Source organism: Pseudomonas sp. NPDC090208, assembly GCF_044746785.1.
In the GTDB taxonomy this organism is placed as follows: Bacteria; Pseudomonadota; Gammaproteobacteria; order Pseudomonadales; family Pseudomonadaceae; genus Aquipseudomonas.
Window position 1 is genome coordinate 173015 of the sequence record NZ_JBIVCU010000007.1, and the last position, 115343, is coordinate 288357.

Genomic DNA, 115343 nt, shown 5'->3' on the forward strand with positions numbered 1-115343 from the left:
GCGTGCACGGGCCGTAGCAGCCCTGCTGACCACCGTTTTTTCAGGGTGTCTGGCAGATTTCAGTACACCGCCAAAACCCGTAGCAGTCCGGCTCGCCGGCGGTGGCGATCTTGAGGACGCCTTCGCGGGCAAGCCCGCTCCCACGGGAAGTGTGTGTTTCGCTGGCTTTTGATCTGGCTTTTGATCTTGGGGCCCCGTTCCAGAAGGCCGAACGCAGGCGATGTGGAGTGGCGCCGAGCGGCATGGATGCCGCGAGAGCCGCGTGGGCCATGGATGGCCCATTCGCGGCGGGCCCACGGAGCATTGCCGGAGTGCGGGTATGCCGAGCATTAGCGAGGCACCGTATGGCGGGGTAAGAAGCCCTTGGTTACTTGGGGCTTTTCCAAGTAACTCGCCGCCAGGCGAAACAAGGCTGCGTTAGCAGACTCGGCGGAGTGTCAGATACGCCAAGGACACAGGTTTTACGACGACTTCGTCGCCGGTCGCAGGGCAAGCCAGCTCCTACAAGAGGCCGTGTAACGTGCCGGAGACAAAACAGAGCTGCGTTAGCAGATCATGCGGTGTATCAGACACACCGCATGCACAGGTTTTACGACGACTGCGTCGCCGGTCACAGGGCAAGCCAGCGCCTACAGGTTTAGCGTCATACCCAAATTCAACAGACACCAAAACCTGTGGGAGGGAGCCCTGCTCGCGAAGGCGTCAGGTCAGACACTGCGATGTTGTCTGACCCACCGCCATCGCGGGCAAGCGCGCTCCTACAACGACAGCATTACTGCCGCATCCCCCGCCCGCTCACCAGCAGACGTGCGCAGCCCAGATACAACAGGACGGTCGCCACCACCATGAACGCCAGGGCGATGCTGATCTTGATATCCGACACACCCAGAATGCCGAAGCGGAACGCGTTGACCATATGCAACACCGGGTTGGCCAGCGACACCGTCTGCCAGAACGGCGGCAGCAGGTTGATCGAGTAGAACACCCCGCCCAGATAGGTCAACGGCGTCAGCACGAAGGTCGGGATAATCGAGATATCGTCGAAGTTGCGCGCAAACACCGCGTTGATGAAGCCCAGCAGCGAAAAGATCGTCGCCGTCAGCAACACCACGATGATGGTCACACCCAGGTGATGCACCTGCAGATGAGTAAAGAACATCGACAGAATGGTCACGATGATGCCCACCGCCAGACCACGCAGCACACCGCCGATGACATAGCCGATCAGAATGGTGTGCGGCGACACCGGCGACACCATCAGTTCTTCCACCGAACGCTGGAACTTGGCACCGAAGAAACTCGATACCACGTTGCCGTACGAGTTGGTGATCACCGACATCATGATCAACCCCGGCACGATGTACTGCATGTAGGTGAAGCCACCCATGTCGCCGATCTGCCGACCGATGAGGTTACCGAAGATGACGAAGTACAAGACCATGGTGATCGCCGGCGGCAGCAGCGTCTGCGGCCAGATCCGCATGAAGCGCCGCACTTCGCGGTAGACGATGGTGTTCATGGCGATCAGGTTGGGGCGCAGCTCCGAACTCATACCGCCACCTTCGACAGGTTCTTTTCGACCAGGGACACGAACAACTCCTCGAGGCGATTGGTCTTGTTACGCAGGCTAAGCACCTGAATGTTCTGCAACGCCAGTTGACCGAACAGCGCGGTGATGCCGATGGTCTTGTCGACCTGCACTTCCAGCGTGTGGTTATCCACCAGACGCGTCGGATAACCCGCCAGTTGCGGCACGGTCTGCAGCGGATCCTTGAGATCGAGCAGGAAGGTTTCGACGTGCAGTGTGTTGAGCAACTGCTTCATGCCGGTGTTTTCGACGATGGTGCCCTTGTCGATGATGCCGATGTTGCGGCACAGCTGCTCAGCCTCTTCCAGATAGTGCGTGGTGAGGATGATGGTGATGCCTTTCTGGTTCAGCTCGGTCAGAAAGGTCCACATCGAGCGACGCAGCTCGATATCCACGCCCGCGGTCGGTTCGTCGAGGATCAGCAGGCGCGGCTCGTGGATCAGCGCACGGGCGATCATCAGACGACGCTTCATGCCGCCGGACAGCGAACGTGACGGTACGCTGCGCTTGTCCCACAGGCCGAGCTGGGTCAGGTACTGCTCGGCGCGTTCCTTGGCGACTTTCGGCGGGATGCCGTAATAGCCGGCCTGGGTCACGACGATGTCGAAGGTCTTTTCGAACTGGTTGAAGTTGAATTCCTGCGGCACCACACCGATCGAGCGCTTGAGCTGGGCCGGGTTGCGGTCCAGGTCGTGGCCGAAGATGTTCACCGTGCCGGTGGTCTTGTTCACCAGGGTCGAGATGATGCCGATAGTGGTGGATTTGCCGGCGCCGTTAGGCCCGAGCAAGGCAAAGAAATCGCCTTCGGCGACGTCCAGGTCGATGCCCTTGAGGGCCTGGAAACCGTTGCCGTAGGTCTTGGTTAGCTGCCGGATGGACAGAGCTGAACTCATGACTGAAAACACACCGATAAAAGGAAAAAGAAAGGACAGACCAATACAAAAATGCAGCACAACGTCATGCAGCCCAAGGCCTTGAGCCCGCGACCCACATGACGCTGACGGTCATGTTGCTTGCCGATGTCGCTCAAGTACAGCGACATCTATTGATAGTAGGTATTAATTCAACATTGACCTGCCATCAGGTCAACGCGGTCATCACCGCCGTGCGATACGCCGGGCGCTGCTGCAAACGTGCATACCAGGCCTGGAGATTTGGCAGCTCGATGCGTTCGATCGGCATTTCAAACCAGGCGTAAATAAAGCTGCCCAGTGGGATGTCGCCCATGCCGAACGTTTCACCCGACAGATACGGCTGGCTCGCCAGGGTCTTGTCGACGATCCGCAACATGCCTTCGATCGTGACTTTCGCCACGTTGATCTGATGCCAGTCCTGCTGCTCGGCCGGAGTGCGCAGCACGCCCCAGAACACGGTACGGAAAGGGCCAGCGAAGGTCGAGGTGGTCCAGTCCATCCACTTGTCGGCCTGGGCGCGAACCTTGGCATCGACCGGGTACAAACCGGCATCGGTGCCGTACTGCGCGGCGAGGTAACGCACGATGGCGTTGGACTCCCAGAGCACGAAGTCGCCGTCTTCGATCATCGGCACCACGCCGTTGGGGTTCTTCGCCAGATATTCCGGCTGGTCGTTGATGCCGAAGGCACCGCCAGCGTTGATCGACTCGTAATTCAGCCCCAGTTCCTCGGCGATCCACAGCGCCTTGCGCACGTTGGAGGAATTCTTGCGGCCCCAGATCTTCAGCATGTCTTCTACGCTCCCACAGGCGGATTGAATTAGAGGTATATGCCAGTCGCGCCACAGTCTACTCCGACGAGGGGGGCGTTCAAGCCACAACTTGGCCCGCATCGGACAACGCTCGAACTCCCATGACCGGGCGGGGTCACTATCGATGCGCGGGCCAGAGCGGCTGACTGTGCTTCACTGGGGCGAGAGTCGCCGTCGAGGAGGGTTTCCCATGCTGTTGTTGTGGATCGTGGTTCTGGTGATCGGCGTGGCCTGGCTGGCCCATCGGCGCATTGCGCCCTTCCCTGCCCTGGGCATCGTGGCGCTGTATCTGTTGGCGATGAGTGCGTTCAGCCATGCCCATGGCTGGATGGTCATCCCGTGGCTGCTGTGGCTGACGGTGGCCCTGCCACTGGCGCTGCCGGACCTGCGTCGGCGCCTGTTCAGCGCGCCGATGTTCGCCTGGTTTCGCAAGGTGCTGCCGCCGATGTCCGAGACCGAACGCGACGCCATCGACGCCGGCACGGTGTGGTGGGACGGCGAGCTGTTCAGCGGCCGGCCGGACTGGAACACCCTGCTGAGCTACCCGAAAAACCGTCTGAGCGAAGAAGAGCAGGCATTCCTCGACGGCCCGACCGACGAGCTCTGCGCCATGGTCAGCGACTGGCAAATCGGCCAGGACATGGACCTGCCGCCCGAGGCCTGGGCGCACATCAAGCAGCACGGCTTCTTTGCCCTGATCATCCCCAAGGAATACGGCGGCAAGGGTTTTTCTGCCTACGCCCATTCGCAGGTGGCGATGAAACTGGCGACCCGCAGCGGCGACCTGGCGTCCACGGTCATGGTGCCCAACTCGCTGGGCCCGGCGGAATTGCTGCTGCATTACGGCACTGACGAACAACGCAATCATTACCTGCCGCGTCTGGCCCGTGGCGACGACATTCCGTGTTTTGCCCTGACCGGCCCGCTGGCCGGATCCGATGCCGGCGCGATGCCCGACACCGGGATCATCTGCAAGGGCCAGTGGCAAGGTGAAGACGTCATCGGCCTGCGCCTGAACTGGGAAAAGCGCTACATCACCCTCGGCCCGGTCGCCACCCTGCTCGGCCTGGCGTTCAAGGCGTTCGACCCGGACCATTTGCTGGGCGAGGAAGAAGACCTCGGCATCAGCCTGGCGCTGATTCCCACCGATACGCCGGGTGTCGAGATCGGCCGCCGACACCATCCGCTGGGCGCGGCGTTCATGAACGGCCCGAACGCCGGCAAAGACGTGTTTATCCCGCTGGATTATTTGATCGGCGGCCGTGAACGGCTCGGCCAGGGCTGGATGATGTTGATGAATTGCCTGTCGGTGGGCCGCTCGATTTCCCTTCCGGCGGTCGGCACCGGCGCGGCCAAGTACACCAGTCTGGTGACCGGCCAGTACGCGCAGATTCGCGAACAATTCAATGTGCCGCTGGCGGCGTTCGAAGGCATTCAGGAATCTCTGGCGCGCATCGGCGGCAACGCCTGGCTAATGGACAGCGCGCGCATGCTGACGGCCAACGCAGTGGATCTTGGGGAGAAACCGTCGGTATTGTCGGCGATCCTCAAATACCACCTGACCGAGCGCGGCCGCGAGTGCATCACCCACGCCATGGACGTGCATGGCGGCAAGGCCATCATCATGGGCCCGAACAATTATCTGGGCCGCAACTGGCAAGGCGCGCCGATCTTCATCACGGTAGAAGGCGCGAACATTCTGTCACGCAACTTGATGATCTTCGGCCAGGGGGCGATCCGCTGCCATCCGTTCGTGCTCAAGGAAATGGCACTGGCCCACCGCGAGGACCGCGATCAGGCCCTGCGCGAGTTCGACGAACTGCTGCTGCAACACATCGGCTTCGCCTTCCGCAACGCCGCCAGCACCCTGGTGCTGAATCTGGGCTTCGGCTGCTTCGAGAGCCCGCCCGGCGACCGTTTGAGCCAAGGTTATTTCCGCGCGCTGAACCGGCAGGCCGCTGCGTTCGCCATGCTCGCCGACCTGAGCATGATGCTGCTGGGCGGCGAACTGAAACGCCGCGAACGTCTGTCAGCCCGGCTGGGCGATGTGTTGAGTCATATGTACCTGGCGTCGGCGGCGATCAAGCGTCACCACGATCTGGATTACCCCGAAGCGCTGATTCCGCTGTTCCGCTGGGCCATGGAGGAAGCGCTGGGCGAGTCGGAACGGGCGCTGGATGAACTGTTGAGCAACTTCCCCAACCGCGTTCTCGGCTGCCTGTTGCGAGCGGTGGTGTTTCCGTTCGGACGCCGCCACAAAGGCCCTTCCGACGCGCTGGATGCCGAAGTCGCCGCGATCATCGGGCGGCACAAGGGTAATCCGGCACTGGAGTCGGTACTCGCCGGCTGCTTCCGCCCTTCGGCCGAAGGCGATCCGGTTGCCGCCCTGCAACGGGCCAGCGACCGCCTGAGCGCAGCGAAACCGGCCTTCGACAAACTGCATCGCGGCCTCAAAAGTGGTCAGCTCAAGCATTCGGGTGGCGATTCAATGATCGAAGCCGCTTTGCAGGCCGGCGTGTTGCAGGCGGCAGAGGCGGAGAAATTGCGCGCGGCAGAGGCCGCCAGACGAGAAGTCATCGACGTCGATGACTTCTCCAAGGAAGAACTGACCGCCAGCGCAGGCAAGGTGCGCTGACGGTCACGGCGCCGCTTCAGTGCGCTGGCCCAGTTCGTTGGATCAGTGCGCTGGATCAGTGGCCTGCGCCCGGCCCGGCTTTCGCTGCGAACGGTGGCTTGGCCAGCCAGATGATCAGGATCAGCGCGAGGAACATCCAGCCCATCATGTAGAAGTAGTCCACCGTGGACATCATGTAGGCCTGGCTGGTGACCACACTGTCGAGACGGGCATAGGCCTGGGTGCTGGCGCCGCCGAGGGTGTCCAGCGCCTGGCGGGTCGCCGACTCGTAGTTGTTCACACTCTCGCTCAAATAGGCGTGATGCTGGTTGGCCCGGCGAATCCAGATCCAGGTGGTCAACGACGCGGCGAAACTGCCCCCCAGGTTACGCAGGAAGGTCGCCAGCCCCGAGCCGTCGGCGATCTGCGACGGAGGCAGGTCCGACAACAGAATGCTCAGGGTCGGCATGAAGAACAGCGCCACCCCCGCGCCCATGAACAACTGCACCATGGCGATGTGCTGGAAATCCACCTGACTGGTGAAGTCCGAGCGCATGAAGCAGCTCAGGCCGATGGCGAGAAACGCCAGCCCGGCCAGCAGGCGCAGGTCGGTCTTGTTGGCGTAACGCCCCACGAACGGCGACATCAGCACCGGCAGAATGCCGATCGGCGCCACCGCCAGTCCGGCATAGGTCGGCGTATAGCCCATCTGCGTCTGTAGCCACTGCGGCAGGATCAGGTTGATGCCGAAGAAACCGGCGTACCCCAACACCAGGCAGATGGTGCCGACGCGGAAGTTGCGGAAGGAAAACAGCCGCAGGTTGACCACCGGGTGAGCATCAGTCATTTCCCAGATGATGAACGCGGCCAGGCCGATCACCGAAATCACCGTGCCGATGATGATGAAATTCGACGAGAACCAGTCCAGGTCGTTGCCCTTGTCGAGCACGATCTGCAAGGCGCCGACGCCGATGATCAGGGTAATCAGCCCGACATAGTCCATCGGCTGGCGCTGGGTATGCACCGGCCGCGCGGCCATCTGCGTGCGCACCACGGCGGCGGCGAACAGACCGATCGGCACGTTGATGAAGAAAATCCACGGCCAGGTGTAACTGTCGGTGATCCAGCCGCCGAGAATCGGGCCCGCAATCGGCGCGACCACCGTCACCATCGCCAGCAATGCCAGTGCCATCCCCCTTTTCGCTGGGGGGTAGACCGCGATCAGCAGGGTTTGGGTCATCGGGTACAACGGGCCGGCGACCACGCCCTGCAACACGCGAAAACCCACCAGTTCCGGCATCGACGTGGAAATGCCGCAGAGGAACGAAGCCATCACGAACAGCAGTGTGGCCCAGATGAACAGCTTCACCTCACCGAAGCGCCGGCTCAGCCAGCCGGTCAGCGGCAGCGCGATGGCGTTGCTCACGGCGAACGAGGTGATGACCCAGGTGCCCTGCTCGGAACTCACCCCCAGGTTGCCGGAAATCGTCGGCAGGGCGACGTTGGCAATGGTGGTGTCGAGCACCTGCATGAACGTCGCCAGCGACAAGCCGATGGTGGTCAACAGCAGGCTGGGCGGCGTGAAAGAAGCGGGAGCGTTGTTACTCATCGCGAATCCTTTGACACTCGAAAGATGCGCCGGCCCGCAGGCCGGAGCAGAGGGATCGGCGAATCAGCGCTGGGCGGTCTTGCCCGAACCCGAAGCGCTGTTTTCGTGAATCAGGCGAGCGATCAGGGTGTCGGCATCGGCCAGTTGCTTGACGTAGACATCAGTGGTGAACGACGCCTGCTTGGGCGGCTGCTGCGCCAGCACCGGGCCACTCTGGTCATGCAGGTTGACGTCGACCACGGTGGACAGGCCGATGCGCAGCGGATTCTTCGCCAGCTCCTCGGGGTTCAGGTGAATCCGCACCGGCACCCGCTGCACGATCTTGATCCAGTTACCGGTGGCGTTCTGCGCTGGCAGCAGGGCAAACGCACTGCCGGTACCGGCGCCGACGCTGTCGACGGTGCCGCTGTATTTAACGTTGCCGCCGTACAGGTCGGCCTCGATGTCCACCGGCTGACCGATGCGCATCTTGCCCAGTTGGGTTTCCTTGAAGTTGGCGTCGATCCACACCTGATCCAGCGGAATCACCGCCATCAGCGCGGTGCCCGGCTGGACCCGCTGGCCCAGTTGCACGGTGCGTTTGGCGACATAGCCGGTGACCGGTGCGATCAGCGTGCTGCGCGCGCTGTTCAGGTAAGCCTGACGCAGTTGCGCGGCGGCGGCCTTGACCTCGGGGTGCGACGCCACTTCGGTGTCGTCGATCAGCGCGGTGCTGGTCACCAGTTGCTGCTGGATGTTGTTCAGCGCGTTCTGGGCGCTGGTCAGGTCATCCTTGGCGTGGGACAGCTCCTCCTGGGAGATCGCCCCGCCCGCCGCCAGATTGCGTCGGCGATTGTAGTTGTCCTGAGCCTTTTGCACTTCGGCGCGCTGGGCAGCCAGCTGCGCCTTGATGCCGTCGACGCTGCTGTACAGGCCGCGCACCTGGCGCACGACCTTGCCCAGATTGGCCTCGGCACTTTGCAGGGCGACTTCGGCGTCGTTGGGGTCGAACTGCACCAGCACCTGACCTTCCTTGACCAGATCGCCATCATCGGCGCCGATACTGACCACGGTGCCGGTGACTTGCGGGGTGATCTCCACCACGTTGCCGTTGACGTAGGCGTCGTCGGTGCTTTCGCTCCAGCGCCCGTAGACCTCGTACCAGGCCCAGACGCCGACGCCGCCGAGGACCACGATCAGCAGCAGGCCCAACAGCATGACCTTGCGTTTGCGCGGATTGCTTTGTGGCTGACCCGGTGCGGCGTTCTGGGCGCTGGCGCCCTTCTGTTCGTTTGCAGTGTTTTCAGTGGCAGTGGCCATGACGATTACCTTATTGAGTCAGCGAAGCCGTTGATGGAACCGGGGCGGCGCGGTCGCCGGGCGTACCCGGTTCGAAACCGCCCCCCAGGGCCTGCATCAACTGGATCGACAGATCGATTCGTTCCGCGTTGAGGTCAGCGAGTTGACGCTGCGATTGCAGCAATTGCTGTTCGATGGTCAGTACGTCCAGGTAATTGCCGATACCCGACGAATAGCGCTGCAACACGGTGTCGTAGGATTTCTGAATGACATCGGTGGCCTGCTGGCGCGCCTGAATCTGATCGCCGATGGCGTGCAACTGGCCGATGTTGTCGCTGACATCACCCAGCGCCCGCACCAGGCTCTTGTTGTACTGCGCCACCGCGAGGTCGTAATCGGCGTCACGGGCATCGAGGTCGGCGCGACGACGGCCGCCATCGAAGATCGGCAGCGAGACGGTCGGCGCGACATTGAAGAAGCGGCTGGCCGAACCAAACATTGCGTCACCCAGCAACGATTCGACACCGGTTGAAGCGCCGAGGTTGAGGTTCGGGTAGAAGGTGGTCTTGCTCGCGGCAATGTTCTTGCTCGCCGCTTCGACCCGCCAGCGCGCCGCCACCAGATCGGGACGACGGCCCAGCAGTTCCGCCGGCAGCACCGAAGGCAGTGCGACGACAGCCGGTTTCAGCACGTTGGGCCGGGCCAGTTGCTCGCCACGGTCCGGCCCTTTGCCCACCAGCACAGCCAGGGCGATCTCGGCCGTACGCAGGCGTTTTTCTGCATCGACCAGAGATTCCCGCGAGCCGGCTTCCAGGCTCTGGGTCTGCTGGAACTGGTACTCGCTGTCGATACCGGAGCGCAGGCGACGGGCGCCCAGTTCCAGCATCTGCCGCGTACGCTTCAGGTCTTCTGCGGCCAGATCGCGTACCACGTAGGCCTGACCCAGATCGCTGTAGGCACGGGCGACATCGGCAGCCAGGGTCAGTTGAGCGGCACGCTGATCGACTTCGCTGGCGCGGGCCTGACCGACGGCGGCTTCCCAGGCAGCGCGCTGGCCGCCCCACAGGTCGAAGGTGTAATTGAAGCTGGCACCCAGGTTGCGCACGGTGCTGTAGCGCCCGCCCTGCCCTGTCGGGTCCTGGTCACGGGCCAGTCGCGAACGGCTGATACCGGCACTGGCATCCACCGTCGGCATGCGCTCGGCATCGGCGGCATAGGCCGCAGCCGAGGCCTGATGGGTACGCGCGGCGGCGATCTGCATGTCCGGGCTGTCGCGCAGGGCTTCGCTGATCAGGCCGTTGAGTTGTGGATCGCCGAGGCTGGTCCACCAATCGGCTTTGGGCCACGCGGCGGTCGACAGATTGACGCCGGTCAGGCTCTGTCCGGCTTGCAAATGGTTGGCGTCCAGGCTGACGCCTTCGGTGTTCAGGCCCTTGGAGTTGGCGCAACCGGCCATGACCAGTGCGACAAACACCAGGCTCAGCGACGTACGCAACGCCGCGCCGTGTTTGATGGGAGTGTTCATCGTGCAGCCATCCGGGAAAGAGTGATCGGGTCAGCGGCGGCCACCAGTACTTTGGTCAACAGCTTCTCCAGCATCGCCAGTTCACCGTCTTCCAGAACCCCGACCATCTCGTTCATGGCCTTGGCACCGATCTGCGGTAACAGGTCCGACAGCGCCTGGCCCGACTCGGTCAGGACCAGTTTCACCTGACGACGATCCGACTCGGAACGGGTGCGCATCAGCAGGTCTTTCTGTTCCAGACGGTCGAGCATGCGGGTCATCGAGCCGCTGTCCAGGCACAGCGAACGGCACAGGTCGGCCGGGGTTTCAGCGCCATACAGCGCGACGATGACCAGCACCTTGAATTGCTGGGCGGTCAGGTCGTAGGGCTCCAGGTGCTTGTCGAGGATGCGGTTCTTCAGCAGTTCGGTACGACCCAACAGCATGCCGAGCATGCTGCTGTGAAAATTCTCGGGAGTGAAATGCGCCATTGATAGCCACCAATTATCTGCCTAAGCAGTGAATGGATGAGATATTACTGCCTAGGCAGCAAACACACAATGAAACAATTTTCAGGATGCAGAGTTCCGGACAAGCGTGCGTGTCGGATGGGAGGCATTCAGAGACAGGAGATCAGCCGATGACACGCGCGAACTGTAGGAGCCGGCTTGCTGGCCAATGCTTTTGAGTGATCGCTGCCCACTGCAGGAGCTGGCTTGTCCTGCGAGCGCGCCGGGGTCGCGTCCGACCGAAGTCGTCGTAAATCCGGCAAATACGGTGTGACAGACGGACCGAGTGCTTAGGTTTTACGACTGCTTCGCAGCCGCTCGCAGGACAAGCCAGCTCCTACAGGCAAGCCAGCTACAAGGGGAGAACGTGCCTGATCAGGCAGGCACGCCGCTATGAAAGCGAAAATCTTCATCCGGACTTTCGATCAGCTCGCGCTCGGCCAGGCGGATTTCTTCGATCTTGGCATCGACATCCGCCTCGTCGCCGTACAGATAGGCCAGCTTCAGGTAATCCTGGAAATGCCGGGCTTCGGACTTGAGCAGACTGGCGTAGAACTTGGCCAGATCGTCGTCCAGATGCGGCACCAGCGCGGCGAAACGCTCGCACGAACGGGCTTCGACAATGGCGCCGACAATCAGCGCATCGGTCAACCGGTAGGGATTGTGATTGCGCACCAACTTGCGCAGCGCGCCGGCATAGCGGGCCGAACTGATGTTGGCCATGGGAATGCCGCGTTTCTTGATGATGCTGATCACCTGCTCGAAGTGACGCAATTCCTCGCGGGCCAGACGCGACATCTTGGCCTGCAGGTCGAACTTGTCGTTGTACTGGAACATGAACTGAAAGGCCGCACCGGCGGCTTTCTTTTCATTGTTGGCGTGATCGATCAGCAGGATGTCCAGATTCTGCAACGCCGCCCGCACCCAACTGTCGGGGGTACGGCACAGCAGGAAGGCGTCGATTTCCGGGAAGATCTGCATAAATTCACACGCGGCTGATTGAGCAAGGCGCAGCATTATACGGAGCCTGCGGCACAGAACCAGCCTTCCCGATAAAAGCCCTGACCGGGATCAATACGCCGTTTGGCGGCGGGCAACTATAGTTATTCAGCGAACAGTCAGTGGACACGGGATGTCGAACGCTTCATGCAGTCCTTCGGGAGATCAGCTCATGCAATCGATTCGCAGGATTCTGGTAGTCATCGAACCCAGCGCGGAAACCGACACGGTCGAAAGTCTGGCCATGCGCCGCGCCTGCCTCATTGCCCATGCCACCGGTGCCAGCCTGCACCTGTTGATCTGCGATAAAAAAGCCGATCACGGGGAGCTGCTGACCACCCTCAAGCACGATCTGCTGGCGGAGGATTTCACCGTCACCGCGCAACAGGAGTGGCATGAAAGCGTGCACCAGACCATCGTCAGGGTGCAGCAGGCCGAAGGCTCGGATCTGGTGATCAAGCAGCATTTCCCCGACAGCACGCTGAAAAAGGCGCTGCTTACCCCGGCTGACTGGAAACTGCTGCGTTACTGCCCCTGCCCGGTGCTGATGGTGAAAACCGACCGGCCCTGGAAAGGCGGCGCGATTCTGGCGGCAGTGGACGTCGGCAACCCGGACGGCGAACACACCGCGCTGCATTACAGCATCGTCCAGCACGGCTACAACATCGCCGAAGTGGCCAAAGGCGAATTGCACGTGATCACCGCCCATCCGTCGCCGATGCTGTCGGCGGCCGACCCGGTCTACCAGTTGTCGTCGACCATCGAAGGCAGATACCGCGAGCAGTGCAAGGCGTTTCAGACTGAATTCAGCATCGACGATGCCCATTTGCACATCGCCGAAGGCCCGGCGGACGTGCTGATCCCCTACACCGCCCACCATTTGCAGGCTGCCGTGACGGTGATCGGTACTGTGGGCCGCACGGGAATATCCGGCGCACTGATCGGCAACACCGCCGAAGTGGTGCTCGATTCGCTGGAGAGTGACGTGCTGGTGCTGAAAAGCGAGGAAGCGCTGGCGCATCTGGAGGAGCATTTGGCCAAGGCATAAAACCTTGTAGGAGTGAGCTTGCTCGCGATTGCGATTATTCGGTCACATCTATTGCGATTGACACGACGCTATCGCGAGCAAGCTCACTCCTACAGGACAGGGTGACTTTCGACATTAGCCCCCGCCCATCGCATCCTTCAGAAACCCCGGCGCGATATAGCGTTCGTAATGCGCCTCGGACAGCAGGAAGAACTCCCGATCAATGGCATCGCGCAGGTCCGGCAGCGACCAGTCGCGGAATTCCGGCAGCAGGACCATGCCGTAGGCTTCCAGATCGTTGATCATCCGTGCGCCCCGGGCGATCAGCTGGTAAGCCCAGCAATATTCCGACTGCTGCGGCACGAAGCGAATCTTGCGCTGCTCCAGTTGCTGACGCAGTTTCGCCGGGTCGAACACCTCGACCTTGGCCGTCATCACCTGCACCAGCAATTGCTCGAGACGCAGCCAGACGGCGCGCTTCTCAGCCTCGTTGTAGCCGTTCCAGTGGATCACTTCATGGTGGAAACGCTTGCAGCCGCGACACACCAGATCGCCGTAGACGGTGGAACACAGGCCCACGCAGGGCGTCTTGATGATGTGGTTGGGCATGGCGGAAAAACACGGCGGCGGACGAAACAGGCCAACATGTTAGCCCTTTGTCTAACGGGGTACACCCCTGAAGATGTAGGGGCTAACTTACCTTTCGGTTTTTTTTGCCGTAGAATCACCGGGCCTTTTAAGGCGCCAATGTCCGTTGGAAGCTGTTTTCAAAGCGTCACGAGCACAGTCCAGGATCTGTACGGAAAGTCGGCGAGCCGCCACTTTCCCTATGGAACCTTACCCCGCAGTACGGTTTGGCGCAGGAGCAATCCTGCGTCCCCTCCCTCCAGAGCCGTTCATGCAGGCGTAAAACTTTGAAAACAGCTTCTGTTGGAGATCGTCAGCTTCCTGCCGGAAAACTCAAAAAGTTTTAAAGCGCACGGCTGCGGACTTTCTCTGGATGAGCGTCCCGGACACCCATTTGGGACCACTGATGAGGGTAATACTGTGCTTGAAGCCTACCGTAAACACATCGAAGAGCGTGCCGCCCAGGGTATCGTGCCCCAGCCGCTTAACGCCGAACAAACCGCAGGCCTGGTCGAGCTGCTGAAAAACCCACCGGCTGGCGAAGAAGCTGTCCTGCTCGACCTGATCACCAATCGCGTTCCACCGGGAGTTGACGAAGCTGCTTACGTCAAGGCCGGTTTCCTCTCCGCTCTGGCCAAGGGCGAAGTCACTTCCCCGCTGCTGGACAAGAAACGCGCTGTAGAACTGCTCGGCACCATGCAGGGCGGCTACAACATCGTGACCATGGTTGACCTGCTGGACGACGCCGAGCTGGCCGCCGTTGCCGCAGAGCAACTGAAGCACACCCTGCTGATGTTCGACGCGTTCCACGACGTCGCTGAAAAAGCCAAGAACGGCAACGCACACGCCAAGGCCGTGCTGCAGTCCTGGGCTGACGGCGAATGGTTCCAGAAGCGTCCGACCCTGGCCGAGAAAATCAGCCTGCGCGTCTTCAAGGTCACCGGCGAAACCAACACCGACGACCTGTCGCCGGCGCCGGACGCCTGGTCCCGCCCCGACATCCCGCTGCACGCCCTGGCCATGCTGAAAATGGCCCGTGACGGCATCGTGCCTGACGTACAAGGCGCCATCGGCCCGATGAAGCAGATCGAAGAAATGCGCGGTCAAGGCTTCCCTATCGCCTACGTCGGTGACGTGGTCGGTACCGGTTCTTCGCGTAAATCGGCGACCAACTCGGTGCTGTGGTTCTTCGGCGACGACATCCCGTACGTGCCGAACAAGCGTGGCGGCGGCTTCTGCTTCGGCAGCAAGATCGCTCCGATCTTCTACAACACCATGGAAGACGCCGGCGCTCTGCCAATCGAATTCGATGTCTCGAACATCAACATGGGCGACGTCATCGACGTTTACCCATACGCTGGCAAAGTGTGCAAACACGACAGCGACGAAGTGATCACCACTTTCGAACTGAAAACCCCGGTCCTGCTGGACGAAGTCCGCGCCGGCGGCCGTATCCCGCTGATCGTTGGCCGTGGCCTGACCAGCAAGGCTCGCGCCGAACTGGGTCTGCCGCCTTCGACCCTGTTCAAGCTGCCTGAAGTTCCTGCTGCCAGCACCAAGGGTTTCACCCTGGCGCAAAAAATGGTCGGCAAGGCGTGCGGCACCGAAGGTATCCGTCCGGGCACCTACTGCGAACCGAAGATGACCACCGTCGGTTCCCAGGACACCACCGGTCCAATGACCCGTGACGAACTGAAAGACCTGGCGTGCCTGGGTTTCTCCGCCGATCTGGTAATGCAGTCGTTCTGCCACACCGCCGCTTATCCAAAGCCGATCGACGTCAAGACCCACCACACCCTGCCTGACTTCATCATGACCCGTGGCGGCGTTTCCCTGCGTCCGGGCGACGGCATCATCCACAGCTGGCTGAACCGCATGCTGCTGCCGGACACCGTCGGTACCGGTGGTGACTCGCACACCCGTTTCCCGATCGGCATCTCGTTCCCGGCCGGTTCCGGTCTGGTTGCGTTCGCCGCAGCCACCGGCGTCATGCCGCTGGACATGCCGGAGTCGATCCTGGTTCGCTTCAAGGGCAAGCTGCAGCCTGGCGTCACCCTGCGTGACCTGGTTCATGCCATCCCTTACTACGCGATCCAGAAAGGCCTGCTGACCGTCGAGAAGAAAGGCAAGAAAAACGCCTTCTCCGGCCGCATCCTGGAGATCGAAGGTCTGGAATCCCTGACCGTCGAGCAAGCCTTCGAACTGTCCGACGCTTCGGCCGAGCGCTCTGCCGCCGGTTGCACCATCAAGCTGTCGAAAGAGTCGATCAGCGAGTACCTGAACTCCAACATCACCCTGCTGCGCTGGATGATCGCGGAAGGTTACGGCGATCCACGTACCCTGGAGCGTCGTGCTCAGGCGATGGAAGCCTGGGTGGCCAACCCTGAGCTGCTGGAAGCCGACAAGGACGCCGAGTACGCCGAAGTCATCGAAATCGACCTGGCCGACGTCAAGGAGCCTGTGCTCTGCGCGCCGAACGACCCGGACGATGCCCGTCTGCTGTCGAGCGTGGCTGGCGAGAAGATCGACGAAGTGTTCATCGGCTCGTGCATGACCAACATCGGTCACTTCCGCGCTGCGGGCAAGCTGCTGGATCAGGTCAAGGGCCAGCTGCCAACCCGTCTGTGGCTGTCGCCGCCGACCAAGATGGACGCTCACCAGCTGACCGAGGAAGGCTACTACGGTATTTACGGCAAGGCCGGCGCGCGCATGGAAATGCCGGGCTGCTCGCTGTGCATGGGTAACCAGGCACGTGTGAACGCCAACGCCACCGTGGTTTCGACCTCGACCCGTAACTTCCCGAACCGTCTGGGTGACGGCGCGAACGTCTACCTGGCTTCGGCCGAGCTGGCGTCCGTGGCTTCCATCCTGGGTCGCCTGCCGACCGTCGAGGAGTACATGGAATACGCGGGCAAGATCGACAGCATGTCTGCCGATGTCTACCGCTACCTGAGCTTCGACCAGATCGCCGAGTTCCGTGAATCCGCTGCGAACGCCAAGATCCCGGTCGTTCAAGCGTAAGACCGAAACACAGCGTTGAAAGAACCCCGCCTCGGCGGGGTTTTTTTATGCCTATGGGTTTGGCGGGATGGCGGGATGGCGGGATGGCGCAACATTGATGCCCTTCGGGCGCATCGCGGGCAAGCCCGCTCCCACACTTTTTGCAACGTGCCATGGCCTGATGGACCGAGTGGGTAGCCCTTGGTGTCCGGCTGCGGATTTGAGGTGGGGCAGAAAAGGCGAACAACGGGGTCTTTCAGACTGCGGTACGTTGCAACAAATGTAGGAGCCGGCTTGCTGGCGAACAGCGGTGTGTCATTCAAATCCAGACCGCCTGACCCGACCCTTTCGCGGGCAAGCCACGCTCCTACGGCCTTTGGCCAGAAACCAAAGCGGCGCTATTCACCAGAATCGCGCTCAACACCAATCCTGTGGGAGCGGGCTTGCCCGCGAAGGCGGTGGATCAGTCGATATCGTGCTGACTAGAGTGACACCATCGCGGGCAAGCGCGCTCCTCCAGGATCAACACGCCGCTTGCCGATGGTCACTTGGACGAGAGCGCCTTTAAACTGTCAGACCACTCGCTTTCAAAGGATGAAACACAGTGAATGTCGCTTCCCCGCAGATCGTAATCCAACGCTTCTCCGAAACTCATATCGAGGGCGTCACGGCTTTATACAACGCCCCTGAGGTGTGTCGTCAGGTGCTGCAGATGCCCTATCAGTCAAATGAAGTCTGGCGTAAACGGCTGGCCGCAGGTGAGGACCGTGCAGTCCAACTGGTCGCCCTGCACGATGGCGACGTGATCGGCAACATCGGGTTGCATCAATACGCGCGAATTCGCCAAAGCCACATAGGCGCCATCGGGATGGCCGTCACCACACCATGGCAAGGAAAGGGTGTCGGATCAAAACTGATGGCAGCCGTACTGGATGTCGCCGACAACTGGATGAACCTGCACAGGGTTGAATTGACGGTGTACTTCGACAACGAAGCGGCGCTGGGCCTGTATCGCAAGTTCGGCTTCGAGGCAGAAGGACGTCTGCGCGACTACGCCGTTCGGGATGGCGCCTTCGTCGATGCGATCACCATGGCCAGAGTACGGCGAAGGTAAGTGTTGGTTTGGGATTTTTACTCTGATGCCCTGCGGGCCTTATCGCGAGCAAGCTCACTCCTACATTTTTTGCAACGTGCCGCAGCCTGACAGACCCCGTTGCCTGCCTTTTTCTTCAGCTTTAGATCCGGAGCCATGCGCCAAGGCTGACAACTCGGTCCAACAGCCCATGGCACGTTGCAAAAAATGTAGGAGTGAGCTTGCTCGCGATGCGCCCGAAGGGCATCAAAGTAAAAATTCCAAGCCAAAAAAAGCCCCGTATCTCTCGACACGGGGCTTCTTCTTGTCGCTTATAGCTTACCGCTTAAAGCTCAAATCACAGCTGTCTGCCCACTCATGGCCAGGTCCAGCAGCTCGCGGTTGGCCACTGCATACATCGCGTAGTCGTTACCGCTCGCGGCACGCAATTCAACCAGCATGGCGCGCCAGCGTTCGACCATGGACATGTGCTGATCCAGCCACAGGTTCAGGCGCTCTTCGACATCCGCCGGGCCGTTGGCCATTTGCAGGACGGATACGGTGATCGCCCGTTGCTGCCAGTCGACGTCGTCGCGGAATGCCTCGCGGGCCAGGGCCTGCCAGTTGTTCTCCACCGGCAAGGCACTGATCTGCTGCAAGTACCAGGTGATGTCCAGCGAGCTGCCCACGGCGAAGTACACCTTGGCCACGTCCGCAGCGTTCTGCCCGGTGACGTCGGAGGCTTCGATGATTGGCAGCAGCGTGTACAGGTGCGTGGTGCCGGCGACCATGCGCGCCAGCAACTCCGGCACACCGGCCTCGACGTACTCCTGATACCGCGCCTGCCAGTGCTCGCGGGTCGCGCCTTCCAGCAGTTCGTCCAGTTTCAGACCCAGCGCCGCCAGATGCGGACCGAAGTGCGCCACGTCGCGTGCCGCGTCCAGTTCGTTGCGACGGCTGCGCAGGAACCAGCGGGTGGCACGACGGCCAAGACGCATCAACTCGTCCATCAGCGCCAGCTGGATTTCAGCCGGCACCTTGTAGTCCAGCGCCTCGATCTGACGGAACCAGTGCGGCAGGTGGAAGATGTCACGCACGATCACGTAGGCACCGGCCACGTTGGCCGCGCTCATGCCGGTCGACTCTTTCAGCCGCTGCACGAAGGTGATGCCCATGTGGTTGACCAGATCGTTGGCGATCTGGGTGCTGACGATCTCGCGTTTCAGGCGGTGACGACGCATGGAATCGGAGAACTTCGACGCCAGCGACGGCGGGAACGCGGTTTCCATGTCACGGGCCAGATAGTCATCGTCCGGCACGCGGGATTCCAGCAGCGCTTCCTTCAAGTCGATCTTGCTGTAGGAGATCAGCACCGACAGTTCGGCCCGGGTCAGGCCTTTCTGTTCGGCGACGCGCTCGGCCAGTTGGTCCTCAGCCGGCAGGAACTCGATGGCGCGATCCAGCTTGCCGCGCGACTCCAGGTCGTTCATCAGACGCTTGTATTCGGCGATCCGCTCGTAGGCACGACGGGCCGCCAGGGACAGCGCCTGGGTCTGCTTGTAGTTGTTGCCCAGCACCAGATTGCCAACATCGTCGGTCATGCTTTCGAGCAGTTGGTTGCGCTGCTTCTCGGTCATGTCACCGGCCTGCACCACTTCGTTGAGCAGGATCTTGATGTTCACTTCGTGGTCGGAGCAGTCCACACCACCGGCGTTGTCGATGAAGTCGGTGTTGGTCGCACCACCGAGCAGGCCGAACTCGACGCGGCCCAGTTGGGTCATGCCCAGGTTGCCGCCCTCGCCCACCACTTTGCAGCGCAGCTGGTTGCCGTTGACGCGCAGGGCGTCGTTGGCCTTGTCGCCGACGTCGGCATGGCTTTCGGAGCTGGCCTTGACGTAGGTGCCGATGCCGCCGTTCCACAGCAGATCCACCGGCGCCTTGAGCAGCGCGTGCATCAGTTCGGTCGGGGTCAGCTTGTCGGCGCTGATGTCGAAGCGCTCTTTCATCTGCGGGGTGATGGTGATGCTCTTCGCGCTGCGCGGGAAGATACCGCCACCCTCGGACATGATGCTGGTGTCGTAGTCGGTCCAGGCCGAGCGCGGCAGGTCGAACAGACGCTGACGTTCGGCGAAGCTGCTGGCCGGATCCGGATTCGGGTCGATGAAGATGTGCAGGTGGTTGAATGCCGCCACCAGTTGCAGCTTGTCGGACATCAGCAGGCCGTTGCCGAACACGTCGCCGGCCATGTCGCCGACGCCGATCACGCTGATGCTGTCTTGCTGCACGTTGATGCCGCGTTCGCGGAAGTGACGCTGTACGCCGACCCACGCGCCCTTGGCGGTGATGCCCATCTTTTTGTGGTCGTAACCGGCCGAACCGCCGGAAGCGAACGCATCGCCCAGCCAGAAGCCGTAGTCGATGGCGATGCCGTTGGCGATGTCGGAGAAGGTTGCAGTACCTTTGTCCGCCGCCACCACCAGGTACGGGTCATCGTCGTCATGACGCACGACGTTGGCCGGCGGCACCAAGGCTCCTTCTTTCAGGTTGTCGGTGATGTCCAGCAGACCGGAAATGAAGATGCGGTAGCAGGCGATGGCTTCGGCCTGGATCTCGTCGCGGCTGCCGGTGGTCGGCAGACGACGTGGCAGGAAGCCACCTTTGGCGCCGACCGGCACGATGACCGAGTTCTTCACCTGTTGAGCCTTGACCAGACCCAGCACCTCGGTGCGGAAGTCTTCCTCGCGGTCCGACCAGCGCAGGCCGCCACGGGCGACGTTGCCGAAACGCAGATGCACGCCTTCGACGCGCGGCGAATAGACGAAGATTTCGAACTTCGGTACCGGCTTGGGCAGCTCTGGAATCAGACGCGGGTTGAACTTGAAGCTGAAGTAGCTCTTGTTCTGGCCGTTGGCGTCGGTCTGGTAGAAGTTGGTGCGCATGGTCGCCTTGATCAGGTCAAGGTAGCGACGCAGGATGCGGTCTTCGTTGAGCACCTGAACGTTGTCCAGCGCGGCAAGAATCGCCTGCTCCAGACGCTGTTGCATGTCGTCCAGATCGCCACCGGACAGCTTGCGCGCGAGGTAGAAGCGGGTCTTGAACAGACGGGTCAGTTCGCGGGCGATGTCGGCGTGGTTGTTCAGCGTGCTGGCGATATAACCCAGGTCGAAGCCCAGACGGATCTGCTTCAGGTAACGGGCATAAGCGCGCAGCAGCGCCACGTCGCGCCATGGCAGACCGGCGGTCAGCACCAGACGGTTGAACGCATCGTTCTCGGCTTCACCACGGACGATGTGGACAAAGGCGTCCTGCAGGGTGTCGTTGAGCTGTTGCAGGTCCAGGTTCAGACCTTCGCCATAGGTGAAGGCGAAGTCATGAATCCAGAACTCGCGACCGTTGGTGTGACGCAGGCGATACGGGAACTCGCCCAGCACGCGCAGGCCGAGGTTTTCCAGAATCGGCAGCACGTCGGACAGCGCCAGCGGGGTGTCGGCGTGGTACAGCTTGCAGTGCAGCTGCGCCTTGTCGCCGGACAGCGGCTGATAGAAGCTCATCACCAGCGGCTTGGCTTCGGACAGGTTCAGCACGTGCTGCATGTCGACTACGGCCGAATGCGCGGCGAAACGCTCGCGATAACCGGCCGGGAAGCCTTTCGGGAAGTCGGCCAGCACGTTGGTGCCCTGGGCTTCGCCGAAGCTTTCGATGACCAGGCTTTCGTAGTCGTCCTTCCACGAACGGCAGGCCTGGATGACTTCGTTTTCCAGTTGCTGCGGGTCGATGTCGAGGGTGACTTTCGGGTCGACGCGCAGAATCAGTTGCACGCGGGCCAGCACCGACTCGGAGAAGAAGGTCCAGAACTCGCAATCGCTGGCCTTCAGGCGCTCCATCAGCACCTGCTGGATCTTCTGCCGGGTTTCGGTGGAGTAGACGTCACGCGGCACGTAGGCCAGGCAGTAGCAGAAGCGGCCGTACGGATCCTTGCGCAGGAACACGCGGATCTTGTTGCGCTCCTGGATCTGCACGATCGACATGACGGTGCTGAACAGCTCGTCCACCGGGGTCTGGAACAGGTCGTCGCGCGGCAGCACTTCGACCACTTGCGCCAGCTCCTTGCCCAGGTGCGCCTTGGCGTCAAAACCGGAGCGGCGCTCGACTTCGGCGACCTTGCGGCGAATGTACGGAATGTTGCGCACGCTCTCGCCATACACCGACGAGGTGTACAGGCCCATGAAGCGGCATTCCTTGAGGACCTTGCCGCTGGCATCGATCTGGCGAATCGACACGTAGTCCGGGTAGGCCGGACGGTGTACGCGGCTTGGCGCCGCGGCCTTGGCGAAGGACAGCAGGGTCGGCTCATGCAGGTAGTTCACCGCATAGCCTTCGATGTGCAGGTCTTCCGGGGTCAGGCCGGCGCGCAGCAGCTTGGTCAGGCCGAGGAACGACGCCGGGTCGTAGGTCAGCTGGCCGCCTTCGCCGTCACCGCTGACGGTGAATTCTTCATAGCCGAGGAAGGTGAAGTGGTTGTTCACCAGCCATTCGAGGAAGACTTTGACCTCGGCCTTCTCCTCGGCGTCGACGTGGTATTCGATGGCGTCGATACCGGCCAGCAGCTCATGCAGCTTGGCCTTCATCGGCTCGAAATCCTCGACCGCTACCCGCACTTCGCTCAGCACCTGCTCCAGCTCGCGGGCCAGCACGTTCAGCTCGCTGGCGTTGGCGGTGCGGTCGATCTCCAGATACATCAGCGACTCTTGCAGCACGCCCTCGCCCGTGGTGCCCTTGGGCAGCAGTTCGAGCAGCTGACCTTTCTCGTCGCGGCGTACGCTGAGGACGGTGGTCTGCAGGGTGTGGATGCTGTAGCCGCGGCGGTTCAGCTCGGTGCGGACCGAGTCGACCAGGAACGGCAGGTCGTGGTGCAGCACCTCGACCGCGGTGTGCGTGGATTGCCAGCCATGGCGCTCGTAATCGGGGTTGTAGACCCGCACCTGCGGCGTGCCGTGCTCGAAACGCTCCAGCAGGCGCCAGGCGGAAAGGGTGCAACCGGCGAGGTCGGACAGCCGACGCTGGGTCAGCTCGTCGAGGGAAATGATGCCGAAGAATTGATCGGCGAACAGCGCCACTTGTGGCAGTGCCTGTTCACTGATGTGCTGGGCCAGTGCCGCTCGCAGTTGATGCTGGAAGTCGGACTTGCTGGCTGCGGTGAAAAACGCCATCTGTGGTACTCCGCTTGGGCTCTTATATAGGAGTGATGCGTGTGTGTCGGGGTCGTGCGTCACGATTGCGTCTGATCGATGATAGTCAGCAATTCGTGACAGCGAGCAGTGCGTGGGCATCTGCGCCATGACTCGCGCGCGTCGTGTGTGCAGCGTCACAGTTGTTCGACCCCGATGAAGATCGGCGAGGCGTCTGCCCAGGCAGGCTCGACCCCGCGTCCGTTCACCTGCCACGCAGCTTAACGACAGCGGCCATATGCCCGCTTGCAGGGCTGCGACATATTCGGACATCGACTTGCGAATCGGCATGGGCCATGCCGAACAGGAATAGCGGCAATGGCGCGGACGTGGGCGCAAGGCACGCCTTTTGTAGGAGCTGGCTTGTCCTGCGAGCGGCTGCGAAGCAGTCGTAAACCAGGCAAACGCGGTCTGTCAGGAAAACCGCGTGTACAGGTTTTACGACGACTTCGTCGCCGCTCGCAGGGCAAGCCAGCTCCTACAAATGAACGTCGTACGAGCCCCGGTTTCGTCGCCCTGCGAGCAAAAATCGCTCAAGACTGGCAAAATCCGCACTTACCCGGAACATCGACAGGACCGCTCCCATGCACATGACCACTGACCTCTTTTTCCACGAGCCCCGCGACGAGGAAGAAGACGACCTGGCGACGGCCTTCTGCCATGCCGAAAACGGCGACCTGTTCATGCTGGCGCGCTTCCCGGACGAGGAAGAGGTCGATATCACCTTTCTCGACGACACCATTCATGTCGACAGCCACCTGAAGGTGTCGCTGGACGCCACGTGTCTGCGCGTGGAAATCGATGCAGCCGACGCCGGGCCGCTGGGTGGTGACACGGTTTACGAGATCGCCCACAAGATGCCCCCGGAAGACCTGGCCGAACTGGACGCCACGCTGCGGATCATCCTCAAGGATGTCGGCACCTATGTCAGCGAAATTGCCTGATGTTCGTAAACGACACGATGCCGGTGGGAGGGAGCCCTGCTCGCGAAAGCGTCATTCCAGTCAATGCCGGTCAGACAGGCAGACCGCTTTCGCGAGCAGAGCTCCCTCCCACGGCCTTCGGCCAGAAGCAAAAGCGCGGAGTGTTTACCGCTCCGTAGCAGTCCGGCTTGCCGGCGGTTGCGATTCCACAGGCGTCTCCGCCAGCAAGCCGGACGGCTACCGGTCAGGTTCTCGGATCTTCCAAGATCGGTGAACGCCCGCGGCAACAGCAGTATTTCCCGCAACCTGTCAGACAATTCTCTTTTTTGCCCCGCCCGCCAGGGCAAATGCTGAAAAAACCCCTTGCGCCGTTAGTCGCCGCCCCCTCGGATGGATTAAAGTAACGCCCCCAGCCTCGGTGCCCTTTTGGCACTGCGCCTACCCTGCCAGGAACCGTCATCGATGGAACATCGTGAAGCGTTGATCGCGCTGCGAACCTTTCTCTCCACTCAGATTCTCGGGCAGGAGAAGCTGGTCGAGCGCCTGTTGATCGCGCTGCTCGCCGACGGCCACATGCTGGTCGAAGGCGCGCCGGGTCTGGCGAAGACCAAGGCGATCAAGGAGCTGGCCGAAGGCATCGAAGCGCAGTTCCACCGCATCCAGTTCACCCCTGACCTGCTGCCGGCCGACATCACCGGCACCGAGATCTATCGTCCGGAAACCGGCAGTTTCGTGTTCCAACAGGGGCCGATCTTTCACAACCTGGTGCTGGCCGACGAAATCAACCGCGCCCCGGCCAAGGTCCAGTCGGCGTTGCTGGAGGCCATGGCCGAGCGCCAGGTCAGCGTCGGTCGCAGTACCTACGACCTGTCGCCGCTGTTTCTGGTAATGGCCACACAGAACCCCATCGAGCAGGAAGGCACCTATCCGCTGCCGGAAGCCCAGCTCGACCGTTTCCTGATGCACGTGAAGATCGGCTTCCCCGACGCCACCGTCGAACGCAAGATTCTCCAGCAGGCCCGTGGCGAAGCGCTGCACGGCGAGGCCAAACCCGAACGGCGGGTCAGCCAGCAGGCGATTTTCGCCGCGCGCAAGGAAATCCTCGGTCTGTACATGGCCGATGCGGTGGAGGAATACCTGGTGCAACTGGTCATGGCCACCCGCACGCCGGCCAAGTTCGACGCCGAGCTGGCCGAGTGGATCGGCTACGGCGCCAGCCCGCGCGGCTCGATTTCCCTGGACCGTTGCGCCCGCGCCCATGCCTGGCTGGCCGGGCGGGATTTCGTCAGCCCCGAAGACATCCAGGCGATGGTCTTCGATGTGTTGCGCCACCGCATCATTCTGTCCTTCGAGGCCGAGGCCGCGGGCATCGATCAGGACCGGGTGATCCAGCGCATTCTCGACGTCGTCGCCGTCGCCTGATCCCATGCAACCCTACCTGCTTCCTCAGCCGGGCATCCGCATCAGCCTCGCCGACCTGATCGAGATGCGCCATCGCGTGCGCGAGGTGCAGCTGTTTTCCACGCCCAGCCAGCGCAGCCCGCTGATCGGTCTGCACCACTCCAAGCTGCGCGGGCGTGGCGTGGACTTCGATCAGGTGCGCGTGTATCAGGCCGGCGACGACGTGCGCGCCATCGACTGGCGTGTCACCGCGCGGACCCAGGAGCCGCACACCAAGCTGTTCCATGAAGAACGCGAACGGCCGATCTTCATCATGGTCGAGCAGAGCCGCCGGCTGTTCTTCGGCTCCGGGCTGATGTTCAAGTCGGTGCTGGCGGCGCAGGCGGCGGCGCTGGTCGGCTGGGCCGCGCTGGGTCACAACGACCGGGTCGGCGGGCTGGTGTTTGGCGACAACGAGCATTACGAAATCAAACCCCGGCGCAGCAAGCAGAGCCTGTTGCAGCTGCTCAACCGGCTGGTGCGCGCCAACCAGTCGCTGCACACCGAAGCCGCACCCGACCGCGACAGTTTCGGCGTGGCCCTGCGTCGGGCCCGCGAAGTGCTGCGCCCCGGCAGTCTGGTGATCATTCTGTGTGACGAACGCGCCCTGTCCGACGCCGCCGAGCAGCAATTGAGCCTGCTGTCGCGGCACTGCGACCTGCTGCTGTTGCCGCTGTCCGACCCGCTCGATCACGCCCTGCCCGCCTCCGGTCTGCTGCGTTTCGCCGAACGCGGCGCGCAACTGGAGCTGGACACCCTGAACCCTGACTTGCGCCAGACCTATCGCGCCCAGGGCGAAGCGCGGCAGGCACGCTGGGAACTGCTGGCGCAAAAGCTGCGGGTGTTGATGATGCCGCTGAGCACCCAGCGCGAGATGGTCGAGCAACTGCGCGAGTACATCAACGGCGAGCCCGTGGTGAAAGCACCATGAGCTCACTGGACGACCTGCAACCGCTGATCCTGCCGCCGCCAGTCAGTGCCTGGCCTCCGGCGCCGGGCTGGTGGCTGTTGCTGCTGCTCGTGCCGCTGCTGGGTTACGGCCTGTGGCAGGCACGTCGTCTGCTGCCGAAAAAGGCTGCGACCGAGCCGCAGGAACAACCGCTCGATCCTTTGCGTCAGGCCGCGCTGCTGGAACTGGCGCAACTGCCCAAACCCTACGACGGTGCGCCGGCCGGCGCCTGGCTGCAGCAGATCAACGGCCTGCTCAAGCGCCTGTGCCGCAACCATTACCCGAACAGCCACAGCCATACCCTCAACGGCCGCAAGTGGCTGGCGTTCCTCGACAACCGCTGCCCGGCGGCGGGTCTGACCCGCTGGATGATTCTGGTGGAAGGCGCCTACAAGCCCGAATGCAAACTCGACGACAAGGCCATCAACGGCCTGACCCAGTCGGTCGAGACCTGGATTCGCAAACATGTTTGAGTTCGCCTGGCCCTGGGCCTTCGCCGTGCTGCCACTGCCGTGGCTGCTGCGCATCGTGCTGCCGGTGGCCGACAGCGGCGAGGCCGCGCTCAAGGTCAGCTTTCTCGACGAGCTGGAAGGTCTGGCCGGTCGCCGCGCCCGGGCCAACCTGCCCGGCTGGCGTCGGCAGTTGCCGTTCGTCCTGATCTGGCTGTTGCTGCTGTTTGCCGCCGCACGCCCGCAATGGCTCGGCGAACCGTTGCCGGTGGCCGCCAGTGGCCGCGACCTGCTGGTGGCGGTGGACGTGTCCGGGTCGATGGATTACCCGGACATGGTCTGGCAGAGCGATGAAGTCAGCCGGCTGACCCTGGTCAAAAAGCTGCTCGGCGACTTTCTCGAACACCGCCAGGGTGACCGCGTCGGCCTGATCCTGTTCGGCAGCCAGGCCTATCTACAAGCGCCGCTGACCTTCGACCGCAAGACCGTGCGGGTCTGGCTGGACGAAGCGCGGATCGGCATCGCCGGCAAGAACACCGCCATCGGCGACGCCATCGGTCTGGCCCTGAAACGTCTGCGCCAGCGCCCGGCGCAGAGCCGCGTGCTGATTCTGGTCACCGACGGCGCCAACAATGCCGGGCAGATCGACCCGGCAACGGCGGCGCGGCTGGCCGCCAGCGAAGGCGTGAAGATTTACCCGATCGGCATTGGTGCCGACCCGGACAAGGGCGCCACCAGCATTCTCGGCCTCAACCCGAGCCTGGACCTGGATGAACCGGCCCTGCGCGAAATCGCCGACATCAGCGGCGGTCAGTACTTCCGCGCCCGTGATGGTGCGCAGCTGGAACAGATCGGCAAGACCCTCGATGCGCTGGAGCCTGTCAGCCAGCAGCCGACCCAGGCTCGCCCGGCCCAGGCGCTGTATCAGTGGCCGCTGGCGCTGGCCCTGCTGTTGAGCATCCTGCTGGTGATCCACGAACGCTGGCCGCACAACCCGCTGTACCGTTTCCTTGCCCGTCAGCCGGTGCTGCATCAGGGGCCGCAATGGCGGCAACGCTTCAAGCGTCTGCGGAGGCGGCGATGACAACTTTCTGGCCTTACTGGCTGCGGCCCTGGTGGCTGCTGGTGCTGCCGTTGCTCGGCTGGCTGCTGTGGCATCTATGGCATCGGCAGAAACGCATCGGCCGCTGGCAGATGATTTTGCCGCCAGCGTTCCATGCCGCGTTGCTCAGCGGCGGCAGTGGTCGCGAAAGCAAACTGCCGTGGATCGTCCTTGGTTGTGGCTGGCTGCTGGCCGTGCTGGCGTTGCTCGGGCCGAGCTGGCAGCGGGTCGAGCAGACCAGCCAGAAACCGGTCGATCCGCTGGTGATCGTGCTCGAACTGACCCCGGAAATGCTCGCCGCCGACAGCCCGCCGACCCGTCTGGAACAGGCCCGGCGCAAACTGCTCGATCTGCTGCAGGCGCGCAGCGATGCGCAGACCGCGATCATCGTCTATGCCGGCAGCGCCCATACGCTGGTGCCGCTGTCGGACGACCTCGGCACCAGCAAGAACCTGCTCGACGCTATCAAGCCGTCGATCATGCCCGAAGCCGGCCAGCGTGCCGATCTGGCGGTACACAAGGCGCTGGAACTGTTACGTCAAGGCGATCTCGGCCAGGGCCGCCTGCTGTGGGTCGGCTCATCGCTGAGTGACAGCGAGCGTCAGGGCATTCGTATGGCGCTCAATGGCGACGCCCCGCCCTTGCTGTTGCTCGGTGTCGGCACCGCCGAGGGCGCGCCGGTCACTCAGGAGAAAGGCGGTTTCCTCAAGGACGCCCAAGGCGGCATCCTGGTGCCGCGTCTGGACAGCGCCAGCCTCAAGGACTTCGCCGACAGCCTGGGCGGGCATTACACCGCCTTGCGCCTGGACAACGACGACCTGCAGGATCTCGGCCTGTTGCAGGGCCCGAAAGACCTGCGCAGTCAGGGCCGCACCGTGCAGCTCGACAGCTGGGCAGATCAGGGTTACTGGCTGTTGCTGCCGCTGTTGCTGCTGGCGGCCTGCGCCGGTCGTCGCGGCTGGCTGCTGTGCCTGCCGCTGCTGATGCTGGTGCCGCAACACAGCTACGCTTTCGACTTCGAAGGCCTGTGGCGGCGCCCTGACCAGCAGGGCGAACGGCTGTTGCAGCGTCACCGTCCAGCGCAGGCGGCGCAACGCTTCGAAGACCCGCAGTGGCAAGGCATCGCTTTGTATCAAGCTGGCGATTACGCCGGTGCCGCCCAGCGCTTCGCTCAGGGCAACAGCGCCGCCGACCATTACAATCGCGGCAACGCCCTGGCCCGTAGCGGCGAGCTGGAAGCGGCCCTGGATGCCTTCGAGCAGGCACTGGAGCGTCAGCCGGAATTCCCCGCGGCAACCGCCAACAAGGCGCTGGTCGAACAATTGCTGGAACAAGGCAAACAGCCACAGAACGAAGACAGCGAGCAGGACAAGGCCGACAGCGAGAACGACAACGAGAACGCGCAACAAGGCCCGGTCGAACAGCAACAGGCCAATCCGCAGAACACGCCGCAGAGCAATGAAGACGCCAACAGCGGCAGCTCGCAGGACGTGTTCGGCAACGCGCAGGACGACGGCCCTTCGCCTGACGCCGACGAGCCGACCCGAGCGCCGGTCCGCCCCGCCGACAACGCGATGAACGGCGAACAGCGCCAGGCCCTCGAACAGTGGCTGCGACAGATTCCCGACGAACCCGGCGAGCTGCTGCGACGCAAGTTCTGGTATGAACAACAGCAGCATCAGGAAAAGACCCGATGAGTCGAATGCGTACGTTGATCACCGTCTGTCTGTTGTGCCTGTACGCGCTCTGCGTACAGGCCGAGACGGATGCGCCTGCGCTGCTTTCCAGCGTCGACCGCACACGGGTCAACACCGGGGAAACCGTCGAGCTGACCCTGGAAACCGACGATGCCACCGTGTTTGGCCGCCCGGACATGAGCGCGCTGGACGCCGACTTTGAAGTGCGCGACACCCGCCAGCTCAACAGCCTGACCACCCTTGAAGGCAACGTTCACGCCACCACCCGCTGGCTGATCACGCTGATGCCGCGCCACAGCGGCTCCATCGAAATTCCCCCTCTGAAACTGGGCGAACTGGTCAGCCAGCCGATCACCCTGCAGGTGGTTGAAGTCGAGCCTTCGGCCAGCGGCCAGGAACAGAAGCTGGACCCGGTGTTCATGGAAGCCAGCCTCGATCAGGACACGGTCTACGTGCAGGCCCAGGCGGTACTGACCGTGCGCGTCTATCACTCGGTGTCGCTGTTCGACGACAGCAACCTGACGCCGCTGCAAATGGCCGACGTGCGCATCGAAAAACTCGGCGACACGCGCACCTATGAAAAGCAGATCAACGGCATCCGCCATGGCGTGATCGAAATGCGCTATGCGCTGTACCCGCAACAGAGCGGCGACCTGACCATTCCGCCCCAGGAGTTCAGCGCCACGCTGGTGCAGGAGGCCGCCGACGCCGGGCAAACCACCGCCGCTGCGGCCAATCCCGGCAGCGTTGCGCCGCCGGCGCCGAAAGCCGGGCGGCTGATGCACGTCAACTCACTGCCGCTGGTGCTCAAGGTCAAGCCACAACCGGCGCACTACCCGGCCAACACGCCGTGGCTGCCGGCGCGCAGCATCAGCCTCAGCGAGACCTGGAGCCCGGACCCGGCGCACAGCCAGATCGGCGACTCGCTGACCCGCACCCTGCTGCTCAAGGCCGAGGGCCTGTCCAGCGCCCAGTTGCCGCCGCTGCCGGCCACCGAAGTCAGCGCCCTGCGCCGCTACCCGGATCAGCCGCAGTTGAGCAACCAGGCCGGCGAACGTGGTCTGACCGGCACCCGCGAAGAGCGTGAGGCGCTGGTGCCGAACCGGCCGGGCGCCATTGAGGTGCCGGCGGTGGATCTGGTCTGGTGGAACACCCTGGAAGATCATCTGGAACACAGCGCCCTGCCCGCCCGCACCCTGCAGGTCAGCACCAACCCGGCGCTGGCGGTGGACATGCCGGTCAGTGACGGCAACGGCGTGACCGTGATCGGGCCGCCGCTGTGGCCATGGCAGTTGAGCACCGTGCTGTTGAGTTTCACCACCCTGCTCGGCTTTGGCCTGTGGTGGCGGGCGCGCTGGCAGCCGGCGCTGACCCGTGTCGCCCAGGCCGGCCCCAGCCCGCGCACGGTACTCGACGATCTGAAACGCGCCTGCCTGGCCAACGACCCGCAGGCAACCCGCCAGGCCCTCGACGCCTGGGCCCGCCAGCAACCGGAAACCCTGGCCGACATGGCCGCCCGTTTCGTGCCGCTGTCCGACGCGCTGGATGGCCTCAACGGCGCGCTGTACAGCGAAACCGGCAAGCTGTGGCTGGGCGAAGAATTGTGGCGCGCAGTCAAGGCACTGCCCGCCGTGGAAAAACCGCAGGACAGCAATGGCAGCGACAGCCTGCCGCCGTTGTATCCGAAATGACGAATTGACACACACCCTGTAGGAGCGCGCTTGCCTACGATTTTTTGTAGGAGCTGGCTTGCCCTGCGAGCGGCGACGGAGTCGTCGTAAAACCTGAGCATGCGGTATGCCTGGCACTCCCAATGTGTATGGTTTTACGACTGCTTCGCAGCCGCTCGCAGGACAAGCCAGCTCCTACAGGATCGCGGGCAAGCGCGCTTCTACAGGGGGTTCAAACAAGGTACCCCCATGCGTCTGTTTCACACCTCCGACTGGCACCTGGGCCAGAACCTCCATGGTCAGGAGCGCGACTTCGAGCACGCCAGCTTTCTGACCTGGCTGCTGGCCCGACTGATCGAACGGCGGCCCGATGTGCTGCTGATCGCCGGTGACATCTTCGACACGGTCAACCCGCCGGTGAAATCCCAGGAGCGTCTGTACGATTTCATCGTCAGCGCCCACGAACAGAATCCGCAGCTGACCATCGTCATGATTGCCGGCAACCACGACTCCGGTTCGCGCATCGAATTGCCCGCGCCCTTGATGCGCCGCCTGCGCACCCACGCGCTGGGCCGGGTGCTGTGGCTGGACGACGGCGTGCTGGATGCCGAACGCCTGCTGCTGCCGCTGACCAACGCCAAGGGCAAGGTGCTCGGCTGGTGCCTGGCGCTGCCGTTCCTGCGCCCGGCGGAAGTCACCGGGCCGGTACTGGGCGACAACTACCTGCGCGGCATCACCCAGGTCCACGAAAAGCTGATCGAAGCCGCCAATGCCAAACGCAAGCGCGGCCAAGCGCTGATCGCCATCAGCCACGCCCACATGGCCGGCGGCTCGGTGTCGGAAGACTCCGAGCGCAGCCTGATCATCGGCAACGCCGAAGCGCTGCCGGCCAGCCTGTTCGGCGACAGCATCACCTACGTCGCCCTCGGCCATCTGCACAAGCCGCAGAAGGTCAACGGCCAGGAGCGCATCCGTTACTGCGGCTCGCCGATTCCGCTGTCGTTCTCGGAAATCGGCTACCAGCACCAGATCCTCGAAATCGACTGCGAAGGTGGCAAGCTCGCCAGCGTCACGCCGCTGCACATTCCCCGCGCCGTGCAGTTGCAACGGATCGGCCCGGCGCCGCTGGCCGACCTGCTGTTGCAACTGGCCGACCTGCCGGACATCGACCTGCTCGCCGATGTCGACCGTCAGCCGTGGCTGGAGGTGCGGGTGCGCCTCCATGAACCGCAGCCGGACCTGCGCAAGCAGATCGAAACCGCGCTGGAAAACAAGGCCGTGCGCCTGGTGCGCATCGCCGCCGAATACGCCGGCAAGGGTGGCCGTGAAGACGGCGAACAAGACCTGATCGAGCTGGACCAACTGACCCCGCAGGAACTGTTCAGCCGCGCCTGGCTGGACAGCTACGGCAGCGAGGTCGACGAACAGACCTTGCAGGACTTCGCCGCGCTGCTGCAGGACGTGCAACTGGAGGGCGAACAGCCATGAAGATTCTTGCCATTCGCCTGAAAAACCTTGCCTCGCTGGCAGGCCCTTTCGAGCTGGATTTCACCGCCGAACCGCTGGCCAGCGCCGGCCTGTTCGCCATCACCGGCCCCACCGGCGCCGGCAAGAGCACCTTGCTCGATGCCCTGTGCCTGGCGCTGTTCGGCGCCGTGCCGCGGCTCAATGACATCGGCCAGTCGAAAGTCCCGGAGATCGACGGCGAGATCAGCACCAACGACCCGCGCAACCTGTTGCGCCGTGGCACCGGCAGCGGTTATGCCGAGGTGGATTTCGTCGGCGTCGACCATCGCCGTTACCGCGCCCGCTGGGAAACCAACCGCGCCCGCGACAACGCCAGCAAGAAACTCCAGGCCAGCCGCCAGACCCTGACCGATCTGGACAGCGAGCAGGTCCTCAGCCAGAACAAGAGCGAGTACAAACCCCTGCTCGAAGCGCGCCTGGGTCTGAACTTCGAACAGTTCACCCGCGCGGTGATGCTGGCTCAGAGCGAGTTCAGCGCCTTCCTCAAGGCCGATGACAGGGAACGCAGTGAACTGCTGGAAAAGCTCACCGACACGGCGATCTACAGCCAGCTCGGCCGTCGCGCGTACAGCAAGAGCAAAGAGGCCGAAGAAGCGCTCAAGGCCCTCAATGCGCAGGCCGGCAACCTGACGCCGCTCAGCGAGGAACAGCGCGCCGAGCTGCAACAACGTTTCGACGCCGCCCGCGAGCAACTGAAAGTGCATCAAGGGCAACTGCGTCAGCTGGAGCTGAAACAGCAGTGGTTCAGCGAGCTGAACCGCCTGCGCGACAGTCAGCAGGCCGCCGCCGAACAACTGGCCAGCGCGCAACAGGGCTGGGACAGCCAGCACGGCGAGCGCCAACAATTGGGCCAACTGGAACGCCTGGCACCGCAGCGCCACCTGTTCGGCCAGCGGGCGAAACTCAATGGTCAGTTGCAACCGCTGACGGCGGACATTCAGCGCCATACGCAACAGCAGACCGAACAGCAGGCACGTCTCAGCGAACTGGAAACCCGACTCGGTGAAACCCAGGCCAGCCTGCAACAGAGCCAGGAACAGCTGCAGAGCGCCCGACCGGCCCTGAGCGAAGCCTTCGCCCAGCAGGTCCAGCTCAACCATTTGAACCAGGATCTGCAACAGGTCAGCGAACAGGCCCGGGTCGCCGAACAGGCTCGCCACGACGGTCAGACCTCCCTGCAACAGCTGAACGAACAGCAACAACGGGTCGAGCAGCGTCTGCAGGCGATTGCCGAACAATTGCAGGAAAGCGCCGCGCTGGATGCCTTGAGCCAGTCGTGGAAGGCCTACCGTCCGCAGCTGCAACAGATCGTCTCGATCAGCTCACGCCTGAGCAAGGGCCGCGATGAATTACCAGCGCTGGAGCAGGCCTCGACCCGCGCCGAACAGACCCTGAGCGAAACCCGCAGCGCCCTGCAGGCGCTGTATGACGAGGCAGAGGTCAAGGCCGACGTGGTGGGTCAGGAGATCGAGCGCCTCGGCCAGTTGCTTCAGGAACAGCGTCAGCAGCACAGCGCCAGCAACAGCCTGGAACGGTTGTGGCAACGCCAGCAGGACATCGTCGGCCGCTTGCAGGATGTGCAGACGCACCAACAGCAGGCCACCGAGCGTCGCGCACAGGGCATCGCCCAGGGCTTGAAGCTGAAGACCGAACACGAGGCGGCCGAACAGGCGCTGAAAGTCACCGTCGAGCTGCTGCAACGCCAGCGTCTGGCGCGCAGTGCCAGCGTCGAGCAGTTGCGCGAGCAACTGGTGGATCAGCAACCGTGCCCGGTCTGTGGCAGTGAAGAGCATCCTTATCATCAGTCCGGCGCGTTGCTGGAGGCGCTGTCCGGGCATGACGACAACGAAGAACACAGCGCACGGCTGAAGGTCAGCCAACTGAGCGAAAAACTCGCCGAGCTGCGCGCCGAAGTCGGCGAACTGAACAACCAACTCAAGGCGTTCAAGCCGCAGCAGGAGCAACTCGACGAACAGTTGCAGAAGCTGCTGCCGGAGCTGGAAAGCCAGGCCTTGTACCCGCGCTTGCTGGAACAGCCGGAACACCTGCGCAATGACTGGCTGAGCGAGCGCCTGCATCAACTGGCCGAGGAAATCCTCGCCGCCGAACAGCGCCAGAGCCGCCTGCTCAAGGTGCAGCGCGACGCCGAGAGCTTGCAACAGCAGGTGCAGAGCGCCCGCGAGGCCAGCCAGCAGGCGATGAAGCTGCTGGACGATCAGCAGCGTTTGATCGCCCAGGACAATCAGACCTTCGAAACCGCGCTGCGGGAATTCGAACCGCTGCTACCGGCCGAGAGCCTGGTGCACTGGCGCGAGTCGGCCACGCAGAGTTTCATGCAGCTGGACAGCCAGGTTGCCCGGCGTCTGGAGCAGCTCGATCAGCAGAAAGACGAGCAGCAGGAACACGGCGAGCGGGCGCAGAAAATCGTCCTCGAACAGAACGCCCAGCAGAGCCGCGAGGCCGAACAGCAGAAACTGCAACAGAAACTGCACGACAGCCAGCAACAGCAGGCCGCCGTGCAGCAGCGGCTGGCCGACATGCTCGGTGAACACGCCAGCGCCGAACACTGGCAGCAACAGCTGGAACAGGCGGTCGAGCAGGCGCGTCAGGCGCAGGCCGCTGCCGCCGAGCAGTTGCAGCAGACCCGCAGCGACCTGATCAAGCTCGACACCGAGCTGAACAGCGAGCGCCAGCGCCTGCAAGCGATGGAACAGGAACTGGCCGAACTGCAACGGCAGATCGGCGAGTGGCGCACCAGCCACGGTGAAATCGACGATCAGGCACTGGACGCCCTGTTGGCGGTCAGCGACGAGCAGGTCAGCCAGTTGCGTCAGCGCCTGCAACACAGCGAAAAAGCCCTCGAACAAGGCAAGGTGCTGTTGCAGGAACGCGAGGCGCAGCTGCAACAGCATCAGGCCCAGCACAGCGACATCAGCGACGCCGACACCCTGCTGGCTGCCCTTGGCGACCTGCAGAATCTCGCCGCTCAGGGCGAGCAACAGTGCGCCGACCTGCGCGCGCAGATCAGCGATGACGACCGTCGGCGCAACGCCAGCAGCGAATTGCAGGAGCAGATTGCCGCCGCCACTGGGCAATACCAGCGTTGGGCGCGGATCAACGCGCTGATCGGCTCGGCCAGCGGCGACACCTTCCGCAAGATCGCCCAGACCTACAACCTCGACCTGCTGGTCCACCACGCCAACACCCAGCTCAAGCAACTGGTACGCCGCTACCGCCTCAAACGCGGCGGCAGCCTGCTTGGCCTGCTGGTGATGGACACGGAAATGGGCGACGAACTGCGCTCGGTGCATTCGCTGTCGGGCGGCGAAACCTTCCTGGTCTCACTGGCGCTGGCGTTGGGCCTCGCCTCCATGGCGTCGAGCACCTTGAAGATCGAATCGCTGTTCATCGATGAGGGCTTCGGCAGCCTCGACCCCGAGTCGCTGCAACTGGCGATGGACGCGCTGGACGGCTTGCAGGCCCAGGGCCGCAAGGTCGGGGTGATTTCCCACGTGCAGGAAATGCACGAGCGGATTCCGGTGCAGATTCAGGTGCGTCGCCAAGGCAACGGCCTGAGTACGCTGGAGGTCAGCTGATGGGCGCCCTGCTCTATTCGTTTCGCCGCTGCCCCTATGCCATGCGCGCCCGCATGGCGGTGGCTTACGCCGGGGTGGCGGTGCAAACCGTCGAGGTCAGCCTCAAGGCCAAGCCGGCGGAGATGCTTGCCCGTTCGCCCAAGGGCACGGTGCCGGTTCTGGTGCTGGACGATCAGGTACTGGAACAGAGCCTGGACATCATGCGCTGGGCGCTGGCGCAGAACGACCCGGACGACTGGTCGCTGGCCAACGATGCCGACGGCCAGCGGCTGATCGCCGAGTTGATCGAGGAAAACGACAGCCGCTTCAAGACCGATCTGGACCGTTACAAATACGCGGTGCGCTACCCCGAATTCACTCAGGAGCAGTACCGGGCGCGGGGTGAGGTGTTTCTGCACAGGCTGGAAACGCTGTTGAGCGAGCGGGAATGTCTGGTGGCCGACCACCTGACCCTCGCCGACACCGCACTGGCGCCGTTCGTGCGGCAGTTCTGCGGGGTTGACCCGGACTGGTTCTGGCAGAGCCCGTATCCGCGGTTGCAGGGGTGGTTGCAGCGGTTTCTCGACTCTCGGTTGTTTGTTGAAGCGATGGCCAAGCGTCAGGCCTGAAATGCAAGATTTGTAGGAGCCGGCTTGCTGGCGAATGCGGTAGCTCAGCCTGCACCGCAGTGTCTGGCCTGAAGCAACACCTGTAGGAGCTGGCTTGCCCTGCGACCGGCGGGGGACCCGTCGTAAAACCTGTGTATGCGGTGTGTCAGGAATACAGAGTTGTCAGGGTTTGCTGCCGGTCCCCGGCAGGTCGCGGGACAAGCCGCGCTCCTACAGGGACCGCGGTGACCTTATACAGTCGTCAACCGAAAAATCCCGGTCAGCAATTCGCCGTATTTGGGCGGCGGGTTGCCAGTGTTGAGTTTCTGCGCACGCAGCATCTCCACGGCTTCGGCCATTTCGGTCTTGAATTCGATGCTGCGGGCCACCCCGCCCACCGAGCCCTGGCCGTAGCCGAGCAGCGAGCAACCGTTGTTGATCACGGCAAAGAAGATGATCACCCAGAGTCTGATGCCTTTCACGACGCACGCCCCTTCGCCTGGTCAGCCGCACGATCCAGTGCAACGACAGACGATTGAGCCGAGACCGCAGTCGGTGCAGTCAGTTGTGGGTGCATGCTGGCAATAGTGACCACTGCAATGAAAACAACATACAAAGCGATGGCGGTATAAGCGCCGTGTTTAAGTGAATGAAGGATGGCAGTGGCCATGTCGGTAGCTCCAGGATGTTTCTGTTTCTGGAGCGAATGATGCGGAAAGTTTGTATCACTGAGAAACGATGCTCAGCGATTCAAAAAATCAGTTGAGTTGATTATTTAGAAGATTAATAAGCCCGATAGATATCACCGTAGGAGCGCGCTTGCCCGCGAGGCGTTACTTCAGACACCCCTGCAGTGTCAGCGATAACGTCTCGCGGGCAAGCGCGCTCCTACAGGAATAACGCGGGCAAAAAAAATCCCCGTGGCTTATTCAGCGGACGGGGACGAAAGGGAGGGAATCCAACGCTTTCGCGAGCAAGCTCGCCTGCATTTGATACATGGCCTGACACGCGATGGTCAGTGGGTCGTATCAACCTGGAATAGGCGAATTTGCTCGCGAAAGCGTTCTTGTAGCCTGTAACGATGTCGCGGGCAAAACAGCGTTTTTACTTCAGCTTCATTTCTTGAGAATCCATTCCCCGGTAGCGTGTACTTCGTTAACGGGGAATGGATTCACATCGTCAGTTCTATTCATTGCTGGGTCTTGTGGTCCAGGGCTGCGTAGAAGTTGGCGCTTTGTTGCAGGTATTTAGGGGTGTAACTTTGGGTGGCGCTGATTTTCTTGTCGGTCACTTCGACACTGGCACTGGCAGGCAATGCAACAGTGGCGGAGATGGCGGACGCGGCGATGATGGAGAAGAGATTGAAGTTCATGATGCGTACCTCGGTGTTGATGTTTCGTTTCAAGTCTTGACCGTCGTGGCCGTGGAATGAAAGTTACGCCCGAGTCGCTTTCAGAAAAAATCTTTTTTGGCACTAGCCCATATCACTTCAATTAATACATGGCCCCAGCCCTTGAAAAACAAGGGCTGGGGCCTGCGTCAACGTGTCACTTGGCGGCTTCAGAAACCGAGGAAACGGAAGTCCGAGGGGGAGTCGAAGTCGATTTTCTGCACGGTTTCGCCTAACTGACCGCTTTTCGGGTCGACCCGTACGGTCACGATCTGGTTGCTTTTCTGGTTGGCGATCAGCACGAACTGGCCGCTGGGGTCGAAGGCGAACTCGCGAGGCTCCTTGCCCTCCACCGAACGGCGCTGGATCTCGGTGAGCTGGCCGTTGCTTGCGTTGATGCGGAACACCAGTAGTTCATTGACCTCGCCACGGTTGGCGACGTAGAGGAACTTGCCGTCCGGCGAGGTGTGCAGGCCGCCGGCGGCGCGGAATTGCTGGCCTTCCTTGTTGGTCAACTCGACCAGTTCGGTGCGCTTGAACACGCCGTTGTGGTAGTCGAACACCGCCACCTGGGCGCTCATTTCCATGGTCAGCCAGGCGTGCTTGCCGTCCTTGCTGAACACCAGATGGCGCGGGCCGCTGCCCGGTGGCAGCTCGACCGCAGGCACTTTGGCCGGCTGCAGCGGCTGGGTTTTGCTGGCGTCATAGTTGAAGACGAACATCTTGTCGGCGCCCAGGTCCATGGCGATCAGGTATTTGCCGTCGGGCGTCGGCACGGCAGCGTGGACGTGGGACGAGGCCTGACGCTCGGGGTTGACCTTGCTCGCGGCGTGGGTCGCCGTCTGCACCACCGGCGAGAGTGTGCCGTCCTTGCCGACCGGCACCACCGCCAGCGAACCGCCGGGATCGGGGTGTACGGCGTAGTTGGCGACGAACAGGAAACGCCCGTCGGCGCTGAGGTTGGAATGGGTCGGCTCCTCGCCCTTGCTGTCGATCTGGTTGATGAACGACACCGCATGGGTCTTCGGATCGATGGCGAAACTGCTGACCTTGCCGACCACATCGGTCTGGCCGGGACCGTTTTCGTTCACCGCGAACAGGTGACGCTGGTCCTTGGAGAGGGTCAGCCAGGATGGGTTCTCGCTCTTGATCACCTGGCGCGGCTTGGCTTCAAGCTGGCCGGTCTTGGTGTTGAAACCGTAGCGGTAGATACCTTCGCTGGCGCCGGCGGTGTAGGCACCGATCAGCACGTCGTAGTCGGTCATGGGCTTGGCCTGAACGGAAACAGAGGCAAGGCTGCTGGCGAGCACCAGCCAGGGCAGAAGTCTGGGCGTCATCGGAGTGATCTCGTTGTTGGCGTTATGAACGCGCGCTGTGCGCGGGAATCAGGGGTATGGACAGCGCGTGGCAGGGGGAGTTGCGGGTGCCACATACCTTGTAGGAGTGAGCTTGGTCTGGGCCGCACTCGGACGATTGCGGTGTTTCAGTCACCATCGCAGTGTCTGATCTGACAAATCGCGAGCAAGCTCACTCCTACAAAGGTTTATTCGTCTTCTTCGTCGTCATCACTCGCCGCGAAGGCGTTGAGCACGATGATGCGGTGGTCGGCGTTGCCGTCGTTGATCACCCAGCTTTGCAGGTTTTCATCGAATTCGGCGGAGTCGATCTGGGCCAGGGAGAAGCGCCAGACCTTGCGCTCGCGGCCGTCCATGCTTTCGATCTGGAGCATTTCGTCGAGGGTGAATTCGAAGGCGTGCAGGCCGTCGATTTCCAGCATGCTCTGGGAAGTCAGCGCGGCTTGCAGTTCGGCGCGCAGGTTTTGCGGGGTGGTGGTCATGGCAGTGCTTCGCAACGGTTCAAAGTGCGAATGATAGGTCAAAAGCCTCTGTGGCGCGGACTGTGGGAGAGAATTCATTCGCGAGAGAGCCTTTCAGCCGACAGATATTCATCGACTGAACTGGCGCCTCGCGGATGAATCCGCTCCCACAAGGGACGAACCCGGTCAGTCTTCCTTGATGTAGTAACGCTTGGGAATACCCCAGACGATCAGCGCGATCGCCAGCACGCTGACCGCAAACAGCGCGAACAGCGCCGGGGTGGCGGTGCCGGTGAGGTCCTTGATGCGGCCGACCATGTACGGCGCGATGATGCCGCCGAGCTGGCCGAGGGAGTTGATCAGGGCGATGCCCGCTGCCGCCGCCAGGCCGCTGAGGAAGCGCGGCGGGATGGTCCAGAAGATCGGCATCCAGGCGATGATGCCGGTCATGATGATGCTCATGCCGACCATCAGCGGCAACAACTGGCCGGGGAACAGCGCGCAGACCAGATAGCCCAGCGCGGTCAGCGTGGCGCACGCCGCCATGTGCCAGCGCCGTTCGCCACGGCGGTCGGAACTGGCGCCGATCAGCAGGTTGCCGATCACTGCCACCACATAGGGAATCACGGTGAGCAGGCCGATGTTCATGGTGTCGGTCACGCCCGCGCTCTTGATCAGTTGCGGCATCCAGAACAGCAGGCCGGTCAGGGCCATGACCAGGCACAGGTAAATCGCCGACATCACGTAGGTGGTCGGGTGTTTCCAGATGTCCTTGAGATTGTGCGACGACGCCGGTTTCACCTCGGCGGCCATACGCGTCAGCATCACCTGCTTTTCTTGGGCGCTGAGCCACGGCGCATCCTCGATGCGGTCCTTGACCAGCCAGATCACCACGCCGCCCAGCAGCACCGATGGCACGCCTTCGAGCAGAAACAGCCAGCGCCAGCCGGGCAGGCCCATGACGCCGTCGAAGTGGCTGAGGATGATGGCCGCCAACGGGCCACCGACGATGCCACACAGGCAGATCGAGCTTTTGAAATACGAATTGACCCGCGCGCGGCGGGTACTTGGGTACCACTGGGTGAAGAAATACAGCACGCCGGGGACAAAGCCGGCTTCCATCACGCCGATCAGAAAACGCAGGGTGTAGAACCAGAATTCGCTCTGCACGAACATCATGCAGGCCGAGGCGATGCCCCATGACACCATGATCCGCGCGATCCACAACCGCGCGCCGAGGCGGTGCAGCAACACGTTGCTTGGCACCTCGAACAGGAAGTAGCCGACGAAGAACAGACTGGCGCCCAGGCCGTAGACCGTTTCACTGAAACCCAGGTCGCTGGCCATCTGCAGCTTGGCGAAGCTGATGTTGACCCGGTCCAGATAGGCGAACAGGAAACAGCAGATGAACAGCGGCACGATGCGCCAGCTGACCTTGCGATAGATGCGGTCTTCAAGCAGGTCGGTGTCGGACTGTTCCAGCGGTATGGCGTTGGCGGTCATGGGGCACACCTCGGTTGTTGTTATTGGGTGTCGGGTGGGTCATGTCTTGCACGAATCCCTGTAGGAGCTGGCTTGCTCTGCGACCGGCTGCGCAGCAGTCGTAAATCCGGTGAATGCGGTGGATCAGACTGACCGCATTCGCCGGTTTTACGACGGGTTCCCCGCCGCTCGCGGGACAAGCCACGCTCCTACAAGTACGGCGTTTACATATCGGCACCTGATTCACCGCGATTCCCTGTAGGAGCTGGCTTGCCCTGCGACCGGCTGCGCAGCAGTCGTAAATCCGGTGAATGCGGTGGATCAGACTGACCGCATTCGCCGGTTTTACGACGGGTTCCCCGTCGCTCGCGGGACAAGCCACGCTCCTACACGGGTTATGCGGTGATGGCGGAGGTTGTGTTCACCCCGTCCACCAGCCGCTGAATGCCCAGCGGGTTGGCGTTTTTCAGGGCGTCGGGCAAGGCGCTGTCGGGGTAGTTCTGGAAGCACACCGGACGCAGGTAGCGGTCGATGGCCAGGGTGCCGACCGAGGTGCCGCGCGAGTCGGACGTCGCCGGGTACGGGCCGCCGTGGACCATCGAATCGACCACTTCCACCCCGGTCGGATAACCGTTGATCAGGATGCGCCCGACTTTCTGCTCCAGCAGGCCGGTCAGTTCGCTGAAGCGCTGCATGTCGTCGCCGTCGACCAACAAGGTCGCGGTGAGCTGGCCGTGCAGGCCGAGCAGGGCTTCAGTGAGTTGGGCCTGATCGGCCACTTCGACGACGATCGAGCTCGGACCGAACACTTCTTCCTGCAATAGCTCTTCGCCGTTCAGCAGCAGGCTGACGTCGGCCTTGAACAGTTGCGGCTGCGCCTGATCGCCCTGCTGCTCGCTGCCGGCCAGGTGCTCGATGCCGGCGTGCGCATGCAGCGCCTTCAGGCCACGGCTGTAGCTGCTCAGCGTGCCGGCGTTGAGCATGGTCTGTGGCGGCTGATCATTGATTTGCGCAGCCAGCCGCTGCTGGAACTCTGTGAACGCCGGCGAACGCAGGCCGATGATCAGGCCCGGGTTGGTACAGAACTGCCCGCAGCCCTGGACGATGGAGCCGGCCAGTTCAGCGGCGATGCGTTCGCTACGCAGGCCCAGCGCCTGGGGCAGGATGATCACCGGGTTGATGCTCGACATCTCGGCGAACACCGGGATCGGCTGCGGACGTGCGGCGGCCATGTCGCACAGGGCACGCCCGCCCTTGAGCGAACCGGTGAAGCCGACGGCCTGGATCGCCGGGTGCTTGACCAGCCACTCTCCGACGCCACCGCCGTAGATCATGTTGAACACGCCCTTGGGCATGCCGGTCTTGTCGGCGGCGCGCAGCAGCGCATCGGCGACCCATTCGGCGGTAGCCATGTGGCCGCTGTGAGCCTTGAACACCACCGGGCAACCGGCGGCCAGCGCCGAGGCGGTGTCGCCGCCCGCCGTGGAGAACGCCAGCGGGAAGTTGCTGGCACCGAACACCGCCACCGGGCCGAGGCCAATGCGGTACTGGCGCAGATCAGGACGCGGCGCCGGCTTGCGCTCCGGCAGCGCCAGATCGATGCGCGCGCCGTAGAAGTCACCCCGGCGCAGGACCTTGGCGAACAGACGCATCTGCCCGGTCACGCGGCCGCGCTCACCCTGGATACGAGCGGTCGGCAAGGCGGTTTCGCGGCAGACGGTGGCGATGAACTCGTCGCCCAGCGCGTCGATTTCATCGGCGATGGCGTCGAGGAATTGCGCACGTTTTTCCGCGCTCAGCGAACGGTAGGCCGGGTATGCCGCCGCGGCGGCCTTGCAGGCGGCATCGACTTCTTCGACGGTGGCCTGATGAAAATCGTGGGGCAGCTTTTCGCCAGTGCTGGCGTCGACGCTATAGACGATGATTTCACCGGCAGCGCTGCGCTGGCCGCCGATGTAGTTGTGGCCGAGGATCTGGGACATGGGGGATTCCTGTAGAACAAATCGGATTGAAAGGCATCTGGCCATGTAGGAGTGAGCTTGCTCGCGATAGCGGTATGTCAGTCACCATTGCGTCACCTGATGCAACGAATCGCGAGCAAGCTCACTCCTACAATGGGAAACGCTTTAGAGCTGTTTGACGCCGCCCGCGTGGAACACGGCGTCTTCAGCAGCGATGCCGTTGACCAGCGGTGCGCCGAATTCGGCCTGGCTGATTTCGAAACGGTCTCCCGGCTGGGTCTTGATGCCGTCGGCGAACGACAGGGTCGCGGTGCCGAAGAAGTGCACATGCACATCGCCCGGACGCAGGAACTGACGGTATTTGAAGTGGTGGAATTCAAGGTTCTGCAGGCTGTGGCACATGTTCGCCTCACCGCTGAGGAATTCCTTCTCCCACAGCACTTCGCCGTCGCGCAGGATGCGGCTGGTGCCGGCCAGGTGCGCCGGCAGGTCGCCAATGCGCAGTTCCGGGCCGAACGAGCAGGCGCGCAATTTGGAATGGGCCAGGTACAGGTAGTTCTTGCGCTCCATGACGTGGTCGGAGAACTCGTTGCCGATGGCAAAGCCCAGACGGTACGGCTGGCCGTCGTTGCCGATCACGTACAGGCCGGACAGCTCCGGCTCTTCACCGGCGTCTTCGGAAAACGGCGGTTGCGGGAAGGCTTCGCCCGGACGGATGACGATGCTGCCGTCGCCCTTGTAGAACCACTCCGGTTGCACGCCCGCCTCGCCGGCCGCCGGTTTGCCGCCTTCGATGCCCCATTTGAAGATGCGCATGGTGTCGGTCATGGCCGACTCGTCGTTGCCGTGCTGATGCATCTTGTCGCGGGCCGACGCGCTGCCCAGGTGGGTCAGGCCGGTGCCGCTGACCAGCAGGTGCGCCGGGTCCGGGTGATCCAGCGGCGGCAGGATGCTCAGGTCGGCGCGCAGCTGCGAATAATCGTGGCTATCGCCCAGACCCAGGCTGTCGACCTGTTCGGCCAGGGAAATCTTCTTGTCGATGGCGGCCAGGGCCAGTTCGCGGGTGCTGGTCGCGCCCTGCACTTCGCGCACCAGCGCACCGTCCACCAGACCCACACGGCGCTCGCCGTTGCCCAATTCGAATTGAACCAAATGCATGGAATGCTCCTTCTATGAGTTGAGCGGCTCCCTTGTAGGAGCTGGCTTGTCCTGCGAGCGGCTGCGAAGCAGTCGTAAAACCATACGCCTTGGCAGTGTCAGGCACACCGCATGCACAGGTTTTACGACGACTTCGTCGCCGCTCGCAGGACAAGCCAGCTCCTACAAGGGGCGCGGGGCAAGCCGCACCTACAGGGCGTGGCGTGCCTCTGAATGACAAGTCAGTGTCGTTAACGAGAACTGCGGGCGCTGCCGGTGAATTCGCTTTCCGGCAGCAGGTGTCTGCGTTCCAGCACGCGGTACACCACGCCGGTCAGGATCAGTCCGAAAACCATCACGCCCGACAGGAAATACAGGCCGCTGGCCAGGTTGCCGGTGATTTCTTTCAGCCAGCCGACGACGAACGGGCCGATGTAGCCGCCGAGGTTGCCCACCGAGTTGATCAGGGCGATACCGGCAGCGGCACTGGCGCCGGCGAAGAAACGCCCCGGCAGGGTCCAGAAAACCGCCGTGCAGGAGAACAGCGAGAACGCCACCATGCACAGCGCCGCCAGTTGCAGCACCGGCGAGCTGAGGAAGGCGCTGAAAAACAGGCCGAGCGCACCGATCACATAAAGGAAGGCCAGGTGGCCGTAGCGGTCGTTCAGGCGGTCGGAGCTGCGCGGCACGATCAACAAGCCGACGATGCCGAAAATGTAGGGCACTGCCGAAATGAAACCGGTCATCAAATCCGTGGTGCCGAATTGCTTGATAAGCGTCGGCAGCCACAGCCCGAGGCCATAGATGCTCAACGTCACCGGCAGATAGAACAGCGCCAGCAGCAGGACACGTTTGTCCTTGAGCGCGTGCAGCGGGTTGCCGTGACGGGTCTGGCCGTATTCTTCCAGGTCGCGTTTCAACTCACCGGACAGCCACTGCTTTTCCACCGGGTCCATCCACTTCACGTCGCTCGGGCCGTCCGGCAACCAGCGCAGTACCGGCCAGGTCAGCAGAATCGCCGGCGCACCGATGCACAGGAACAGCCATTGCCAGCCGTGCAGCCCGGCAATCCCTTCCATGCCCAGCAGACCACCGGAAATAGGACCGGTGATCATCATCGCGATGGGCTGGGAAAGAATGAACAGGCCGAGGATCTTGCCGCGATGGCGCACCGGGAACCACTGGGTGATGTAATAGAGCACGCCAGGAAAGAAGCCCGCTTCGGCCGCGCCGAGCAGAAAGCGCATCACATAGAAGCTGGTCGGCCCCTGAATGAAGGCCATGCCCATGGTGATCGCGCCCCAGGTGATCATGATCCGGGCAAACCAGCGCCGCGCGCCGAAGCGTTCGAGCATCAGGTTGCTGGGGATTTCCAGCAGGAAGTAACCAATGAAGAACAGCCCTGCGCCCAGGCCATAGGCCGCATCGCCGATGCCGACGTCCGCGCCCATGTGCAGCTTGGCAAAGCCCACGGCAGAGCGGTCGACGTAGGCGATCAGGTACAACAGGATCAGAAAGGGAATGAGTTTCAGGGTGATGCGACGAATAAGCCTGAGTTCCTGGCTCATGCAAGCGGTCTCCACGTTGTTTTTGTTATGGAAAACTCGGGGAAACCTCTGGCTTCGTGTGTGCCGGTGACAGCCATGCAGATTGCAATAGGCGGCAGACAGGGTCGTCCCTCGATGGAAACCGACTATATAGTAATACTATTTGGCGTGACAACACTTCCACTCAGACGATTTTCAGCCTATTTTAGTCAGCACACGAAGCTTTTAGTCTTACAATAAGAGTGCTGATTTATGTCTGATTCCCCATCCAATACCCACAAGAAACCCACCCTGCGTTCGGCCCAATGGTTCGGTACCGCCGACAAGAACGGCTTCATGTACCGCAGCTGGATGAAGAACCAAGGCATCGCCGACCACCAGTTTCAGGGCAAGCCCATCATCGGCATCTGCAACACCTGGTCGGAACTGACCCCGTGCAACGCCCACTTCCGTACCATCGCCGAGCACGTCAAACGTGGCGTCATCGAAGCCGGTGGTTTTCCGGTTGAATTTCCGGTGTTTTCCAACGGCGAATCGAACCTGCGTCCGACAGCAATGCTCACCCGCAACCTGGCGAGCATGGACGTGGAAGAGGCGATTCGCGGCAACCCCATCGACGGCGTGGTCCTGCTGACCGGCTGCGACAAGACCACCCCTGCCCTGCTGATGGGCGCCGCCAGCTGTGACGTGCCGGCCATCGTCGTCACCGGCGGGCCGATGCTCAACGGCAAGCACAAAGGCAAGGACATCGGCGCCGGCACCATCGTCTGGCAGATGCACGAGTCCTATAAAGCCGGGCAGATCAGCCTCGACGAATTCCTTTCCGCCGAAGCCGGCATGTCGCGCTCGGCCGGTACCTGCAACACCATGGGCACCGCCTCGACCATGGCTTGCATGGCCGAAGCACTGGGCACCTCGCTGCCGCACAACGCCGCGATCCCGGCCGTGGATTCGCGCCGCTATGTGCTGGCGCACATGTCTGGCATGCGCGCGGTGCAGATGGTCAACGAAGACCTGCGCCTGTCGAAGATCCTGACCAAGGAAGCTTTCGAGAACGCCATTCGCGTCAACGCCGCCATCGGCGGTTCGACCAACGCGGTGATCCACCTCAAGGCCATCGCCGGTCGCATCGGTGTCGATCTGGAGCTGGACGACTGGACCCGCATCGGTCGCGGCATGCCGACCATCGTCGACCTGCAGCCGTCCGGGCGTTTCCTGATGGAAGAGTTCTACTACGCCGGCGGCCTGCCTGCCGTGCTGCGCCGCATGGATGAAGCCAGCCTGTTGCCTAACCCGAATGCGCTGACCGTCAACGGCAAGAGCCTGCGCGAAAACGTCAAGAACGCGCCGATCTATGGCGACGATGAGGTGATCCGCGCACTGGACAACCCGATCCGCGCCGACGGCGGCATCTGCGTGCTGCGCGGCAACCTGGCGCCACTGGGCGCTGTGCTCAAGCCATCGGCGGCAACGCCTGCGCTGATGCAGCATCGCGGTCGCGCCGTGGTGTTCGAGAACTTCGACGAATACAAGGCACGCATCAACGACCCGGAGCTGGACGTCGACGCCAACAGCATTCTGGTGATGAAGAACTGCGGGCCGAAGGGTTATCCGGGCATGGCCGAAGTCGGCAACATGGGCCTGCCGGCCAAGCTGCTGGCCCAGGGCGTGACCGACATGGTGCGCATCTCCGACGCACGCATGAGTGGCACCGCCTACGGCACCGTGGTCCTGCACGTCGCGCCGGAAGCGGCAGCCGGCGGTCCGCTGGCCGTGGTGCGCGAAGGTGACTGGATCGAGCTGGACTGCTCCACCGGCCGTCTGCACCTGGACATCCCGCAACAGGAGCTGGAAGCCCGTCTGGCCGACTGGCAAGCGCCGCAGCACAACCTGATCGGTGGTTATCGCCAGCTGTACATCGACCATGTGATGCAGGCCGACCAGGGTTGCGACTTCGACTTCCTGGTGGGTACGCGCGGGGCCGAAGTGCCGCGGCATTCGCATTGATGGCCTGACACGCACCACCTGTAGGAGCTGGCTTGCCCTGCGACCGGCGACGAAGTCGTCGTAAAACCTGTACACGCGGTCTATCTGATGCGGCCAATGTGTATGGTTTTACGACGGGTTCCCCGCCGGTCGCAGGGCAAGCCAGCTCCTACAGGTAATGCAACAATCCAGTCGCTTCAGCCAGTGCTATGATGCGCCGCACTTCCCTTCAGGACCGCCTCGCGCCCCATGGATTACCGTAAGCCTTCCGACCGCAAAAGCATGCATTCGCGCATCGTCCAGGACATCGGCATGCAGATTGTGTCCGGCCACTTCAAGCCGGACGACAAGCTGCCCGCCGAGGCGCTGTTGTGCGAGGAATATGCGGTCAGCCGCCCGGTGCTGCGTGAGGCCACGCGGGTGCTGGTGGCCAAGGGGCTGGTGTATTCACGGCCTCGGGTCGGCACGGTGGTCAAGCCGCGTCGTGAATGGCACATCCTCGATCCGGACGTTCTGCACTGGCTGATGCAGAGTTCGCCGCAGAACGAGTTCTTCGCCCTGCTCACCAGCGTGCGCAGCATCATCGAGCCGGCCGCCGCCGCCCTCGCCGCCCAGCACGCGACCGCGGATGAAATCGCCTCCATCGGCGAGGCCTACCAGCGCATGGCCGCCGCGCCGACGGTGGAAGACGTGTTGCAGCCGGACCTGGATTTCCACAGCCGCATCGCCGACGCCACCCACAACGATCTGCTGGCACACCTGTGCAACATGCTGTCGCTGGCATTGCGTGAGGCGCTGAAGCACTCCAACAAGCGGCCCAACCTGCATGAGCTGGCACTGCCACGGCACAAGGCGATCCTGACCGCCATCGAAAACCGCGACGCCCTCGGCGCCCACCACGCCACCCTGGTACAGCTGGACGATGCGCGCAACGCGCTGAATGTGGTGCTGGGCAAAGGGTTGTAGTTGTAATTGCTCCTCCGTAGCCGTCCGGCTTGCCGGCGGTGATGCCCATAAGATCGCTGCCGCCGGCAAGCCGGACTGCTACAGGTGCTTGGCGGCGTACCTGTGGGAGGGAGCTCTGCTCGCGATAGCGGTGGGTCATTCAACACTGCATTGGCTGATTTGACGCCATCGCGAGCAGAGCTCCCTCCCACAGGATGTGTGTTATCCGAGGGATTTGCGCACTGCCGCAAAAGCCGTCGTGATTGCCATCCCACCCCGGCAAATCTCCGCTATAACCAATAGATCCCGTTGCAGTCATCGACAAGGAACGTCGCTTTTCCCATGCCTTACTGCCCGCGACCTCAGCGTAAACAATGAGGCTGACCATGAACCCGATTGCCAGACTTTGCGGCACAGCATTGCTTCTGGGGTTGCTGGCCGCCCTGTTGCTGAAAAACATGCTGCTGGGCGACTCCGTCGATTTTCATCGGCACAAGGCGCTGCTGATCGGCATCGACGGCCTGCAATACGAACAACTGCAACAAGCCATCGCGGGCGGACGGGCGCCGGTGCTGGCGCGCTTCAAGCCGCATCCTGCGTACACCGGCGGCATCGTCGGCACCTCGACCCAACAGACCACCTTCAGCGGCCCGGGCTGGGCCAGCATTCTTACTGGCGCGTGGGCCGACCGGCACCGCATCGCCAGCAACGACAGCAGCCTGCGCAACAAGACCGACAGCCTGTTCAAGCTGATCAGCCTGTCCGCGCCGACCCGACACACCGCCAGCATCGTCAGCTGGAACCCGATCAACGATAACTTCAGCGACGACCTCAGCGCCGGTTTCATCGAGCTCGGCGTCAAGTGCGGCGGCGACGATCAGTGCGTGACCGACCGCACGGCCCAGGAGTTGCTGACCGGCAACTTCGATTTCATCTTCGCTCACCTCGACCAGCCGGACGGCGCCGGCCACGAGAACGGTTTCAGCGCGCAGTACCAGCAGGCCATCACCACGGTCGACCGCCATGTCGGGGAAATGCTCGACGCTCTGACGCAACGCAAGAAAGGCCTCCCGGACGAGGACTGGATGGTGATGATCGTCACCGACCATGGCCGGCGCCTGCCGGACGGTTACGACCACGGTGAACAGAGCCGCAGCGAGAAGACCGCTTTCATCGGCCTCGATGAACCGGTCAACGACGAGTTGAGCCACCCCGTTCCCGACCCGTTCAACCCGTCGCTGGACGGACTGTACGGCCTGCCCGCCGTCACCGATGTCGCGCCGACCATTCTGGTGCACATGGGCATCAACACCGACGCCCAACGGCACAACATCGACGGCGTGCCGCTGATCGGCCCTCTGGGGGTGCGCCAACTGACCGCCACCCTGAACAACAGCGCCCGCACCGTCACCCTGCGCTGGCGGGTGGCCGAGGGCAACAACAAGCCGCTGCGCATCTACCGCTCCGGGCAACTGATCGCCAAGCTCACCGACTCTTCCCTCGAATACGTCGACAGCGATCTGCCGCAAACCATCGGCCAGTTGAATTACACCGTGGTGCTCAACGAGGTGCCGGTGTCGCGGCTGGTGACTGACATGCCGGTCAAACGCTGAAATACAGTGCTAAACCGGCGGCTGCTTATATTTTTTTGTGATGGCTCATAACGGTTTTAGCCTCGAAAAAATCGTGAACGTTCCGCACATTTTTTACACCGCTAAAAAAACATCCGACAAATCATCGGCTTGAACGCCGGTTCGACGCTTCGATGATTATCGTTGCGTCAAAAATCCGTGACGCAAAACCGACGCCAAAACTTCAGCCGACGCAGGTCGTTGACAGTAAAAGACTTCACGCCTAGCGTAAGGCCCGTGATCGTTGTCTCCTGCCTGGATCACGCCGCTGCACTTCAACAAGACGGGACGTACCCAGCCTTTACAGTCCTGCGCTTTCAAAAATCCAGATTCTGTATCTCGCCGTTGATTCGGCGGCGCTTTCGTATGCCTTGGTTCAGCTGTCGTCTACCCGACGCAGTCACGGCGCCTGTGTGCCTGCCTGCGAAGTTTCTGTGCACGCTCGACCCTGGAGTACCGGATGATGACCAACCTGACGCTCGACACGACCACCGGCAAACCAGCCAGGCCGCCGCTGATTCCGCTGTCCCTGCTGCCGCGCCTGGCCGGCTTCAGCGTGCTGTTCTTCATTGTCTGGCTGCTGTTTTCCACGCTGTTCAAGCCACTGCTGTCGTCTTCGGCGACCCGGGCAATTCTCAATGCGCCGGTGCTGCTGCTGACCACGCCCATCGACGGCACCGTCACCCGCCTGACGCTCAAGCCCGGCGAGTCGTTCGACAAGGGGCAGACCATCGCCACCATCGAAAACCCTCGGGCCAACCAGGAAACCCTGCTGGCCCTGCAGACCCGTCGGCTGACGCTGGAGCAGCAACTGGCGTCGCTGAAAAGCCAGGCCGAGCACGACCAGCAGTTCTACGACTCGCTGGAAAAAACCAGCCAGCAATACCAGAGCGCCTACCGCACCCGTCAGCTCTACACCCAGCGCGCGCTTCAGGCCGAAAGCAGCGCCGCCGCGGCCCGCCTGCAGGACGCCCGCGCCACGTTGACGCGCAATCAGGAGCTGTACCGCCAGGGCGCCGTGAGTGAAGCGACCGTAACGGCATCGCGGGCGCAACTGGCGTCGTTGCAGGGCGCCGCCGAATCGATCCGCTCGCAGCTGCGGATCAACAGCGGCGACGTGTCGGCGGCCAGCGAGCAGGTCTACCTCGACCCCGATCAGTTGCGCATGTACGACCTGCAAGCGCAGATGACCACCCTGCAACTGAGCCTGACCAATCAGGCGAAGAACCGCGCCACCCAGCAGCAGGAGCTGGACAACCTCAATCACCTGATCGACACCGAGCAGAAACGGGTCAGCCTGATGGCAGCCTATGACGTGGTGGCCTACGCACCGGGCACCGTGCAGGAGCTGATCGCGCCGCAGGGCACGCTGGTGCGCGCCGGCTCCACGCTGCTGCGCGCCACCCAGTGCGACCAGAGCAACGTGATCGCCGTGTTCCCCGAGCGCATGGCCAGCAAGATCAGCCGCGAAACCCAGCTGACGGTCAACGTCGCCGGCCTCGACGAACCGCTCAAGGCCCACGTACTGCAATTGCTGTCGAGCCCCACCGACACCCAGTCGGCCAGTTACAGCGTGCCGTTCCCCTACGCCGAGCAAAACGCGGTGTACGTGGTCGGCGCCTTTGACGGCGAGCTGACGGCAGCGCAACGCAGCAAGGTCTGCAACCCCGGCAACTGGGTGACCGCCGAGGTATCGCAATGAAACGTCTGGGTGTGGGCTTGCTGCTGAGCGTGTTCGTCACCTCGGCACTGGCCGTGCAAAGCCGTCCGCAGCTGTTGCAACTGACCTGCAACGCTCTGGATCAAGCCGTCGGTGCGCTGCCGGAAGGCCCGGTGCTACTGGCCAGTTACCCGCCGCTCAAGGGCAAGACCACCGACATCATCGCCCTGCGTGGCGTGGCCTTCACCTATGACAACGCGCTGGCCAGCATTGCCCTGTACGGCTGCGGCAAACCCCAGGCGGCCGGGCGCATCGCCGATGCGCTGGCCTACGCCACCGAACATGACCCCGACTACGACGACGGTCGCCTGCGCAACGCCTACGCCGCCGGCGCGGTGAAAACCTCCGGGGCGATCGTATTGCCCGGCTACTGGAGCCGCGAACGCAACGCCTGGAATCAGGACGCCTATCAGGTCGGCAGCGCCACCGGCAATCAGGCCTGGGCGGCGCTGGCCTTGCTGGAGGCTTATCGGCAGACCGAACAGCCGCGCTACCTGCAAGCGGCACGCAAGGTGCTGACCTGGACCCGCAACCACACCTACGACAGCCAGACGCCCGCCGGTTTCATCGGCGGCTACTACGGCTACCCGCCGAACCCAGTGCGCCAGGGCTGGAAATCCACCGAGCACAACGTCGATCTGGCCGCCGCCTGGAGCGCCCTGGAGCGCATCGACACCAACCCGGACAGCGCCAGCCAGGCGCGTCTGGCCCGGCAGTTCGTCGACAGCCAGTGGCTGGCCAGCGAAGGCCGCTTTCTGATCGGCACCCTGCCGGACGGTCAGACCGCCGAATACCAGCGCTCGGGACTGGATGCGCAGATCTGGCCGCTGATCGCCCTGAGCAATCCGCCCGCCGACTGGTCGCGGGTGTTCGGCTTCGTCGATCAGGCCCACCGTTTCGGCGGCGGTTACGGCTTCAACCGCGAGCCCGATGGCCTGTGGACCGAAGGCACCGCCCAGGCCGCCGCCGTGGCGCAACTCACCGGCGCCGACGACAAGGCGCGGCCGCTGTGGAAGCTGCTGGTCGCCCAGCAGGCCGCCGATGGCTGGCTGTTCGCCACGCCGCAGACCCGCATCAGCACCGGCCTGGCCATCGGCCCGGATTCCACCAGCAACGACTTTTTCTACTATCACCTGCCTCATCTGGGCGCCACCGCCTGGGCCGCCATCGCGGCCAGTGGCGTCAATCCGTTTACCGGCGCTCAGGAGGCCAACTGACATGCACGCACTCGACGCCTTGCAACTGTGGCAGCTCAACCTCGGCACCCTGACGATGGTGGTGCTGTTCGCCGTGCTGACCCACCGCGATCAATGGGGTGCGCGGGCAGTGTTCGGGGTCATGACCGCCCTGCTGCTGATCAACTACGTGATCTGGCGCGTGCGCGAAACCCTGCCGGACATCCATGCCGGCTTCGCCACGCTGTGGTCGTACACTTTTCTGTTTTTCGAGCTGCTGGCGATCACCTACACGCTGGTGTCGATCGTGGTCATGCTGGTGCGCAGCGACCACAGCGGTCGTGCCGATGCCGGAGCCGAACGCCTGCGCGCCGCCGGGCGCGACGTGCCGGCGGTGGACGTGTTCATCTGCACCTATAACGAAGGCCTGGAGGTGCTGGAGAAAACCATCATCGCCGCCAAGGCCATGGATTACCCCAACTTCAATGTCTGGGTGCTCGACGACACCCGCCGCGACTGGCTGCGCGACTATTGCGCGCAGATGGGTGTGTATTACGCCCGCCGCCCGGACAACAGCCACGCCAAGGCCGGCAACCTGAACAACGGCCTGCGCCAGTCCGCCGCCTCGACCAACGCACCGTACATTCTGGTGCTGGACGCCGACTTCGCGCCGCAGCAGCCGATTTTGCTGCGCACCCTCGGCCTGTTCGAAGACCCGAAAGTCGCGCTGGTGCAGACCCCGCAGTTCTACTACAACCCCGATCCGATCCAGCACAACCTCGGCTCGGAAACCTGTTGGGTCGACGAGCAGCGGGTGTTCTTCGACGTCTATCAGCCGGCCAAGGATGGCTGGGATGCGGCATTCTGCGTCGGCACCTCGTTCGTGGTACGGCGTGACCGCATCGAAGAAATCGGCGGCTTCCCCACCGGTTCCGTGTGCGAAGACATCTACACCACCTATCGCCTGTTGCAGAAAGGCTACGTCACCCGCTGGCTCAACGAGCGGCTGTCCATCGGTCTGTCCGCCGAAGGCCTGACCGAGTACATCAACCAGCGCGGCCGCTGGTGCCTGGGCACGATTCAGGTGGCGCTGCTGCCGGACGGTCCGCTGCGCGGGCGCGGCTACAGCCTCAACGACCGCCTGCATTACATCCACGGCATGCTGCACTGGTTCTCCAAGCCGTTCATTCTGATGATGCTGATTTCGCCGTTGCTCTATTGGTACTTCGGCATCGCCGGGTTCTATGCCAAGCCGGTGGATTTCCTCGCCTTCGGCATGCCGGCGCTGATCGCCTTCTGGGGTTACGGCACCTGGGTCACCGACCGGCGCACCCTGCCGATCTTCACCGAGGTCACGCAGATCGTCGCCTCGCTGGCGGTCACCGCGACCATCGTCAGCGCGCTGATCCGCCCGTTCGGCCGGCCGTTCAAGGTTACTGCCAAAGGCATTGATCGCTCGAAGGCGGTGGTTCACTGGAAGCTGTTCGGGTTCTTTTTCTTCCTCACCCTGTTCGCGCAGATCGGCGCCTTCACCGCGATTGCCACTGCCGACGCCTTCGACGGCAACATGCAGTTCAACCTGTGCTGGACGGTGGTGGCACTGGTCTACAACGTCGCCACTCTGGTGGCCTGCGTCGACCGCCCGCGCTTGCATGGCGAAGAGCGATTCCCCTTTACCAAGCCGGCCGGGCTGCACCTGGCCGGGCGCATGTTCGCCGGGCGACTGACCGATATTTCCATCACCGGCGCGTCGTTCGCCTGCGAGCATTCGGCGCGGATCAAGCCGGGGCTGCGCGGCACAGTGTGGGTCAACAAGGTCGGGCGGGTGCCAGTGGAAGTCAGGCGGCAGACCGGCGATGGCCGCCTTGGTCTGCAGTTTGTCGATCTGGACGAAACGCTGCGCCAACGTCTGATTGGCCGGTTGTTCAGCGACGCCAACACCAACGTTGCCGGCAAGGCTGAACCGGTGGTTGCGTTCAGCAGCCTGCTGCGCCGTTCACTGATTGGCGAGAAGCGTCCGCCGCAACCTATGCGCAGCCGTCGCGCCCGCCAGCAACGCCGTGGCCGTCGGCCGCTGCCGGGTTTCAACAAGGTCAACCTGCGCCTGCCCGCCGGCCCCGCGCCGCGTATGTCAGCACCGAGGAGCGATGTGCTGGCGGTGGTGCTGGCGCAATTGCGCGCGTTGTTCGGGATGCGGTTGTAGAGCGTCTGAAAAACAGTTGCCGGATGCCATGAATTGCATTTGATTCTGGCCAAAGGCCGTGGGAGCCGGCTTGCTGGCGATCGGCTGCGCAGCAGTCGTCAACCCGGAGAGTGAAGTATGTCTGACACCACAAGGTCGACCGGTTTTGCTGTCGGTTCCCGACAGTTCGCCAGCAAGCCGGCTCCCACGCCCTTCGGGCAAAAACCGGGTTGCCTCGCGCTCAGTGTTCTGACCCTGGTCCTCCTCGGCGGTTGCTCGCTGGAGCCGACCTACGAACGCCCCGAAGCGCCCATCGATCAGCAATGGCCGAGCAACCTTCAAGGGGCTGCCGATCCCAAGCTGGCGTTTCAGGAGGACTGGCACAGCTTCATCACCGATCCGCGCCTGCGTCAGGTGATCGACCTGGCCCTGGAAAACAACCGCAGCCTGCGCCAGTACGCCGCCTCGGTGGAAGAGTCCCGCGCCGAAGCTTCCGGCGCGCGCGGCGCGCTGTTTCCGTCCATTGGCCTGAACACTTACGCCGGGCGCAGCAAGATTCCGCCGCTGGTGCGCACCCAGGGTGGCGGGGTCAGTTCCGGGAGCACAGACAACACGTTTCAAGCCACTGCCGGGTTTACCTCCTACGAACTGGATCTGTTCGGCCGTCTGCGCAGCCAGCGCAACGCCGCCGATGCGCGCTTCGAGGCCAGCGCGGCGGATTATCAGACAGCGCGGCTGGGCCTGATCGGTGAAGTGACCAGCACCTGGCTGACCCTGAAGGCCAATCAGAGCCTGCTCAATCTGGCCCAGTCCACCTACGACGCCCAGGCCCATTACGGCGAATTGCTGCGCAGCAGCTACAACCTCGGTTCGACGGCGCGGATCGATGTGCATCAGGGCGACGCCATGACCAATACCGCCGCCGTACAGGTCAACAGCTACCGGCTGAAAGTGGCGCAGAACCTCAATGCCCTGCGGGTGCTGGTCGGCCAGCCGTTGCCGGAATCGCTCCTGCCGGTCGGCGAACTGGGCAAGACCCTGGCCACCGCCGACGTGCCCGCCGGTCTGCCGTCCAGCCTGATTCAGCGGCGCCCCGACATCATGTCCGCCGAAGCGCTGTTGCGCGCATCCAACGCCGACATCGGCGCGGCGCGCAGTGCGTATTTCCCGACCCTGTCGCTGACCGGTGCGCTGGGCAGCCTCAGCGGCGATTTCTCGAAACTGTTCACCGGGCCTGCGGAGTTCTGGCAACTGGCGGCCGCCGGCTCCATGACCCTGCTCGACGGTGGTCAGCGCCGCGCCGGTGTCGACGCCAGCCGCGCCCGTCACGACGCCAATATCGCGGCCTACGAAGGCACCGTGCAGAACGCCTTCCGCGAAGCCGCCGACGCCCTCAGCGCCCGTCAGGAAATGCTCTCGCAGGTGACCGCGCAGCAGCGACTGGTCGGTGATTATCAGGAGGCGTACCGCCAGTCACGGCTGCGTTTCGAGGCCGGGCTCGACAGCTACTTTTCGACCATGGACGCACAACGCTCGCTGTTCGCCGCCCAGCAGGAATGGCTGAATCTGGAACTGGCGCGGGAGGTCAATCAGATCAATCTGTACAAGGCGCTGGGTGGGGGGTGGAGTCCGCAGCAGGCAAAACTGGCGAGCAATCTGTAACCCGGAAGGCTACGGGAGTCGCGACTCCACCCGATCTGTAGGAGCTGGCTTGCCCTGCGATCGGCGGGGAACCCGTCGTAGAACCCGACGACTTTGCAATCCTGACACACTGCATACTCCGGATTTACGACTGCTGCGCAGCCGCTCGCAGGGCAAGCCAGCTCCTACAGGGGGCACCGAGTAAAACCCTCTCGCGCGGTGTACCTGACAAGGCCAATTCGGATGGATTGACTGCCGGTTCCCGGCAGGTCGCGGGACAAGCCGCGCTCCTACAGGGAATGCTTTACGGCAGGTAAATACTGAACAACCCACCGCCCAGCTCGCCGCCGTTGGCGATTTCGATGTGGCCATGCACACCCTGGCGCTGGTGCTGACGGGCGATGTGTGCCGCGAAGTACAGGCCCAGACCGGTGCTGCCGCTGCTCTGCTTGATGCCCAGCACCAGGTCGCTCTGCTGTTCGAGCATCTGCGCCGGAAAGCCTGCGCCGTCGTCGTTGACCCGGATCACCAGTTGCTCACCCACCTGTCCGGCGCTGATCAGCACTTCGCTGCGGGCGTAACGGATGGCGTTGATCACCACGTTGGAAATCACCGAGCCGACCAGTTCGCGGTCGAAGAACCCCGGCAGGCCGAAATCGTCCACCTCGTAGCGGGCGACGATGCCCCGGCTGGCGAGCACTTCCTGATGGAACGCCAGCTGCGCTTCGATGAAGTCGTCCAGCTCGTGGTAGTCCGGGCGCAACGGCAACTGGTTGACGCCCATTTTGTACAAGCCCAGCAACTGCACGAGCATGCCGTTGAGGTGGGCGAATTCGTAGTCGATCACGCCCTGCTCCGCCGTGCCCTGATGGGTCGGCGGCAGCAGTTTGACCCACTGGCTGTGGGCCTGGGTCAGCGTCGCCAGCGAGTTCTTCATGTCGTGCACGGTGGAGGCGATCACCATGGAAAAATCCAGCCCCGGATCCTGCTCTTTCATTCGCCGAATGCCCTGAGTCGCAGCTTTTGATAACGCTCGTAACGTGGATCGGTGTCGGGCATCTTGCCGACCGCCTTGAGGCTGTTCTTGCACTCTTGCAGGCTCGCGGTGTCGAGGTTCTGCACGCCGACATGCAGCAGCGACTGGGCCATGTTCAACGCGATACTGATGTTCTTCGGTTGTAGCGCCAGCGCCTTGCGGAACAGGTCCTGGGCTTCGCCCAACTGGCCGGCACGGTAACTGCGGATGCCCTGCATGTTGAGATCGATGGCGGCCTTGCCGGCGCCGAGGATTTCCGGGTCGTCGGTCTGTTTGGCGATGCCTTGCATCACCACCGGGTCGTCGCCGTAGATTTCCGCGCAGCTTTTCAACACACCGGCACCGGCCGATTCCTGACCCAGCTGCTTCAGCTGCGCGGCCACTGCCAGCGCGGCATCGGCACTGAGGAACTGTTCCATGCCTTCCAGCCGGCTCATGGCCTGCTCGGTCAGCTTGGCGGCCATTTCCGGATCGGAGTTGATCACGCTGGTGGCTTTCATCAGCCGCGCACGCACTTGCAGGCCGGCGTCGTTGGCGTGTTCCTTGGCAACATCGCCGAGAGTCTGGTTGATCTCGACCCGCGTGCGCGCATCAAAACCGCGTTCGGCGCCCTTGCTGATCAGGGCTTGCGCCAAACCGAGGTTGGTTTCCGGGTCCTTGAAGCGCGAGAACTGGCCCTGGGAAACCGCCTGACGATAGGCCCGTGAGGCGCCATCATAGTCCTGGTTTTCCAGCGCCAGCTTGCCCAGCAGATGCTGACGGCGCACGGCGTACGGTGACAGGCGCACGGCTTCTTCGAGCATCTTCTGCGCACGGCGGCGGTCGCCGCTGGCAATCAGGACATCCGCCAGACCGTCGAACAGCACCGGCATCGCCGGAAATGCACGAATGGCGTCTTCATAGACACCCTGCGCTTCGGCATGCCGACCGCGCTTGTACAGCAGCTTGCCCAGCGCCGAGTACGTCCAAGGCTGCGGGCGGTCGGCGATGATCGACTTGAGGAAGGCTTCCAGCGGCTCGTTCTGATTCAGGTCGCGCAGCGCATCGGCCTTGTAGCGCAGGCACAACGGCGCAAAACGCGGGTCCTGTTTGGTCAGGTTGACGCAGGCAGCCAGCACCTCGGCCGGTTTGCCACGGTCCAGCGCCTGCAGAATCGGCTTGAGCAGGTTCTTGCGCTGGACGATCTTTTCCAGACGCTGGGCAAGGCTGGCGCGGTTGAACGGTTTGGTCAGGTAGGCATCCGGCTCCCACTCCAGCGCACTCATGACCATCGCCTGGCTGTTTTCGGCGGTGACCATGACGAACACGCTTTCGTGGCTGATGAGCTTGTCGGTCATCAGGTCTTCGAGCACCTGCTGGCCGTTCTTCTTGCCGTCGCCCAGATTGAAATCGTGCAGGATGAAGTCGTAGCGCTTCTGCGAGCACATCTTCAGCGCCTGCTCGCCATTGTCGGCGGTGTCTACTTCCTTGACGCCCAATTCGCGCAGCATCGAGCGGACCGAACTGCGGAAATCGGAGAAATCATCGACGATCAGAAAGCTTTTTTGGTTCCACGCCAGCATCGAGATTCCTGTCAAGCGAGTAAAAATCGGCCCTCGGGCCATTACACAACGGGCTACAGCACCGTCCCACCGCCTGGTTTTCTCGGCGGTGCAGATGATAGCCAACATCAATTCGCCATCAAGTTATTTCAGGCAAACCGGGCACACTTTCGCTGCGACAAGACGCCGCTTGCCCCGGTTATCGGCTAAGCCATGGCAAAGCTTAGGCGATTACAGCAGGAAAACAGTGAAATGACGCCCTTCATCATAGTTATTTCAAAATGTGTAAAGTCCGCCTCACCCCCGCCGATACGCCGTAAAGCGGGAGCCGTCCTGCCGACTGCCTACCTTTCCGACCCCGAGTAGCCCCCATGTCCTGGCTGATCAACCTGAAACTCAAATCCAAGCTGCTGTCTGCTTTTTGTCTGTGCGCGCTGATCACCATCGTGGTGGGCGTGCTGGGACAGTCCGGTATCACGCGTCTATATGATCTGTTCCAGAACACGGTGAGCAACAACCTGCTGTCGATTGCCAAGGTCGACTCGGTCAAGGCCAACGTCATCGCTACCAACCGCGACTTCTTCAAGGTCATCGCCCTCAGCGCGCTCAAGGCCAGCCCCGACGAGATCAACTCGGCGCTGCAGTCGTTCCGCGAAAATCAGGCCCAGGCCGATACTGATTTCAGGATCTACCGTGGCACACCGCTACAGGCCGACGAAAAAGCCGCCGGTGACGATTTCGAGCGCGACTGGCAAGCCTACATTTCCGCTGCGCAGAACGCCCTCGCTGCCGTGCAGAGTGGCGACATCGAGCAGGCCGGCAAGCTGGCGGCAAACAACGTCACCCCGGTCTACCGCAAGACCATGGGCGAACTGAAGATCATCATCGAATCCAACGCCCGCCAGGCCAATGAATCCAGCGCCGCTGGCGTCGCCACCAACAGCCAGGTGAGCTGGATACTGATGGTCGGCTCGCTGATTGCGGTGATCAGCGCCATTGCTCTGGGCCTGATCGTCACCCGCATGATCACCCGCCCGATCTATCTGTCGGTGGAAAGCGCCTCGCGGGTCGCCAGCGGTGACCTGACCCAGGCCATCGTCGCCCAGGGCCAGGACGAAACCGGGCAACTGCTCAAGGCGCTGTCGCACATGCAAGGCAGCCTTAAAGGCACGGTGCAACAGATTGCCAGCGCCTCGGACCAACTGGCCTCGGCTGCCGAAGAACTGACGGCGGTCACCGACGACAGCACCCGTGGCCTGCAACGCCAGAACGACGAGATCCAGCAGGCCGCTACGGCGGTCAATGAAATGACCGCTGCCGTGGAAGAAGTCGCGCGCAACGCCGCCAGCGCCTCGCAAGTCTCGGCCCAGACCGCCACTGACGCCCTCAAGGGTCAGCAGCAGGTGCAACAGGCGGTCACGGCGATGAACACCATGACCGTGGAAATCAACGACTCGACCCAGCGCGTCGAAGCCCTGGCCGGCCAGATCCGCGACATCACCAAAGTCCTCGACGTGATTCGCGGTATTGCCGAACAGACCAACCTGCTGGCCCTCAACGCCGCCATCGAAGCCGCCCGCGCGGGTGAACAAGGCCGCGGCTTTGCCGTGGTCGCCGACGAGGTCCGCGCCCTCGCCGCCCGCACCCAGGCGTCCACCGGAGAGATCGAATCGATGATCACCCTGGTCCGCAACGGCGCCGACGAAGCCGTGCAAGCCATGGGCAAGAGTCAGGCCATCGCCGTCAACACCCAGACCCTGGCCACCGAAGCCGGCCGCGCACTGGAACGCATCAGCGAAGGCGTCAGCCAGATCAACGAACGCAACCTGGTCATCGCCAGCGCCGCCGAAGAACAGGCCCAGGTCGCCCGCGAAGTCGACCGCAACCTGGTCAACATCCAGGACCTCTCCGCCCAGACCGCCGCCGGCGCCAACCAGACCAACGCCTCCAGCCAGGAACTCTCGCGCCTGGCGGTGGCTTTCAACGGGATGGTGGGCAAGTTTACGGTTTGATCTGTGTAGGAGTGAACTTGCTCGCGATGGCGGTGGATCAGACAGTGCAGCAGTGTCTGACATGGCCCTTTCGCGAGCAGGGCTCCCTCCCACGGGTTTGAGTCAAGTCATCAAGCATCTATCGACCGGCAAAACGCTGTGCCATGTCTGGCGGTCATCCACATTTTCCGAGACCCCACCGGCCCTGTAGGAGTGAGCTTGCTCGCGATGGCGGTGGATCAGACGGTAAAGCAGTGCCTGAAATGGCCTCTTCGCGAGCAGGGCTCCCTCCCACGGGTTTGGGGTCGGGCCATCAAATGTTCATTGGCCGGAAAAACGCTGTATCGGGTCAGCCGGTCATGCGCATTTCTCAAAACCACCACAGCCCCCTGTAGGAGTGAGCTTGCTCGCGATAGCGGTGGATCAGTCAACGCAGCAGTGTCTGACATGACGCCATCGCGAGCAGAGCTCCCTCCCACAGGTTTGGGTCAAGTCATCAAGCATTTATCGACCGCCAAAACGCTGTGTCGGGTCAGCCGGTCATTCATATTTCCCGAGACCACCACCGCCCTCGTAGGAGGGAGCCCTGCTCGCGAAATCGGTAGATCAGTCAACGCAGAACCGTCTGGAACAGGCCCCTCGCAGCCACAATCGCCTACAGCCTGCGGCGGTTTGCCACCAGTGACACATTGGCGTATTGACTAAATCGCCCTGTTATTTGTCGGAAATAACATTTCAGTTATAATCGCCGCCCTCTTGCAGAAGGCCTGGACCTGATGACCGGGCGCTGCGGGGGTGTTTGCTGTTACTCAAGCTGCTGAATCCAATGACCGAATAAAAAGCCAGCGCGGAGGGACACAGAACTCAAGGTTCGTCCCATCGACCTTGAACCCTACCTCCTCGCCCTCAGGGTGCGTACCGGGCTTTCGCTCACGTCAACCGACGTGCCAGCGCCGGTTTCGCCTCGATAAAAAGCGGCAGGCGGTCAACGTTCTATCAATTGGATTACGCAATGTTGAAAACGACGAACAAGGCCCTGCTGGGTCTGGCGATTTCGCTGGGCATGCTGCAGGCACACGCCGCCGAGGCCAAAAAGGTCGACGTGCTGCTGATCGGTGGCGGCATCATGAGTTCGACCCTGGGCGTCTGGCTCAATGAGCTGGAGCCGGGCTGGTCGATGGAAATGATCGAGCGTCTGGACGGTGTCGCCGAAGAAAGCTCCAACGGCTGGAACAACGCCGGTACCGGCCACTCCGGTCTGGCAGAGTTGAACTACACGCCGGAAGACAAAGACGGCAAGGTCAACATTTCCAAAGCCATCGAGATCAACGAGGCTTTCCAGGTCACCCGTCAGTTTCTGGCCTGGCAGGTCAGAAGCGGCGTCCTGAAAAACCCGCATTCGTTCATCAACTCCACGCCGCACATGAGCTTTGTCTGGGGCGATGACAACATCAAGTTCCTGAAGAAGCGCTATGAAGCGCTGCAGGCCAGCCCGCTGTTCCGTCCGATGCAGTATTCCGAAGACCCGGCACAGATCGCCAAATGGGTTCCGCTGATGATGGAAGGCCGTGACCCGAACCAGAAACTGGCGACCACCTGGACGCCGATCGGCACCGACGCCAACTGGGGCGAAGTCACTCGTCAGTACGTTTCCTCGCTGCAGACTCAGTCGAACTTCAAGCTGAAGCTGTCCACCGAAGTCGAAGACATCACGCGCAACGAAGACGGCTCCTGGCATGTCGCGTACAAGAACCTGAAAGACGGTTCCACCAACGCCACCGACGCCAAGTTCGTCTTCATCGGTGCCGGCGGCGGCGCGTTGAAGCTGCTGCAGAAATCCGGCATTCCGGAAGGCCGTGACTACGCTGGCTTCCCGGTGGGCGGTTCGTTCCTGGTGACGGAGAACCCGACCGTCGCCATGCAGCACATGGCCAAGGCCTACGGCATCGCCTCCACCGGCGCGCCACCCATGTCGGTACCGCACCTGGACACCCGCGTGCTGGACGGCAAGCGTGTGATTCTGTTTGGCCCGTTCGCCACGTTCTCCACCAAGTTCCTGAAAGAAGGCTCCTACCTGGACCTGTTCAGCAGCATGACCACCCACAACTTCTGGCCGATGACCAAGGTCGGTATCGAGCAGTACCCGCTGGTCGAGTACCTCGCCGGCCAGCTGATGCTGTCCGACGACGACCGCTTCAAGGCGCTGCAGGAGTACTTCCCGCACGCCAAGAAAGAAGACTGGCGTCTGTGGCAGGCCGGTCAGCGCGTGCAGATCATCAAGCGTGATGCCGAGAAAGGCGGCGTGCTGAAACTGGGCACCGAAGTCGTCTCGTCTCAGGATGGCAGCATCGCTGCGTTGCTGGGCGCATCGCCAGGTGCGTCGACCGCCGCACCGATCATGCTCAACGTGCTGGAGAAGGTGTTCAAGGACAAGGTCGCGACACCTGAGTGGCAAGCCAAGATTCGCCAGGTCGTGCCGAGCTACGGCACCAAGCTGAACGACTCGCCTGCCGCCGTGCAGAAAGAGTGGAATTACACCGCCGAAGTGCTGCAGCTGGACCCGCCGCCGGTCATCGACCAGAGCGTCGGCACCATTCCGTCGGCAACCAAGCCGCTGGAAGACAAGCCTGCGAACGACATGGCGCTGTAATGCCAGACGCCTTGCACATCGGCCTTGATGTGCATCGTTGAAGAAAGCCACGGGGTGAAAGCTCCGTGGCTTTTTTGTGGGTGTTGCGCCGGGAATCATCGCTCGCAGCGAAACCTGTGGGAGCGGGCTCGCCCGCGAAAGCGATCGTTCTGTGGCTGCAATGTTATGCGTGTCACCGCTTTCGCGGGCAAGCCCGCCCCCACAAGTCGCCGCGTTGACACCTTCGCGCGATTAGTTACACCGCATCACAAATGATGTTCCCGCCCTCGTCTTTATCCCTCGCCGGCAACTTTCTAAAGTCCACTCCACCTGCCGCCCCGTCACCCGACGGGGGACAACACTGGAGTCATCGACATGCCTTTCATCAGCGTTCGTATCACCCGCGACGGCGTCACCAAAGAGCAGAAAGCCCAGGTCATCGCAGAAATCACTCAGACCATGCAGACCGTGCTGAACAAGGATCCGCACCTGACCCACATCGTGATCGAAGAGGTCGACACCGATAACTGGGGCTATGCTGGCATCACCACCACCGAGTACCGCAAGACCCTGGCGGAGTCGAAGTCGTGAGCCGCCCGGTCAAAATCGACTTCGTGTCCGATGTCGTGTGCCCCTGGTGTGCCCTTGGCGCTACCGCGCTGGAACAAGCCATAGCGAACCTTGTCGGCGAAGTCGCCGTCGAGCTGACGTACAAGCCCTTCGAACTGAACCCGGACATGCCGGCCGAGGGCGAGCACGCAGTCAAGCACATGATGCGCAAATATGGTCGCACTGCCGAAGAAGTTGCTTCACGCAACGAAATGGTGATCGCCCGCGGGCAAGCCATCGGTTTCCGGTTCGACCTGGAGAAGCGCAGTCACTTCTACAACACCTTCGACGCGCATCGCCTGCTGCTGTGGGCCGTGCAGGAAGGTCGTCAGGTCGAACTGAAAAAGATCCTGCTCAAGGCGTATTTCACCGACGGCCAGAACCCCGGCGACCACTCAACGCTGGTGCGCCTGGCGGCCGAAGCCGGACTGGACACCGAGAAAGCCCGCGAAGTGCTGGCAAGCGGAACGTTCGCCAACGAAGTCCGTGAGCTCGAAACGTTCTATCACGAACGCGGGATCAATTCGGTCCCTGCGATGGTGCTCAACGACCGCCAACTGGTCTCCGGCTCGCAATCGGTCGAGTACTACGAGCAGGTGCTGCGAGAAATGGCACAGGCCACTGCGGCCGCCTGAAACAACGTTTTCCACATCCCTACACATTCATACATTGTCGAGAATCATCATGAGCAATCAGAAAAAAGTAGTCGTAGTCACTGGCGCATCGCAGGGCCTGGGTGCAGGCATCGTCGATGGCTTCCGCAAACTCGGTTATCAGGTCATCGCGACCTCCCGCTCGATCAAACCGTCGACCCACCCGGACATCCTCACCGTGCAGGGCGACATCGGCGATCCGGCGACCGCCGAAAAAGTCATCCGTGAAGGCGTGGCGAAGTTCGGCCGCATCGACAGCCTGGTCAACAACGCCGGTATCTTCGTTGCCAAGCCGTTCACCGAATACACCGCTGAAGACTACGCACAGATCGTTGCGACCAACATGACCAGCTTCTTCCGCATGTCGCAATTGGCCATCGCCCAGATGGAAAAACAAGGCAGCGGCGGGCACGTGGTCAGCATCACGACTACGCTGGTGGACCACGCCATCGAAGGCGTGCCATCGGTCATGGCGTCGCTGACCAAGGGCGGCATGAACGCTGCCACCAAATCCCTGGCCATCGAGTACGCCAAACGCGGCATCCGCGTGAACGCCGTCTCCCCGGGCATCATCAAGACGCCGATGCACGGCGAAGAAACCCACGCGGCACTGGGCGCCCTGCATCCGATGGGCCACATGGGCGAAACCGCCGACATCGTGCAGGCGGTCCTGTACCTGGACAGCGCCAACTTCGTCACCGGCGAGATCCTTCACGTCGATGGCGGCCAGAGCGCCGGTCACTGATACAGAAGCCCCTTGGGTCACGGTTTGCCGAAGCCGGCAGGCCGTGACACGCGGTGTGATGTTGCACAGCTGCAACTGAATCAGCCTCGACATTAAACGGGCGAAACAGACCCGCCCCAAACGCGAGCGACAATTGCATCGACTCGATAGCGAGCGGTCTTGAGTTGCTGGCATTTAACGTAAGGAGCGCATCATGAGCAAAGACATCGACAAAGTGCTGTACACCGCCAAAGTCCATACGTCTGGTGGTCGCGACGGCATCGCCAAAAGCTCGGACGAACAACTTGACATCAAACTGTCCTCGCCGGGCTCCAATCGCCCGGGCACCAACCCCGAGCAACTGTTCGCCGCCGGCTGGTCAGCCTGCTTCATCGGCGCAATCGGGGTGGTCGCGCCGAAAATGGGAGTCAAGGTTCCGGCCGATACAGCCGTCGATACCGAAGTGGACCTGGGGACCAACGAAGGGGGTTACCTGATCCAGGCTCGCCTGAAGGTCAGCCTGCCAGGCCTGGACCGCGACACCGCGCAGAAAGTCGTTGATGCAGCGCATGCCGCGTGCCCTTACTCCAAGGCCACCCGCGGCAACATCAACGCGGTCGTCACGCTGGCCTGAGCCGGACGTGATTAAAAAGCTGCGTGTCTTGATGTAGCGCAGAAGCCGGCTCGATAGCAAATTGCCAACAGTGGTCCTGATGGACCGCTGAGGGCTGACTCGTCCCGGCTTCACACTGACCCGGTCTTTTCGGGCCAATCTGGCGCTACCGCCGCAGTCACTCAATCGTGCCTTCCCCTGCTGGAGGTTCCAAATGAAACTGCAATTGCTCGCCGCCGCCCTGATCATCAGCGGTCTGACCCTTTCCGGTGCCACCCAGGCCGCCGACACCTCGACCACCAAAGCCGCAGCCGGCAAGACCGCTGCCACCAAGAAAGAAGTGATCCTGACCCGCGTCACCCCGGAATACTGGCGTGTCACGTTCCATAACCCGCCGTTCAACATCTATGGCCCGGAAACCATGCCGCAGTTGAACGAAGTGATCACCGCGATCGAATCCGACAGCAAGGTCCGCGTGGTGGTCTTTGAAAGCGACGTGCCGGATTTCTTCCTGACCCACTACGACTTCGTTCCACCGCTCTCCGACACCACCAGCATGCCCAATGGCACCACCGGCCTGCCGCCGCTGCCCGACATGCTGGTGCGCCTGAGCAAGGCTCCCGTGGTGTCGATCGCGAAAATCCGCGGTCGCGCCACGGGTGTCGGCAGTGAGCTGTCCTTGGCCAGCGACATGCGCTTCGCCAGCCGTGAAAAAGCCGTGCTGTCGCAGTGGGAAATCGCCGCCGGCCTGGTGCCCGGCGGCGGCCCCAGTTCGCGCCTGCCGCGCCTGATCGGTCGGGGCCGCGCCCTTGAAGTGCTGCTGACCGGCGAAGACATCAACGGCGACCTCGCCGAGCGTTACGGCTACGTCAACCGCTCGCTGCCAGACGCGCAACTGGACGGCTTCGTCGACGCCATGGCCCGCCGCATCGCCCGCTTCGACCGCGAGACGATTGCCGACATCAAGGCGCTGGTGAACAAGTCCAGTCTGCCGGCCGACGAAGACATCGGCGCCGAATGGAAAGGCTTCATCGATTCGGTCCAGCGTCCCGCCACGCAGAACCGCATCAAGCAACTGATGGACATGGGCCTGCAAGAAAAAGCCGACGTGGAAAAACGCCTGCCGGTCTACACCGGCAAAACCGGCGAAGCCAAATAACCTCGCCGTTTGCGTTACCAGAATCAGCTGCCCGGCGACCCGGGCAGCTGATTTTTTCGCTTACTTATCCTGCGCCTTGACGGTCTTGCTGAGGAACTGGTCAATCAAGCCTGCAATCTCGTCGGGCTTCTCGTCCAGTGCAAAGTGCCCTGCGTCCAGTACATGCACTTGCGCCTTGGGCAGGTCACGCTGATAGGCTGCGGCCTCGGCCACCTGGAACGACGGATCGTATTTGCCCCACACCACCAGCGTCGGCGGCTGATACTCGCGCATCCAGGCCTGCCACTTCGGATAACTGGCGACGTTGGTGCGGTAGTCGTAAAACAGATCGCTCTGGATATCGGCCTGCCCCGGTTGATTCAGGAAGGCGAACTCGTCAGTCCACAGATCCGGGTTGAATGCCTCGGCATTGGGGCTCGCGCCGACGTGACGCTGCTTGGTGGTGGCGAAGGAGAAGAAGGTCGCACGCAGGCCGGCTTCGTTGGCCTCACGATTGGCCCAGAACTCGCGACGCTTCTGCCATAACGGGCCAAGTCCGTCTTCGTGTGACACTGCGTTCTGCACGATCAGCGCCTGCAATCGTTCCGGATGATTGACCGCCATGCGGAAACCGACCGGACCGCCGTAGTCCTGCACCAGCAACGAATAGCGCTTCAGCCCTAGCGCCTGGGTGAAGTCCTGCATCACATCGGCGAGTTTGTCGAAGGTGTAGGTGAAGGTCTTGGGATCCGGCGCATCGCTGTGGCCGAAGCCCGGATAGTCCGGCGCCACCAGGTGATAGTGCCCGGCCAGGCGCGCCAGCAACGGATCGTACATCCGCGACGAACTGGGGAAGCCGTGCAGCATCAGCAGCGTTGGCGCATCGGTCGGCCCCGCTTCACGATAGAAAATATTCAGGCCATCGACATTGATCGAGCGATAGGAAACAGACGTCTGCTGCATCGAATACCCTCCCGACTCGGCCGCCTGGGCGGCCCCCGGCATCGCAACACCCAGCGCGCACGCAAGCGTGATCGTGGATAACAGTTTCATGGTGGCAAGCCCCCCGTTTTCAGAATAGAGAAATTCCGCAAACCCGACACCGGCGCACAATGCGCTGCCCTTTTTTGTCAGCAGGGTTCGCCACGCAACTTGCGCATGACCGGGTGTTCGAGAAACTGAATTAGATCACGGTACTGAATGTGCCAACCCACACGATTGTATGCCTGCGTATCCCGAACAGACCAGATACATTCCCATACAAGGGCTATATATCCTCAGCGCGGATGAGTTATTCAACATTGATTTGAAGACTGCATGACTTGCCAGGCATGTTTCAGTGCATTAACACCTTCTGCCCCTAATAGCCGCAAGCGATAAATCGCATTTATTAAGTGCAAAGCAATATATGGCAAAACTGGCGCGATAGCCAAACTGCCACCAACATTGGGTGCAGCCGATGTCTTGCGGGCGGCGCGCTGCGCGTGGGGGCCGTGCCGGGGAGTTGCTCGATGCAGTTATCCAATGGGGGATCCAACAGGTACATCGGACTAGTCAGGTGACGACTTGTTTAAGGGGCAAACAGACACCTTCAACGACTCATGATTCCAGTGTCATGGCGAACGGAATGAATTGAAGTAACAGGCCTACAATCAGCGACCCGCCGACTGCACTCATCCAGCGATATAGAAAGAACTAGAACGGCACTGGCGATATTGAACTGACGAGGCAGCCTTTCGCATTAGGGACGGAGGGTAAAAGCCGGAAGATAAAAGAGAGTGGTGTCCCAGGCGAGGTTCGAACTCACAACCTTCCCCTTAGGAGGGGGATGCTCTATCCAATTGAGCTACTGAGACACGATGCCAACGCTCTGAACCGCGCCAGCGAACGGCGAGCATGTTAACGGCAAGTCGTTGTTTTGTCATGTTGTCATTGCCGTTTCAGGCTGTAGGCCGTCAACACCGTGACGACAAGGAGGATCACGTCATGCAAATTGCAAGACTGCACATTGACATCATTGCAAAGTGCAATCCAACGGGCTTGAAAAAATCTCTCAACCTATTGTTTTTATTGATCTTTTTTCGATTTGTCGATTGGCATGCAGGCTGCATTACCTACCTTCGTGCGACACCCTTCAAAAACCAACTCCAAACGAAGGTATCCGAGATGAACATGACCCTCTCCCTGTTGAATGCCGCAGCCCTGGTGGCGCTGATCGCCTTTCACTTTCAGGATGGTACCCGGACCGAGAGCGTCGCCGTTCAGGCTCAACCTCACTATCTGATCAAATCGGCGCCGCGTTATGCCGCAATGCCTGCCCAGCATGCAGAGACCATACTGACCACCGACAACGACGAGGCGGTCACGGTCGATCGCTCCGAGCGCTGGGTATTTTGAATCCGGGCCTCCCACGCATCAGCATCCACTTTCGATCTGTCCCTTGAGAATTTCCATGTCCAAAGCCGCTTTGTCCTTTCTGATTCTGGCTGTCATGGCCATGGCCGCTGCCCGCTTGCTGCCCCCTACAATGGCCGCGACAGGCACCTGTTTCGAGATTGCAGCCGGGGTTTTCGCCAGCCTGTTCGTGGTAGCGCTGGTGGTTGGCCGGCGGATCAAATTCGATCCTGTACTGCGTCAGGCCAAGCCTTGATACCTACCTGACACACAGCTGATATGCTTTTTTTAACGCCATCTGATACGGTCTCGCCGCCAAGCCATTGCAGCAGAGATACGCCTCGAACCGACCCTTCGTCTCTTTCTTGATCGGTTTCTCGAAATTTTTTGCAGACCCCTCTACGCTGAAGACAGATAGCCATCATGGCGCAAACCCGCGTGCCACGCGGCTATCGATCGGATCGACGGCGGTCGGGAACTTTGCAAACCAGAACGCATTTCTGATAATTGGTGCTGGCTAAACGCCTTTATCTAGTTCAATATTTGTCACAGATTTGACGCCAAGGATCCGACGTATTGATGCATGATGGCGGACCTTTATGTTGGCCGGTGGAACATTTTGCCAAAATGACAGTCAGACGATGACATCTCGCGGCCTGATGCACGAACCGCCTACTCCTTTGAACTAATTCGGTTAAATATATGAGCCCTATGAAACAGGCCAATTATTCCAGTCGCACCGCTGACAAGTTCGTTGTCCGTCTCCCTGAAGGCATGCGTGAGCGCATTGCGGAAGTCGCCAAGCAGCATCATCGCAGCATGAACTCCGAGATCATCGCTCGCCTGGAGCAAAGCCTGATTCAGGAAGGCGCTCTGGGTGACGAGCCTAGCCTGCGTCTGGACAGCCCGGAGCTGTCCCTGCATGAGCGCGAATTGCTGCAGCGTTTCCGCCAGCTCGCTCATCGCCAACAGAACGCACTGGTTTCGCTGATCGCCCACGACACCAGCCTGGCGAACGACGACGAATAAGTCGCGACGCCAGAGACGCAAAAGCCAGCCCTGAGCTGGCTTTTTTGTGACTGTCGTTTCAAGCCTGCAGTGTTAAGACCACCCGCCCGAAAACAAAAAACCGCCGGTAAAGGCGGTTTTTGTGTTTCGGTGCGGCGCTTCTTTCAGAGCAGAAACAACGTCGCGAGACCCAGAAAGATGAAGAACCCGCCACTGTCGGTCATGGCGGTAATCATCACACTGGAGCCCATGGCCGGGTCGCGACCGAGGCGTGCCAGGGTCATAGGGATCAATACCCCCATGAACGCCGCCAGCAGCAAGTTCAGGGTCATGGCAGCGGTCATCACCACCCCCAGCGACCAGCTGTGGTAGAGCAAGTAAGCCACCACACCGATCACCCCACCCCAGATCAGTCCATTGGCCAGCGCAACGCCCAACTCCTTGCGCATCAGCCTGGACGTGTTGCCAGTGCTGACCTGGTCCAGCGCCATCGCGCGAACGATCATGGTGATGGTCTGGTTACCCGAGTTACCGCCGATACCCGCCACGATCGGCATCAATGCCGCCAGCGCCACCAGCTTCTCAATGGAGCCTTCGAACAGACCGATAACCCGCGAGGCGATAAACGCCGTGATCAGGTTGATCGCCAGCCAGGACCAGCGGTTACGCAGCGAACGCCAGACCGACGCGAAGATGTCTTCTTCTTCGCGCAGACCGGCCATGTTGAGCACTTCGCTTTCACTTTCCTCACGAATCAGGTCGACCATTTCGTCGATGGTCAGACGGCCGATGAGCTTGCCGTTCTTGTCCACCACCGGCGAGGAAATCAGGTCGTAACGCTCGAAGGCCTGGGCCGCCTCATAGGCTTCACCGTCCGGGTGAAAACTCACCGGGTCGCTGGCCATGACTTCCGAGACCTGCTTTTCAGGATCGTTGACCAGCAAGCGCTTGATCGGCAGTACGCCCTTGAGCACGCCGTCGTAATCGACAACAAACAGTTTGTCGGTGTGGCTTGGCAGCTCCTTGAGCCGGCGCAGATAGCGCAGCACCACTTCCAGGCTGACGTCTTCGCGGATGGTGACCATCTCGAAGTCCATCAGCGCGCCGACTTGCTCTTCGTCATAGGACAAGGCCGAACGAACGCGTTCGCGCTGCTGGCTGTCTAGCGCTTCCATCAGCTCGTGAACGACGTCGCGCGGCAGTTCCGGCGCAAGGTCGGCCAACTCGTCGGCGTCCATCTCCTTGGCGGCGGCCAGCAGTTCGTGATCGTCCATGTCGGCGATCAGCGTCTCGCGCACAGCGTCGGAAACTTCGAGCAGGATGTCACCGTCACGCTCGGCCTTGACCAGTTGCCAGACCGTCAGGCGGTCTTCCAGCGGAAGGGCTTCGAGAATATAGGCGACGTCGGCAGAGTGCAGATCATCGAGCTTGCGTTGCAGCTCGACCAGATTCTGCCGGTGAACAAGGTTTTCAACGCGGTCCTGATGCTGGCCTTCCTGACGATGGGTCAGGTCTTCCACCACACGCTGGCGCTGCAGCAGGTCGACAACCTGCGCCAGGCGATCCTGGAGGCTGTCCTGCGTTTTCTTTACTTCAATTTCGGTCATAGGCGAACTCCACTCCCAGCAGTGGACCACGCCGGAAGATCAATCAGTCGATTCTTGATTGGTAAAGCTTAATTCTGAGTTGCTACTGGGTAAGTCCATGGAGGTATTCCACAAGCCCCGGCGGGGCTGACGGGCGCAATGATACACCGCTTGCCGGGGCTTCATGTTAAAAATTCAACGCGGAACAATCGCTTGCAACACAATGTTAAGCATCGTCCGAGTCGTTACTGCTACGACGTCACATCCGGAGAAGAAAACACGCTCGCCCGAAAAATTTCATGCCGCTAGTCTGCCTCGACCCCGTCAAGGAGGACGCGCTCATGCCGTTGGACATCCGCAAAACCGTTATTACTGCCCTGCTCTGCCTGCCCGCCTGCACATGGGCAAACACCGTCAATCGTTGCGAGGACGAGCGCGGCCATATCACGTTTACCACCTTGAGCTGCCCGCCGGGCCAGAACCTGAAACAGCACAGCGCCTATAACGCCCCGCCTGGAACACGCCTGCCCGCCCCCACGCTGCAAAACGATAGGCAACCCGTACCGCAAGACAGGGAATTGGTCATCGTCGGCCAGCGCGATGACGGTTGCGGCAACGTATTGAATGCGGAGCAGCGCCGTCGAGCGATCATCAATCAACAGACGCCTGCGGGCATGACCCGTCGCGATGTCGAAAGCCTGCTGGGCCGACCGGACAGAATCGTCGACCGCAACGGCGAGCGGAGGTACATCTATGAAGAAAAGAAGGGACGCAGCAGACAGGTAACGTTCGATCAGAACGGCTGCGTAAAAGGCAAACCGTAGAAAGACAAAAGGCCCGCATTTGTATGCGGGCCTTTCATTTTATGGTGCACTCGACAGGATTCGAACCTGTGACCGCTCGGTTCGTAGCCGAGTACTCTATCCAGCTGAGCTACGAGTGCAGGTGGCGCTTTTTAAACCAGTTCACCTCTGGCTACCGCATTTTACTTCTGGAAGTGAGTGGTACTTCCGAAGACCTGTTGAAGCCAGGCTCTTTCTAAAGCAGCTATTTGTATTACTACAAACAACGCTTAAATGGTGCACTCGACAGGATTCGAACCTGTGACCGCTCGGTTCGTAGCCGAGTACTCTATCCAGCTGAGCTACGAGTGCATTTGTTGCCGCGCATTATAGGCCGTTTAATCTCTTTGTCAATCACTTTTTCTAGTAAATTCAACAACTTACAGAAGAAGCCAGATTACAACGTACTACGCAAATAATGGCGGAGAACGGGGGATTCGAACCCCCGACACCCTTTTGAGGTGTACTCCCTTAGCAGGGGAGCGCCTTCGGCCACTCGGCCAGCTCTCCGCAACACGGGGCGTATAATAACCACCCTTTTCCCCGTTTGCAAACCAAAAATTCAAATAAAATTAATGGCTTGGTTCCTGGTCCTTCTCTTTCTTGATGCGCAGGTAAATCTCTTCACGGTGAACAGCGACTTCCTTGGGCGCATTGACCCCAATCCGCACCTGATTACCTTTGACGCCAAGCACGGTCACGGTGATTTCACCGTCACCGATAATCAGGCTCTCCGCGCACCGACGAGTCAGAATCAGCATACCTATCTCCTCACGCCTTACATTCAGGGACAACAGTCTGCACAACCAAAAGGCATCGGCCCGAGCCAGCATCAGCAGCAGGTCCACGCCTGAGTATTGACTAGCGCCGGAAAAAAAACAGTTTTCTTGCGCACGTCAGAAACAAGAAGGGCGCGGCTTGCACCGCGCCCTTCTCTATACAACGCTTACTCGCCCTGGCGGGGCGCGTCGAGCTCGAAGGCGGTGTGCAGGGCGCGCACGGCCAGCTCCAGGTATTTCTCTTCGATCACTACCGAAACCTTGATTTCGGAGGTGGAGATCATCTGGATGTTGATGCTCTCTTTGGCCAGTGCTTCGAACATGCGGCTGGCAACGCCAGCATGGGAACGCATGCCGACACCGACGATGGAGACCTTGGCGATCTTGGTGTCGCCGATCACTTCACGTGCGCCGATCTCGCTGGCGGTCTTCTGCAGCACGCTCAGCGCCTGGTCGTACTCGTTGCGATGCACGGTAAAGGTGAAGTCGGTGGTGTTATCGTGCGCAACATTCTGCACGATCATGTCGACTTCGATGTTCGCGGCACTGATCGGGCCGAGGATCTTGAAAGCAACGCCTGGAGTGTCCGGGACGCCACGAATGGTCAGCTTGGCCTCGTCACGGTTGAAGGCGATGCCAGAAATGATCGGCTGTTCCATGGATTCCTCTTCATCAATGGTAATGAGGGTACCCGGACCCTCCTTGAAGCTGTGCAGCACGCGCAGCGGGACGTTGTACTTGCCGGCGAATTCCACCGAACGGATCTGCAGCACCTTGGAACCGAGGCTGGCCATTTCCAGCATCTCTTCGAAGGTGATCTTCTCCAGACGCTGTGCCTGAGGCACGACGCGCGGGTCAGTGGTGTAAACGCCGTCGACGTCGGTGTAGATCTGGCATTCGTCAGCCTTCAGAGCCGCCGCCAGTGCCACGCCGGTGGTGTCGGAGCCGCCACGGCCGAGCGTGGTGATGCTGCCGTTTTCGTCGACCCCCTGGAAACCGGCGACCACGACCACACGACCTTCCTTCAGGTCAGCGCGAATCTTCTGGTCGTCGATCTGCAGAATACGCGCCTTGTTGTGCGCGCTGTCAGTCAGGATGCGTACCTGATTGCCGGTGTAGGACACCGCAGGCACACCACGCTTGATCAGCGCCATGGCCAGCAGGGCAATGGTCACTTGTTCGCCGGTGGACACGATCACATCCAGTTCACGCGGAACCGGCTGGTCGCTGATCTGCTTGGCCAGGTCGATCAGGCGGTTGGTTTCACCGCTCATGGCCGACAATACGACCACCAGATCATCACCCGACTCGCGGAATTTTTTCACTTTGTCGGCCACCTGCTCGATGCGCTCGATCGAGCCCACGGAGGTGCCGCCAAATTTCTGTACGATTAAAGCCATCTCAAAGCCGCCTCAGCCCGTGAAGGGCGCCCGTTAAACATTCCAACCGCGAAGCGCCGAAGCCCGCAGTGCGCGGGCTTCGGTGGGTCGGCTTAAATTCCCTGTTCGGCGAACGGCACAGCCAGTGCCAGCGCTGCATCCAGTCCGGCAGCGTCAACGCCGCCACCTTGCGCCATATCAGGACGACCACCGCCTTTACCGCCGACGGCGGCAGCCGCTTGCTTCATCAAATCACCGGCTTTGAGTTGGCCAGTCAGGTCCTTGGTGACGCCTGCCACCAACACGACCTTGTCTTCATGCACACCGCCGAGCAGGATCACTGCGCGGCCGAGTTTGTTCTTCAGCTGGTCGACCAGACCCAGCAGCGCCTTGCCATCCTGACCGTCGAGACGGGCAGCGAGGACCTTGGCGCCCTTGACGTCCACCGCCGTGGCCGACAGATCGTCGCCCGCAGCGCTGGCCGCCTTGGCCTGCAGTTGTTCCAGCTGTTTTTCCAGCAGGCGATTGCGTTCCAGGACAGCCGACAGCTTGTCCAGCAGGTTGTCGCGGTTACCTTTGACCAGGCCCGCGGCTTCCTTCAGTTGTTCTTCGGCGTTGTTCAGGTAGGCCAGCGCCACGGCGCCGGTGACCGCTTCGATACGGCGCACGCCGGAAGCCACGCCGCCTTCGCTGACGATCTTGAACAGCGCGATGTCGCCGGTACGGTTGGCGTGGATGCCGCCGCACAGCTCGACGGAGAAATCACCGCCCATGCTCAGGACGCGCACGCTGTCGCCGTACTTCTCGCCGAACAGCGCCATCGCGCCTTTCTGCTTGGCGGTGTCGATGTCGGTTTCTTCGGTTTCGACCGCAGTGTTCTTGCGCACTTCGGCGTTGACGATGTCTTCCAGGGCCTTGATCTGCTCCGGCTTGATCGCTTCGAAGTGGCTGAAGTCGAAACGCAGACGCTGACTGTCGACCAGCGAGCCTTTCTGCTGAACGTGATCACCCAGCACCTGACGCAGCGCAGCGTGCAGCAAGTGGGTAGCCGAGTGGTTCAGCGAAGTGGCCTTGCGCACGTCGGCAGCGACTTCGGTCTGCAGCGCAGTGCCGACCGACAGGCTGCCGGCGACCTGTACGCCGTGGTGCAGGAACGCGCCGCCGGTCTTGGTGGTGTCGCGCACGTCAAAACGCGCAGCGCCCGCCTGAAGGAAACCGCAGTCGCCGATCTGGCCGCCGGATTCGGCGTAGAACGGGGTGCGATCGAGGATCACGACGCCCTCTTCGCCTTCGTTCAGTTGCTGGACCGATTGACCGTCCTTATAGATAGCCACGACCTTGGCTTCGCCGTTGGTCGCGCTGTAGCCGGTGAACTCGGTGTCCACGTCGACCTTAACCAGGGCGTTGTAGTCCATGCCGAAAGCGCTGGCGGAACGCGCGCGCTCGCGCTGGGCTTCCATCTCGCGCTCGAAACCTTCCTCGTCGAGGGTCAGGTTGCGCTCGCGGGCGATGTCGCCGGTCAGGTCCATCGGGAAACCGTAGGTGTCATACAGCTTGAACACCACTTCACCCGGCACCACGCTGCCCTTGAGTTCGGCCAGATCCTGTTCAAGGATCTTCAGGCCCTGCTCCAGGGTCTTGGCGAATTGTTCTTCTTCAGCCTTCAGTACGCGCTCGATGTGCGCCTGCTGGGATTTCAGCTCTGGGAAGGCTTCGCCCATCTCGGCGACCAGGGCCGCGACGATCTGATAGAAGAAGCTGCCCTTGGCGCCCAGCTTGTTACCGTGACGGCAGGCACGACGGATGATGCGACGCAGCACGTAGCCACGGCCTTCGTTGGACGGCAGCACGCCGTCGGCGATCAGGAAGCCGCAGGAACGGATGTGGTCGGCCACGACTTTCAGCGATGGCTGCGCATCGTTGCTGCAACCGATGGCCTTGGCGGCGGCGGCCAGCAGGCTCTGGAACAGGTCGATCTCGTAGTTCGAGTGCACGTGCTGCAGGACGGCGCTGATACGCTCCAGGCCCATGCCGGTGTCCACCGACGGCGCTGGCAGCGGGTGCAGCACGCCGTCGGCAGTGCGGTTGAACTGCATGAAGACGTTGTTCCAGATCTCGATGTAGCGGTCGCCGTCTTCTTCAGGCGAGCCCGGCGGGCCACCCCAGATGTCGGCGCCGTGGTCGTAGAAGATCTCGGTGCAAGGACCGCACGGGCCGGTATCGCCCATGGTCCAGAAGTTGTCGGAAGCGTACGGCGCGCCTTTGTTGTCGCCGATGCGGACCATACGCTCGGCCGGCACGCCGACTTCCTTGGTCCAGATGTCGTAGGCTTCGTCGTCGGTGGCGTAGACCGTGACCCAGAGTTTTTCCTTGGGCAGGTTCAGCCACTTCTCGGAGGTCAGGAAGGTCCAGGCGAAGGTGATCGCGTCACGCTTGAAGTAGTCACCGAAGCTGAAGTTGCCCAGCATTTCGAAGAACGTGTGGTGACGAGCGGTGTAACCGACGTTTTCCAGGTCGTTGTGCTTGCCACCGGCACGCACGCATTTCTGGCTGCTGACGGCACGGGTGTATGCCCGTTTTTCCTGCCCCAGGAAGCAATCCTTGAACTGGTTCATGCCTGCGTTGGTGAACAGCAGGGTCGGGTCATTGCCCGGAATCAAGGAGCTGGAGGCTACACGGGTGTGGCCTTGCTCTTCGAAGAAGCGAAGGAAGGCTTCACGGATTTCTGCGCTTTTCATAGGTTCTTCCACGGGAACTGCGACCGGAGGCACATGCAAAACGTCACTCGACGTTACGACGGCAAAGGGCCGCATTATATAGGCGTTGTACGCGTGGTACAGCGTGTTTATTCAATAGAAACCGGCAATTGGATTATCGGTCGCCACTCAGGCACCAAATTCGGCAAAGGCCGCGACCACCTGTTCCAGCTGCGCGGCCGACACATCCAGATGCGTGACCATGCGCAGACGCGACGCCGCACTCAGCACGATGCCGCGCTCGGCGCAGAACGCCTTGAGCGCTTCGGCACGCTCGCCGATCTGCACGTAGACCATGTTGGTGTGCACCGGCTCGACACTGAAACCCAGCTCGCCCAGGGCCTTGCCGAGGAATGCCGCGTTGGCATGGTCGTCGGCCAGGCGCTCGACCTGATGTTCCAGCGCGTACAGCCCCGCCGCCGCCAGCAGACCGGCCTGACGCATGCCGCCACCGACCATCTTGCGCAGACGGCGGGCCTTGGCGATCAGTTCGACGGAGCCGCAAAGCACCGAACCGATCGGCGCACCGAGGCCCTTGGACAGGCACACCGACACCGAATCGAAATGGCGAGTGATCTCGCGGGCATCTACACCCAGCTTGACCGCCGCGTTGTACAGGCGGGCGCCGTCCAGGTGCAGGCCAAGGCCCTTCTCCAGCGTCAGTCTGCGCGCGGCGGCCAGATAGTCCAGCGACAGCACCTTGCCTTGCATGGTGTTTTCCAGCGCCAGCAGGCGGGTACGGGCGAAATGGAAATCGTCGGCCTTGATCGCCGCCGCCACGTGCGCCAGATCCAGCGAGCCGTCAGCCTGGTTGTCCAGCGGCTGCGGCTGGATCGAGCCCAGCACCGCCGCGCCACCGCCTTCATATTTATAGGTGTGCGCCTGCTGGCCGACGATGTATTCGTCGCCGCGCTCGCAATGGGCCATTAGCCCGAGCAGGTTGCTCATGGTGCCGGTCGGCACGAACAGCGCGGCGGCGAAACCCAGACGTTCGGCCAGCCAGGCCTCCAGACGGTTGACCGTCGGGTCCTCGCCATACACGTCGTCGCCCAGCGGCGCACGGGCCATGGCCTCGCGCATGCCGGCGGTGGGTTGGGTCACTGTGTCGCTGCGCAGATCGATTACCGTCACGATGAAGCTCCCTCTGAATAGTCCGAACCCCAGTTCTAAGGCCGGGAAACAGGATAATCAAGGCATTGGCCGGTAATGCCAAGCCGTGCTTATAAGAAAAAGTCATCACGACTGTCAGAAACTGTCCATGCGCATTCTGAAAATCTGTGTTACAAACTGCACGCCGACGAATATGCCGTCGGCAACGTTCTCAGGGCGGGGTGCGATTCCCCACCGGCGGTAATGGCGCGCAATGCGTCTAGCCCGCGAGCGCTCCGGTTGACCGCAAGGCAGCAGGAGGTCAGCAGACCCGGTGTGATTCCGGGGCCGACGGTCATAGTCCGGATGAAGAGAGAACGGGACTGGTACCACAGGATCGTCTTGCGCGTGAACGGGTGTTGTCGCCCGAAAACCGTGTCCAACGTACCCTGGCATTCCCATTCGATCCAAACGCCCTGTTTTTTAATTAAACAGGAGTCAGAACAGATGCAACCTACCGCCATTCACACTCACGAGCGTATCGCCTTCATTCAAGCTTGCTGGCACAAAGATATCGTTGATCAGGCCCGTAAAGGCTTTGTCGCCGAGATGGCCAACCATGGCTACGCCGAGAGTGACATCGACTTTTTCGAAGTCGGCGGCGCCTTTGAAATTCCCCTTCACGCCAAACTGCTGGCCAAGACCGGCCGTTATGCCGGTGTCATCGCGGCCGGTCTGGTGGTGGATGGCGGGATCTATCGTCACGAATTCGTCGCGCAGTCGGTGATCAGCGCGCTGATGCAAGTGCAGCTGGAAACCGAAGTGCCGGTGTTCTCGGTGGTCCTGACCCCGCACCACTTCCATGCGGGTGAAGAGCATCAGAAATTCTTCTTCGACCATTTCGTGCACAAGGGTCAGGAAGCGGCGAAGACCTGCGCCGATACCCTGAGCAAATTGCGTGCGGTGCGTCGCCTGGCTGAACCGCAGAAAGCGGCGAGCTGAGGCATAGCACATTGTAGGAGTGAGCTTGCTCGCGATTGCGATTCTGCCATCACCACTGTTGCAGCTTATTCACCGCGATCGCGAGCAAGCTCACTCCTACAAGGATCACAAGCCAGTTACGCCAACCCATCCGTCGTCGTCGGCACAATCAGAATCCCTGCCCGCAAGCCGTTCTTGACCCTCGGGTTGGGGAAGATGATCCGAGCGCCCTCTTCTTCCACCACCCAGCGTGAGTCGGCCAGGTCTTCGGCCAGCACGTAGCCTTTATCCAGCACCGTGAAGTTTTCGATGTCAGCCGGCAGATGCAGGCGGAAGGCGTCGCTGTGTTTGATGATTTCCCGCGCCACGCTGAACAGTTGCAGGCCGTCGAGCTGTTCGTGCTCGTCCGGCTCGTTTCCGCTGATCAGCTGTTCGAGGCAGGTTTTCAGACGGGTCAGGTTGACCTGCTGGTTCTGCCCGAACGGGCGCGCCTTGCCCAGCTCCAGCGTGAAGGCCTCGGCATCCAGCTTGTCGTAGGTGTAGGCACTGAAAACGATGGACGACTTGTTCTGCAGCAGCACCGCTTCCATGCCAGCGGCGCGCAGACGGGCCAGCTCACGGCGGGAGTGCTGACGCCCCTGCTTCCAGGGATACAGGGCAAATTGCTCGATCTTGGAACCGCGAATCGCCGTGTGCAGGTCGTAGTGCAGTCGGTAGCGTCCCGGCAGGCTGAAGAAACTCGCCGCCAGCCGCTCCAGCTCACAGGCCCGCAGCGCTTCATTGCCGCCCGCCTGTTCGTGCCGGCCATTGAACAGCCGGTTGACGTCATGTTCGACGTAACGCTCGCCGCGACGCATGGCTTCGGGATTGCCGAACAGGAACAGGATCCGTGCGCGAGGCTTGAGCTCGCCACGGGCAATGGCGTGAATCAGCTCGTCGAGCAGTTCGATGGGCGCGGTTTCGTTACCGTGGATGCCTGCCGAGAGCAACAGATCGGTGCCGTTGTCACGGGCTTCCGGCGGCCGGACTTCCAGCGCGCCCTCGGCCAGCCAACGCATGCGCACGCCTTCGACAGTCAGTTGAGTTTTTTCGGCGGGTTCACGCCCCGCCAGGGTCAGTTCAAGCAGTTTGCCGAGGGCGAGCATAGCGAGAGCTCCTGCAAAAGATCGGTACCAAAATCCGGCGAGCGATGCCGTGATCTTAGTCGTGATTGCAGTCCGGGCCATGCACGTGGTCGTCGTCCTGATCCGCCGGCTCCATTTCCAGCTCCAGGCTGACCATGTTGGTCGCCATCGGGCGCATCAGCAGGTTGGCGTATTCGGTGTCGCCTTCCTCGACGTCGACGCCGATCAGCAACTGGCCACGGCCATCCGGTTGAATCCAGACCTCCTTGCCCTGCCAGATCACGCAAAAGCGCGTGCAGGAGGTTTCCAGCTGGGTGCCGTCGGTGTCTTCAAGGATCAAACGCAGGGCGTCGGTCATATCAAAAGCTCTCTTTATAAAAAACAAAACATCGCGGCCTGACGCCGATACGAAGTCAGGCGCGATGTCCAGGGCGTCTCAATTGATCTGGAAAGGATAGACCGAGCCCAGCTTCAGGTGCTGCGTCAGTTCATCCAGTGCGGTACGGCACTCGGTCAGCAGTTGCGGATCGGCCAGATCGCTTTCGCTCAGGCGGTCGCGATAGTGCTTGTCCACCCACTGGGTCAGGGTGTCGTACAGCGGCGCGGTCATGATAACCCCTGGATTGACCGCCGCCAGTTCTGTTTCATTCAGCGCCACGCGCAGACGCAGACAGGCCGGGCCGCCGCCGTTCTGCATGCTCTGCTTGAGATCGAAGACCTTGACCTCGCGGATCGGGCTTTCATCCGCGATCAGGCGTTGCAGGTAGTGCCACACGCGGTCGTTGCTGCGGCACTCCTCGGGAACGATCAGCAGCATCGAACCGTCGGCCCGCGACAACAGCTGGCTGTTGAACAGGTAGGAACGCACCGCATCTTCGACGCTGACTTCGGTGCGCGGCACGCAGATCGCCTGGAAACGCCCGCCACGACGGTTCAGCTTGTCGTGCAGCTCGCTGAGCAGGTGCTCGGTATTGAGGAAGGCGTCCTCGTGATAAAACAGCACTTCGCCATTACCTACGGCGATCACGTCGTTGTGGAACACGCCCTGATCGATCACTGCCGGGTTCTGCTGGGCGTAGACCACGCCGTCATCGCTCAGGCCATGCAGACGAGCGACGGCTTGCGATGCTTCCAGGGTCTGCCGCGCCGGGTATTTCTGCGGGGCCGGAAAGCGCGTGTCGAACGCGGCGCGACCAAACACGAAGAACTCCACGCCCGCTTCACCGTAGCTGCGGCAGAAACGCGTGTGGTTGGCTGCCCCTTCGTCGCCGAACTGGGCCACCGCCGGCAGCGCCGCGTGGTGGGCGAAATGCTGCTGATCGGCGAACATAGCCCCCAGCACGCGGCTGGTGGTCGGGTGTTCGATGCTGCGGTGGTATTTGCAGTTGAGGTTGGCCGCCGTGAAATGCACACGACCGTCGGCAGTGTCGGCACTCGGGCTGACCGTAGCGGCGTTGGCCACCCACATGCTCGACGCCGAGCAACTGGCAACCAGCAGCGGCATGGCTTCTTTCGCCGCCCGCGCGATGACTTGCGCGTCGGTGCCGCTGAAGCCCAGCTTGCGCAGGCCAGCGATGTCCGGACGCTCCTGCGGCGCCAGTACACCCTGAGTGAAGCCCAGCTCCATCAGCGCCTTCATTTTCGCCAGGCCCTGCAGCGCCGCTTCGCGCGGGTTGGACGATTGCTGGCAATTGCTCTGCGACGCCACGTTGCCGTAGGACAACCCGCCGTAGTTGTGGGTCGGCCCCACTAGACCGTCAAAGTTGACTTCACAGGATTTCATCGGTGAGGCTCCGTGGATCTGTTTTTATAAACATCAATGTCGTGTACACCGCGATCACTGTGGGAGCCGGCTTGCTGGCGAATGCGTCAGGCCAATCGATATGGGTGCATCTGAACTGACGCGTTCGCCAGCAAGCCGGCTCCTACAGGTCGAGCGCAAGCCCGCTCATTACATCGTGATACCCGGCGTCAGACTCGCCGGCAACGCCAGCGTGCCAGTCTCCAGCGACGCCACCGGGTACGCGCAGTAATCTGCTGCGTAGTACGCGCTGGCGCGGTGGTTGCCCGAGGCACCCACACCACCGAACGGCGCGGTACTGGCGGCGCCGGTCAGTTGCTTGTTCCAGTTGACGATACCGGCGCGGCTTTGCAGCCAGAACTGCTGATAGCGCGCTTCGGAGTCCGACAGCAGCCCCGCTGCCAGGCCGTACTGCGTGGCGTTGGCCTCCTCGATGGCGGCGTCGAAATCCGCATAACGAATGACCTGCAACAGCGGCCCGAAGAACTCTTCATCAGGGCGATCACTGACCGCCGTGACATCAACGATCCCCGGCGTGAGCAGCGCGGCACCGGCCTGAGGCTGGGTCATTTCCAGCAGCGCCTGACCACCGTTGGCAATCAAGTGCCGCTGGGCGTCGAGCAGCGCTTTGGCCGCTGCCAGAGAAATCACCGAGCCCATGAACGGCGCTGGTTGCTGATCGAAGGCCCCGACCTTGATGGTCTTGCTCACCTCGACCAGCCGCGTCAGGAAGGCATCGCCCCAGCCGCCCTGGGGCACCAGCAGACGGCGGGCGCAGGTGCAGCGCTGGCCGGCGGAAATGAACGCCGACTGGATCACCGTGTACACCGCCGCATCGACATCGGCGACCTGATCCACCAGCAACGGGTTATTGCCGCCCATTTCCAGGGCGAGGATCTTGTCCGGGCGCCCGGCGAACTGCTGATGCAGCGCATTGCCAGTGCGGCTGGAGCCGGTGAAGAACAGACCGTCGATGCCGCTGTTGCCCGCCAGCGCGATGCCGGTTTCCCGCGCGCCTTGCAGCAGGTTGATCACACCAGCCGGCAGGCCCGCTTCGATCCAGCATTGCACGGTCAGCTCGGCGACTTTGGGCGTCAGCTCGCTGGGTTTGAACAGCACGGCGTTGCCGGCCAGCAGTGCCGGAACGATATGACCATTGGGCAGATGGCCCGGAAAGTTGTAAGGGCCGAACACCGCTACCACACCGTGGGGTTTGTGCCGCAACACGGCGATGGCGTCGCCCAGCGGGCCGCTCTTTTCGCCGGTGCGCTCGCGGTAGCTCTGAATCGAGATCGCTACCTTGTTGACCATGCTGGTCACTTCCGTCGCCGATTCCCACAGCGGCTTGCCGGTTTCTTCGCCGATGCAGCGGGCGATTTCGTCAGCGCGGGCCTTCAGCCTTGCAGCAAAGGCTTCCAGCACGGCGATGCGCTCGTCCAGCGTACGCGTTGCCCAGGCCGGAAAAGCCTGACGTGCAGCCTTCACCGCCGCGTCGACCTGAGCCGCCGAAGCGCCCTTGCCCGACCACACAACTTGCTGGCTGACCGGGTTCAGCGATTCGAGCGCCTCGCCCTGCCCGTCCAGCCAGGCACCGCCGATATACAGAGTGCTCATCAGACAGCCTCCCGCGCCGGGGTCAGCGGCACTGCACGCACCTGATCGCCTGCCGTCAGACGCAGGCGCTTGGCGGTTTTCGGATCGACCACCAGAGTACCGGCAGCCAGACGCGCCGGGGCGGCGGTCACGCGGCAGTCTTCACGCTTGCGGTTGTGGATCAGGAACGGCGTGGCGTCGTCACCCGGCGTGCCGACTGCCAGCACCAGCGCCTGGCTGTCGCGCACCGCGCGGATCTTCGAGGTTTCGCATTCGATGGCCGGGCCAGCGTCGAAAATGTCGACGTAACCCTGATAGCTGAAGCCCTCGGCCTTGAGCATGGTCAGTGCCGGCTCGGTGCTGGTGTGCACGCGACCGATGACATTGCGCGCCGCTTCCGAGAGGAAGCAGGTGTACAGCGGGAATTTCGGCATCAGTTCGGCGATGAACGCCTTGTTGCCGACGCCGGTCAGGTAGTCGGCCTGGCTGAATTCCATCTTGAAAAAGTGCCGTCCCAGGCTTTCCCAGAACGGCGAATGGCCCTGCTCGTCGGACATGCCGCGCATGTCGGCAATGATCTTGTTGCCGAACAGCTCGGGGAATTCGGCGATGAACAGCATGCGCGCCTTGGACAACAGGCGGCCGTTGAGGCCGCTGCGGAAATCGCTGTGCAGGAACAGCGAGCACAGTTCCGAGTTGCCGGTCAGGTCGTTGGCCAGGAACAGCGTCGGGATTTCGCGGTAGATGTTCAGCTCGCGGGAAGCGCTGACGGTCAGCCCCACCCGATAGTTGTACCAGGGCTCGCGCAGACCGACGGCACCGGCAATGGCGGAAATGCCCACCACGCGGGCATCGTCGTCTTCCAGCACGAACAGGTAATCGGTGTCGCCGCGCCCGGCTTCGCCGCGAAAGGTCTTCTCGGCCCAGCCGACCCGGTGCGCCAGCCGCTCTTCGTTGGCCGGCAAGGTGGTCAGGCCGGGGCCAGTGCTGCGCGCCAGGTCAATCAGCGCCGGCAGGTCACTGCTGCGTACGGGACGAACGATCATGCTTTCTCCTCAAGCCAGCGTCTGCGGACACCGACGAACTCAACGGTCATACCGCAACGATGCGCACGCTGGCGCCTTCACCTACACCCAGCGCCTCGGCGGCGGCCAGACTCAATGTCACCGGCTTGCCGGGCACCCAGTCCAGTTCCAGCATCACCGCGCGGTAGTCCTGCAACTGGCCGTTGGCAACCAGATAAGGCCGCCCGCCCTTGACCGCATCGCCGCTGTTGGCGGTGTCGATCTTCACCGGCACCACCCGGCTCTGGGCAATCGAACGGATGCTCGACACACGCGCATGCAGGGTCGGGCCGCCGTCGAAGATGTCGATGTAATGGTCGGTCTCGAAGCCTTCGCGCATCAGGATGTCGAAGGTGATCTGCGCCCGTGGATGCACCTGGCCCATGGCTTCCTGGGCGGCGTCCGGCAGCAGCGGCACGTAGATCGGGTAATGCGGCATCAGTTCGGCGAGGAAGGTGCGGCTCTTCAGCCCGCACAAACGCTCGGCCTCGGCATAGTTGAGGTCGAAGAAGTTGCGGCCGATGGCATCCCAGAACGGCGAATCGCCATTTTCGTCGCTGTAGCCGACGATCTCGGTCACCACCGAATCGGCGAAGCGCTCGGGGTGGTTGGCGACGAACAGCAGGCGCGCACGGGAGTTGAGTTCGGACCACAGGGTGCCGACCAGATCAGGCACCACGTAGAAACTGGTCAGCAGGCTGTTGCCGGTCAGGTCGTGACACTGCGACAGCACGTGGATCTTGTTGTGAATCTTCAGCTCGCGGGACGCATGCACGAAGGTCTCGTTACGGAAGCTGTAGAACGGCTCGGAATAGCCCGCCGAGGCGACAATCCCGGAGCAGCCGACCAGACGCCCGGACTCAGTGTCTTCGAGCACGAAGAAATAGGTTTCTTCACCGTTGAAACTGACTTCGGCGGCGAACGACGCCTCGGAAGCCGCGATCTTGTCGCTTAGCCGTCCGGCGTCATCCGGCAGGGACGTGACACCAATCGGGCTGTCCGCCGCGAGGCGTTGAACCTCGACCAGATCAGCCATTTGCGCGGGGCGCATCACCAGCATGGTGTCACTCCTTGAAAAACGGGCCGGTCATCTCCGGCACAAGAAAAATAAAAAAACATAACCCCAGCCGATCCCTTGTGGGAGCCGGCTTGCTGGCGAACGGCGGAAAGTCATCCAGCACAACGGTGACTGACCCGACGCATTCGCCAGCAAGCCGGCTCCCACAGGGTTATCGCATGGCTGCTCAGACCTTGGTCAGCTTCGCCACCGCACGCTCGAAACGGTTCAGGCCTTCTTCGATGTCGGCATCGTCGATCACCAGGCTTGGTGCGAAGCGCACCACGTCGGGACCGGCTTGCAGAATCATCACGCCTTCGTGTTCGGCGGCGTTGAAGAAGTCCTTGGCCTTGCCTTTCCAGGCGTCGGTCAGCACGCAGCCGATCAGCAGGCCCATGCCGCGCACTTCGCTGAACACGCCGTATTGCTCGCCGATCTTCTCCAGGCGGGCCTTGAACAGGTCATGCTTGGCGTTGACGCCGTTGAGCACTTCCGGGGTGTTGATCACGTCGATCACTGCCTCGCCTACCGCACAGGCCAGCGGGTTGCCGCCGTAGGTGGTGCCGTGGACGCCGACCGACAGGTGCTTGGCGAGTTTTTCGGTGGTCAGCATGGCGGCCATCGGGAAGCCGCCGCCGATGCTCTTGGCGCTGGAGAGGATGTCCGGGGTCACGCCGTAGTGCATGTAAGCGAACAGGTGACCGCTGCGGCCCATGCCGCTCTGCACTTCGTCGAATACCAGCAGGGCGTTGTGCTCGTCACACAGCTTGCGTGCGCCTTGCAGGTATTCCAGTTCGGCTGGCAGTACGCCGCCTTCGCCCTGGATCGGCTCCAGCACCACGGCGCAGGTCTTGTCGCTGACAGCGGCTTTCAGTGCATCGAGGTCGTTGTACGGCACGTGGGTGATGCCGGTGATTTTCGGGCCGAAACCGTCGGAGTACTTCGGTTGACCGCCAACGCTGACGGTAAACAGGGTGCGGCCGTGGAAGCTGTTCAGGGCGGCGACGATTTCATACTTCTCGGTGCCGTACAGGTCGTGGGCCACGCGACGGGCCAGCTTGAAGGCGGCTTCGTTGGCTTCGGCGCCGGAGTTGCAGAAGAACACGCGGTCGGCAAAGGTGGCGTCGACCAGCTTCTTCGCCAGGCGCAGGGCCGGCTCGTTGGTGAACACGTTGGAGACATGCCACAGTTTGTTGGCCTGTTCGGTCAGCGCGCCGACCAGTGCCGGGTGCGCGTGGCCCAGTACGTTGACCGCGATGCCGCCGGAGAAATCGACCAGTTCGCGTCCCGACTGATCCCAGACCCGCGAGCCCTTGCCGCGCACAGGAATGAAAGCGGCTGGGGCATAGTTGGGGACCATTACCTGGTCGAAATCGGCACGTTGCACCGGAACTTGCTCAACGGACATCGGAGTCTCCTGAAGAGGAACGCCTGCCGGGATCTGGCAAGCGATGGAAGGATTGTAAGGACTGATTTCGGGCTGTCCTTGTCGCCAAGCGACAACTTCTTATAGCGCCAAACCAGCTTTTTCCGGGGTTGTCGGCAATGCGACAAATTGCTTCGGAAAGGCGCAGTTTAAACGTTGAGAGGGGGTTGTAGCAGCGTCCTGTCGATTTGATTTCTGCTGTCGGCTTGTCCCGCGCTCAACTGTAGGAGCGCGCTTGCCCGCGATCGGCGAGGCACTCGTCGTAAAACCTGCGCACGCGGTGTGTCTGATGGATTGCTGATCTGCTAACGCAGCCCTGTTTCGCCTCACGGCGAGTTACGCGGATTTTTGTAGGAGCTGGCTTGCCCTGCGAGCGGCGACGCAGTCGTCGTAAAATCTATGCACTCGGTTTGTCTGGTCTGACGCTGTAGCTGCTAACGCAGCCTGTTTCGCCTGGCGGCGAGTTACTTGGAAAAGCCCCAAGTAACCAAGGGCTCTCTACCCCGCCATACGGTGCCTCGCTTTGGCTCGGCATGCCCTCACTCCGGCGACGCTCCGTGGGCACGCCGCGAATGGGCCATCTATGGCCCACGCGGCTCTCGCGGCATCCATGCCGCTCGGCGCCACTACGCATCACCTGCGTTCGGCCTTATGGGACGGGGCCCCAACATCAAAAGCCAGATCAAAAACCAGATCAAAAGCCGGCGTAACACAAATTCCCCGTGGGAGCGGGCTTGCCCGCGAAAGCGGTCTTGAGATCACCACCGCCGGCAAGCCGGACTGCTACGGGGCGGTGTTGCGCCATCTGCTTTTGATTCTGGCCGAAGGCCGTGGGAGGGAGCTCTGCTCTCGATGGCGTCAGCCCAGACACCCTCGCTTCAACTGACACGCCGCTATCGCGGGCGAGCCCGCTCCCACAGGGTGTTGTGATGACCCCGACTTGCCCGCTACAGAACAGAAGCTGAATTCACCCGCGCTCGGCAGGCACCGAGGACAGTTCGAACGGGCTGCTGCTGCGGCGCTGGTTGCGGTCTTCGCGGGGGGTGGCGCCGAAGAAGTTGCGGTAGGCGCTGGAGAAGTGCGGGCCGGAGGAGAAGCCGCAGGACAGGCCGATCTGGATGATCGATTTGCTGGTCTGCATCAGCATCTGCCGCGCCTTGTTCAAACGCAGTTCCAGGTAATACTGGCTCGGCACACGATTGAGGTATTGCTTGAAGATACGCTCCAGCTGACGACGGGACACGCAGACATGCTGGGCGATTTCGTCGGTGGTCAGCGGTTCTTCGATGTTGGCTTCCATCAGCAGTACGGCCTGGGTCAGCTTCGGATGGCTGGAGCCCAGACGGTTCTGCAACGGAATGCGTTGACGCTCGCCACCCTCGCGAATCCGCTCGACCACCAGCTCTTCCGACACCGCACCAGCCAACTCGGCGCCGTGATCCCGGGCCAGCACGGCAAGCAACAGGTCCAGCACCGACATGCCGCCACAGGCGGTCAGGCGGTCGCGGTCCCAGTCGAACAGGTGGCTGGTGGCAATGACTTTGGGGAAGCGCTCGGAGAAGTCGTCCTGCCAGCGCCAGTGAACCGCGGCGCGATAACCGTCCAGCAAGCCCAGTTGCGCCAGTGGATAGACACCCGCCGACAGCCCGCCGATCACGCAGCCTGCGCGCACCAGTTGCTTGAGCGCCCCACCCAGGGCCGAAGACATCGTCGCCGGTGGCTCGTCGGCCAGCAGAAAGACTTTCTGGCAACCTTCCAGACGCCCCGTCCACGGCTCACCCGGCAGTTGCCAGTCGGCGCCTTCCAGTGGCGGTTCGGCCTGCAGGAACGACAGTTCGTAGACCACTTCCGGATGCACACGCTGAGCGACCCGCAAGGCTTCCTCGGCCAGCGCCAGGGTCAAGGCTTTGGTGCCGGGCCAGATAAGAAATCCGATTCTGTGGGCAGTCATGGCGTGCAATCCGAAACGTGTCGCTGTTAGGGGTCACACGGCAGGCGTGTGATGTAAATCTGTTGCGTACGGTTCATGTCGGCGGTTTGAGTGACGCGCAGCATGAACTGTTCTGAAACAAAACGCACCGTTGACGAAAGCGCCAATCGTTACTTCAAGCTGCCGGACAGGAACTGCTGCAGGCGCTCGGATTTCGGGTTGACCAGCACTTCACGCGGGTCGCCGCGCTCTTCGACCAGGCCCTTGTGCAGGAAAATCAGCTGGTTGGAAACTTCACGGGCAAAACCCATTTCGTGGGTGACCACGACCATGGTGCGACCTTCCTGAGCCAGGGTCTGCATGACCTTCAACACTTCACCGACCAGCTCGGGGTCGAGCGCTGAAGTCGGTTCGTCGAACAGCATGACTTCAGGCTCCATCGCCAGCGCCCGGGCAATCGCCACGCGTTGCTGCTCGCCACCGGACATATGGCCCGGATAGGCATCCTTGCGGTGGGCCACGCCGACCTTGTTCAGGTAGTGCTCGGCCTTTTCCAGCGCCTCTTTCTTCGGCACGCCGAGCACATGGACCGGCGCTTCGATGATGTTTTCCAACGCGGTCATGTGCGACCACAGGTTGAAATGCTGGAACACCATGGACAGCCGCGAGCGCATGCGCTGCAACTGTTTAGGGTCGGCGGCCTTGAGCCCGCCGTCCTTGTTCGCCACCAGTTTCAGCTCTTCGTTGTTGAGCAGAATACGGCCGGACTTGGGCTGTTCCAGCAGGTTGATGCAGCGCAGGAACGTACTCTTGCCCGAGCCGCTGGAGCCGATGATGCTGATCACATCGCCCGCCTTGGCGGTCAGCGATACGCCCTTGAGCACTTCGTGACTGCCGTAGCACTTGTGCAGGTCCTGGACTTCCAGTTTGTTCATGATGTCGGTTCTCACAAGTAATCAGTCACTGAGCAGGCGGCCGGTGCGCAGCGGCGTGCGCCCTGCCACTTTGGCCATCCACAGGCCCGGCTGGGCGTAGCGCAGTTTTTCGATGGCGAACAGCACACCGGCCGTACCGGCGCAGACGGTGCTGGCGCGGTCGTTCAGCGGGTCGATGACCTCGAACAGCGGCTCGCCGGGCTCGACCCACGCACCCGCCGGGCGCAGAAAGGTCAGCACGCCGGGGTGGGGCGCATAAATCATTTCCGTGCCTTCGAACGGCATGCCTTCACAGGCTTCGTGTTGCGGCTGCGGCCATTCACCGGCGATCAGGCCCTGTCCGGCGAGGAACGCCAGAATGCCCTCGGCGTACGCCTCGGCCTCGTCCTTGCCAGTGTTGGCCTGGCCGCCCAACTCGACGGTGGTGGACATGCACGCCAGCGGAATCTGTGCTTCGGGGAAGCGCTTGGCCAGACGCAGCCACGGCAGCGAGCAGGCTTCGTCGAACGAACTGCCGCCGGAGTCTTCTGCCAGCAGGCCGACGCTGACGCCGAGGTACGCCGCCAGCGAGCGCCATTGTGGCCAATGCTGGGGCAGCGCGTACATATGCAGAGCAGCGTCGGTATCACAGTGCAGATCGAGGACGATGTCGGCATCGCAGGCATGGCTCAACAACACCCGCTGCATGCCCGCCAGCTCGCTGCCGGCCGGCGGCAGTTGCGCCAGCACGTCGGCCATGGCCTGACGGATCAAGCCGATGTTGGCGTGGGCATCGTCACCCAGTTTGCCGGCCAGACGCTCGGCCACCGGCTCGCTCAGTTCGGTGAAATCGCGGTTGAAGTTCTTGCCGCTGGCATAGTCGAAACGCCCCTGGTGGTTGCCTTGCAGCAACTGACCCAGACCGATCGGGTTGGCCACCGGCACCAGCTCGACGACGCCCTTGAGCAGGCCCTGCTCTTCCAGTTGCGCCAGACGCTTTTTCAGCTCCCAGGCAGTGCGCATACCCGGCAGTTCGTCGGCGTGCAGGCTGGCCTGGATGTAGGCCTTGCGTTCGCCCTGGCCGAAACGGAACACACTCAACGTGCGTTGGGTGCCGAGGTTGCCCCACGGCAGCTCATGATCGATGCGTTGCATATCAGTGTTTCCTCGGTGCGAGGTAACTGAGCCAGCGGCGCTCGGCCAGCTTGAACAGTTTCACCAGAATGAAAGTCAGGACCAGATAGAACACGCCGGCGGTGATGTACGCCTCGAACGGCAGATAGAACTGCGCGTTGACCGTGCGCGCCGCGCCGGTGATGTCGATCAGGGTGACGATGGACGCCAGACTGGTGGTCTGCAGCATCATGATCACCTCGTTGCTGTACTGCGGCAGCGCCCGGCGCAGGGCCGACGGCAGCAGAATGCGGCGATACATCTTGGCCTTGGACATGCCCATGGCGCGGGCCGCTTCGATCTCGCCCGGTGGCGTGGATTTCAGGCTGCCGGCGATGATTTCAGCGGTGTAGGCGCTGGTGTTGATGGCAAAGGCCAGGCAGGCGCAGAAGGTGGCGCTGGACAGCAGCGGCCAGAGGAAGCTCTCGCGCACCGCCTCGAACTGGGCCAGGCCGTAATAGATCAGGAACAGCTGCACCAGCATCGGCGTGCCGCGGATCACGTAGGTGTAACCCCAGGCCAGGCCGTTGACCCAGGCGACTTTCGACACCCGCATCAGGCCCAGCGGCAGTGCCGCCAGCAAGCCGAAGAACAGCGACAGCGCGAGCAGTTTGAGGGTGATCAACAGGCCGCCGAAGTACAGCGGCAGGTTATCCCAGACGACGTTGTAATCGAAAATCATAGGTCTGCCACCCTGACACCGGCCGAATAGCGTTTCTCGACATAGCGCAGTACCAGCAGCGAGACGCTGGTGATGACCAGGTACATGGCCGCGACTGCGAGGAAAAAGGTGAAGGGTTCGCGGGTGGCATCGGCCGCCTGCTTGGCCTTGAACATCATGTCTTGCAGGCCAACCACGGAAATCAGCGCGGTGGCCTTGGTCAGTACCAGCCAGTTGTTGGTGAAACCGGGAATCGCCAGACGGATCATCTGCGGCACCAGGATGCGGAAGAACACCCGCATGCGGCTCATGCCGTAGGCCATGCCGGCTTCCGCCTGACCTTTGGGGATCGCCATGAAGGCACCACGGAAGGTTTCCGACAGATAGGCACCAAAAATGAAACCCAGCGTGCCGATACCGGCCATCAGCGGGTTCAGGTCGATGTAGTCGTCGTGGCCGAGCAGCGGCGCGACGCGGTTGAGCAGGTCCTGACCGCCGTAGAAAATCAGCAGGATCAGCACCAGATCGGGAATGCCACGAATGACGGTGGAATACAGGTCGCCCAGCCAGGCCAGCCAGCGCACCGGCGACAGGCGCAGCGCCACGCCGATCAGGCCGAGCACGATGGCCAGTGCCATCGAGCACAGCGCCAGCTGCAGCGTCAGCCATGCACCGTCGAGGATGACGGCTCCGTAGCCTTTCAACATGTTGTATGGCCCTCGAGCGCGGGATAGAAAAATGGCGCGGTCAGCAGGTCTGCAAACCCACCGACGGCGCCATTACGGGCAGCTTCGACTTACTTGCCGTAGATGTCGAAGTTGAAGTACTTGTCCTGGATCGCCTTGTACTTGCCGTTTGCACGGATGGCGGCGATGGCGGCATTGATCTTGTCCAGATCGGCCTTGTCGCCCTTGCGCACCGCGATGCCTACGCCGTCACCGAAGTAGTTGACGTCAGTGAAGGCCGGGCCGACGAACGCGTAGCCTTTGCCGGCGTCGGTGTTCAGGAAGCCGTCCTGCAGCAGGGTCGCGTCAGCCACGGTGCCGTCCAGACGACCGGCGCCGATGTCCAGGTAGATCTCGTTCTGCGAGCTGTACGGTTTGACTTCGGCACCCAGCGGGGCCAGGACTTCCTTGGCGAAACGCTCGTGGATCGAACCGCGCTGCACGCCGATGTTCTTGCCCTTGAGCTCGGTCATCGCATCGCTGACCACAGTGCCCTGCTTCATGACCAGACGTGCCGGGGTGTTGTAGTACTTGTTGGTGAAGTCGACCGACTTCTTGCGATCTTCGGTGATCGACATCGACGACAGGATGGCGTCGATCTTGCGCACCTTCAGCGCCGGGATCAGGCCGTCGAATTCCTGCTCGACCCACACGCACTTGACCTTCATCTCTTCGCACAGGGCATTGCCGATGTCGTAGTCGAAGCCGACGATGCTGCCGTCCGGTGCTTTGGAGGCGAATGGAGGGTAAGCCGCTTCAATACCGATTTTCAGTGGCTTTTCATCGGCAAACGCAGGCTGTACCAACACGGACAGCGCCAGCGCACCCAGCAGCATGAGCTTTTTCATTCTTGGAACTCCATCGGTATAACGCGACAAATGGCAGTGAGCGAAACGCTCAATGTGCAGAAGAAACATCTGAAATTGCGACGCGAGGTGCCGTCAGGTACGAGGCCCGACAAGCCTTCGGCGAGTGACCGGCATTTTAGCGACAGGCTGTAAGTCGATATTTCTTCAATGCGACAAGTAGTTACAGAAGCATCGAGAAAGCCGTTCAACCTGATTGACAACCCCGACAGCTTGTGCCAGAGCCTGTTGAGGCAAACCTATCAACGAAGCAAATAACGCGCCCATTATTGGCAAAGCCTTCTAATCCGGCAAGTCCGGCGGGGCTTCAGGGTGCGCTTGCGCGATGGAATGCATGCCCGACGAGTCGATTCGCCCCAACGTGGTGCGTACGGTGACAGGGCGAAATCGGCGGTAACAAATCGATATATATCCCCTTTACATGCAACTCGCGCCCTGTAGGAGTGAGCTTGCTCGCGAAGGCGATTTCCCTGAACCCCATTTGCTGACTGACACACCGCCATCGCGAGCAAGCTCACTCCTACAAAAAGCGGTGCCTCACCCTCGCTGAATACCTGTCCTGCCTCCCGACAAAAACTAAAACGCCCCACCCGGCTCTCACCGGATGGGGCGTCGTTCAAGCCCTGAGCGTCAGGCGACGTTCATGGTCTTGTGGGTTTCCACCAGATGGGCCACTACGCCCGGATCGGCAAGGGTCGAGATGTCGCCCAGCGCGTCGTACTCGCCAGTGGCGATCTTGCGCAGGATGCGGCGCATGATCTTGCCCGAACGGGTCTTCGGCAGGCCCGGCGCCCACTGAATGACGTCCGGCGAGGCAATCGGGCCAATCTCTTTACGCACCCAGTTGCGCAGCTCGATGCGCAGGGCTTCGTCCGGCACTTCGCCGCCGTTGAGGGTGACGTAGACGTAGATGCCCTGTCCTTTCAGATCGTGCGGCACGCCGACCACTGCCGCCTCGGCGACTTTCGGGTGGGCGACCATGGCGCTTTCGATCTCGGCGGTACCCATGCGGTGGCCGGAAACGTTGAGCACGTCATCCACACGACCGGTGATCCAGTAGTAGCCGTCTTCGTCACGGCGGGCGCCGTCACCGGTGAAGTACATGCCACGGAAGGTCTTGAAGTAGGTATCGACGAAGCGGTCATGGTCGCCGTACAGGCTGCGCGACTGACCCGGCCACGAATCGAGGATCACCAGATTGCCTTCGGCCGCGCCTTCGATGAGGTTGCCGAGGTTGTCCACCAGCGCCGGAATCACGCCAAAGAACGGACGGGTCGCCGAGCCCGGCTTGAGCGCAGTGGCGCCCGGCAGCGGGCTGATCAGGATGCCGCCGGTTTCGGTCTGCCACCAGGTGTCGACGATCGGGCACTTCTGGTTGCCGACCGTGTTGTAGTACCAGTTCCAGGCTTCCGGGTTGATCGGCTCGCCCACCGAACCCAGCAGGCGCAGGCTCGAACCGTCGGCGCCTTCGACCGCCTTGGTACCTTCAGCCATCATCGCGCGGATCGCGGTCGGTGCGGTGTAGAGGATGTTGACCTTGTGCTTGTCGATGATCTTCGACATGCGGGTGATGTCCGGATAGTTCGGCACGCCTTCGAACAGCAGCGTGGTCGCGCCATTGGCCAGCGGACCGTACACGATGTAGCTGTGGCCAGTGACCCAGCCGACGTCGGCGGTGCACCAGTAGATTTCGCCCGGCTTGTAGTCGAACACGCGCTCGTGAGTCAGCGCGGCGTACAGCAGGTAACCGGCGGTGGTGTGCAGCACGCCTTTCGGCTTGCCGGTGGAACCGGACGTGTAAAGGATGAACAGCGACTCTTCGGCGCCCATTTCTTTCGGCGCACAGGTAGTCGACGCCACTTCCAGCAGCGCGTGGTACCAGATGTCACGGTGGCGGTTCCACTCGATCTCGCCGCCGGTGCGCTTGCACACGATGACTTTCTGCACGCTGCTGGTTTCAGGGTTGGTCAGGGCGCGATCGACGTTGGCCTTGAGCGCGGTTCTCTTGCCGCCACGCAGACCTTCGTCGGCGGTAATCACCACTTTCGAGCGGCAGTCGATGATGCGACCGGCCAGTGCTTCCGGCGAGAAGCCACCGAACACCACCGAATGGATCGCACCGATGCGGGCACAGGCCAGCATGGCGACCACGGCTTCGGGGATCATCGGCATATAGATGGTGACCACGTCACCACGGTGGACATCCTGGCCGCGCAGGGCGTTGGCGAATTTGCAGACTTCTTCGTGCAGTTCGCGATAGGTGATGTTGCGGCTTTCGGAAGGATCGTCGCCTTCCCAGATGATTGCGACCTGATCGCCACGCTCGGCCAGATGGCGGTCAAGGCAGTTGTAGGAAACGTTCAGCGTGCCATCGGCGAACCATTTGATGTCGACGCGGTGGTCGTCGAAGGAGGTCTGTTTGACGGTGGTGAAAGGCTTGATCCAGTCCAGGCGCTTGGCCTGTTCGCGCCAGAAGCCATCGGGGTTGACCACCGACTGCTGGTACATGGCCTTGTAGGTCGCCTCATCAGTCAGCGTATTGGCTGCCACTTCAGGGCGGACGGGGTACAGGGAAGCCGCACTCATCTTTCTTACCTCGGTGGAAATGTTGTTTTTGTATGAAACCGTTGTATCTGCCGATGGCCGGGAAAGCCATTCGACGATGGTCTTACCGGACCTCAGCATAACGCCGAAAAGGCCCTGGGTGGCCGGTTCTGCGCAAATCTTCATATTCGCGCTACGACCAAAGAACTAGAGCGGGCGGTCGAATCACCGTGAAAAACAGCGATTGTTGCAGGAATGCTTAACAGTCTTTATCAGAATGGTTTCTATATGAAATCCGGGCACCGCCCTACAATTCGTTTCGCCACCACGGCACTGGATTGACAACTAACAGCCCCCCACACCGGCTTGTCTTTCCTGGAACTTAAACACGTTAACAACTGGCTTCACGCAGAACCTCACAAGGGTTTTGTGCGCCCTGCCGGGCGGAATTCTGCCCGGCAGACTTTCTGAAGAACCGAGAGGAAACATTTAAATGAAAGCTGCACTGGTTGTAATGGCTCTTTGTGGTTTCAGCGCTGCGGCAATGGCGCAGGAAGGACCGAAAGAAAACTCCAGCCAAGCACAACCTGTCGAGCCGTACACTTACTCGACACACCTGGACATCGCCAAGGTCATTTCCGTGGATGAAGTCCCCAACGTCTGCGCCGTCGTGCCGCAGCACATGACTTACGAAGACTCTCAGGGCAAGCGCCATGTGATGGAGTATCTGGTCATGGGCAACGGTTGCAGCAACGGTTGATACAACAGCCAGTCTTCCTGTAGGAGTGAGCTTGCTCTGGGCGGCATCCCGACGATGGCGATATATCAGCAACCTGGACATCGACCGCTATACCGTTATCGCGAGCAAGCTCACTCCTACAATTAATTTCTGTGAAAGTTAATCCTGCCCCACCCCATAACTTCGCAACTTGTTGGCAATCGTTGTATGCGACACCCCCAATCGTTTAGCCAATAACCGGCTACTGGGGTGCGCCGAATACAATTGTTCCAATACCGCCTTTTCAAATCGCCCGACAATATCGTCCAGACCGCCTTCCAGAGAGAACTCTCCCAGCGGTTGACGCACGCCATAATCCGGCAAGCGGATATGTTCGGCCTTGACCGTGCCGCCCTCGCATAACGACACCGCCTGGAACAGCACGTTTTCCAGTTGCCGCACATTGCCGGGCCAGTGGTACTGGCTCAGACGCTCCATGGCGGCCGCCGCGATCTTCGGCAGCGGGCAACCGATCTGCCGGCTGGCCTGATCGAGGAAGTGCTCGACCAACGGGCCCAGCCCGTCCAGACATTCGCGCAGCGGCGGAATGTGCAGCGACAGCACGTTGAGGCGGTGATACAGGTCCTGGCGAAACTCGCCCCGGGCGCACAGCTCGGACAGATCGACCTGAGTCGCGCAGATCACCCGCACGTCCAGAAACACCTCCTCGTCACTGCCGACCCGGCGAAAGCAACCGTCTTGCAGGAATCGCAACAATTTCGCCTGCAGCCGCGCGCTCATTTCCGCCACGCCGTCGAGAAACAGCGTGCCGCCTGCGGTCAGTTCCAGCAGACCCAGCTTGCCTTCGGCCCGCGCGCCCTCGAACGCGCCCGGCCCATAACCGAACAGCTCGGTTTCCGCCATCGACTCGGACAGGCCCGCACAGTTGAGCGCCATCATCGGTGACTGTCCGCGCGGGCTGGCGAGATGGCAGGCGCGGGCAAGCAGCTCCTTGCCGGTACCGGTTTCGCCTTCGATCAGCAACGGCGCATCCAGCGGCGCCATGCGCCGGGCTTCGCGCACCACTGCGGCCATCACTTTCGAGCTCTGGAAGATGCTGTCGAAACCGCGCAGCTCCTGCTTGCGCACGTTATAGATGTGCTCACCGACACGGTCGGCGCGGTGCAAAGTCAGCACCGCACCCGCCATGGCCTCGCTGTCTTCATGCTCGGATTGCAGCGGCGCGATGTCGGCCAGAAATACATCGCCCTTGATCTTGACCCGCAGGCCATTGATCCGCGACCGGTTGGCCCGCACCAGTTGCGGCAGGTCGAAATCCTCGGTGTAGCGGGACAGCGGAATGCCCGGCACTTCGTCGACGCGAACGCCCAGCAACTGCGCCGCCGAACGGTTGCCGGCGACAATGGAACCGCCCATGTCGATGGACAGCACCGGAAACTCCAGCGCGCCGAGCAAGGCATTCAGCTCCATGTGCCGCCGTTCGCTGGGAATCAGCCCGACCCGCTTGACGCCGAACACGCCGGGAATGGTTTCGAACTTGGGCACCAGCGCCTGAAATTGCAGATTGATCAGGTTCGGGCAACGCAGATAGATGGCGTCGCCATGCTCGCCACCGACTTCGCCGCCGGACACGTTGACGCCGTAGGCCACCAGCAGTTCGAGAATGTCGCGCAGGATGCCGACGCGGTTCTGGCAATGCACTTTGATACGCATGAAGGAGACCCGTATGACGGAGACTTTTTGTAATGCCCTGAAGTTTACCGTCAGGAATTCTTTACAGCGAGCAGCTGTTACTGCGCCATCGCCGCACAGCCTCACAACGAAAAACGCTCAGTCGTAACGTTTTCTTTACGACCCACCCCCTTTCTTGCCCTGAAACCGCCAGTCGTCTCGCGCTCACTTCCTCCGCGCCGGGTTATCTATAGAGAAAGGTCGGCATGACCGATCCGTATCAGCTCCAGATAACAACAAACCATTCAGGAGAGCAGCATGAGCACGCAGTACGTTGCCCGAGAGCCGGATGCCAGCGGGTTCATCGACTACCCGGACGCCGAACATGCGGTGTGGAATACCCTGATCACCCGTCAGTTGAAGGTGATCGAAGGCCGCGCCTGTCAGGATTACCTCGACGGCATCGAACAGCTGAACCTGCCCCACGAGCGCATTCCGCAACTGGGCGAGATCAACCGGGTGCTGGAACGCACCACTGGCTGGCAAGTCGCGCGGGTGCCGGCGCTGATTCCTTTCCAGACCTTCTTTGAATTGCTCGCCAGCAAGCGATTTCCCGTGGCGACCTTCATTCGCACCGAAGAAGAGCTGGACTACCTGCAAGAACCCGACATTTTTCACGAAGTCTTCGGCCACTGCCCGCTGCTGACCAACCCGTATTTCGCCGAATTCACCCACACCTACGGCAAGCTTGGCCTGGCCGCGACCAAGGAACAGCGCGTGTATCTGGCGCGGCTGTACTGGATGACCATTGAATTCGGTCTGGTGGAAACCGCTCAGGGCCGACGCATCTACGGCGGTGGCATTCTTTCCTCGCCGAAAGAGACCCTGTACAGCCTGTCGTCGACTCCCAAACATCAGGCCTTCGACCCGGTCGAAGCCATGCGCACGCCGTACCGCATCGACATTCTGCAACCGCTGTATTTTGTCCTGCCGGACCTCAAGCGTCTGTTCGATCTGGCCCATGAAGACATCATGGCCATGGTCACTACCGCGACCGGGCTGGGGCTGCATGCGCCGCTCTTTGCGCCAAAACAGCAGCCAGCCAAAACAAACGCCGCTTAAAACAAGGAACCTGTTAATGACCGCACTCAACCAAGCCCACTGCGAAGCCTGCCGCGCCGACGCCCCGCAAGTCAGCGAAGCCGAATTGCCGGAACTGCTGCGCCAGATTCCCGACTGGAACATCGAAGTCCGCGACGGCGTGATGCAGCTGGAAAAGGTCTATCTCTTCAAGAATTTCAAATTTGCGCTGGCGTTTACCAACGCGGTCGGCGAAATTGCCGAAGCCGAAGGTCACCACCCCGGTCTTCTGACCGAATGGGGCAAAGTGACCGTGACCTGGTGGAGCCATTCGATCAAAGGGCTGCACCGCAACGATTTCATCATGGCCGCCCGAACCGACGAGGTGGCCACAGGCGCCGAGGGCCGTAAGTAAATGCATTTTTCACAGATTCAGCGCGTACCGGACGATCCGATCCTGGGCTTGATTCAGGCCTATGCCAAAGACCCCAACCCGAACAAGTTCGACCTGGGCGTTGGCGTGTACAAGAACGCGCAGGGCCTGACCACCATCCCGCGCGCGGTGAAACTGGCCGAGCAGCGTCTGGTGGATTCGCAGCCGACCAAGACCTACATTGGCGGCCATGGCGAGCCGCGCTTCGGCGCGCTGATCTGTGAACTGGTCATGGGCGCCGACTCGCCACTGATCAAGGAAAAACGTGTCGGCGCCACCCAGACTCCGGGCGGCACCGGCGCACTGCGCCTGAGCGCCGACTTCATCGCCAATTGCCTGCCGGGCAAGGGCATCTGGCTGAGCGATCCGACCTGGCCGATCCACGAAACCATTTATGCCGCCGCCGGCCTGAAGGTCAGTCACTACCCGTACGTGGGCAGCGACAACAAGCTCAACGTCCCGGCCATGCTGGAAACCCTGAACACCGTGCCGGAAGGCGACGTGGTGCTGCTGCACGCCTGCTGCCACAACCCGACCGGTTTCGATCTGAGCCATGCCGACTGGCAGGAAGTGCTGAAAATCGTCAAACGCCGCAACCTGCTGCCGCTGATCGACTTCGCCTACCAGGGTTTTGGCGACGGCCTGGAACAGGACGCCTGGGCGGTGCGCCTGTTCGCCGCCGAGCTGCCGGAACTGCTGATCACCAGTTCCTGCTCGAAAAACTTCGGTCTGTACCGTGAACGTACCGGCGCCTTGCTGGTGTGTGCCGACAATCCGGAAAAACTGATGGATGTGCGCAGCCAGCTGTCGGCAACCGCGCGCAACCTGTGGTCCAACCCACCGGATCACGGCGCCGCCGTGGTGGCCGAGATCCTTGGCGATCCAGAGCTGAAACAGCTGTGGGCCGATGAGGTGGAAGAAATGCGCAGCCGCATCGCGCAATTGCGTCAGGGGCTTGTGGAAGCACTGACACCGCTGGGCCTCGGCGAACGCTTCGCCCACATCGGTGTGCAGCGCGGGATGTTTTCCTACACCGGCATGAACGACGATCAGGTCGCCCGCCTGCGCAACGAGCACAGCGTGTACATGGTCGCCGCCGGCCGCGCCAACGTCGCCGGCATCGACGCCACCCGCCTGGATGCACTGGCGGCGGCGTTTGCGGCGGTGTGTAAAGACTGATCGACCGCGCACGTTGCGATTGATGCGGTCCCTTGTGGGAGGGATCGGAGGTTACGACGGTCGCGAAAGCGGTGTGCCTGACACACCGCCATTCGCGAGCAGGGCTCCCTCCCACAAGGCTTCGCGCATGCAGCGAAGACGTTTTTCACCGTTCAGGTTGTAGGATTCAATCGCCACTACATGACCAACGGCCATCATAAAAATCTGATTGTCATCTGATGTGCTGTATCCTCCCTCTGCGTTTTTTGGACGCGCTGCCTATCGGCAGCTCAGGACAGTCCCCGCAACTCGGTGCACAACGCCGGTCCGCGATACTGAACCAAGCAACTTGTGAGGAGCGACAGACGATGCATGAAATCCCAAACTTCCCCTTCCCAAGCCAAACCCAGCAAAGCGCAGCAGCCCGTCAGGAACTCGGTCAGCCGATCGAGATGAAAGCCGGTGCGAAAGACAGTGACAGCAAGAAAGCCCAAAGCCCACGCTGAAGGCTGATTTTCAGCCCCTATGGAAGAGCGTCGTTTACGGTGTATTTCCATAAGGGCTGAAGACTCCGGGACCATGACCATGACCGATTTCACCGACACCCAGGCCCAGGCCCTGATCGGCACCGCCGAACAGATGATCGAGATCTGGGCACGCCTGAGCCCGGAAAAGCAGCAAGCGCTGCTGGCCCGTTTCGGCACTCAGGAAAACGCCCTCGCCGCGCTGATCACCACCCGGCTCGTGGCACCTGCGGATCAATAATTCCAAGCGCCTCCCCGGCAAAATCCGCATTTGATTCAATATTGATTCAATCTGTAACTGCCATGATCGGGCCTGCCTCGCTATCATGTGCGGCATCGCTTGCTTTCAAGCGTCTACGCTTCATTCAGTTTCATCTCCTCGCCGTCCCCTTCTGTCGTAACCGTGGATTGATGCCCATGCCAGACGCTTCGAGCGCCGCCACCCCACGCCCTATGGCTGTCACGCTGCAGGTCGTTTCCATTGTTTTGTTCACCTTTATCGGCTACCTGAACATCGGTATTCCGCTGGCGGTCCTGCCGGGGTATGTGCACACCGATCTGGGCTTCGGCGCCGTCACCGCAGGGCTGGTGATCAGCGTGCAGTATCTGGCGACGCTGCTCAGCCGGCCCTACGCGGGTCGCATCATCGATAACCGCGGTCCGAAAAAGGCGGTGATCATCGGCCTGTTCGGCTGCGGCCTGAGCGGCGTCTTCATGCTGGCGGCAAGCATCCTCGACGCCTGGCCGATGGTCAGCCTGGTCTGCCTGTTCATCGGCCGCCTGGTGCTGGGCAGCGCAGAAAGTCTGGTCGGTTCGGGCTCCATCGGCTGGGGCATCGGCCGCGTCGGTGCAGCAAACACCGCCAAGGTGATTTCCTGGAACGGCATCGCCAGTTACGGCGCACTGGCCATCGGCGCGCCGCTGGGCGTGCTGCTGGTCAACGCGCTGGGCCTGTGGAGCATGGGCGTGAGCATCATCCTGCTGGCGGCGCTGGGCATTTCCCTGGCCTGGAAAAAGACCCCGGCGCCGATTGTCCACGGTGAGCGCATGCCGTTCCTCCACGTGCTGGGCCGTGTGCTGCCCCATGGCACCGGGCTGGCGCTGGGCTCCATCGGTTTCGGCACCATCGCCACCTTCATCACCCTGTATTACGCCAGCCACACCTGGCCGAATGCGGTGCTGTGCCTGAGCCTGTTCGGCGCCTGTTTCATCGGTGCGCGGCTGTTGTTCGGCAACATGATCAACCGCATCGGCGGCTTCCGCGTGGCGATTGCCTGCCTGTCGGTGGAAACCCTGGGCCTGCTGCTGTTGTGGCTGGCACCCAGTCCGAACCTGGCGCTGGCCGGTGCGGCGCTGACCGGTTTCGGTTTCTCGCTGGTGTTTCCGGCGCTGGGTGTTGAGGCAGTGAATCTGGTGCCAGCATCCAGCCGTGGCGCAGCCGTGGGTGCCTATTCGCTGTTCATCGACCTGTCGCTGGGCATCACCGGTCCCGTGGCTGGCGCGGTGGCATCGGGCTTCGGCTTCGCTTCGATCTTTCTGTTCGCCGCACTGGCATCGCTGGGCGGGCTGGGCTTGAGCGTGTATCTGTACAAGCAGGCGCAGGTGCTGCGCGAACGAAAAGTGCCAGCCTGATCGACGCCGATCACGACATCACGGCGGTGACACCTCTTGCGGGTCTGACAGATGACCTGTGGGAGGGAGCCCTGCTCGCGAAGGCGTCCTGCCAGCCTCCTTCGCATTGAGAGGTCAGTCGCGTTCTGTAGGAGCCGGCTTGCTGGCGAACGCATCAGTCCAGTCAATGCAGTGCTGACAGACCCGACGTCTTCGCGAGCAGGGCTCCCTCCCACAGGGCTTGCATCGCCTGAAAGATCCAGGCCACCCGCTCGATCAGAAATCCACCTTTCCCCGCCCCGCCTTGATCGAACCGCGCTTGGACTTCGCTTCCAGGCGGCGGGTTTTCGAGCCCAGGGTCGGTTTGGTCGGGCGGCGTTTCTTTTCCACCTTCACCGCACCCAGAATCAGCTCGCGCAAACGCTCCAGAGCGTCGGCACGGTTCTGTTCCTGGGTGCGGTATTGCTGCGCCTTGATGATGATCACCCCGTCAGCGGTGATCCGGCTGTCGCGCAGCGCCAGCAGCCGCTCCTTGTGAAACGGCGGCAATGACGAGGCGTTGATATCGAAGCGCAGGTGCACCGCGCTGGACACCTTGTTGACGTTCTGGCCGCCGGCACCCTGGGCGCGGATGGCGGTCAGTTCGACCTCGGTGTCGGGCAGATGCACGCTGTTGGAAATGATCAACATCAAACTTGCCCCAAATCCAGGTTCTGTGGGAGCGGGCTTGCCCGCGAAGGCGTCGCGTCAGGCGACATTCGATGTCACGGGCAGTCAGCTATCGCGAGCAAGCTCACTCCTACAAGGATCGCGGCCTATTTGATAATCGAGGTGCGTTGCACCATCGATTCGGCGCTGGCGTCGCGTTTGCTCTTGATCAGGTAGAACACCCACATCGCCACCAGCCACACCGGAATCGCGTACACCGACACGCGGATACCCGGAATCATCAGCATGATGCCGAGGATCACCACCACGAAGGCCAGGCACAGGTAGTTGCCGTACGGATACCACAACGCCTTGAACAGCGACTGCTCACCGCTGCGCGCCTGATGCTGACGGAATTTCAGGTGCGAATAGCTGATCATCGCCCAGTTGATCACCAGGGTCGCGACCACCAGCGACATCAGCAGCTCCAGCGCATTCTGCGGGATCAAGTAGTTGAGCAGCACCGCGATCAGCGTCACTGCAGCCGACACCAGAATCGCCCGCACCGGCACACCACGACCATCGACCCGCGCCAGCGACTGCGGCGCATCGCCCTGCTCGGCCATGCCGAACAGCATCCGCGCGTTGCAGTAGGTGCCACTGTTGTACACCGACAGCGCAGCGGTCAGGACCACGAAGTTGAGAATGTGCGCCGCCGCGTTGCTGCCCAGCATCGAGAACACATGGACGAACGGGCTGCCGCTATAGGCATCGCCGGAGGCATTCAGATCGATCAGCAGTGCGTCCCATGGGGTCAGCGACAGCAGCACCACCAACGCACCGATATAGAAAATCAGGATGCGGTAGATGACCTGGTTGATCGCCTTGGGGATCACGGTCTTCGGCTGGTCGGCTTCAGCGGCGGTGAAACCGAGCATTTCCAGACCGCCGAACGAGAACATGATGAACGCCAAAGCCATCACCAGCCCGTTGACGCCGTTGGGGAAGAAGCCACCGTGGTCCCACAGGTTGCTGACAGAGGCTTGCGGGCCGCCGTTGCCGCTGACCAGCAGGTAGCTGCCCAGGGCGATCATGCCGACGATGGCCACCACCTTGATGATCGCGAACCAGAATTCGGCCTCGCCGAAGACCTTGACGTTGGCCAGGTTGATGACGTTGATCAGCAGGAAAAACACCGCTGCCGATGCCCACGACGGGATCTCGGGCCACCAGTACTGCACGTATTTGCCGACCGCGGTCAGCTCGGACATGCCGACCAGGATATACAGCACCCAGCAGTTCCAGCCGGACAGGAAGCCGGCGAAACCACCCCAGTATTTATGGGCGAAATGGCTGAACGACCCGGCAACCGGCTCTTCGACGATCATTTCACCCAGCTGGCGCATGATCATGAAAGCGATGAAGCCGCACAGGGCATAGCCGAGAATCATCGACGGACCCGCCGATTTCAAAACCCCTGCAGAACCCAGAAACAAGCCTGTGCCGATGGCGCCGCCAAGGGCGATCAGCTGGATATGGCGGTTTTTAAGACCACGCTTGAATTCACCCGAATGGGACATGTGTTCACTCATTGAATAGTCACCTTGTTGTTCTTGTCTGTGACGGAATCGAACCCGACGCGCTTATGACGCGGCGGAGTGAGACGGGGTCGGTAAACCCCGAATGGGGTGGCGTCCATACGCCGATGGTTCACAGAAAAAACGCGGCGCATTGTACACCGCCACGGTTGCAGTGGGTCGTTGCAAAGCTGTGCAACTGGTCAGGGATTTCGTCTCGTGCTGGCGGTGGACAAGCGGGTGGTGTTCGACGGGGAGTTCAGACTCGAAGCTTGATTTATGTGGGAGGGAGCCCTGCTCGCGAATGCGTCAGTTCAGTCAGTGATGTGTCGGCTGACACACCGCTTTCGCGAGCAGGGCTCCCTCCCACATCTGCGCCCATAAAAAAACGCCAGTCTCTCGACTGGCGTTTTTTCATTGCATGCCCGGTTTACTCAGGCTTCTTGCGACCGAAACCCGGGCGCTGGCCGGAGCCGGCGGTCGGGCTGCGGCGTTTGCCTGCCGGGGCCTTGTCGTCGCTCAGCTTGATGCCGGGACGGGTAGTTTTCGGCTTGCCCGGGCGCTTGTTCATTTCGCTCGGACGTTCAGCCACTGGCGTACCACGGCTGTTGTCGCTGCGACCGCCTGCCGCCGGACGCGGGGTACGCGCCGGACGACCGCCGTCAGCCGGCTTGCGGGCTGGACGCTCGTCATCGGCCATGCGTGGCTGGCGCGGCGCGCGTTCAGCTGGCACGGCATCCTTGGCCGGACGCAGCTGGCGAACGCGCTCGCCCTTGCCCAGTGGACGCGAAGACTGGCGTTGCAGACGCTCCAGCTTGTCCTTGGTCTTGGCGTTCATCGCCGGCATTGCTACCGGTTTCAGACCAACTTCAGCGCTGAGGATGTCGACTTCCTGCTGGCTCATTTCGCGCCAGCGGCCCATCGGCAGGTCGGAGTTGAGGAACACCGGACCGAAACGCACGCGCTTCAGGCGGCTGACCACCAGGCCCTGGGATTCCCACAGGCGACGGACTTCGCGGTTACGGCCTTCCATCACCACGCAGTGATACCAGTGGTTGAAGCCTTCACCGCCCGGCGCTTGCTGGATGTCGGTGAAACGCGCCGGACCGTCTTCGAGGATCACGCCGTTCTTCAGACGCAGCAGCATGTCGTCATCGACTTCACCGCGTACGCGCACGGCGTATTCGCGGTCCATCTCGAACGACGGGTGCATCAGGCGGTTGGCCAGTTCACCATCGGTGGTGAACATCAGCAGACCGGTGGTGTTGATGTCCAGACGGCCGATGTTGATCCAGCGGCCTTCTTTCGGACGCGGTAGGCGGTCGAATACGGTCGGACGGCCTTCAGGGTCGTCACGGGTGCAGATTTCGCCGTCCGGCTTGTTGTACATGATGACGCGGCGCACGGTTTCGGCCGCCTCTTCGCGCTTGATGACCCGGCCATCGACGCTGATAGCGTCGTGCAGGTCGACGCGCTGACCGAGGCTGGCCTGTACGCCGTTGACCTTGATCCGGCCTTCGCCGATCCAGGCTTCGACGTCACGGCGCGAGCCGACGCCGATGCGCGCCAGTACCTTTTGCAGTTTCTCGCCCGACGGGGCGATTTCCTGGCTGTCCTGCTTGTCGTGTTCACTCATCTGGGCACCTCCCGGTGTGTCGAATCAGGCCATGCGCGAGCGGGCGTGGCCTGTCGCCTGCTCTCGGAAAGAGAGCACGGCGTATCAAAGTGGAATCCTGGCGAGGATGGATCGCCAAAAGGTCGCGAATCATACGCTCATGGCGCGCGTTGCGCATCACAGACTAGATGAAAACATCGGCGTCATTTCTTTTTCCGCCGACCGGACGCCTTGAGCTTGATCAGCCGCCTGGCGGATTCGGCCAGTACCGAGCGCTTATCGTCCTTGTCCATTTTCTTCCACGAACGGATCTCGCGCTTGCTGCGCCCGCAGCCAAGGCAGATGTCGTCGTCGAATTTACAGATGCTGATGCAGGGGTCTTTGCTGCTCATGGGGTGCCCGAAAAATGCTGAACCGTAGAAGCCGGCTTGCTGGCGAACGCGATCTGTCGGATGGGCAGTCTTTGAATGACACACCGCATTCGCCAGCAAGCCGGCTCCCACAGGGATCGCATCGCCATCAAACCTGATGCAGATCTTCATCGTCCTGCGGCGCATCTTCCAATGCAGACTCTTTATCGGCCTCATCGACCAACAGGTCGTCGAAGTCGGTCTTGAGGCCCTGTTCCATGTTGTCGAGTTCGGCCAGCAGGCTGCGGAAGCTGGTTTCATCGCGCGGTTCCTCCGGCGCCTGCGGCTCGCCGTCTTCGGCCAGGGCGGCATCTGCCAGCGCCTGCAGGTGGGCCGGGACCGGCGCGTCATCGAAGTCCAGCACCGGCTCCGGTTCCATCTCGCGCAGGTCGGCCAGCGGCGGCAGTTCGTCGAGGTTCTTCAGGTTGAAGTGGTCAAGAAACGCCTTGGTAGTGGCGAACATCGCCGGTTTGCCCGGCACGTCGCGATAGCCGACGATCCTGATCCACTCGCGTTCCATCAGGGTCTTGACGATGTTGCTGTTGACCGCCACGCCGCGCACGTCCTCAATCTCGCCCCGGGTAATCGGCTGGCGATAGGCGATCAACGCCAGGGTTTCCAGCAAGGCCCGGGAATAACGCTGCGGCCGCTCTTCCCACAGACGCCCCACCCACGGCGCAAACTTCTCGCGAATCTGCAGGCGATAACCCGACGCCACTTCCTTCAACTCGAAAGCGCGGTTGTCGCAGGATTTGGCCAGCAGGGTCAGGGCCTTCTTGAACACCGCAGGTTCGGGACGCTCGGCCTCCTCGAACAGCTCGTACAGCCGCTCCAGCGATTGCGGTTTTCCGGAGGCCAGCAGAAAAGCTTCAAGCAGTGGCGCCAGTTCGCGGGGTTCGTTCAGGTTCATTGATCAGCTCTTGCTTCTTTATTCGGCGCGCGCCCGCACATGGATGACCGCGAAAGGTTCGTTCTGCACCAGCTCGACCAATTGCTCCTTGACCAGCTCCAGCACCGCCATGAAGGTCACGACCACGCCAAGCCGCCCTTCTTCGGCGGTAAACAACTCGGCGAACGGCACGAAACCGGCGCCCTTGAGACGTTCCAGCACATCGCTCATGCGCTCGCGGGTGGACAGCGCTTCACGGCTGACCTGGTGGCTTTCAAACATGTCGGCACGGCGCAGCACTTCGGCCATGGACATCAGCACCTCTTCCAGTGCCACATCCGGCAGCAGCTTGCGCGCCCGCGCTTCGGGCGCGTCCAGCTTCGGCACGACCACGTCGCGACCGACCCGCGGCAACTCGTCGATGCCCTCGGCGGCCGCCTTGAAGCGTTCGTACTCCTGCAGGCGGCGAATCAGTTCGGCGCGCGGGTCGTCTTCTTCCTCAAGCGCCTCTTCCGAGCGCGGCAGCAGCATGCGTGACTTGATCTCGGCGAGCATGGCGGCCATCACCAGGTACTCGGCGGCCAGTTCCAGACGCACGGTTTTCATCAGCTCGACGTAGCCCATGTACTGGCGGGTGATTTCCGCCACCGGGATGTCGAGGATGTCGATGTTCTGTTTGCGGATCAGGTACAGCAGCAGGTCGAGGGGGCCTTCAAAGGCCTCGAGAAAGACTTCCAGCGCGTCCGGCGGAATGTACAGGTCGACCGGCATCTGCGTGACGGCCTGTCCGTAGACCATCGCCAGCGGCAGCTCCAGCTGGGCATCGGCCTGGCTGTCCAGGACTTCGGCGTCGCTCACCCGACTTCGACTCCGAACGGTGTCGGATCGCCACAACCAACCCGCACCACCTGCGGCTCGCCTTCCGACAGGTTGATCACCGTGGAGGCCGATACCCCGCCATGACCGGCGTCGATGATCAGGTCGACCTGATGTTCGAGCACTTCGCGCATCTCATGGGGATCGCTCATCGGCAACGTTTCGCCGGGCATGATCAGGCTCACGCTCATCAACGGCTCGCCCAGCTCCTGCAACAGCGCCTGGGCCACCGGATGGCGTGGCACGCGCAGGCCGATGGTGCGCCGTTTCGGGTGCAGCACCAGGCGCGGTACTTCCCGCGTGGCGTTGAGAATGAAGGTGTACGGGCCCGGCGTGTGCGCCTTGAGCTCGCGAAAGGCGGCCGTATCAACTTTGGCGAACAACCCCAATTGCGACAGGTCGCAGCACATCAGGGTGAAGTTGTGCTTGTCGTCCAGCTGACGCAGGCGACGAATACGCTCGACGGCGCTCTTGTCGCCCATCTGGCAACCCAGTGCGTAGGACGAATCGGTGGGATACACCACCAGACCGCCCGCGCGGATGATCTCCACGGCCTGTTTGATCAGGCGCGTCTGCGGGTTTTCCGGGTGGACCTGGAAAAATTGGCTCACGGTATCTTCCTGTTCAGACGGCAGTAGGCTGTGCATGTTTGAATCGCCCCCAAAGTGGCACCAGGTCATCCGGCAACGGGCGATAAACGCCGATTTCGGACCAGGCACCCGGGCCATGGAAGTCGCTGCCGGCACTCACCAGCAACCCGAACTCACGCGCCAGGATCGCCAGGCTGCCAACCTGCTCGGCGGGCTGAAGGCCATTGACCACTTCAAGGGCCTGACCACCGGCCTGGATGAAGTCCATCACCAGCTTGCGACGCTTGCTGCGAGTGAAATCATAATGCCATGGGTGGGCCAGGCTGACCCAGGCACCGGAAGCACGCAACGTCGCCACGGTGTCATGCAGGCTCGGCCAGTGTTGTTTGACATCGCCCAGCTTGCCTGCGCCGAGCCATTTGCGAAACGCTTCGGCGCGGTCTTTCACGAAACCTTCATTGACCAGAAAGTCGGCGAAGTGCGGTCGGGCTGGCGCATTGCCGCTGTCACCGAGTGCCTGCTGCACCGCGCGAGCACCTTCCAGCGCCCCAGGCATGCCTTTCATCGCCAATTTGCGGCTGATTTCTTCGGCGCGCAGCCAGCGACCGGTGTGCAATTGCTCAATCGCCTCGCGCAACGGCTGGGCATCGCTATCAAAACCGTAGCCCAGAACATGGATGGTGGCACCACCCCAGGTACACGACAATTCGATGCCGTTGATCAGCTGCATGTCCAGCGCGAGCGCCGCCGTACGGGCTTCGGCCAGGCCTTCGATGGTGTCGTGGTCGGTCAGCGCCAGCACCCGCACGCCGTTTTCATGGGCACGCGCAACGAGTGCCGCGGGCGCGAGCGCGCCATCGGAGGCGGTACTGTGGCAGTGCAGATCGACGTTCATAGGGGCGCTTTCGCAGTCATTGATGTTTGTTATTATGCCGACACATCCAGCTTCTGGCTCTTACTGTGAAACAATTCATCGACTTCATCCCGCTCATCCTGTTCTTCATCGTCTACAAAATCAGCCCGCAAGCCGTCGATATTCTCGGCCACAGCTTCATGGTAGGCGGGATTTTCAGCGCCACCGCGATGCTCATCGCCAGCTCGATCGTGGTTTACGGCTTTCTCTACGTCCGTCAGGGCAAGCTGGAAAAAAGCCAGTGGCTGACCCTGATCGCCTGCCTGGTGTTCGGTAGCCTGACCCTGGCCTTCCACAGCGAAACCTTCCTCAAGTGGAAAGCCCCGGTGGTCAACTGGCTGTTCGCCCTGATCTTCGCCGGCAGCCATTTCATCGGCGACCGCCTGCTGATCCAGCGCATCATGGGCCACGCCCTGACCCTGCCGCAGAACATCTGGACCAAGCTGAACATCGCCTGGATCGTGTTCTTTCTGTTCTGCGGTGCCGCCAACCTGTACGTGGCGTTCACTTACCAGGACTTCTGGGTCGACTTCAAAGTATTCGGCAGCCTGGGCATGACCCTGCTGTTCCTGATCGGTCAGGGCATCTTCCTGGCCCGTCATATCCACGATGCCGACGCCACTACCGAGCCTTCTACAAAAAAGACCGAGGACTGACATGCTCTACGCAATCATGGCCACAGACGTCGCCAACTCGCTGGAAAAACGTCTGGCAGCGCGCCCCGCTCACCTGGAGCGCCTGACCGCGCTGAAAAACGAAGGCCGCATCGTGCTGGCAGGCCCGCTGCCTGCCGTCGACAGCAACGACCCGGGTGCCGCTGGCTTCACCGGCAGCCTGATCGTCGCCGAGTTCGAGTCCCTGAGCGCCGCCCAGTCCTGGGCCGAAGCCGATCCGTACATTGCAGCCGGCGTCTACGATCACGTCGTGGTCAAGCCGTTCAAGCAAGTCCTGCCGTAACCCCTCGCACCACCGTGTTTCGCCCGGCTGCACAATGCGCCGGGCGAATCCTGCGGCCTCTCATCTTCCCCGCCTGCCTGCCGACAACCTGACCAATATTCATAAAAGTCAGGAGTTCAGATGCGTCCACGTCCGTGGTGTCTGCTGGCGGCCGCACTGGTCGTCTCGACAATCAGTTTCGATGTCCAGTCCGAAGAAACCGGCGACACCGTCAGCCATGCCCTGCCGCTGCCCAGCACCGCCAGCCAGCTGAGCGACCTGCGCCAGCGTCTGGCCGACAGCGAAAAACAGCGCGAAGAACTGACCCGCCAATTGCAGACTGCCGATACCGAGCGCGAAACAATTCAGCTGCAACGCCTGCGTCAGGAGAACCAAAGGCTTAAACTGCAGCTCAAAGAAGCACAATCGGTGATGCCGGCGCGCCTGCTGACCGAGCAACAACAATGGTTCGTCACAGGGGGTGGCGTTGCAATGGTAGCCCTCCTGTGCGGTATCTTTGCCAGCGGCTGGCGTAGACAGCGTCGGCAATGGCTAAATTGAGTGAGTCATGAGCGAGCTGTTACTAATTGATGATGACCAGGAGCTGTGCGAGCTGCTGGGTAGCTGGTTGAGCCAGGAAGGCTTTCAGGTGCAGGCCTGCCACGACGGTCAGAGCGCCCGCAAGGCGCTTGCCGAAACGACGCCTGCGGCGGTGGTGCTGGACGTGATGCTGCCTGACGGCAGTGGTCTGGAACTGCTCAAGCAACTGCGCACCGATCACCCTGATCTGCCGGTGTTGATGCTGTCGGCCCGTGGCGAGCCGCTGGACCGTATCCTCGGTCTGGAGCTGGGTGCTGACGATTATCTGGCCAAGCCGTGCGATCCGCGGGAGCTGACGGCACGCCTGCGCGCCGTGTTGCGCCGTAGCCATCCGACGGCGGTGTCCAGCCAGATCGAGCTGGGCGACTTGTGTTTCAGCCCGGCCCGTGGGGTGGTCACCATCGATGATCAGGATTTCACCCTGACCGTGTCCGAAGCCCGTCTGCTGGAGGCGCTGCTGGGCCAGCCCGGCGAGCCGCTGGACAAGCAGGAGCTGGCGCAACTGGCGCTGGGCCGTAAGCTGACGCTGTATGACCGCAGTCTGGACATGCACGTCAGTAACCTGCGCAAGAAAATCGGCCCCCACGCCGACGGTCGTCCACGTATCGTTGCGCTGCGTAGCCGGGGTTATTACTACGCGGTTTGAGGCGGTCTTGCGGATTGCTTTGGCTACTTGTTTCGCCTTCGGCGAGTTACTTGGCCCCTTGTAGGAGCTGGCTTGCCCTGCGAGCGGCGACGCAGTCGTCGTAAAACCTGTGCACTCGGTGTGTCTGATGTATTGCTGGTCTGCTAACGCAGCCTGTTTCGCCTGGCGGCGAGTGACGCGGACCTGTAGGAGCTGGCTTGCCCTGCGAGCGGCGACGCAGTCGTCGTAAAACCTGTGCACTCGGTGTGTCTGATGTATTGCTGGCCTGCTAACGCAGCCTGTTTCGCCTGACGGCGAGTTACTTGGAAAAGCCCCCCTCTCTGTTTCAAGAGCAGCCAAGGGCTTTCTACCCCGCCATACGGTGCCTCGCCACAGGCTCGGCATACCCGTACTCCGGCAATGCTCCGTGGGCACGCCGCGAATGGGCCATCCATGGCGCCGTCCATGGTGCAGGGCGGCTCTCGCGAC

The 115343-nt window shown here is 61.9% G+C and carries 93 protein-coding genes, 4 tRNA genes and 1 riboswitch; of the genes, 43 read left to right on the forward strand and 54 right to left on the reverse strand.

Annotated features, from left to right (window positions below):
- Positions 1–772: 772 nt before the first annotated feature.
- The 3 genes from ACIPL0_RS14180 to ACIPL0_RS14190 all read right to left on the reverse strand — a co-directional run bounded on the left by ACIPL0_RS14180 (position 773) and on the right by ACIPL0_RS14190 (position 3292).
- Complete coding sequence (locus ACIPL0_RS14180; protein ID WP_400597257.1) at positions 773–1552, reverse strand: ABC transporter permease; 780 nt, start codon at positions 1550–1552, stop codon at positions 773–775.
- On the reverse strand, positions 1549–2481 hold the full coding sequence (locus tag ACIPL0_RS14185; RefSeq protein ID WP_400597256.1) for an ABC transporter ATP-binding protein: 933 nt from the start codon (positions 2479–2481) through the stop codon (positions 1549–1551). The genes ACIPL0_RS14180 and ACIPL0_RS14185 overlap by 4 nt, the downstream gene beginning before the upstream one ends.
- A 187-nt stretch (positions 2482–2668) precedes the next feature.
- Positions 2669–3292, reverse strand: a complete 624-nt coding sequence (locus ACIPL0_RS14190; RefSeq protein ID WP_400597255.1) for a glutathione S-transferase family protein — start codon at positions 3290–3292, stop codon at positions 2669–2671.
- A 211-nt stretch (positions 3293–3503) separates the two neighbouring features.
- Between ACIPL0_RS14190 and ACIPL0_RS14195 the strand changes: the two genes are divergently transcribed.
- Positions 3504–5948 carry an acyl-CoA dehydrogenase gene (locus ACIPL0_RS14195; RefSeq protein WP_400597254.1) on the forward strand — a complete coding sequence of 815 codons (2445 nt, stop codon included), beginning with the start codon at positions 3504–3506 and terminating at the stop codon, positions 5946–5948.
- Positions 5949–6003: 55 nt separating this feature from the next.
- On the opposite strand, the gene ACIPL0_RS14200 is transcribed toward ACIPL0_RS14195, so the two are convergent.
- From ACIPL0_RS14200 to ACIPL0_RS14220, 5 genes are all read right to left on the reverse strand, one after another.
- Entirely contained in the window at positions 6004–7536 is a 1533-nt protein-coding gene (locus ACIPL0_RS14200) for a DHA2 family efflux MFS transporter permease subunit (RefSeq protein WP_400597253.1), read from the reverse strand.
- Positions 7537–7599: 63 nt separating this feature from the next.
- A complete protein-coding gene (locus tag ACIPL0_RS14205) occupies positions 7600–8835 on the reverse strand; it encodes an efflux RND transporter periplasmic adaptor subunit (RefSeq protein WP_400597252.1) in 1236 nt (411 codons plus the stop codon).
- Positions 8836–8845: 10 nt separating this feature from the next.
- Entirely contained in the window at positions 8846–10339 is a 1494-nt protein-coding gene (locus ACIPL0_RS14210; protein WP_400597251.1) for an efflux transporter outer membrane subunit, read from the reverse strand.
- Positions 10336–10809 (reverse strand): MarR family winged helix-turn-helix transcriptional regulator, encoded by a 474-nt coding sequence (locus ACIPL0_RS14215; RefSeq protein WP_400597250.1) that lies wholly within the window; start codon positions 10807–10809, stop codon positions 10336–10338. The genes ACIPL0_RS14210 and ACIPL0_RS14215 overlap by 4 nt, the downstream gene beginning before the upstream one ends.
- A 393-nt stretch (positions 10810–11202) precedes the next feature.
- Positions 11203–11808: a tRNA-(ms[2]io[6]A)-hydroxylase gene (locus tag ACIPL0_RS14220; protein ID WP_400597249.1), complete on the reverse strand. Its 606-nt coding sequence runs from the start codon at positions 11806–11808 to the stop codon at positions 11203–11205.
- 190 nt (positions 11809–11998) lie between these two features.
- On the opposite strand from ACIPL0_RS14220, the gene ACIPL0_RS14225 reads away from it, so the two are divergent.
- Positions 11999–12874, forward strand: a complete 876-nt coding sequence (locus tag ACIPL0_RS14225; RefSeq protein ID WP_400597248.1) for a universal stress protein — start codon at positions 11999–12001, stop codon at positions 12872–12874.
- 114 nt (positions 12875–12988) lie between these two features.
- On the opposite strand, the gene ACIPL0_RS14230 is transcribed toward ACIPL0_RS14225, so the two are convergent.
- On the reverse strand, positions 12989–13462 hold the full coding sequence (locus ACIPL0_RS14230) for a DUF1289 domain-containing protein (protein ID WP_400597247.1): 474 nt from the start codon (positions 13460–13462) through the stop codon (positions 12989–12991).
- Positions 13463–13900: 438 nt separating this feature from the next.
- Here ACIPL0_RS14230 and acnB point away from each other — a divergent pair, with 438 nt between their 5' ends.
- A complete protein-coding gene (gene acnB, locus ACIPL0_RS14235; protein WP_400597246.1) occupies positions 13901–16501 on the forward strand; it encodes a bifunctional aconitate hydratase 2/2-methylisocitrate dehydratase in 2601 nt (866 codons plus the stop codon).
- Positions 16502–17084: 583 nt separating this feature from the next.
- Positions 17085–17594 (forward strand): GNAT family N-acetyltransferase, encoded by a 510-nt coding sequence (locus ACIPL0_RS14240; RefSeq protein WP_400597245.1) that lies wholly within the window; start codon positions 17085–17087, stop codon positions 17592–17594.
- Between the two features lie 311 nt (positions 17595–17905).
- Here ACIPL0_RS14240 and ACIPL0_RS14245 read toward each other — a convergent pair whose 3' ends face one another.
- A complete protein-coding gene (locus ACIPL0_RS14245) occupies positions 17906–22762 on the reverse strand; it encodes an NAD-glutamate dehydrogenase (RefSeq protein ID WP_400597244.1) in 4857 nt (1618 codons plus the stop codon).
- Between the two features lie 602 nt (positions 22763–23364).
- Between ACIPL0_RS14245 and ACIPL0_RS14250 the strand changes: the two genes are divergently transcribed.
- The 10 genes from ACIPL0_RS14250 (at position 23365) to ACIPL0_RS14295 (ending at position 36741) form a co-directional block, all read left to right on the forward strand.
- Positions 23365–23724, forward strand: coding sequence for a hypothetical protein (locus ACIPL0_RS14250; protein WP_400597243.1), 360 nt, complete (start codon positions 23365–23367; stop codon positions 23722–23724).
- Positions 23725–24165: 441 nt separating this feature from the next.
- Positions 24166–25125, forward strand: a complete 960-nt coding sequence (locus ACIPL0_RS14255; RefSeq protein WP_400597242.1) for an AAA family ATPase — start codon at positions 24166–24168, stop codon at positions 25123–25125.
- Positions 25126–25129: 4 nt separating this feature from the next.
- Positions 25130–26074: a DUF58 domain-containing protein gene (locus ACIPL0_RS14260; RefSeq protein WP_400597241.1), complete on the forward strand. Its 945-nt coding sequence runs from the start codon at positions 25130–25132 to the stop codon at positions 26072–26074.
- Positions 26071–26565: a DUF4381 domain-containing protein gene (locus ACIPL0_RS14265; protein WP_400597240.1), complete on the forward strand. Its 495-nt coding sequence runs from the start codon at positions 26071–26073 to the stop codon at positions 26563–26565. The genes ACIPL0_RS14260 and ACIPL0_RS14265 overlap by 4 nt, the downstream gene beginning before the upstream one ends.
- Complete coding sequence (locus ACIPL0_RS14270) at positions 26558–27625, forward strand: vWA domain-containing protein (RefSeq protein ID WP_400597239.1); 1068 nt, start codon at positions 26558–26560, stop codon at positions 27623–27625. The genes ACIPL0_RS14265 and ACIPL0_RS14270 overlap by 8 nt, the downstream gene beginning before the upstream one ends.
- A complete protein-coding gene (locus ACIPL0_RS14275; protein ID WP_400597238.1) occupies positions 27622–29340 on the forward strand; it encodes a VWA domain-containing protein in 1719 nt (572 codons plus the stop codon). The genes ACIPL0_RS14270 and ACIPL0_RS14275 overlap by 4 nt, the downstream gene beginning before the upstream one ends.
- Positions 29337–31031 carry a BatD family protein gene (locus ACIPL0_RS14280; protein ID WP_400597237.1) on the forward strand — a complete coding sequence of 565 codons (1695 nt, stop codon included), beginning with the start codon at positions 29337–29339 and terminating at the stop codon, positions 31029–31031. The genes ACIPL0_RS14275 and ACIPL0_RS14280 overlap by 4 nt, the downstream gene beginning before the upstream one ends.
- A 228-nt stretch (positions 31032–31259) precedes the next feature.
- On the forward strand, positions 31260–32498 hold the full coding sequence (locus ACIPL0_RS14285) for an exonuclease SbcCD subunit D C-terminal domain-containing protein (protein ID WP_400597236.1): 1239 nt from the start codon (positions 31260–31262) through the stop codon (positions 32496–32498).
- A complete protein-coding gene (locus ACIPL0_RS14290) occupies positions 32495–36133 on the forward strand; it encodes an AAA family ATPase (protein ID WP_400597235.1) in 3639 nt (1212 codons plus the stop codon). Before ACIPL0_RS14285 ends, ACIPL0_RS14290 begins: the two co-directional genes overlap by 4 nt.
- Positions 36130–36741: a glutathione S-transferase gene (locus tag ACIPL0_RS14295; RefSeq protein WP_400597415.1), complete on the forward strand. Its 612-nt coding sequence runs from the start codon at positions 36130–36132 to the stop codon at positions 36739–36741. Before ACIPL0_RS14290 ends, ACIPL0_RS14295 begins: the two co-directional genes overlap by 4 nt.
- A 230-nt stretch (positions 36742–36971) precedes the next feature.
- On the opposite strand, the gene ACIPL0_RS14300 is transcribed toward ACIPL0_RS14295, so the two are convergent.
- The 9 genes from ACIPL0_RS14300 to ACIPL0_RS14340 all read right to left on the reverse strand — a co-directional run bounded on the left by ACIPL0_RS14300 (position 36972) and on the right by ACIPL0_RS14340 (position 46074).
- Positions 36972–37202 carry a hypothetical protein gene (locus ACIPL0_RS14300; RefSeq protein WP_400597234.1) on the reverse strand — a complete coding sequence of 77 codons (231 nt, stop codon included), beginning with the start codon at positions 37200–37202 and terminating at the stop codon, positions 36972–36974.
- A complete protein-coding gene (locus tag ACIPL0_RS14305) occupies positions 37199–37390 on the reverse strand; it encodes a hypothetical protein (protein ID WP_400597233.1) in 192 nt (63 codons plus the stop codon). The genes ACIPL0_RS14300 and ACIPL0_RS14305 overlap by 4 nt, the downstream gene beginning before the upstream one ends.
- Before the next feature lie 519 nt (positions 37391–37909).
- The gene (locus ACIPL0_RS14310; RefSeq protein ID WP_400597232.1) at positions 37910–38092 is read right to left on the reverse strand and encodes a hypothetical protein; all 183 of its coding nucleotides are present in this window, start codon (positions 38090–38092) and stop codon (positions 37910–37912) included.
- A gap of 188 nt (positions 38093–38280) precedes the next feature.
- The gene (locus ACIPL0_RS14315; protein WP_400597231.1) at positions 38281–39447 is read right to left on the reverse strand and encodes a lactonase family protein; all 1167 of its coding nucleotides are present in this window, start codon (positions 39445–39447) and stop codon (positions 38281–38283) included.
- Positions 39448–39653: 206 nt separating this feature from the next.
- Positions 39654–39947: a DUF5629 family protein gene (locus ACIPL0_RS14320; RefSeq protein ID WP_400597230.1), complete on the reverse strand. Its 294-nt coding sequence runs from the start codon at positions 39945–39947 to the stop codon at positions 39654–39656.
- Positions 39948–40112: 165 nt separating this feature from the next.
- Positions 40113–41429, reverse strand: a complete 1317-nt coding sequence (locus ACIPL0_RS14325; RefSeq protein WP_400597229.1) for an MFS transporter — start codon at positions 41427–41429, stop codon at positions 40113–40115.
- Positions 41430–41803: 374 nt separating this feature from the next.
- The gene (locus ACIPL0_RS14330) at positions 41804–43390 is read right to left on the reverse strand and encodes an aldehyde dehydrogenase (NADP(+)) (protein ID WP_400597228.1); all 1587 of its coding nucleotides are present in this window, start codon (positions 43388–43390) and stop codon (positions 41804–41806) included.
- Positions 43391–43534: 144 nt separating this feature from the next.
- Positions 43535–44527: an AraD1 family protein gene (gene araD1 / locus ACIPL0_RS14335; protein WP_400731544.1), complete on the reverse strand. Its 993-nt coding sequence runs from the start codon at positions 44525–44527 to the stop codon at positions 43535–43537.
- Between the two features lie 230 nt (positions 44528–44757).
- On the reverse strand, positions 44758–46074 hold the full coding sequence (locus ACIPL0_RS14340; RefSeq protein ID WP_400597225.1) for an MFS transporter: 1317 nt from the start codon (positions 46072–46074) through the stop codon (positions 44758–44760).
- A 231-nt stretch (positions 46075–46305) separates the two neighbouring features.
- Between ACIPL0_RS14340 and ACIPL0_RS14345 the strand changes: the two genes are divergently transcribed.
- The 7 genes from ACIPL0_RS14345 to ACIPL0_RS14375 all read left to right on the forward strand — a co-directional run bounded on the left by ACIPL0_RS14345 (position 46306) and on the right by ACIPL0_RS14375 (position 57354).
- Positions 46306–48060 carry an IlvD/Edd family dehydratase gene (locus ACIPL0_RS14345; RefSeq protein ID WP_400597224.1) on the forward strand — a complete coding sequence of 585 codons (1755 nt, stop codon included), beginning with the start codon at positions 46306–46308 and terminating at the stop codon, positions 48058–48060.
- Between the two features lie 228 nt (positions 48061–48288).
- Positions 48289–49005, forward strand: coding sequence for a FadR/GntR family transcriptional regulator (locus ACIPL0_RS14350; RefSeq protein WP_400597222.1), 717 nt, complete (start codon positions 48289–48291; stop codon positions 49003–49005).
- Between the two features lie 365 nt (positions 49006–49370).
- On the forward strand, positions 49371–50597 hold the full coding sequence (locus tag ACIPL0_RS14355; protein WP_400597221.1) for an alkaline phosphatase family protein: 1227 nt from the start codon (positions 49371–49373) through the stop codon (positions 50595–50597).
- A gap of 478 nt (positions 50598–51075) precedes the next feature.
- Positions 51076–52317 (forward strand): HlyD family secretion protein, encoded by a 1242-nt coding sequence (locus tag ACIPL0_RS14360; protein WP_400597220.1) that lies wholly within the window; start codon positions 51076–51078, stop codon positions 52315–52317.
- The gene (locus ACIPL0_RS14365) at positions 52314–53552 is read left to right on the forward strand and encodes a hypothetical protein (RefSeq protein ID WP_400597219.1); all 1239 of its coding nucleotides are present in this window, start codon (positions 52314–52316) and stop codon (positions 53550–53552) included. The genes ACIPL0_RS14360 and ACIPL0_RS14365 overlap by 4 nt, the downstream gene beginning before the upstream one ends.
- Before the next feature lies 1 nt (position 53553).
- A complete protein-coding gene (locus ACIPL0_RS14370; RefSeq protein ID WP_400597218.1) occupies positions 53554–55713 on the forward strand; it encodes a glycosyltransferase family 2 protein in 2160 nt (719 codons plus the stop codon).
- A 117-nt stretch (positions 55714–55830) separates the two neighbouring features.
- The gene (locus tag ACIPL0_RS14375; RefSeq protein WP_400597217.1) at positions 55831–57354 is read left to right on the forward strand and encodes an efflux transporter outer membrane subunit; all 1524 of its coding nucleotides are present in this window, start codon (positions 55831–55833) and stop codon (positions 57352–57354) included.
- Positions 57355–57637: 283 nt separating this feature from the next.
- Here the strand turns inward: ACIPL0_RS14375 and ACIPL0_RS14380 are convergent, their stop codons facing one another.
- Both ACIPL0_RS14380 and ACIPL0_RS14385 read right to left on the reverse strand, forming a co-directional pair.
- On the reverse strand, positions 57638–58330 hold the full coding sequence (locus ACIPL0_RS14380; protein ID WP_400597215.1) for a sensor histidine kinase: 693 nt from the start codon (positions 58328–58330) through the stop codon (positions 57638–57640).
- The gene (locus tag ACIPL0_RS14385) at positions 58327–59931 is read right to left on the reverse strand and encodes a response regulator (RefSeq protein WP_400597213.1); all 1605 of its coding nucleotides are present in this window, start codon (positions 59929–59931) and stop codon (positions 58327–58329) included. Before ACIPL0_RS14385 ends, ACIPL0_RS14380 begins: the two co-directional genes overlap by 4 nt.
- A gap of 350 nt (positions 59932–60281) precedes the next feature.
- Between ACIPL0_RS14385 and ACIPL0_RS14390 the strand changes: the two genes are divergently transcribed.
- From ACIPL0_RS14390 to ACIPL0_RS14420, 7 genes are all read left to right on the forward strand, one after another.
- Positions 60282–61922 carry a methyl-accepting chemotaxis protein gene (locus ACIPL0_RS14390; protein ID WP_400597212.1) on the forward strand — a complete coding sequence of 547 codons (1641 nt, stop codon included), beginning with the start codon at positions 60282–60284 and terminating at the stop codon, positions 61920–61922.
- Positions 61923–62913: 991 nt separating this feature from the next.
- Positions 62914–64551, forward strand: a complete 1638-nt coding sequence (gene mqo, locus ACIPL0_RS14395) for a malate dehydrogenase (quinone) (protein WP_400597211.1) — start codon at positions 62914–62916, stop codon at positions 64549–64551.
- Positions 64552–64905: 354 nt separating this feature from the next.
- Complete coding sequence (locus ACIPL0_RS14400) at positions 64906–65121, forward strand: 4-oxalocrotonate tautomerase family protein (RefSeq protein ID WP_400597210.1); 216 nt, start codon at positions 64906–64908, stop codon at positions 65119–65121.
- The gene (locus tag ACIPL0_RS14405) at positions 65118–65774 is read left to right on the forward strand and encodes a DsbA family oxidoreductase (protein WP_400597209.1); all 657 of its coding nucleotides are present in this window, start codon (positions 65118–65120) and stop codon (positions 65772–65774) included. The genes ACIPL0_RS14400 and ACIPL0_RS14405 overlap by 4 nt, the downstream gene beginning before the upstream one ends.
- Before the next feature lie 49 nt (positions 65775–65823).
- Positions 65824–66537 carry an SDR family NAD(P)-dependent oxidoreductase gene (locus tag ACIPL0_RS14410; protein WP_400597207.1) on the forward strand — a complete coding sequence of 238 codons (714 nt, stop codon included), beginning with the start codon at positions 65824–65826 and terminating at the stop codon, positions 66535–66537.
- Positions 66538–66730: 193 nt separating this feature from the next.
- A complete protein-coding gene (locus ACIPL0_RS14415) occupies positions 66731–67150 on the forward strand; it encodes an organic hydroperoxide resistance protein (protein WP_400597206.1) in 420 nt (139 codons plus the stop codon).
- Between the two features lie 193 nt (positions 67151–67343).
- Positions 67344–68288, forward strand: a complete 945-nt coding sequence (locus tag ACIPL0_RS14420) for an enoyl-CoA hydratase/isomerase family protein (RefSeq protein ID WP_400597204.1) — start codon at positions 67344–67346, stop codon at positions 68286–68288.
- 60 nt (positions 68289–68348) lie between these two features.
- Here the strand turns inward: ACIPL0_RS14420 and ACIPL0_RS14425 are convergent, their stop codons facing one another.
- Together ACIPL0_RS14425 and ACIPL0_RS14430 are read right to left on the reverse strand one after the other, a co-directional pair.
- Positions 68349–69230, reverse strand: a complete 882-nt coding sequence (locus tag ACIPL0_RS14425; protein ID WP_400597203.1) for an alpha/beta fold hydrolase — start codon at positions 69228–69230, stop codon at positions 68349–68351.
- Between the two features lie 816 nt (positions 69231–70046).
- Positions 70047–70123: transfer RNA gene (locus ACIPL0_RS14430), tRNA-Arg, on the reverse strand.
- Between the two features lie 130 nt (positions 70124–70253).
- Here ACIPL0_RS14430 and ACIPL0_RS14435 point away from each other — a divergent pair.
- The 3 genes from ACIPL0_RS14435 (at position 70254) to ACIPL0_RS14445 (ending at position 71690) form a co-directional block, all read left to right on the forward strand.
- On the forward strand, positions 70254–70664 hold the full coding sequence (locus tag ACIPL0_RS14435) for a hypothetical protein (RefSeq protein ID WP_400597202.1): 411 nt from the start codon (positions 70254–70256) through the stop codon (positions 70662–70664).
- Positions 70665–70719: 55 nt separating this feature from the next.
- On the forward strand, positions 70720–70917 hold the full coding sequence (locus ACIPL0_RS14440) for a PA3371 family protein (protein ID WP_400597201.1): 198 nt from the start codon (positions 70720–70722) through the stop codon (positions 70915–70917).
- 446 nt (positions 70918–71363) lie between these two features.
- Positions 71364–71690 (forward strand): Arc family DNA-binding protein, encoded by a 327-nt coding sequence (locus ACIPL0_RS14445; RefSeq protein ID WP_093464019.1) that lies wholly within the window; start codon positions 71364–71366, stop codon positions 71688–71690.
- 143 nt (positions 71691–71833) lie between these two features.
- On the opposite strand, the gene mgtE is transcribed toward ACIPL0_RS14445, so the two are convergent.
- Positions 71834–73276 carry a magnesium transporter gene (gene mgtE / locus ACIPL0_RS14450; RefSeq protein ID WP_400597200.1) on the reverse strand — a complete coding sequence of 481 codons (1443 nt, stop codon included), beginning with the start codon at positions 73274–73276 and terminating at the stop codon, positions 71834–71836.
- A 320-nt stretch (positions 73277–73596) separates the two neighbouring features.
- Between mgtE and ACIPL0_RS14455 the strand changes: the two genes are divergently transcribed.
- Positions 73597–74079 (forward strand): DUF4124 domain-containing protein, encoded by a 483-nt coding sequence (locus ACIPL0_RS14455; RefSeq protein WP_400597199.1) that lies wholly within the window; start codon positions 73597–73599, stop codon positions 74077–74079.
- Between the two features lie 42 nt (positions 74080–74121).
- On the opposite strand, the gene ACIPL0_RS14460 is transcribed toward ACIPL0_RS14455, so the two are convergent.
- The 7 genes from ACIPL0_RS14460 to ltaE form a co-directional block, all read right to left on the reverse strand.
- Positions 74122–74198, reverse strand: a tRNA-Arg gene (locus ACIPL0_RS14460).
- Between the two features lie 134 nt (positions 74199–74332).
- Positions 74333–74409: transfer RNA gene (locus tag ACIPL0_RS14465), tRNA-Arg, on the reverse strand.
- A gap of 107 nt (positions 74410–74516) precedes the next feature.
- Positions 74517–74607, reverse strand: a tRNA-Ser gene (locus ACIPL0_RS14470).
- Between the two features lie 62 nt (positions 74608–74669).
- Entirely contained in the window at positions 74670–74858 is a 189-nt protein-coding gene (csrA, locus tag ACIPL0_RS14475; protein WP_020290522.1) for a carbon storage regulator CsrA, read from the reverse strand.
- 185 nt (positions 74859–75043) lie between these two features.
- On the reverse strand, positions 75044–76276 hold the full coding sequence (locus ACIPL0_RS14480) for an aspartate kinase (protein WP_400597198.1): 1233 nt from the start codon (positions 76274–76276) through the stop codon (positions 75044–75046).
- Between the two features lie 92 nt (positions 76277–76368).
- Entirely contained in the window at positions 76369–78993 is a 2625-nt protein-coding gene (gene alaS / locus ACIPL0_RS14485) for an alanine--tRNA ligase (RefSeq protein WP_400597197.1), read from the reverse strand.
- Between the two features lie 147 nt (positions 78994–79140).
- A complete protein-coding gene (gene ltaE, locus ACIPL0_RS14490; RefSeq protein ID WP_400597196.1) occupies positions 79141–80142 on the reverse strand; it encodes a low-specificity L-threonine aldolase in 1002 nt (333 codons plus the stop codon).
- 182 nt (positions 80143–80324) lie between these two features.
- Positions 80325–80483, forward strand: a riboswitch (FMN riboswitch).
- A gap of 124 nt (positions 80484–80607) precedes the next feature.
- On the opposite strand from ltaE, the gene ACIPL0_RS14495 reads away from it, so the two are divergent.
- A complete protein-coding gene (locus ACIPL0_RS14495; RefSeq protein ID WP_400597195.1) occupies positions 80608–81102 on the forward strand; it encodes a 6,7-dimethyl-8-ribityllumazine synthase in 495 nt (164 codons plus the stop codon).
- A 116-nt stretch (positions 81103–81218) separates the two neighbouring features.
- Here ACIPL0_RS14495 and astE read toward each other — a convergent pair whose 3' ends face one another.
- From astE to acs, 14 genes are all read right to left on the reverse strand, one after another.
- On the reverse strand, positions 81219–82226 hold the full coding sequence (astE, locus tag ACIPL0_RS14500; protein WP_400597194.1) for a succinylglutamate desuccinylase: 1008 nt from the start codon (positions 82224–82226) through the stop codon (positions 81219–81221).
- 55 nt (positions 82227–82281) lie between these two features.
- Entirely contained in the window at positions 82282–82563 is a 282-nt protein-coding gene (locus ACIPL0_RS14505; RefSeq protein WP_400597193.1) for a topoisomerase II, read from the reverse strand.
- Between the two features lie 78 nt (positions 82564–82641).
- Positions 82642–83988 (reverse strand): N-succinylarginine dihydrolase, encoded by a 1347-nt coding sequence (astB, locus tag ACIPL0_RS14510; RefSeq protein ID WP_400597192.1) that lies wholly within the window; start codon positions 83986–83988, stop codon positions 82642–82644.
- Positions 83989–84156: 168 nt separating this feature from the next.
- Positions 84157–85623 (reverse strand): succinylglutamate-semialdehyde dehydrogenase, encoded by a 1467-nt coding sequence (astD, locus tag ACIPL0_RS14515; protein WP_400597414.1) that lies wholly within the window; start codon positions 85621–85623, stop codon positions 84157–84159.
- Positions 85620–86645: an arginine N-succinyltransferase gene (gene astA / locus ACIPL0_RS14520; RefSeq protein WP_400597191.1), complete on the reverse strand. Its 1026-nt coding sequence runs from the start codon at positions 86643–86645 to the stop codon at positions 85620–85622. Before astA ends, astD begins: the two co-directional genes overlap by 4 nt.
- A 46-nt stretch (positions 86646–86691) precedes the next feature.
- Positions 86692–87723 (reverse strand): arginine/ornithine succinyltransferase subunit alpha, encoded by a 1032-nt coding sequence (gene aruF / locus ACIPL0_RS14525; RefSeq protein ID WP_400597190.1) that lies wholly within the window; start codon positions 87721–87723, stop codon positions 86692–86694.
- A gap of 184 nt (positions 87724–87907) precedes the next feature.
- A complete protein-coding gene (locus ACIPL0_RS14530) occupies positions 87908–89128 on the reverse strand; it encodes an aspartate aminotransferase family protein (protein WP_400597189.1) in 1221 nt (406 codons plus the stop codon).
- 985 nt (positions 89129–90113) lie between these two features.
- Positions 90114–91097 (reverse strand): transcriptional regulator ArgR, encoded by a 984-nt coding sequence (argR, locus tag ACIPL0_RS14535; protein ID WP_400597188.1) that lies wholly within the window; start codon positions 91095–91097, stop codon positions 90114–90116.
- Between the two features lie 149 nt (positions 91098–91246).
- On the reverse strand, positions 91247–92011 hold the full coding sequence (locus ACIPL0_RS14540; RefSeq protein WP_400597187.1) for an ABC transporter ATP-binding protein: 765 nt from the start codon (positions 92009–92011) through the stop codon (positions 91247–91249).
- A gap of 21 nt (positions 92012–92032) precedes the next feature.
- Positions 92033–93145: a succinylglutamate desuccinylase/aspartoacylase family protein gene (locus ACIPL0_RS14545; RefSeq protein WP_400597186.1), complete on the reverse strand. Its 1113-nt coding sequence runs from the start codon at positions 93143–93145 to the stop codon at positions 92033–92035.
- Position 93146: 1 nt separating this feature from the next.
- Complete coding sequence (locus ACIPL0_RS14550; protein WP_400597185.1) at positions 93147–93845, reverse strand: ABC transporter permease; 699 nt, start codon at positions 93843–93845, stop codon at positions 93147–93149.
- Complete coding sequence (locus tag ACIPL0_RS14555; protein WP_400597184.1) at positions 93842–94531, reverse strand: ABC transporter permease; 690 nt, start codon at positions 94529–94531, stop codon at positions 93842–93844. The genes ACIPL0_RS14550 and ACIPL0_RS14555 overlap by 4 nt, the downstream gene beginning before the upstream one ends.
- An 89-nt stretch (positions 94532–94620) precedes the next feature.
- Positions 94621–95397: an ABC transporter substrate-binding protein gene (locus ACIPL0_RS14560; RefSeq protein WP_400597183.1), complete on the reverse strand. Its 777-nt coding sequence runs from the start codon at positions 95395–95397 to the stop codon at positions 94621–94623.
- 648 nt (positions 95398–96045) lie between these two features.
- On the reverse strand, positions 96046–98001 hold the full coding sequence (gene acs / locus ACIPL0_RS14565) for an acetate--CoA ligase (RefSeq protein WP_400597182.1): 1956 nt from the start codon (positions 97999–98001) through the stop codon (positions 96046–96048).
- Between the two features lie 451 nt (positions 98002–98452).
- On the opposite strand from acs, the gene ACIPL0_RS14570 reads away from it, so the two are divergent.
- A complete protein-coding gene (locus ACIPL0_RS14570; protein ID WP_400597181.1) occupies positions 98453–98719 on the forward strand; it encodes a DUF2790 domain-containing protein in 267 nt (88 codons plus the stop codon).
- A 138-nt stretch (positions 98720–98857) separates the two neighbouring features.
- Here the strand turns inward: ACIPL0_RS14570 and ACIPL0_RS14575 are convergent, their stop codons facing one another.
- Entirely contained in the window at positions 98858–100411 is a 1554-nt protein-coding gene (locus ACIPL0_RS14575; protein WP_400597180.1) for a sigma-54-dependent transcriptional regulator, read from the reverse strand.
- 276 nt (positions 100412–100687) lie between these two features.
- Between ACIPL0_RS14575 and phhA the strand changes: the two genes are divergently transcribed.
- The 5 genes from phhA (at position 100688) to ACIPL0_RS14600 (ending at position 105196) form a co-directional block, all read left to right on the forward strand.
- On the forward strand, positions 100688–101491 hold the full coding sequence (phhA, locus tag ACIPL0_RS14580; RefSeq protein WP_400597179.1) for a phenylalanine 4-monooxygenase: 804 nt from the start codon (positions 100688–100690) through the stop codon (positions 101489–101491).
- A gap of 16 nt (positions 101492–101507) precedes the next feature.
- Positions 101508–101864, forward strand: a complete 357-nt coding sequence (locus tag ACIPL0_RS14585) for a 4a-hydroxytetrahydrobiopterin dehydratase (RefSeq protein WP_400597178.1) — start codon at positions 101508–101510, stop codon at positions 101862–101864.
- Positions 101865–103061, forward strand: coding sequence for an amino acid aminotransferase (locus ACIPL0_RS14590; protein ID WP_400597177.1), 1197 nt, complete (start codon positions 101865–101867; stop codon positions 103059–103061).
- Between the two features lie 564 nt (positions 103062–103625).
- The gene (locus ACIPL0_RS14595) at positions 103626–103805 is read left to right on the forward strand and encodes a hypothetical protein (RefSeq protein ID WP_400597176.1); all 180 of its coding nucleotides are present in this window, start codon (positions 103626–103628) and stop codon (positions 103803–103805) included.
- Between the two features lie 176 nt (positions 103806–103981).
- A complete protein-coding gene (locus tag ACIPL0_RS14600; protein WP_400597175.1) occupies positions 103982–105196 on the forward strand; it encodes an MFS transporter in 1215 nt (404 codons plus the stop codon).
- A gap of 255 nt (positions 105197–105451) precedes the next feature.
- Here ACIPL0_RS14600 and arfB read toward each other — a convergent pair whose 3' ends face one another.
- The 8 genes from arfB to ACIPL0_RS14640 all read right to left on the reverse strand — a co-directional run bounded on the left by arfB (position 105452) and on the right by ACIPL0_RS14640 (position 112675).
- Positions 105452–105865 carry an alternative ribosome rescue aminoacyl-tRNA hydrolase ArfB gene (arfB, locus tag ACIPL0_RS14605; RefSeq protein WP_400597174.1) on the reverse strand — a complete coding sequence of 138 codons (414 nt, stop codon included), beginning with the start codon at positions 105863–105865 and terminating at the stop codon, positions 105452–105454.
- 125 nt (positions 105866–105990) lie between these two features.
- Positions 105991–107415, reverse strand: coding sequence for an amino acid permease (locus ACIPL0_RS14610; RefSeq protein WP_400597173.1), 1425 nt, complete (start codon positions 107413–107415; stop codon positions 105991–105993).
- A 415-nt stretch (positions 107416–107830) separates the two neighbouring features.
- Positions 107831–109036, reverse strand: coding sequence for a 23S rRNA pseudouridine(2605) synthase RluB (gene rluB / locus ACIPL0_RS14615; protein WP_400597172.1), 1206 nt, complete (start codon positions 109034–109036; stop codon positions 107831–107833).
- Between the two features lie 182 nt (positions 109037–109218).
- The gene (locus ACIPL0_RS14620) at positions 109219–109407 is read right to left on the reverse strand and encodes a DUF1289 domain-containing protein (RefSeq protein WP_400597413.1); all 189 of its coding nucleotides are present in this window, start codon (positions 109405–109407) and stop codon (positions 109219–109221) included.
- Positions 109408–109534: 127 nt separating this feature from the next.
- Positions 109535–110335: an SMC-Scp complex subunit ScpB gene (gene scpB, locus ACIPL0_RS14625; protein ID WP_400597171.1), complete on the reverse strand. Its 801-nt coding sequence runs from the start codon at positions 110333–110335 to the stop codon at positions 109535–109537.
- Positions 110336–110353: 18 nt separating this feature from the next.
- On the reverse strand, positions 110354–111052 hold the full coding sequence (locus ACIPL0_RS14630) for a segregation and condensation protein A (protein WP_400597412.1): 699 nt from the start codon (positions 111050–111052) through the stop codon (positions 110354–110356).
- A gap of 116 nt (positions 111053–111168) precedes the next feature.
- On the reverse strand, positions 111169–111801 hold the full coding sequence (locus tag ACIPL0_RS14635) for an L-threonylcarbamoyladenylate synthase (RefSeq protein ID WP_400597170.1): 633 nt from the start codon (positions 111799–111801) through the stop codon (positions 111169–111171).
- Between the two features lie 13 nt (positions 111802–111814).
- A complete protein-coding gene (locus ACIPL0_RS14640) occupies positions 111815–112675 on the reverse strand; it encodes a PHP domain-containing protein (protein WP_400597169.1) in 861 nt (286 codons plus the stop codon).
- 65 nt (positions 112676–112740) lie between these two features.
- On the opposite strand from ACIPL0_RS14640, the gene ACIPL0_RS14645 reads away from it, so the two are divergent.
- The 4 genes from ACIPL0_RS14645 to ACIPL0_RS14660 all read left to right on the forward strand — a co-directional run bounded on the left by ACIPL0_RS14645 (position 112741) and on the right by ACIPL0_RS14660 (position 114875).
- Positions 112741–113349, forward strand: a complete 609-nt coding sequence (locus tag ACIPL0_RS14645; protein WP_400597168.1) for a septation protein A — start codon at positions 112741–112743, stop codon at positions 113347–113349.
- A 1-nt stretch (position 113350) separates the two neighbouring features.
- The gene (locus ACIPL0_RS14650) at positions 113351–113650 is read left to right on the forward strand and encodes a YciI family protein (RefSeq protein WP_400597167.1); all 300 of its coding nucleotides are present in this window, start codon (positions 113351–113353) and stop codon (positions 113648–113650) included.
- Positions 113651–113770: 120 nt separating this feature from the next.
- Complete coding sequence (locus tag ACIPL0_RS14655; protein WP_400597166.1) at positions 113771–114190, forward strand: translation initiation factor 2; 420 nt, start codon at positions 113771–113773, stop codon at positions 114188–114190.
- 7 nt (positions 114191–114197) lie between these two features.
- Positions 114198–114875 (forward strand): response regulator transcription factor, encoded by a 678-nt coding sequence (locus ACIPL0_RS14660; RefSeq protein ID WP_400597165.1) that lies wholly within the window; start codon positions 114198–114200, stop codon positions 114873–114875.
- The last annotated feature ends 468 nt before the right edge of the window (positions 114876–115343 follow it).

Bases quoted from the DNA above. Each gene is read 5' to 3' on its own strand.
- ACIPL0_RS14660 (WP_400597165.1), top strand. From the start codon at position 114,198: ATGAGCGAGCTGTTACTAATTGATGATGACCAGGAGCTGTGCGAGCTG.
- ACIPL0_RS14180 (WP_400597257.1), bottom strand. From the start codon at position 1,552: ATGAGTTCGGAGCTGCGCCCCAACCTGATCGCCATGAACACCATCGTC.
- astE (WP_400597194.1), bottom strand. From the start codon at position 82,226: ATGCTCGCCCTCGGCAAACTGCTTGAACTGACCCTGGCGGGGCGTGAA.
- arfB (WP_400597174.1), bottom strand. From the start codon at position 105,865: ATGTTGATCATTTCCAACAGCGTGCATCTGCCCGACACCGAGGTCGAA.
- ACIPL0_RS14255 (WP_400597242.1), top strand. From the start codon at position 24,166: ATGGAACATCGTGAAGCGTTGATCGCGCTGCGAACCTTTCTCTCCACT.
- astB (WP_400597192.1), bottom strand. From the start codon at position 83,988: ATGAAATCCTGTGAAGTCAACTTTGACGGTCTAGTGGGGCCGACCCAC.
- ACIPL0_RS14400 (WP_400597210.1), top strand. From the start codon at position 64,906: ATGCCTTTCATCAGCGTTCGTATCACCCGCGACGGCGTCACCAAAGAG.
- ACIPL0_RS14220 (WP_400597249.1), bottom strand. From the start codon at position 11,808: ATGCAGATCTTCCCGGAAATCGACGCCTTCCTGCTGTGCCGTACCCCC.
- ACIPL0_RS14210 (WP_400597251.1), bottom strand. From the start codon at position 10,339: ATGAACACTCCCATCAAACACGGCGCGGCGTTGCGTACGTCGCTGAGC.
- ACIPL0_RS14360 (WP_400597220.1), top strand. From the start codon at position 51,076: ATGATGACCAACCTGACGCTCGACACGACCACCGGCAAACCAGCCAGG.
- ACIPL0_RS14290 (WP_400597235.1), top strand. From the start codon at position 32,495: ATGAAGATTCTTGCCATTCGCCTGAAAAACCTTGCCTCGCTGGCAGGC.
- ACIPL0_RS14620 (WP_400597413.1), bottom strand. From the start codon at position 109,407: ATGAGCAGCAAAGACCCCTGCATCAGCATCTGTAAATTCGACGACGAC.
- ACIPL0_RS14600 (WP_400597175.1), top strand. From the start codon at position 103,982: ATGCCAGACGCTTCGAGCGCCGCCACCCCACGCCCTATGGCTGTCACG.
- ACIPL0_RS14340 (WP_400597225.1), bottom strand. From the start codon at position 46,074: ATGAGCCAGGAACTCAGGCTTATTCGTCGCATCACCCTGAAACTCATT.
- ACIPL0_RS14575 (WP_400597180.1), bottom strand. From the start codon at position 100,411: ATGCGTATCAAAGTGCATTGCCAGAACCGCGTCGGCATCCTGCGCGAC.
- ACIPL0_RS14540 (WP_400597187.1), bottom strand. From the start codon at position 92,011: ATGAACAAACTGGAAGTCCAGGACCTGCACAAGTGCTACGGCAGTCAC.
- ACIPL0_RS14185 (WP_400597256.1), bottom strand. From the start codon at position 2,481: ATGAGTTCAGCTCTGTCCATCCGGCAGCTAACCAAGACCTACGGCAAC.
- ACIPL0_RS14415 (WP_400597206.1), top strand. From the start codon at position 66,731: ATGAGCAAAGACATCGACAAAGTGCTGTACACCGCCAAAGTCCATACG.
- phhA (WP_400597179.1), top strand. From the start codon at position 100,688: ATGAGCACGCAGTACGTTGCCCGAGAGCCGGATGCCAGCGGGTTCATC.
- ACIPL0_RS14435 (WP_400597202.1), top strand. From the start codon at position 70,254: ATGCAAATTGCAAGACTGCACATTGACATCATTGCAAAGTGCAATCCA.
- ACIPL0_RS14310 (WP_400597232.1), bottom strand. From the start codon at position 38,092: ATGAACTTCAATCTCTTCTCCATCATCGCCGCGTCCGCCATCTCCGCC.
- ACIPL0_RS14570 (WP_400597181.1), top strand. From the start codon at position 98,453: ATGAAAGCTGCACTGGTTGTAATGGCTCTTTGTGGTTTCAGCGCTGCG.
- ACIPL0_RS14195 (WP_400597254.1), top strand. From the start codon at position 3,504: ATGCTGTTGTTGTGGATCGTGGTTCTGGTGATCGGCGTGGCCTGGCTG.
- ACIPL0_RS14230 (WP_400597247.1), bottom strand. From the start codon at position 13,462: ATGCCCAACCACATCATCAAGACGCCCTGCGTGGGCCTGTGTTCCACC.
- ACIPL0_RS14545 (WP_400597186.1), bottom strand. From the start codon at position 93,145: ATGCAACGCATCGATCATGAGCTGCCGTGGGGCAACCTCGGCACCCAA.
- aruF (WP_400597190.1), bottom strand. From the start codon at position 87,723: ATGCTGGTGATGCGCCCCGCGCAAATGGCTGATCTGGTCGAGGTTCAA.
- ACIPL0_RS14265 (WP_400597240.1), top strand. From the start codon at position 26,071: ATGAGCTCACTGGACGACCTGCAACCGCTGATCCTGCCGCCGCCAGTC.
- ACIPL0_RS14445 (WP_093464019.1), top strand. From the start codon at position 71,364: ATGAGCCCTATGAAACAGGCCAATTATTCCAGTCGCACCGCTGACAAG.
- rluB (WP_400597172.1), bottom strand. From the start codon at position 109,036: ATGAGTGAACACGACAAGCAGGACAGCCAGGAAATCGCCCCGTCGGGC.
- ACIPL0_RS14190 (WP_400597255.1), bottom strand. From the start codon at position 3,292: ATGCTGAAGATCTGGGGCCGCAAGAATTCCTCCAACGTGCGCAAGGCG.
- ACIPL0_RS14365 (WP_400597219.1), top strand. From the start codon at position 52,314: ATGAAACGTCTGGGTGTGGGCTTGCTGCTGAGCGTGTTCGTCACCTCG.
- ACIPL0_RS14560 (WP_400597183.1), bottom strand. From the start codon at position 95,397: ATGAAAAAGCTCATGCTGCTGGGTGCGCTGGCGCTGTCCGTGTTGGTA.
- ACIPL0_RS14345 (WP_400597224.1), top strand. From the start codon at position 46,306: ATGTCTGATTCCCCATCCAATACCCACAAGAAACCCACCCTGCGTTCG.
- ACIPL0_RS14280 (WP_400597237.1), top strand. From the start codon at position 29,337: ATGAGTCGAATGCGTACGTTGATCACCGTCTGTCTGTTGTGCCTGTAC.
- argR (WP_400597188.1), bottom strand. From the start codon at position 91,097: ATGACTGCCCACAGAATCGGATTTCTTATCTGGCCCGGCACCAAAGCC.
- ACIPL0_RS14610 (WP_400597173.1), bottom strand. From the start codon at position 107,415: ATGAGTGAACACATGTCCCATTCGGGTGAATTCAAGCGTGGTCTTAAA.
- ACIPL0_RS14350 (WP_400597222.1), top strand. From the start codon at position 48,289: ATGGATTACCGTAAGCCTTCCGACCGCAAAAGCATGCATTCGCGCATC.
- ACIPL0_RS14655 (WP_400597166.1), top strand. From the start codon at position 113,771: ATGCGTCCACGTCCGTGGTGTCTGCTGGCGGCCGCACTGGTCGTCTCG.
- ACIPL0_RS14440 (WP_400597201.1), top strand. From the start codon at position 70,720: ATGTCCAAAGCCGCTTTGTCCTTTCTGATTCTGGCTGTCATGGCCATG.
- ACIPL0_RS14455 (WP_400597199.1), top strand. From the start codon at position 73,597: ATGCCGTTGGACATCCGCAAAACCGTTATTACTGCCCTGCTCTGCCTG.
- ACIPL0_RS14245 (WP_400597244.1), bottom strand. From the start codon at position 22,762: ATGGCGTTTTTCACCGCAGCCAGCAAGTCCGACTTCCAGCATCAACTG.
- ACIPL0_RS14420 (WP_400597204.1), top strand. From the start codon at position 67,344: ATGAAACTGCAATTGCTCGCCGCCGCCCTGATCATCAGCGGTCTGACC.
- ACIPL0_RS14205 (WP_400597252.1), bottom strand. From the start codon at position 8,835: ATGGCCACTGCCACTGAAAACACTGCAAACGAACAGAAGGGCGCCAGC.
- ACIPL0_RS14260 (WP_400597241.1), top strand. From the start codon at position 25,130: ATGCAACCCTACCTGCTTCCTCAGCCGGGCATCCGCATCAGCCTCGCC.
- ACIPL0_RS14590 (WP_400597177.1), top strand. From the start codon at position 101,865: ATGCATTTTTCACAGATTCAGCGCGTACCGGACGATCCGATCCTGGGC.
- ACIPL0_RS14585 (WP_400597178.1), top strand. From the start codon at position 101,508: ATGACCGCACTCAACCAAGCCCACTGCGAAGCCTGCCGCGCCGACGCC.
- ACIPL0_RS14330 (WP_400597228.1), bottom strand. From the start codon at position 43,390: ATGTCCCAGATCCTCGGCCACAACTACATCGGCGGCCAGCGCAGCGCT.
- ACIPL0_RS14480 (WP_400597198.1), bottom strand. From the start codon at position 76,276: ATGGCTTTAATCGTACAGAAATTTGGCGGCACCTCCGTGGGCTCGATC.
- ACIPL0_RS14270 (WP_400597239.1), top strand. From the start codon at position 26,558: ATGTTTGAGTTCGCCTGGCCCTGGGCCTTCGCCGTGCTGCCACTGCCG.
- ACIPL0_RS14505 (WP_400597193.1), bottom strand. From the start codon at position 82,563: ATGACCGACGCCCTGCGTTTGATCCTTGAAGACACCGACGGCACCCAG.
- csrA (WP_020290522.1), bottom strand. From the start codon at position 74,858: ATGCTGATTCTGACTCGTCGGTGCGCGGAGAGCCTGATTATCGGTGAC.
- astA (WP_400597191.1), bottom strand. From the start codon at position 86,645: ATGATCGTTCGTCCCGTACGCAGCAGTGACCTGCCGGCGCTGATTGAC.
- ACIPL0_RS14495 (WP_400597195.1), top strand. From the start codon at position 80,608: ATGCAACCTACCGCCATTCACACTCACGAGCGTATCGCCTTCATTCAA.
- ACIPL0_RS14215 (WP_400597250.1), bottom strand. From the start codon at position 10,809: ATGGCGCATTTCACTCCCGAGAATTTTCACAGCAGCATGCTCGGCATG.
- araD1 (WP_400731544.1), bottom strand. From the start codon at position 44,527: ATGCATTTGGTTCAATTCGAATTGGGCAACGGCGAGCGCCGTGTGGGT.
- ACIPL0_RS14200 (WP_400597253.1), bottom strand. From the start codon at position 7,536: ATGAGTAACAACGCTCCCGCTTCTTTCACGCCGCCCAGCCTGCTGTTG.
- ACIPL0_RS14305 (WP_400597233.1), bottom strand. From the start codon at position 37,390: ATGGCCACTGCCATCCTTCATTCACTTAAACACGGCGCTTATACCGCC.
- ACIPL0_RS14530 (WP_400597189.1), bottom strand. From the start codon at position 89,128: ATGTCCGTTGAGCAAGTTCCGGTGCAACGTGCCGATTTCGACCAGGTA.
- ACIPL0_RS14385 (WP_400597213.1), bottom strand. From the start codon at position 59,931: ATGCTGGCGTGGAACCAAAAAAGCTTTCTGATCGTCGATGATTTCTCC.
- ACIPL0_RS14375 (WP_400597217.1), top strand. From the start codon at position 55,831: ATGTCTGACACCACAAGGTCGACCGGTTTTGCTGTCGGTTCCCGACAG.
- ACIPL0_RS14410 (WP_400597207.1), top strand. From the start codon at position 65,824: ATGAGCAATCAGAAAAAAGTAGTCGTAGTCACTGGCGCATCGCAGGGC.
- ACIPL0_RS14550 (WP_400597185.1), bottom strand. From the start codon at position 93,845: ATGATTTTCGATTACAACGTCGTCTGGGATAACCTGCCGCTGTACTTC.
- alaS (WP_400597197.1), bottom strand. From the start codon at position 78,993: ATGAAAAGCGCAGAAATCCGTGAAGCCTTCCTTCGCTTCTTCGAAGAG.
- ACIPL0_RS14275 (WP_400597238.1), top strand. From the start codon at position 27,622: ATGACAACTTTCTGGCCTTACTGGCTGCGGCCCTGGTGGCTGCTGGTG.
- mgtE (WP_400597200.1), bottom strand. From the start codon at position 73,276: ATGACCGAAATTGAAGTAAAGAAAACGCAGGACAGCCTCCAGGATCGC.
- ACIPL0_RS14595 (WP_400597176.1), top strand. From the start codon at position 103,626: ATGACCGATTTCACCGACACCCAGGCCCAGGCCCTGATCGGCACCGCC.
- ACIPL0_RS14285 (WP_400597236.1), top strand. From the start codon at position 31,260: ATGCGTCTGTTTCACACCTCCGACTGGCACCTGGGCCAGAACCTCCAT.
- ACIPL0_RS14640 (WP_400597169.1), bottom strand. From the start codon at position 112,675: ATGAACGTCGATCTGCACTGCCACAGTACCGCCTCCGATGGCGCGCTC.
- ACIPL0_RS14370 (WP_400597218.1), top strand. From the start codon at position 53,554: ATGCACGCACTCGACGCCTTGCAACTGTGGCAGCTCAACCTCGGCACC.
- acs (WP_400597182.1), bottom strand. From the start codon at position 98,001: ATGAGTGCGGCTTCCCTGTACCCCGTCCGCCCTGAAGTGGCAGCCAAT.
- ACIPL0_RS14225 (WP_400597248.1), top strand. From the start codon at position 11,999: ATGCAATCGATTCGCAGGATTCTGGTAGTCATCGAACCCAGCGCGGAA.
- ACIPL0_RS14320 (WP_400597230.1), bottom strand. From the start codon at position 39,947: ATGACCACCACCCCGCAAAACCTGCGCGCCGAACTGCAAGCCGCGCTG.
- ACIPL0_RS14380 (WP_400597215.1), bottom strand. From the start codon at position 58,330: ATGAAAGAGCAGGATCCGGGGCTGGATTTTTCCATGGTGATCGCCTCC.
- ACIPL0_RS14650 (WP_400597167.1), top strand. From the start codon at position 113,351: ATGCTCTACGCAATCATGGCCACAGACGTCGCCAACTCGCTGGAAAAA.
- scpB (WP_400597171.1), bottom strand. From the start codon at position 110,335: ATGAACCTGAACGAACCCCGCGAACTGGCGCCACTGCTTGAAGCTTTT.
- ACIPL0_RS14315 (WP_400597231.1), bottom strand. From the start codon at position 39,447: ATGACGCCCAGACTTCTGCCCTGGCTGGTGCTCGCCAGCAGCCTTGCC.
- ACIPL0_RS14425 (WP_400597203.1), bottom strand. From the start codon at position 69,230: ATGCAGCAGACGTCTGTTTCCTATCGCTCGATCAATGTCGATGGCCTG.
- ACIPL0_RS14355 (WP_400597221.1), top strand. From the start codon at position 49,371: ATGAACCCGATTGCCAGACTTTGCGGCACAGCATTGCTTCTGGGGTTG.
- ACIPL0_RS14250 (WP_400597243.1), top strand. From the start codon at position 23,365: ATGCACATGACCACTGACCTCTTTTTCCACGAGCCCCGCGACGAGGAA.
- ACIPL0_RS14390 (WP_400597212.1), top strand. From the start codon at position 60,282: ATGTCCTGGCTGATCAACCTGAAACTCAAATCCAAGCTGCTGTCTGCT.
- ACIPL0_RS14555 (WP_400597184.1), bottom strand. From the start codon at position 94,531: ATGTTGAAAGGCTACGGAGCCGTCATCCTCGACGGTGCATGGCTGACG.
- ACIPL0_RS14325 (WP_400597229.1), bottom strand. From the start codon at position 41,429: ATGACCGCCAACGCCATACCGCTGGAACAGTCCGACACCGACCTGCTT.
- mqo (WP_400597211.1), top strand. From the start codon at position 62,914: ATGTTGAAAACGACGAACAAGGCCCTGCTGGGTCTGGCGATTTCGCTG.